Consider the following 113750-nt stretch of genomic DNA (forward strand, 5'->3'; position numbering starts at 1 on the left):
TGCAGCTTGATAAGGTAGAAGTCCGCGCTAAGCGGTTTTACGAGGTTGGTCCATTGCCAGGCCTTGGTCTGACGAAAGAGGAGATCCCCGGTAACGTACAAAGTATTTCCGCCAAAGAAATTAAGGAAGCCCACTCCTTGAGCCTGGCGGATCTCATGAATCGCAAGTTACAGTCAGTCACAGTCAATGACTACCAAGGCAACCCGTTCCAGATGGATGTGCAATACCGCGGTTTCACGGCAGGTCCTCAGATTGGTACACCACAAGGCTTAAGCGTCTTTTTTGATGGAATACGGGTCAATGAGCCATTTGGCGATGTGGTGAACTGGGACATGATACCCATGAACGCGATTGCAAATCTCGATGTATTTCCAGGTTCTAATCCCATCTTCGGATTGAATACATTAGGTGGCGCTTTTACTCTTAAAACCAAGGATGGATTCAATCATGCTGGTGTTGATGCTGATGCTGATGTTTTGACTGGTTCATTTGGACGTAAACAATTGCAAGCTGAGGGTGGATGGAATAATGGAACAGTAGGGCTTTTCGCAGCTGGTAATTTTTTTCTCGAGGATGGGTGGCGACAAAACTCCCCTAGTAAGGTAAATCAATTATTTACTAAGGCTAGCTTCCGCGGGGATAAAGTAGACCTTAATTTAAGCACTTTGCTAGTGCAAACAGATTTGGTAGGGAATGGATTATTACCGTCACAAATGTATGAGCAAGACCGAAATAGTGTTTTTACCTCTCCTGATAAAACCAAAAATCAATTAGCACAGTTTCAATTGTCTGGCAGTTACTTTGTGAATGATACATTTTCAGTCACGGGTCAGGTTTATCGCCGAAATAGTAAACGTCATCAAGTCGGCTCGGACGTGGTTAGGGAGTGGAACGAAAAATTCGTAGGGAAAAGAACTCCTGCGGCTGGTGAAGAATTCACATGCCTGCTGGCAAGTACTGGGTCACAGAAGGGCATTCCGGATATGTATGTTATTCCGAGCCCAGCTGATCCTTCGAATGGATCAACAGATATATCCGCTACTGATTTTTATCAAAACCTTTCAGATAATGTTGGAAATACCGGCTTATATACGGTGGACGCAGCTCAGTTTGCCAATCTTAAAAATACTGGTATTCCCGAGGATATGGCTCAGGCACTGCGAGAGACCTTTGATTTCTGGAAGAATAAGGAGGAAAGAATACTCTACAACCAAAATCAACCTACGCCTAGATATTCAGGTCCGGCTTTTCTCGACAGTAATAGCAATCAAATAACGGATATAAATGGTCAACCCTTACCAAGTTACTATATTGGAAGTAGTTTGACAGGAGATTTTCAACCACTCGGTTCTGGCGACACTGTTTACTATCCTAATTTGGATGATGTTTATTTTTACAAGTATGTGAATGTTAACGGAGTTGATACGCTATATAGATTTAATGTTGTTTTGCTAGCCCCAACCAATAATGATAAATGTGCCGCAGCACGGGCTGCTGAAGCCGCTTACCCGGTTCAGCCTATTGATGGTGCAAATGGAAATGGGCCTGGTGTTGTTGAGGGTACACCAACAGCTATTATTAATGACAATAATATTAATCAAATAGTCGATGGGGCATCAATCCAATTCAACTGGAATTTAGAGCATCATAAGTTTATGGTTGGTGCTTCGATTGATAATGCAAGTGCTGATTACAGTAATTACACACAACTTGGATTCTTTGATTCGGAAAGAAACGCATATATAGACCCCGCACAAGCGCACCCTCAATTCATTGGGGCCTACCAACAGATTCCTAATAATAATTTTAGTGGCACTAATACAACGCAGAGTATTTATTTCAGTGAAACCTGGACGCCTGTTGAGACATTGCACTTTAATGTGTCTGGACGCTATAACCAAACCTTCACAAAAAATAAGATTGCAGCACGATATGGATACAGTACCTATGAAATTACCGATTTAATTGGTTATCCAGATAGGGTCGGCGTGTGTGACGGTGATTGTTCAAATACTAACATTCCCACCTATTATCGCCCTATAAATCTCTTTAATGCCCTTGACCCCGCCGAAACAGAGAAGTTTAGCTTTTACTCTTTTAACCCTTCACTCGGTGCGACCTGGCAGGCGACTGACCAGATAAATATATTTGCAAATGTAGCGCAGGGCACTCGGGTGCCCAGTGTGATTGAGTTAGGCTGTGCTTTTGATAATACGCCAGTTCTGGTCGCTGGTAGAAGCATCCCTAAAAGTCTGGCAGAAAATCGACAATGTACTTTGCCGACTGCGCTTTCTGGTGACCCTTTCTTGCCACAAATTCGATCAACTAGTTATGACTTAGGATTAAGAGGTAACTGGGGTGAAGGTGTGCGCTGGAATGTTGGCGCGTTTCAGACTGATCTTCGAGATGACATCTATTTTGTTGCCGTAGGCAATGGGCGTGGTTTTTTTAATACCATTGGCGACACAAGGCGTCGGGGCATTGAAATGGGACTTGCCGGTCAAAAAGACAAATGGAACTTCAACGTGAATTACGCGCTGACAGATGCAACGTTTGAAGACAGCTTTCGTATGATTAGCCCTGACAATAGTAGCTCTACAGATAAGAATGATGGCTATGGGCCTGCTATTGATGTGAAGCCCGGTAGTCGTATTCCTGGAGTATCTCTACACAACCTTAATGCCAGTGTTAATTATGCAGTCACCGATAAATGGACAGTTGGTTTATCTGGTGTTGCGCATTCCGATAGTTACGTTCGAGGCAATGAAAATAACGAGCATAAAGTAGGGGTGATTCAAGATCGGGGGATGGGTGCGGCAGGAAACGCATTGTTACGTCCAACAAGTAACCCAGGAACTGTCCCCGGTTTTGCCGTATTCAATTTTCAAACCAGCTATAAGCTCAGTAAAGAGTGGACGGCGACCATGATTGTAAACAATCTTTTTGACAGGGAGTATTTCACTGCTGGTCGCTTGGGGCGTAATCCTTTTTCACCAAGTATAAATGGCGCAATTGGCCCTGATGGCTACAACCATAATTCTAATGACTGGCTAAGCACAAACTTCATCTCACCAGGCGCGCCTCGTGGTGTTTGGTTTAGTCTCAACTGGCATTTCGTCCCCGATTAACCCCTCAATTTAATAGATTTAACGGCCTTTAGGTAAAGTTATGTTAACGACGTCAGGCTTTTTGCGTCGCCAGCGATTAAACAAGTAAGAGGGTGTAAATGTGAAAAATTCCCGTTGTGTGTATGGAATTTTCCCGATTGGTTTTGGCGGTAGTAATTTTGGGTTGCGCTTGGCCTTGATCCGGTAATTTGCATTTGAGCAGTTTTTATTGATAAGTCTATTTTTGGAGCGAGCTGTGGATTTGGTGCCTGATATTGTTGATCTCGTGTTGTATTTGCTGGGTGCGCTCTCGGTGCTGGTGTGGTCCATCATCATCGTCAAAAGCTGGGTGTGGTTCAAGTTGCGCAGTGAGTCCAACAGTTTTTTGTCTGAGTGGCAGCAGGTGAAAACCATTTATGAGTTGCCGCGCATTATTTCGCACAGTAACAGCAGCTTTGCGCGCTTGTGTGATGCGGGGATGCGGGCGATGAATGAGGTGATGGCGAACTCGGTGTTGCGCCGCAATGAGCGCCAGGAGGTGATTTTGCTCTCGCTCAAGCAACAGGCTTATCTGGAGCAAAAACGCATGGATGGCGGCGTGGCGGTGTTGGCTAGCATTGGTTCTACCGCCCCGTTTATCGGCTTGTTTGGCACAGTATGGGGCATTATGAATGCGCTCAAGACGATCACAGCGACGGGCTCTGCCGGGTTGGATGTGGTGGCCGGGCCGATTGGTGAGGCGTTGATTGCGACGGCGATTGGCATTGCTACGGCGGTGCCTGCGGTGTTGGCCTACAACTATTTTATGCGCAAGCAAAAAGTGCACAGGGCCGATATGGAGCAAGTGGCGAGCCGTTTTCAGTCCTTGCTGACACAATCTGGCGTAGAGGGTTAATGCCATGGCGATGTTTAGTGATGGTGAGAGCGAAGATTTGGTCAGCGAAATCAATGTGACGCCGCTGGTCGATGTGATGCTGGTGTTGCTGACGGTGTTTATTGTGACGGCGCCATTGCTGATGAACGCGGTGAAGGTCAAATTGCCGCAGGCCAGTGCCGAGGTGGCGGTGACTGTGCCTAAAACCGCACACATTAGCGTGACCGATGCCGGAGAGGTGTTTTTAGACCAGCAAAACATGCCGCTAGACACCTTGACCAAAGAGCTGGGCGTGCTCAAGCAGAAGCATGACCCGGCGGTGGAGATTTATGCCGATGAGCATGCGCAGTATGGCGTGGTGGCTAAAGTGCTGGCCGCGATTCAGCGCGCGGGTATCAGCAAGTTTAGTTTTGTGATGTCGCCTGAGTCACGAAAGTAACGCGCCATGACCACCCTGATTTATCCTCAAGCTCAGCATGACTCACTGCTTTGGCGGGCCGTTGTGCTGTCGCTGGGGTTGCATCTGGTCGTGGTGTTGCTGTATCCAACATTGAGCAAGATTCAGTTGCCTGCCATCCCCGAGCGCATGGAAATTGAGTTTTTTTCGACCAAAGCGCCAGCCCCAGCTATGCAACAGGAGTCACCACCCGTGGAGACGCCCAAGCCTGCTGAGCCACCCAAGGCTGAACCCAAGCCGATGGTAAAGCCTGTGACGCCTGTAGAGACGCCAAAGCCGGTATTGGCAGCGCCTAATAGCCATGACGCAGATCACCGCGTGCAGGAGCAGCCTGTACAGCCGCCCGCCAAGGTTGAGCCAAGCCCGGCGCCGCCTGCGCCCAGCAATACGGCCGAGAGTGCGCCGCATGCGACAAACTTAAGCGCTGAAAACACCGCTAAAGATGCCAAGCCCAGCGCTGCCGCAGTCGCCACCGCTGCTGCATCAACCGAGTCTGATGAGCTCAGTGCGAGTGATAGTGATGCCTGGGGGGATTACGGCGAACAACTGCGCTCACTGGTGAATAAAAGCAAACAATATCCGGCCATTGCCATCCGCCGTCACCTCGAAGGCGAGGCCACTGTGGTCGCGCAGTTTGTGCGCGGTGAGTTGGTCAATGTGACGGTTGCTGATAGCAGTAAACATGTCCCCCTCGATGAAGAAGCCATGCGCATGGTGAAAAAGGCCATTGCGCAACTCGGTGTCAAAGACAGCCTGAAAAAGAAGAGCTTCAAAATAACAATACCGGTCTCTTTCAAGCTGGAATAACGCGCGGTTTCATGAAGTCAGGCATGCTCAGAAAGTTTATCCCTCACTTTCGCTAACAGGTATGTCTGCTCTCCAACCCCTGTGCCTGCCACTTTCCTCCGGTGGGTACAGGGTCTTTTTTTTAGTGAACATTGAGCGGCGTCAGTGGTGATCAATCGTGGTAAAGCTGGTGACCGTTAAATGTAATAAACATAAGCTTTGGGAGAAGCATACACAATATCATTTGCTCTGCAACTGGGTAAATTGTGTCTTGTAATCATCCACCCATTGCTGCGCATGATGGCGTTGTTTGGCGGTTGTACTGGCATGTAGGCTCGCGATGGTTTCACAGGTTTGCTGTGTAAGCTTATCAATATAAGCCTGGTAAGCCGGATTCGGGCTGTTTTGCATACGTTCAAAGCCTGCGCGGACCAGTTGCGATTTCTCTTCGTTTGACGAGGCTGGATTGCGTAATGCCTTGAGGATAGAGAGCGTATCTTCGTCGCGCCGCAAAATCTCGGCGTAGATGATGGCGGGATCAATGTCACTCTTGGCAATGGCCTGTTTTAAAAGGGTTATTTGTTTTTCGTTTAAATCGCCATACACTTTTTCAGCAAAATCCTGGGATTTCTCTAACCTCACTTCTCGCTGTTCTTCTAACGTTTCCTGCCACCATTCCTCTTTCCATTCCTGGTTACGTTTTTCCAGTTTTTTCTCGAAATGCTGTAGTTGTTTTTCACTCAGCGTGTCGGCGACTTCGACGATGATAGGGATGACTTTTGTTTGAAGCATCTGCACATTTGATTTGATGGATTCAATGCGCTGGCAGGCCGTTTGTGCGCTCACATCATGGCTGAGGTCATCATGTATTTCATCCAGCAAAGACACATACCGCGGTAACTCATTTTTACGATGCCAGGCATGCAAGTCCCGCAGGGCGGGTTTGAGTTTGGCTTTTTGCGCTGCACTAAAATCAAAATAATCATCTAGCCGCCATCCGATGAGTGCAGGTGCGTTGTTGTAAGCGGTCTTGACCAGGCTACAACTCATGAGTGAAAGAGCGAGGGTGAGGATTAAAGTTTTTTTGATGATTCGCATGTTTCTACGACCAGGATTGCCGGACTAAGTTTGCGATACTGGCTACTTGTATTAGCACTGTTTTCAGTGCTAATACAAAGGCGCTTTCGGCCTGCCCCTCTCGTGCTCGGTCTGGCAAGGGAATGAGGCGCATCAGGCAGCACGCCACTGCCTGATGGCTGGACTAACGTTGATAACCCGGAGGAGGAGGTGGGGGCGGTGGATAATAGGTTGGAACACTTGCTGATGAGGCGCGCTGGCTGCCTTGTGAATAGGTCCTTGCCATGCTGGCAGGCACCGGGATTTTATGTCCAGCTGCATACATGCATTGATAGTAGGCATTGTCGTATTTGTCTTGGGCGTTCATGCCACTGACGGTCGCTGTATTGGCGCCGATGGCTCCACCAGACAGTGCACCCATGCCGGCACCAATGGCTGCACCTTCGCCGCCACCAGTTGCAGCGCCAATGGCGGCCCCTATGGCAGTACCTACAGCGGTCGTGGTAGCGAGACTGGCGTTATATTGCTGGTTAACGGTCTTGCCGCCAATTTGCGTCAGCGCAAAATCCCGGCAAGACAGGTCATCTGCCCTGAAGGCTTTGAAGTCTTTGCCGGTGCCTGGCAGGGCCATGCTGCTGGGTCCTGTGGGGTTAGTCGCACAGGCAGTCAGGCTCAGCATAAGTAGCACGGTCATGTGCCTATTGAGATGCATGACAGTCTCCTATTTGGCTGGTATGTTTGCTGGCGGCGTCGGTGTGACTTGTTTCCAGCCGGCGGGACACTCTTTAACATAGGGGTAATAGCCGTTAGCAGCCTCGCAGTAATACCAGTAGGCATTATTGTTGTTGGCGCTGGTGGCTGGCGCTGTGCTGTTGCCTGGGGCTGCATTCGTGGCATTGTTACTGTCCTGCTCGATATACACCTGTGACTGCGGCTGGGTGATCACCACGGGCGGTGGACTGTACACATACGGGTAAGGGTAGGCGTAGGGTGCGTAGGCATAAGGAAAAAACGGGTAAGGGGCGCCAAAATACAGACCAACGCCGCCATGCCAGCCGCGGCCAGGCGGATGTGCGTATGCAAGTTGGCTGGCGAGGGCGCAGAATACGCCCAGGCTAAGGTAAATCATCTTTTTGAGTGTGGATGTTAGCGGTAGCATAAGCCCTCCAGAAAACGTTATGTACATAACAATTCTGACAGAAGGACTTGCAAAACCCTCCCGATGAGCGGGCTTGGTTTTGTAACGGAGTGTATCTTTAAAACAACTGAGCGGGGCTATTGACGGTGCGGATGGTACACAACGCAGGTATTTTTGCCGGACTCCTTGGCTTCGTACATGGCCTGATCCGCGTGACGAATCAACGTATCGACTGTGCAACCATGGTCGGGGAAGATGGCGATACCGATACTGATGGAGACAGACGCAGCATAGCCATTGAGCGGGATGGGATCTTTCACCACTTGCAGGATTTTGTTGGCGTGCAACAGCATGTCTTCGCTATTGCTGATATTGATCGCTAGAATGGCGAACTCATCCCCGGCGAAACGGGCGAAGGTGTCCGCTTGTCGCGACATTTTCTGGATACGACTGGCAATCTCAATCAGTAGCTGGTCGCCTGCCAGGTGGCCATGGAGGTCATTCACTGCTTTGAAGCCATCCAGATCCATAAAAAACAGCGCAAATTTTTTCTGTTCACGCTGACTGCTGTAAATGGCCTGCTGTAAGCGATCCAGAAACAGTCGGCGGTTGGGCAGACCGGTCAGGTTATCGGTATGTGCCTGCTGCCAGATCGATTGTTCAAGCAATTTCGATTGCGAGATATCGGTATGCGTGCCTATCATGCGCTTGGGGGTGTCTTCGGCGGTGCGTTCCACCACCATGCCGCGAGAGAGTACCCATTTGTAATCGCCATTTTTGCAGCGAATCCGATATTCGATTTTGTACTCCGGCTGTTGGCCATAGAGGTAGGCATTGAGAGAGTTTGTGAAGCGTTCCTGATCTTCTTCGTGAATCAACGCACGTAGTGTCTCTAGTTGCGGGAGCAGCGGCTCACTTTGGTAGCCCAGCATTTTGCGCCAGTTGGGGCCAAAAAAGTAATGCCCAGTGATGAGGTCATAATCCCAAACCCCATCGCCGACGGCATCCATGGCTTGTTTCCACAGCTCCTGACTTTTGGCTTGCTGTTCATAAAATACTTGTAACTGCTTGCTCAGTTCCGTACGCTGAACGATCTCTCTGCGCAACTCCATCAGCTTCATGGCCTGGTTCGCCAGGATGGTCAACAAAGTAAGTTCGGCCTCGCTAAAGTGGCGAGGTACATGGTCCATCACGCAAAAAGTGCCGATGGCATAGCCTTGATCATTAATCAGCGGTATTCCGGCATAGGCACGAATATACGGCGCCTGAATGACAAGCGGATTATTCTTGAACAATGCATCCTGCAGTGTGTCTTCAATCACCAGCCGTGTTTTTTGTTCCACCGTCAGTTGGCAAAAGACATCTTCACGCGGGGCTTCGCAGAGATCTAGTCCTTTGGCAGATTTAAACCATAAGCGGTCCTCTGCCATCACTGTCACGCTTGCAATCGGTGTTGAGAAGAAGGTCGAGGCCAGGGCGACTAACTGATCAAAATCAGCTTCGGGCGCAGTGTCAAGGATATGATAGCTTTCAACTGCTGCCAGACGTTCTAGCTCTTTATTATGGTTTAACAAGTGAACGGTACTCCATCAAAGCAGATATTAAGTTGGTCACACACTTGGTAAGTTGGTTCTTAAAGCAATCATACGCTAATTAATCTTAATAGATTTGCTGATAAGCTTAACCTTTTTTATTTTGTTTGGTAAATGTTATCTCGATAATTTATCGTTGTTGGAGAGGCTTGTTTGTGATGACAAGCTGTCAGATTCATGTCATTAAATGCCGCTAGGGTAAACTCTGCATGCTTAGAGGTAGGCAGTTGCGGGGCAACACGGTATGCTAATACCTGTCCAGTGATAGGTTAAATCCGCATGCAACCGCAATCCATACAGCAAATCAATCTTTCTTATGACCAGCATCAAGACCGCCTGCTCATGCGTGCGGCGGTGAGTGACGAACAGGAAATCCAGGTCTGGATTACCTACCGTGTGGCAAGGCAGATTTTCAAGGTATTTAATCAGGAGGCGCATTTGCCGGTGTCTGGTCCGTTGCCCTTGTCTGAGCAAAGCCTGCCGGAAGCCACCCAACAGTTTGTACAAGAGGCGGAAGCAGTAGAGGCCCTGGATGATCTGGACTTTGAGACGGCCTATCAGGCGCCGAAAAGTGTGGTCACCGAGCAAACCCTGCTGGCGGTGGAAACGCGTTTTGTCTCGGTCAACGACCAACTTAATCATGTGCAACTGGTGTGCGCCAATGGCATTAACGTGAATATCAATGTGAACCATGAGCTGGTGCTGGCGATCAGCCGCATGTTGCTGTTGGCCAGCAAAGAGGCAGGCTGGACACTGCCATCCGCGCCAGCCAAGGAACCTCAGTCCGTTTCGAGTATCGTAATGGACATCCCGGTAGAAAAACAGGTATTACATTGATGGATCAAATTACGCTGGGAGACAGCGGTATTCGCGTCTCCAGAATCACCTTGGGCACCATGACTTATGGTGACCAGAACACCCAACAGGATGCAGAACACCAGCTGGATTATGCGCTGGCACAAGGCATTAATTTTATTGATACGGCAGAAATGTACCCGGTGCCGCCCCGTGCAGAAACGGTGACGCGTACCGAAACCATGCTGGGGCACTGGATCAAGAAGCAGTCTCGCGACCGGTTTGTGCTGGCCAGCAAGGTGGCCGGACCCCGCCGCGGCATGCACTGGATCCGCGGTGGCCCGAGTGGTATGGACCGTGCCAATATCCGCCAGGCGGTGCATGACAGTTTGCAGCGCTTGCAAACCGATTATCTGGATGTCCTCTATCTGCACTGGCCCGAGCGCAATGTGCCCATGTTTGGCCAATATCAATTTGACCCGCATGCGGAACTGGATGCAGAAGGCCAGGCGATCAACTGGGTACCTATCCAGACCCAGCTTGAAGTGCTGGATGAGTTGGTCAAAGAAGGCAAAATCCGTGCAATCGGCCTCAGTAACGAGCAACCCTGGGGGTTGATGGAGTTTTTGCGTATTGCGCGCGAGCAGGGCTTGCCGCGCATTGCCGTGCTGCAAAATTGCTATAACCTCATGAACCGCGGTATGGAGTTTGGCATGACCGAAGTGCTTTACCGGGAAGGGGTCGCGCTGGCGGCCTACTCGCCCTTGGCCTTTGGGCACCTCACGGCCAAGTATGTCGATGATCCGGCCACGCCCGGCCGCGTGACTTTGTTTGAGGGCTATGCCAAGCGCTATAAAAAGCCCGCGGTGCCGGCGGCGGCCAAAGCCTATGCCGAGTTGGCCCGTAGCCATGGCCTGACGCCGGTACAGCTGGCCTTGAGTTTTGTCTATCACCGCTGGTTTGTTGGCACCACCATTATCGGCGCGACCAGCCTGGCACAGTTACAAGAAAATGTGGCGGCTTATCAGGTCCACCTGAGCGAAGAGGTGCTGGCGGCCATCGAGCAACAACATCTCGTCATGATGAATCCAGCCCCTTAAGTTGGGCGCAATAGAAGGGAATCCATATGCTATTTTTTCGCAGACTGCGCAGCCAGTGGCGACATGAGCGGCTGTTGAATGCGCTACTGGTGAGTGGCCTGCTGCTGGCAGGTCAAGCACAGGCAGCCCTGGTGAACGACATGCAATCCGCTTTGCGTACTTGCCAAACCGAGTTTGCAGACGATGCTGGCCGGCGACTGGTGTGCTTTGATAAAGTGGCCGAGCAATTCGCGCCCAGCCATGTGGTGGCGCCTATCTTGGCCCCCAGCCAGGAAGCACTGGTCAAAAGCGTGAGTGCTGACACCGGCTACCTGTCACGCAAATGGCATTTGAATAGCCAGGATGAGTTGCATTTTACCGACCTTGAAACGCACCAGCTCAATTACATTGTCACCAGCTATTCGAGCAACCCTAACGAGGTCCCGGTTTCGCCGTCACGCCCCAACACGCAAAACCGTGACCTCGGACACAACGACCTGCATTTTCAGATCAGCCTGAAAACCCAGCTGATGAATATGTCAGACTGGCTGCCCAAAAATCAGTGGGTGCAGAGCGCGCGCTTATGGGGCGCTTATACCCAGCAATCGTTCTGGCAGGTTTACAACGAGGCACAATCTCGGCCCATGCGCGATCATAACTATTCGCCCGAGCTGATTTTGTCGCTGGGGCTCAACAAGCCAGCAGAGGGAGGGCTGTGGACCGCCATGCCTAATATGCTCAATCTGGGCCTGGTGCATGAGTCGAATGGCCGCTCACAACCGTTGTCGCGCAGCTGGAACCGCTTCTACCTGCAAGGGGGCTGGCAATTGAATGAACAATATAGCCTGCTGGTCAGGCCATGGTGGCGCATCCCCGAGAACAAGTCAGACGATGACAACCCGGATATCAGCAAGTATATGGGCTATGGCGATGTGACCTTGCACTGGGATAATGAACCCCACACCCTGGCCGCCAGCGTGACCTTGCGTAACAACATGCGCAGTGACAACAAGGGCTATATCCGCACCGATGTGCAATACAAGCCGTTTAAAAACGAGAGCGTGAAGTTTTATGCCATGCTGGCCAGTGGCTATGGCGTCTCGCTCCTGGACTACAACCAGGCACAAAACATGTTTGGCATCGGCTTTGCCATTGGCGAATAGCTCGCCGCAGCTGACGGTCAAATCCAATCAGGGTTATTGAATTATGTTACTGATCACCAAAACCTTTCAACGCTTTTTAGACTCGGAGCAGGCCAGCAGTGTCTTGCTAATGCTGGCTACCGTGCTGGCACTGCTGATCGCCAATAGTGTGTTTGCCAGCCACTATCATGCGTTCTGGCATCTGCACGGCTTGGGGCTCAGCCTGGAAGAGTGGGTGAATGATGGCTTGATGGCCGTGTTCTTCCTGCTAATTGGCTTGGAGCTCAAGCGCGAGTTATACGTAGGCGAGCTTTCCAGCGTCAACAACGCGCTGTTACCGACGATTGCCGCCATGGGCGGTATGATTGCCCCTGCCTTGATCTTTTGGCAGTTGAATCATGGCACGGCTTACCAGTCCGGCGTGGGTATCCCGATGGCCACCGATATTGCATTTGCCCTGGGTGTGCTCTCCATTTTAGGCAACCGTGTGCCGGCGCCGTTAAAAGTGTTTTTAGTCGCTTTTGCCGTCATTGACGATCTTGGCGCAGCCATCATGATCGCCGTGTTTTACACCGCCTCAATCTCGCTGCCGCACCTCCTGGCCGCGCTCACTGTGCTTGCCTTGCTGTTTGCGCTCAATCGCTTGCGTGTGCTGTCTATGCTGCCATACCTGCTCGGCGGGGCCTTTATGTGGTGGCTGACCCTGAAATCAGGCGTGCATGCGACGCTGGCGGGGATTGCGCTGGCGTTTGCCATTCCTTTTCAGCAGCTGGCCGAAGACGAGGATTCGCTTTCGCAACGGCTGGAACATGCCTTGCACTTGCCCGTTGCGTTCTTCATTCTGCCGGTTTTTGCCTTTGCCAATACCGGTGTTCATTTGGCAGCGGACAGTGTGCAATCAGTGTTTACGCATAGCAACAGCCTGGGCATTATGGCTGGCTTGATTGTGGGCAAGCCGGTGGGCATTATGCTGGCAGTGTGGCTTTCAGTGATTTTCGGGCTGTGCAAGTTACATCCGCCTTTGCGCTGGGCGCACATTCTGGGCGCTGGCATGTTGGGTGGTATCGGTTTTACCATGTCCATTTTTATTACCAACCTGGCTTTTGCTGGCATGGACGAGGCGATCAATCTTTCAAAAATGGCGATTTTGACCGGTTCGCTGCTGTCTGGACTCCTTGGCTGGGGATGGCTGAAGTGGACGCTGGGTCGCAGCCCGCGCTGATTTTTGGTAGCAGGCAGTTATCAGTAAAATCATGAGTGGTTTTTAAGCCAGCTACGCAAGTGATTTCTTGCCCTGCGGCGTATAGTGATTCTTAACGAGATGCCCATTGCCTCTCTTAATCACTCAAGGAGATTTATTATGTGGACTAAACCAGCAGCGACTGAAATGCGTTTTGGCTTTGAAGTCACCATGTATGTGATGAACAAATAATTCTGACCAAGGTTTTATTGCAAAACACCCGGTGTTAACCGGGTGTTTTGTTTTGGGCCGACGTTTTGTTGTGGTCAGGCTAAAAAGCAACGCGCAATACCACCGTTATCGCGGCGGTTAAATCTCTATAGATTTTGTGACGCTATCGCCTTCAGCCAGAAGGGTCAGTTTCGTCAAGTCCCAGTCAGGCTGTTCTGCTGCCAGGCGGCTACGGCCAAGTCGGTAGGCTTCTTCTACACTCAGCGCCAATACATTGGTTTCCCAGACACGCTCACTGGCATCGGGTGCGCCTTGCCAGGCGCTGATATAAAAAATGGCCATACTCACTCCTTGATTAACATGCTACAGACCATAGGCCGTCTGCATGCGGTTGAGACACATAGAACGTGTCAGTACGAATATCAGCAAAGTATCGCGCTGCCCGGCCAGACGCTCGTGTGATTTTACCTGTGACTTTCGCTGTGAGTTTTTCTGACCCATGCCTGCTGACCAGCGTTATCGGGGCTCACAATTCTTACAGCAAACTCAGTCTTGCTTTGATAGTGAGGGGAACCCTCGCCCGCCACACTCTCCGCTTAAGGTCACTGCATGAACCATCACCGTTGAGAGGAGACAGACATGATAGATGCCCGTGAAATTAAACCCGATATGCCCGTCACCACCGCCCAGTCCGAGCATGTCGCTGTGGTTGATCATATGGTCAGCGACGACCTGATCAAACTTAAACAAGACACGTCTGGCGTGCATCACTTTATCCCGGTGAGCTGGGTGATTTCGACTGAGGGCGGTATCGTGAAAATTAACCGGACGCTGGCGCAGGTGACCACAGACTGGGCCACTGAGGCATCATCCTGAGTTTGCCCTGCATCAAGGCTTAGGCGATGTGCACACGTGGACGGCGCTTGCCTGGATTTGCCCGTGAGCTCAATGTGTTGGACGTGAAACATCGCTAAACATCCGCTTCTAAGCCGCGCGCACAGCCAAAACAAAGACCTGCGGTAAGCAGGTCTTCGCTATCAGGGTGCGCCAGTGCAGGGTGTGACTTTCTGGCCTGGTTTAAGAATGCGCATCGGCCTCTGCCTGCGCGGCATCCCGCAATTTCTTCACCTCGTCATGATTGCGTTTTGCGCCTTCGAGCTGACGAACAACCACAGTACGGATATGGGTTGGCAAATCCATTTCAGCGGCTTCTTGGTAAGCCTTCAGCGCCACATCCTCGCCGCGTTCGGTTTCATTAAGCACCGACAGCGTATTGTTGCTGGTGAGGGCTGTTTTAAGATCTATCCAGTGTCTGTGCAGCGCGCCGCCCAAGCTGGTTGAGGCGGCGGGTTCGCCCCCCTGCGAGCGCACCAGCCCTTGCAACTCTTGTACCCTGGCCGCCACCTCTTGCGAGCGCCGCATGAAAAAAGCCTTGAGTTGGGGATGATCTACATTCTCAGCCGATGCGCGAAACCCTTCTTCGCCATCGCGGGATACCTCAATCAAATCGTTCAGGGTAGCAATGAAATCGTCTCTGTCTGTCATGTCTCAGTCTCCAAAAGCGGTTGTTGATGGTGAGAAGATCTGAGTATGCGACAGCACAGCCTGGCCCCCCATCGGATGAATGCGCAAGCTGGTGTAAGAATGGCTATCTATAGGCACGCTTATCTGGGCAGATAGGCCCCTTTCTCCCACCTGGCCACGCCAAGGGGCTGCTTATGTTTCCGTCGGCCAACGTAAATTCTGACAGTCAGATCAGCCTGTTGCGGGTATGGATGCGGCTGTCCTGCTTGCATAATGGCGCATCGTTCTTTACAGGAGATGATGATGAATCTCATCCGTTTATTCGACTATGTGACACCGCGTAGTGAGCAGCCCAAGGTGCTCGCGATGCCAAAACCTGGTGTCACGCAGTTGCTGATATTTTATATATTGCCACTGTCCTTGATCCCATGTATCACGATGTACTTGCGGCTGGATCATCAGGTGCCCAAATTGTTTTTTGACCAATTACCAGGTAACCGCTTGCTGATGGTGAGCGTCGAGTTGTTGTTTCTGCAATTGCTGCTGGTGCTGGTGATGGCATGGATTACACAGCATCTGGCGCAGATGGTGGGTGTGAAGCCTGGCTTCCGGGATGCGCTGTTGTTAATCACGCTGGCGACAACCCCGCTGTGGCTGACTTCGCTGTTTTACCTGGTCCCCAGCCTGAGCGTTAATGTGCTGGTGCATGGGGTGGCGGCGCTGATTGCCGTTGCGCTGGTCTACCGCGGTGTGCGCTATGTGTTTGGCATCCGTGAGCGTGGGGCACTGTTCTCACTCACCTTGGCCATTATCTGCACCGCAGGGTTGGGCTTTGGCGTGATTCTGATCGGCTCGTTGATTTCGTGGGAAACCATTGAACAACTGCAATTTTCCGTCAAAAAACTGTAGCCAAGCGGTCGGCAGCGGCTATCATTTTCCTCCCCTGGTCAGGGTGCCGACAGGTTTGGCGGCTCAACGTGGTCGGGGCCGGGATCAGGCCATGCGTCAGCGCATAGCGGATCAACGCCGCATTATTGGTCACCCCCATTTTGCGCAAGATTTTGGCGCGGAAGACACTGACAGAGCCCGGCGCGATGGCAAGCTCGTCTGCCACGGCATTGACCGGTTGGCCTTTGATCAGTTTGAACAAGACCTGTAACTCCCGCAACGATAACTGCTCATGCCGCATGGGTTGTGACTCCGTCAATAGTTGGTGGTGGCGCGGCATCAGGCAGGATTTTCCGCGCGCAATGCTGCGGATGGCTGGAATCACCTGCGAACTTTGCGTGGTATAAGGCAGATAGCCATGACAGCCCAGACGGATAAAATGAATCATGCGGTCAGGCCGCTCACTGCCATTGATCACCAGAATCGGCAGCCCCGGTGCGGCATGTTTGAGATCGCACAAAACTTCAAGACCATTTTGGTTGGGGGCCGAAATGTCCAGAATAATCGCATCCAGCGGTTGCTGATGGATCAGGCGAATCGCTTCGCGCACCGTGGGCACTTCGTAAAGCAGCTGCAGGCGCAGATCATTTTGTAACAGGGTGTGTAATGCGTGATGGCTCAGGGCATGACCATAAATCAGTAATAATTTTTTCATGGCGGTCTCGTCTCGTTTCTGTGTGATCAAAACCGGCACGCGAATACCGGGGCTTAAAACGCCTTCCAGTTATTTTTTAATGTTTTTAATTTTTAATCTTGTGCGGCTACGGTCGCATGCACACCGCTGGTTGCTTTCTTATTCTCAGAGGCGTTCGAGTCGGTATGTCGGGCAGTTTTATGGCTGCCTTTGACATTCCAGATCACATTGCCGACATCATCTGCCACCAGCAACTGGCCTTTTTTATCAACAATCACACCGACGGGACGCCCCCGTGCCTGCCCGTCTGCATTCAAAAACTCGGTCAGTACATCAATGGGTTGCCCAGCGGGCTTGCCTGCTTCAAACGGCACAAAAATGACTTTATAGCCGTTGTAAGGCTGACGGTTCCAGGAGCCGTGCTGGCCGACAAACATGCCGTTTTGAAATTGCTCGGGCAGCTGATTGCCTTTGGCCGGGAATAGGCCCAGTGAAGCCGTGTGTGTGCCCAGTGCATAATCAGGAGGGATCGCTGTGGCAACCAGATCTGGGCGGGGCGGTTGTACCCGCTCATCTACATGTTGGCCGTAGTAGCTGTAGGGCCAGCCATAAAAGCCATTCTGTTTGACCGAGGTCATGTAATCCGGTACCAGGTCACTGCCGAGTTCGTCTCGCTCATTGACCACGACCCACAAGTCGCCTGTATGCGGTTCCCAGACCATGCCATTCGGATTGCGCAAGCCGGAAGCATAGATGTGATGCTGGCCAGAGACTGCATCGACCTCCCAAATAGCCGCCCGCTCTTTTTCTTCGTCCATGCCGTTTTCACCGACATTGCTGTTGGAGCCGACGCTAACATAGAGTTTGCTGCCATCTGGCGCGGGCAAAATATTTTTGGTCCAATGATGATTGCGTTCTGCGGGCAGGTCGGTGACTTTGGTGGGGGCGGCGGTAATTTCAGTCTGGCCTGGCTGATAAGGGAATTTGATCAAGGCATCAGCGTTGGCCACATAAAAGGTGTCCCCAATCAGGGCCATGCCAAACGGCGAATGCAGGTCTTTGATAAAGACATGTCGTTCTTCTGCCACGCCATCGCCGTCATTGTCGCGCAGCAGCATGATGCGGTTCATGCTCTCAGCCCCTGCGCCGCCGTCTTTCATAAACAGGCTGGCAATCCAGCTTTTGAGGCTGAACCCTTCTTTGTTAGGCGGGTGATTGGTTTCTGCCACCAGAATATCGCCATTAGGCAACTCATACAGCCAGCGCGGGTGATGCAGGTCGCTGGCAAACGCGACCACATGGGTGCCTGGCGCAGAGGCTGGTTTTTCACCTTGCGGCCAGCCAACCGCTTTTGCCACATGGACGGTGGGAAGCCAGCTGGCATGATAGGAGGACAGGTCTGGTGCTGGCCCGTAGCTGGCCGACTCAGGCAGTTGGGCCGGTGGCGAACAGGCACTCAGTCCCAGCAGGCAACCGCTGATCAGGGACAGTTGAAAACGGGGCGGACGGTCTGTGGCGGTGTGCATCGTGTACTCCTCTCTATCATCTGTTTCTGGTCTTTGCCAGACTGGTTTTCATGGCATGGCCTGCCAGATGGCAGCTAGCGCCGGGTCGCCACAATCTGGTGAATGCCGGTGAGTCCCTGTTCAAACTGGATCAGGCTGGCGGTCAGATACAGTCGCCAGGCACGGTAACTGCGTTCGCCCAGGGTGCGGGTGATGTCCTGGTGTTGCGACGTCAGTCCACTCAGCCAGTGGCGCAGGGTCTGAACAAAATGCTGGCGCAGCCCCTCAATGTTAAATACCTCAAACTGGGCGGCATCCATACACTGCAGTAGCTGTGGAAAGGTGGCCAACTTGCCTTGCGGGAACAACTGCTGATTCACTAGCGTATGGGCGGGGTCCTCAGGCTGCCAGGCTGCGCGCTCGTTGGTCATGCCATGGCTCAAAAACAAGCCGCCCGGTGTCAGCGCGGCATGGACTGTATTCAAGAACGCAGGCAAATGCGGTTCACCTACGTGTTCGGCGACCCCGATACACACGGCTTTGTCGTACTGGCCTTGTGCCGCCACAGCGCGATAGTCGCCAGGGATCAGTGTCACCAGATGGGTGAGTTGTTCGCTTTGGATCAGCTGGCTGGCATAGGCATATTGGGCAGGGTTCTGGATATAAGCATGCACAAAGACCCCGTAATGCTTGGCGGCCCAGCAGGCCAGTCCGCCCCAGCCGCCACTGAGGTCGAGCAAATGGTCACCGTGTTGCAAACGCAGCTTCAGGCAAATCAGTTCCAGCTGGTTTTGTTGCGCCTGCCCGAGCTCACGCGTTTGGCCACAAAAATAGGCGCAGGAATGCAGCATACGTTCATCCAGCCAATGGCGATAAAACTCAGCCGGCGCATTGTAGTTGAGCGGCAACAGACCAGACTTTGGTACAGCGCCGTGGCTAGGTGGTATTGGTGCCAGCGCACGTAATGCACGCGCGAGTGTGGTGGCCAAGGGGATAGGCAGAGACTGGAAGTATTCCAGGCATTGCAGTGCGGCGTGAAAGTCGCCCACGACCTGGATGTGACCGTCTATATACGCAGTCATCCAGGGGACGGGTGTGGTCAACAAGTGAGGATCACGTACCAGTTCTGCAGACAGTGACAGCGTAAATGCCGGTGATTGCTCGCCCACATATATCAACTGGTCATTCCATAAACGCAGGGCAAACGCATCTGTATAGTCTTCAAATAGCTGATTCAGCAGTAATTGGGCCTGGGTCAAGGCCTGTTGTTCTTCTTGTTGCCTGGTCTGATGCCAATGCCAAAACTGCTCCAGCGTCAGGGCATCCAGTGGGCGTGCCTCCAGAGGCAGCACATTAATAGGGCGGTTGTACATGGGTGACTCCTCACAGTTGTCCGTGTTTCCGTCAAAAAATAAAGCCCCGCTTTGACTGCTGCGTTGCGTCAAATGAAGATGTCGATGAACTTTCACGTCGCCGCCGCAGTAAAAAAGCAGGTGGTTTGAATGTGTCTTCAGGCCTGAAGTGTAAGAAAAGCGCCCAAGCAGCCAATATAGGCACATGACTGATTGTCATGTCAGACCTGTCTGACAGTGTAGGCGGGGTGTCTTTTGCGGGCGGAATGCCTCGTCCCGTCATGCTTGTCTCAAGACCGTGACACCCATGAATGTTGCCCGTTTCCCTGTCCGACAACTCCTACAATAAATTGCGCCGTTGTGACATGGGCACTGGTTTCGCTTTTCTCCATAATCGTTTACACATTCATTTTTCCAATCACCCTTACCATTGAGGAGACCATCATGAGATTAAAAACTGGCCTGGAAAATCGTCCAATGGCTACCTTGCCTCAAGCAAGCCCGAATGCAACATTGCGTGCTATGGCCTTGCTGGTGTTAGTCACCGGCCTGGCTGCCTGCGACAAGCAAACCACGGCTTCCGGCGATCCCTCTGCTAAAACCGAGGCGGCTGCAAGCACTGAAACGATCAAGTTTGTCACCACCCAGGATGGCTCGCCATTAGAAATCAAGCCCGAATTGTTTGATACGCCAGCCGCCAAAGAATTTTTAGCGACAGGTAAGAACCCTTATGTCGGTAAAGAAGATGCGATTGCAGCAGGTAAAAAAATCTTCCAACTATATTCTTGCACCCAATGCCATGGCCCGGAAGCTGGTGGGCAAGTGGGCCCTGCGCTCACCGGCCCCAACTATAACTATGCCAAAGACGCCACCAATAAAGGCATGTTTGAAACCGTGTGGCATGGCACCAATGGCGGCATGGGGGCCAAAGGCAAAGGCTTGATGGACCCTTCAGACCCGAATAACGGCATCACCCCGGATGAGTTACTCAAAGTCATTGCCTGGATCCGTAGCCACGGCCAACTGACCGGCAATGAAGACGCCGCTTCGTGATAATCCTACAAATTTGAGGTCGCTAGGCTGACATACAGCCTGCCCGTGCATCCTTAGCATAGAAGCATGCCTGTCTGACCAGACAGGTTTTCTTCTTCTTTGATAAGGATGCCCCTATGAACAATCCCCTTTCTTTTTTGATCGCAGCCCTGTTGGTGGCTAGCAGTGTGCCCAGCCTGGCTGCGGATCATGTCTCTCCCGATGCCGTGCCTCCGGCGCAAAAACAAAAAAACCAGGTGCCGGATACCACCAAAAACGGTAACTATCTGGAGCCGCAGCAAGATAATAATAATCTGCCGCCCAACACCAAAGACACCGCCAGCCAGCCGCAAAATGCCCAGTCTTCCAAGCCTGGCAATATGGAAAAAAGCAAACGCTTTCAGCAGGATCCGAAACAGGGTGGCACCGACGTCAAGTAACGATCACGAGCTTAAGCCCCTTGCTGCATACTGAGTGTCGGTAGCAACAGACCCGTGCGGCCCCGAACCTATCTTCATCCATGGGTTGCGCGGCATAAAAAAATGCCCCTAGCCATGGCTGGCACAGGGGCAACGGAGAGAAGATCGTAGCGTGGGGACTTATTGTGCGACCACAATATCGTCTTTCACAGCAGTCACACCTTTGACATTTTTAGCCAATTGCACTGCTTTATCTGCTTCGGCCTTAGTTTTAGCCACGCCAGATAATTGCACCAAGCCATTGCTGTCGGTTTCAACTTTGATATCGGTGGCACTCACGGCTTTGTCCTTGGCCAAGGCCGCCTTTACTTTGGCCGTGATCACGGTGTCTTCTACCTTGGTACCAATGGAGTCGCCATCCGCGGCAAAACTTGCCATCGGCAACAATAAAGCACTTACCAGCAAAATGGATTTCAATGTCGTTTTCATGTGCAGTCCTTTCAAAATCATCGAGCTCTCATTATTCAAAAAACGCGCAGGGCCAGCCATACACCAGATTCTGATCCTGCCGTAGGAGTTGACTGACGACGTTTGTAAGTACGATAAGATAGCGCTTTAGCGCTTCACTCACCGTTGAAATCTTTTTTACCATGACCACCACTGTTCCGTTGCTACATCATCAAGTCTTGAACGCGTCCAATGAACACTCAGGCACGCCTTTGTTATTGCTCCATGGTTTGTTTGGCTCCGCCGACAATTGGGGCAGTATTGCCAGATATTTCGCCCAGAAGCGCTCGGTGATCAGTGTCGATTTGCGTAACCATGGCCGCTCATCTCACCATGACTCGCAAACCTATGCAGAAATGGCAGCGGATGTGCTGGCGGTGTGTGAGCATTTGAACCTGGCAAAAGTGCATGTACTGGGCCATTCACTGGGCGGCAAGGTGGCCATGCAGTTTGCCATGCAATGGCCGCAACGCGTGAGCAAGCTGATTGTGGTGGATATGGCCATGCACGCTTATGCCGACGTGCACACGCCGCTCATAGACGCCATGCTGGCGGTAGACTTGCACCAGTGTGCCTCTCGCAGTGACGTAGATAAAGCGCTCGCTCCCGCTATCCCCAACCTGATGGTGCGCCAGTTCTTGCTCACCAATCTGCATAAGGTGGATGATCGCTTGCAGTGGCGGCTCAATCTCGCGGCCCTCAAAGCCAATTATGGGCAACTGCAGTCAGCACTTTTGCCGCCAGTGGCCACTGGCCTGACGATGCCTAGTCTGTTTATTCGCGGGGAGCGGAGTGATTATGTCAATGCGCAAGACATGCACACAATTAGCCAGCACTTTACTCAAGCCAGCTTTGTCAGCCTGCCCACCGATCATTGGGTGCATGCAGAACAGCCGCAATTATTTATGCAAACAGTAGAAGCGTTTCTGGCGGAATAATGCTTTAGTCTCTACTGGTGAAAATCATGAGTCTGATTCAGGTAAAACTGCGCTCAACAATTTTCAAGCAGGCGCTCATACTAGCCACACGTTTGAGTGTTAACTTTTTGGGAGATCTACCATGTGGACTAAACCAGCAGCGACTGAAATGCGTTTTGGCTTTGAAGTGACTATGTACGTAATGAACAAATAATTTTAGCTGAGGCTAAAATGACAAAAGCCCGACTCGCTGTCGGGCTTTTTATTTGGGGCACAGGCATTAGAAATGCATGGTGAGTGTGACTTCTGCGCGGCGCGGCGCGCCAGGCGCGTTCAGATAGTTGACGAATCCATGACCAGAAGCGTAATACGCTTTATCCGTGATATTTTTCAAGTTAAGGGCCAAATCATAACGCTTGCTGCGATAGATGGCGGCTGCATCTGCTGTCATATAGCTGCCTAGCGCCACCAGGTTGTCGTTAGACGCATAGCGATTGCCCACATAATTTAAGCCTCCGCCCAAGTTCCAGCCTTCGTTTAACTGATACATCAGCCACAAGTTTGCACTGTTTTTTGGGGTCAGCGCTGCGCGGTTCCCTTGCAGTGGTACGCCGTTTTGTACCGCGACAGATTCGGTAATGCGCGCATCCAGATATGCATAGCCCGCGAATATTTGCCATTTAGGTGCAATCTCACCTGACATCGTAAGCTCCAGGCCTTCGGTCAACTGTTTGCCTACGCCTATCAACACATTCGTCACCGGGTTAACGCCTTTAATGTTTTCGCGCTCCAGGTGGAAAATCGAAGCCGTCGTGGAGAGCTTGCCATTGAAAAAGTCAGTTTTAGTGCCGACCTCAATGTTATTGGTCTCTTCTGGTGCCATTTGGCTCTGATCTCGCGAAAAATTCAGTGTTTCACCAGAAGGCTGGTAGGAGCGGCTCAGTGAAACGTAGTACGACTGCCAGCCATTGGGCTGGTAGACCAGCCCTGCACGTGGGCTCCAGGTATGGTCAGTCCGTTCTGGATCAACATTCGACAGCCGATCTTCCACTTTTTGCACAAACTTGTCATGACGAGTGCCGACCAATGCTTTCCAATGCTCAGACAATGTAATCATGTCTTGAATATAAAGGCCAGCAACCTGCAGCGTGGTTTGATTATTCATAAAGGGATTGTTGCTGCGCACACCAAATTGCGACAGACTTGGAAGAACAGGGTCAAACAGCGAGACGGACACCGTCGGGTTGCTCCAGCCCCAGCGTTTTTGTATTTTTTTCTGTTCGCTCACCTCAAGCCCATACAGTAATTGATGCTGCATGCCAGCTAATTCAGCTTTCTGTAACAATTCCAGCTGATTAGACCAGCCATCGTCCTGACGGTATACCTGATTATGGAGTAGCGTAGCCGTTTTGAGGGCTTCATTCACCGCTGAGACCTGCGTATTGTTACGATCCAGTTCATAGTTGTATGCGCCAAACATATTGCGGACAGTGAAATTATCATTCACCTTATGCGTGAACAGTGCACGCCCAGAAAGCACATCTGCGTCTGAATAATCATCATCTCGCGCATTGCGGGAGCCATAGTAAGCGCTAGGACTCACCTTTAACGGTTTGCCCTGGTAGGCAGGGATGCCTGCATCAGTAATGCGCCTGTCATGCAGTTTTTCAACCTGCAACAACAAGCTGGTATCTTCACCCAGTTGCAAGTGCAAGGAAGGGGCGAGGTTTTGCCGTTCCAGAAAGCCCTGGCTTCTAAAACTGCCAGAATCCTCAACGGCGCCGTTGATCCTGAAGGCCGCTGAATCCCCCAGTTTGTCGCCGACATCAAACTCGCCGCGGCGCTGTTTGTAAGAGCCGCCGTTGAGTTTAATGGTGCGGATGGTCTCGCCAGGTTTTTTTGTGATACGGTTAATCAAGCCGCCAGAAGAGCCACGCCCATACAATACCGCGGCTGGCCCCTTGAGCACTTCCACGCGCTCAATATTCGCCAGGTCACGGTAATACAGCGCGTCATCACGCATGCCATCAATATACATGTCGCCCATCGCATCAAAGCCACGAATCACAAACTGATCACGCTGGCCGTCACCCAGATTCAGCGAGACGCCAGGCACGTTCTTCAATACATCCTGTAACGAGTGCGCGGCCTGGTCCTGAATGATTTGCGCAGGGACCACATCGACAGTTTGCGGAATATCCCGCAGCGGTGCAGCAATCTTGGTCGCCGTGCTATTCACCAGCGGTTGATAGTCCGTGAGGCTGCTTTTCTTTTCCTTGACCGTGACCTCGGGCAAAGTGTCAGACTCGGTATCATTTTTTGCAGCGTCGGCTGCTTGCGCATATGTCGCCTGGGTTGCACTGGCCAAAAGCAAAGCCAGCGCAATCGGCCGTAACGTCGATGAGTGGTAATACATGAAAACTCCCATTGGATAAAAGGCTCTGCCAGGCAGAGAGGCGTGCGGTTGAGTCTAGGCTCAACTTCTGTTAATGGTAATGATAACGATTTTCATTAATAATTTGAAGGATGCAGCAAAGAATTTGCTTCTGTTAACATCAGGCTGGTGAAAATCATGAGTTGCATTCGCGTAAAAGCGCGCTCAACAAAAGGCTGGCGGGCAGGCATACTGGCTAAACGTTTGATTGATTGTTAACTTTATCTAGGAGATCTACCATGTGGACTAAACCAGCAGCGACTGAAATGCGTTTTGGCTTTGAAGTGACTATGTACGTAATGAACAAATAATTTTAGCTGAGGCTAAAATGACAAAAGCCCGACTCGCTGTCGGGCTTTTTTGTATTCTAATTTGATAACTTATGTTAATTTTGTATGGCTGATTTGCCTGAAACATTAGGGAGTGACCGTTCGGTAACTTTACATTTATCATCTGATGATATATAAATGCAAGACGATCATACATTAAATACATTGCTGGAAATGCATGACACCCTCTATGTCTTAGAAGGGGGATACTGGCTCAAGTTTGAAGTATGGCAAGTGCGTGTATCTGATGCCATTCCCCACGGCATCCGCTATTCACTCACATTGCATGATAAGCACGGAAAGCGGCTCATGGGTTATGACAATAGTCATGCCGTCAAACCGCCCAAAAAGTTTAAATATGCGGGGCAACGCCTGCCTTATGACCATCAGCACAGACACGCCACTGATCAAGGTGTGCCCTATGCATTCAAAGATGCCGGGCAATTGCTCACTGATTTTTTTGCAGAAGTTGAGCGCCTGTTAAAGGAACTGAAATGAATCATCGAATCACCATTGGTATCATGTCTGAAGTGCAGTTTCGTGAGCGCATGCTGGCGATAGCGCGTGGTGAATACCAACCCGCCGCAGATGAACCCAAAATCTGGTTTTCATCCATGAAGTCGCTGGCTGAAGTATTGAGTGACGAGAACCGTGCATTATTGAGAGTCATCCAAGATTCACAGCCCGCATCCATTACCGAGCTCGCCATCATTACGGGCCGAAAACAAAGTAATTTATCGCGCACTTTAAAAACCATGTCCCGTTATGGACTGGTGGAAATGTTACGCGAAAACCGTCAGGTAAAACCTGTTGTAAAAGCGACAGAATTTCAAATATTAGCTGCCTGAAATCTTACCCTGCGCTGGTGAAAATCATGAGCCAGTTTCAAGTAAAACAGCCCTGAACAAACATCAAAACGCAGCGCATACTGTTCACGCGTTGTACAGATTACCCCCCAACAAACTCAGGAGAAACACCATGTGGACTAAACCAGCAGCTACCGAAATGCGTTTTGGCTTTGAAGTAACCATGTACGTCATGAACAAATAATTTTAGCTGAGGCTAAAATGACAAAAACCCGACCAAGTGTCGGGTTTTTTGTTTGAAGGAGGTGCCTGTTTTACTATAAGACATGAGAGTTCTCCATCATGATTTTAAGATCGATAACAGAGTTCACCACCAGGTGGTAAGCCAAAGCAGTAGCCCCTCAAACAGAGAGAGCACGATTGATTGTACGTTAAACTAGTTGTATTCTTTGGTGATAAAAATCGTTAGATCACTTAGTGATTTGATAACAAATTTAATAATAAGGATAACAATAATGTCTGGCCTCATCTCCCAATTTAACTATTTTATCGTTGTACTTGCAGCCTCTATACTGACCGGTTGTGCATCTGTAGATCAAATGCATCAACAATTATCGCAATCCAAAGCACCTCAAGCTTCAAGCATTAATGATATGGCCTATACGCCGTTGAAAACGGGTGTAGAGCAATCTATTTTGTTTGGTGACAAAACACCGACATTCCAGTTTCCACATGGCAAAGGCTACTATGCTGCTTTTGAATTAACAGAAACAGGTCAGCCCAGGCTGGTCACAGTTAAAACTTACCTAAGCGCCAGTTATTTGCCGTCAGCTTCAATTCTGGTACCAAATTTATTGGTTTTGGATAAAGATAAACAACAGATAGGGAAGATCGAAAACTACCGTATTGAAAGTGATTCGAATTTCTTTACGGGCATGACTTACTACGCTGACCTGCCATTGCAAGCAAACGCAGCCTATCTGGTCGTGTACGCGGCACCAACACATTCCGAGAATATCTATGTGTACTCTGAGAATGGTACTGAATATGTATTGCCATTAGCGCCAGCAGGTAAGCTCCACATCACAGCAGGTCAGTTACTACCATTAGAAACCGACTTTTCTAAAGTCACGATTAAAGACTCATATCAAGCCTATGATGCAGAAAAGTCTGACTTTTTTTATGTTGAAAGCATCGATGGGAAATATGTCAAAAACAGTTTGCAGCGTTCTGTTGAATTAAATCGCGGAAAAGGCTTTCGCCTCAACCCATATTTAATTGACAGACAAGTGCCGGCTAATAAACCGGTGAAGTTAACTCTGGCTGCAAAAACACAATATGGTGCGCCTATCCAGGAGCTATTTGGCAAGGTGTATCAGGTGAAGGGAGAAATCACATTCACGCCTGAAAAGGGTAAAAAATATATTGTAAAAGGTGAGTTGGGCGCAGGCGCGTCATCAGTATGGTTAGAAGATGAAGAAACTCATCAAGTGATTGATAAAAAAATACAAGGGAATGGTAAATAGGATTTGACCTGCCCAAACAAGGCCTGCTCGATTATTTAGGTGCTCAAGTAACTATGGGCCGAGTGGGTGACCCAGATGAAGTGACGAAAGCCGTGGCATTTTTATTATCACCAGATGCCAGTTTCATTAATGGCATTGAGTTCTTTGTGGATGGTAGCCAGGCGCAGATTTAAGTTTGACCAGAACTAAAGGCCCTCTGTTTAGAGGGCCTTTCACAGTCTAAATATGTTTAATCACAGCCCCTGTCTATCATGGTATTCGGCACGAATAAATGCAAACCCTTCTTTTTGCGTATTAATGTAGCCTATCCCTGGATAGGGCAAATGCGGTGCCGCAATCATGGCACGGCTTTTAGCTAATCGATTGAATTGGGTCTGCCGCTGTTTTGCGCCACTGGCTTGGTCAACATCGTAAGTAATGGTGATGTCAGGGTGAGGAAACTGCACCGCTTCCACATGCACCGAATCGCCGATGAATGTAATCGACTGGCCCTGGCTTTCCAGCCGGTAGTAGTAATGCCCTGGTGTATGGCCGGGTGTCGGGTAAGCAGTAAAATCAGCAAGGATCTTTTGTTCGCCGCTAAGCGGTTTTACGTGGTCCAGAGCTACATACGGCTGCATCGCAGTCTGCGCCTGCTGAAAATAGGCTTTGTCATAGCCATTCACCCCGTTTTGATTTTTAGCATCCAGAAAAAAATCTATATCGGCTTTACCCACATAGATATTCGCATTGGGGAAAACCGCTTTGCCCTCATGCACCAGGCCGCCCGTATGATCGGTATGGATATGGGTAATCAATATGTCAGAAATATCTTCCGGCTTCACGCCCAACTTGTTTAAACGCTCACTAAACTTGCCGCCAAACCCCTTGCCAAAAAAATCGCCTGCACCTGTATCCACCAGGATTAAGTTCTTGCCTGTGTTGATTAAAAACACATTGATCGATGCCTCAACAGGATTATGTAAATGCACCTGGCTCAACAAACCATCGACCGTTTTTTGGGATGCGCCTTTTAGCAATACATGTAAGTCTTGCGGCACCGTGCCATCTGAAATTACCGTGATTTCATACGTACCCAATTTGAAGGTGTAGTAACCAGTTTCAGCATGGTATTTAGTCACTGAAGCCGTTGGTAATTCAGCCCCGGCAACAGAAGTGTTGGCATAAGCCAGGCACTGTAACAATAAGCCAATGGCTAACACTGTCTTCTTGAGTGCCATTCTTTTTCTGCCTTGCACATTGCTCATCCATATTCTCCGGTTCATTTAAATTGCCATCAGAATACGTATAATTTATGATTATTTAAAATTGAATATTTGTATTGGATGTATAAATATTATGGATATAAAAAGAGCCGACCTGCCGTTATTGATTTCGCTGGATATCCTGCTGGAAGAAAAAAATGTCACCAAGGCGGCGCAGAGACTGAATATCAGCCAGCCAGCGCTCTCTACGCAATTGGCCAGGCTGCGGGTGTTATTTGAGGATCCATTGCTTGTCCCCGCTGAAGTAGGGCGCGGTATGGTGCTCACTGAGCGGGCTTTAAACCTTCAGCATAAATTACGGGCGTCCATTAACGAGCTTAAATTTGCCGTCAATTTCAAATCCAGTTTTGATCCGCTCACCTCCCGCCGCAAATTCACCATTGCAACCAACGATAGTGTGTTCACGATTCTCGGCCTGCCAGTCCTAAAAAAGGTCCTTTCCTTTCATAATCCAGGGCTGCAAATTTCATTCGTGTCAGTGTTTGGCGTCAATGTGAAAGAAGACTTGGAGAAAGGCAACATTGATTTATACATAGGTGACATCAACAAAATGCCAGACAGCCTCAAAGTCAGGTATTTAATGAAAGACAGCTTTATCATGGCGCAGAAAAAAGGGCATGCGAGAGGCACAAAAAAACCGACACTCAATGAATATTGCCAGTTGTCCCATGTCATCGTCTCTGCAAAGGGTGACTTATCCAGCTCAATTGATCACTTGTTATCCGAGCAGTCGCAAACCCGGAACATTGTCGCCTCAGTGCCCAGTTATAACCAGATTTCCTTGGTGCTCACCAAGAGCGATTGTGTTGCCACCTTACCTAAGCAGCTACTCGAAAAATATCAAGACATGTTGGATTTGATTGAACTGCCATTTGCAATTCCGCCCTTCGAGCTAGGTATGGCATGGCATGTAAAGTCTCAAGAGGATGAGGCGATGATTTGGTTAAGGCAGCAGTTTGTGAGTGTGTAGTTGAAGTATTTGGATAACCGTAGAGGAGATAAACTTGTAAAAGGCGGTGATAGCGGTTAGGTGAATGTCAACAACAAAGAATCAATCGTGTCTGACCCTATTGGTTCTTGAATTGACGAAAGTGAGCAAGTGCCTGTAATCACTAATGGCATTGAGTTTTTTGTCGATACGTGCCCAGCCCTCCTTGAATAAATGTTTAAGAAAACTTCATTATTACCTGAGAGATCAAAGTTCTAAAACTCGCATTCTGTGTAATAAATGTTGATGTGAAGATTCCAAAACAATTGAAGTTATTTATATTCGCAGTCAGTTGCCGGACATTACCGAATTGATCCAAGAGTTTTTCTTTTAAAAAAAGATATAAACTTTTTATTAAGAGTTTGCCAGGAAAGTCTCTGACTAGCTTGTCAGGGTCTGGTGCAACCACATAATCATGAAGATTTAACTCCTCAGTTGGGATGTTATCGTCAAATAAGAAATTGGATAACGTTGATATCTTATGCTCGGATATTAACCATTTGCCATGCTCCGTTAAGTCTGCAGAATTCCATTCTTTTCTATTAGTTGTTATTTTGGTCTGATAAAAATGCAAAACTTTAATGAATGATTTAAGTTTCAGGTAAACATGATTTTTCCACTCTTCTAAATTAAACCAATTGGCGACAATGGCTTGAGCTGTTTTTGTTAAGCACGATATTAATGCTCTCATCACTTGAGAATCAAAAATGTAATTTTCAATACTGTAACAATCTAATTGGATTAATCTTTCATCGTTGGGCACGGCAAATTCATCAAAGTCATGATCCACAATTGCAACAAAATTTGTTGAATCATCATCCAATAGTTTTAGTACATTCTTTTTGCATCCAAATGCTATTGGTTCGAAATCTAACTCATGAGTCATGCTTCTGATGGCATTTTCATATTTTGGAATATCGTCATTCCCTTCAACTACTAAGTACTTCGTATTTCTATCCATTTTTATTCTAGTGATTTTTTCTTCTAAGGTATATTCCAAGCGGCTCATTATTTGTAGCACTCCTCTAAATCAATTTGATTCGCTTGCTGAGGAATAATGGCAGGTGAGTGAGTGGCTACAATAATTTGAATATTTGGTGATAGTTTCAATATGGAAGGTAGAATTTTTCTTTGCCATTCGAGATGAAGGGAAAGTTCTGGTTCGTCAGCTACAAAGACAGCACCATTAGTGGGTGACAAAGATACTCGTCCAAGTAAAGCGATCATATGTTTTTCACCAGATGATAAATCAACAAGATCTATAGAGCGCTCACCTGACTTAATCTCGAACCCACCCGTATTTGTAAATCTAAATTTCTTATTAATTAGAAATGTATTAACTATTGATTCGAAGTAGTCAAAAGGGAACATCAGGTCTTTTTTCTGCTCTCCAATTAATTCGATATCTTTAATAATACTTAATAATCTTTCGTGTATCGGAAAAAGAGCTTTATATTTCAAATCAGCTTCCCAGTACTGATTTAAATATTTTTGCTTTTCCTTTGGATTGCTTGAGTTTATATAGTTCTTAGCAGATATTGCGCGGGTGTTTAATGTATCGTCAATTATATGAAAGTGCTCCTCCAATGCTACCTTCTCTACGTTTAAAGATGCAGACTTTAATTTGCTCGAATACTCCTCGAATTTTGATAGTGGAGTTTGACCTAAATTGATGTTAGGTCTTTTTTGTTTCAATTTGGTTGAGTCTTCTTCATTGATAAGAAGACGTCCAATAATGGTTTGTTTTAGATTATCCAGGCCATCGTTAATTTTTTTCTGAGTTTCAGTATATCTTTGCCTAAAAAGGGATTCGATACCTTTTAGCATTCTTCTGTTCGGGTCAATTACATCAGAAATTTCAGCGGATGAGAGATGTCTTGATTTTAAAACTTGCGATAGCCAGAATTCATCCGGCCGATTCGTATCATAAGTTTCGTTTTCTTGCATTCGCGATAGCGGAACGTAAGTAATTGTCAGGTGATTTTTTATGACTTCAATAAGCCTCTTCTTGGTACCATTCTCTGAAAAGTCAGCTTCTAAACGCGAGATTGAAACGATTTCTCTTATTGGGTCAGACTCTTTATTTGCATGCATGGTAACTATTAAATCACCATTCGGATTTTTCTCCATGTCCAGAAAAGTTTGTGGTCTTTTTTTACCAGTTTGTGCTGTAAAAATAGATACCTTCAAAAAAGGTAATTTTGATAATTGTTTGATATCTAAATTAAGTGACGCTACAAGTATGTTAATGATTGTGGTTTTGCCTGTGCCATTCGATCCATAAATGCAGTTTATTTTTTCTTCGAAATTGATAATCAAATCATTTCCGGATGTGAAAAGTGACTCAATTTTAAGTCTTCTAATATAGTTATCCATATTTAAACTCGTAGTCTGTGATCTTTACAGCATTAAAACAGAATTTAAATCCCTCTGCTAACTACGAGATTATTAATTTCAGAATCAAAGTGAAAATGACTTCTATTTTTGAAGTTTTATTTAATTAAAGAAGTTAGTTTAGAGTTGAGTCCCAAGCGCAGATTTAGGTCTATTTAAAGGGTATGAATGAAAAACGGCTCCCATCACTGGAAGCCGCTTTTGTATTTGGTGGTGAAAGAGGGACTTGAACCCTCGGTCTCAAGATTAATAGCGCTTAAAATACTTACTAGATGATGTGAAGTTAAGTACGCCAAGGATGCTTAGGCACATCACAAACGCCTGCCACATTCACACCAGCTTGCGCAACTAAGTGATCGTTCTCAACCGTGTCACCGCTGACGCCAATTGCACCAATCAATATGCCTTCTTCATCCACAATCGGTAGCCCGCCAGGGAAAGTAATCAAGCCATCGTTGGAGTGTTCAATGCCGTATAAAGGCGAACCAGGCACTGAAAGTTTGCCGATTTCACCCGATGGCATGGCGAAGTAACAGGCGGTTTTGGCTTTTTTGATGGCGATATCAATACTGCCGACCCAGGCATCATCCATTCTTGTGAAACTTTTCAGGTTGCCACCAGAGTCCAGTACGGCGATACACATCTTGACGCCGATTTGTTTGGATTTCTCAACTGCTTTTTCAATGATTTCTTGTGCGACTTCAAAGCTTACGTGCATGTGATTCCTTATGGTTAATTGATTGGTATCAATGTGACTATGCCCACAGGTTTAAATTCATTTAACTTTGCATGCGCTTGAAATAAGGTGCTTTGCAGAAGGTAGCGATAAATAAAAACGGCTCCCATTGCTGGAAGCCGTTTTTGTATTTGGTGGTGAAAGAGGGACTTGAACCCTCGACCCCAGGATTATGAATCCTGTGCTCTAACCAGCTGAGCTACATCACCAGATTTGAAAGACCGCGATTATAGCAGTTGTATCAGGGCACGACAACAACCCTTTGTGACCTTTTTTACTACGCATTTTCTTGAATTGCGGGGTGGTAGGGTTTTCATCCGTTTAGTTTTGGGAGTATGCTAAAACTTAAACCTATTAAAAGACCGGGAAAAGGATGAGCGAGCCTGCAAGCAAGCATAGCGGCGTATTGCATTTGAGCAAGGTATTTGCTGATGCGTTGCGACTGCGCGATGCTTATACACGTTTGCATAGTGACCGGGTAATGGCGCTTTCGAGAGGGATAGGGCTGGATATTGGCTTAACCAGCCATGAGCTGGATGCGTTGGAGCTGGGCGCTTGTTTGCATGATATTGGCAAGATTGTGGTGCCGGATGCGGTGTTGATGAAGCCAACCCGGCTGGATGCTGATGACCGGGCAATCATGCAGGTGCACCCTGAGGTGGGGGCCAATCTGATTGCAGCTTACGCGCATAATGAGGCGAATAAGGTTGCGCAAGTCGTGCGGCATCACCATGAGTGGTTTGATGGTAGCGGTTATCCTGATCGTTTGGCTGGAGCGGCGATCCCGTTATTGTCACGCATTGTGACGGTGGTGGATAACTATGATGCAATGGCGGTGCGGCGCGTGTATCAGGAGGCGCGGCCACACGATGAAATTTTGCGCATTATGGAGAGTGAGTCTGGCAGCAAGCTGGATCCCGATTTGTTCCAGCGGTTTGTTAAGGTGATTCATGATCCACGCTATGCCGAGTTCAAGGCGTCGTGAGGCATAAAAAAGGCTGGAAATCTCCAGCCTTTGATTTTTTAACTTGATACGTGGTTAGACGTTGAATCTGAAGTGCATGACGTCGCCGTCTTGCACAATGTACTCTTTGCCTTCAAGGCGCATTTTACCGGCTTCTTGCGCGCCTTTTTCGCCTTTGTATTGCACGTAATCGTTGTAGGCAATCACTTCGGCACGGATAAAGCCACGCTCAAAATCGGTGTGGATGACGCCAGCGGCTTGTGGTGCAGTGGCACCTTTTTTCACGGTCCAGGCGCGCACTTCTTGTACGCCGGCGGTGAAGTAGGTTTGCAGGCCCAGCAGGTCATAGGCGGCGCGAATGACGCGGTTGAGGCCGGGTTCTTCCTGGCCGAGTTCTTGTAAGAATTCGAGTTTATCGGCATCGTCCAGCTCAGCGATTTCGCCTTCAATTTTGGCGCAGATGGTGACGACGGGGGCTTTTTCGGTTTTGGCCAAGGCAAGCACTTTGTCTAAATGCGGGTTGTTTTCAAAGCCGTCTTCGGTCACGTTGGTGATGTACATCACGGGTTTGACGGTAATCAGACACAACGGTTTGAGCAGATTGAGTTCTTCGGCATCCAGATTGAGGGTGCGCACAGCTTTGGCTTCGTTGAGGCAGGGCAGCACTTTATCCAGCACTTTGATCAGGGCGATGGCGTCTTTGTCGCCGCTCTTGGCTTTTTTGCCTTCGCGCTGCATGGTTTTTTCGACAGTTTCCATGTCGGCCAGCGCCAGCTCGGTGTTGATCACTTCAATGTCGGCGAGTGGGTCTACCTTGCCTGCGACGTGAATCACGTTGCCGTCTTCAAAGCAACGCACGACGTGGGCAATCGCGTCCGTCTCACGAATATTGGCGAGAAACTTGTTGCCCAGGCCTTCGCCTTTGGAGGCACCTGCGACCAAGCCGGCAATGTCAACGAACTCTACAATGGCTGGTTGAGTTTTTTGTGGTTTGACGATGTCGATCAGTGGTTGCATGCGCTGGTCGGGGACTTCTACGATGCCGACATTCGGCTCAATCGTGCAGAAAGGATAGTTCTCTGCGGCGATGCCCGCTTTGGTGATGGCGTTAAACAGGGTGGATTTGCCTACATTAGGCAGGCCGACAATACCGCATTTCATAATGGATGAACCTTAGCGTGAGAATTGCCGCAGTGTGAAGTTGCGGCAAAGAGTCAATAAAACCAATATTTTACCGTTAGTCACAAGATAGAGCTAGAAACAATCTTGATTTGACTTAAATCCTGAACAGGATTAACTTTTAAACTCAAAAATAAATTCATCGCATGACCGGGGGATGCTGGTGTGTGTCATGCGACTTCCTGACGAAGGAGGATAGATGTTTCGTATTCGGATTGCATCATGGCAGCAACTGCTGACCTCGCGCTGGCTGGCCCTGGTGATTTTGGCCTGCGGCTTGCAGCTGACTGTTTTGCTGTGGATGAATGCTCGTGAGCATGCGGAAGCCTTGCAGGCGGTCAAGTTCCGGCAGGCGGTGTTGTCAGCGACCGAGGCTGTCCAGCACCGTATGGACGCTTACCGCGAGGTGTTGACCGGGGTTGAGCATCTTTATCTTTCTTCGCAGTTTGTTTCTTCCAAAGAATTCCGCGAGTATGTCAATGATTACACGCAAAGTGAACAGTACGGCAGCTTGAATGCAATAGGCTTTATCAAGTACATCCACCTCAATTATCCAGAGACGTTTAAAGACCTGGAAACGCCAGTGAAAAGCCTGCTCGCCAGGCTTGAGTTTGTACAGGGCGATGATGAGCTGGCGCCGGTGCTGTATATTGAGCCGCGGAATGACCAGAATCAGGAAATTTTGCTTAAGAATACCTTTCTGGATGCGCGGCTGCGTGCTGATTTGCTGCAAGCCAGCGAAACTCAACAAATCGTGATGTCGGGCCAGTCTACCGGTAGTCCGCAGATGGGGCATCCGTATTTCTTGCATGCGCCGGTGTACCACGGGCGGCCGGATGAGATTTCTGAGACGGATCGCCGTCGCATGTTGAACGGCTGGGTGTTTTTGCGCTTTGATGTTCATGCCTTTTTGGCGGAGGCCTTGCAGGTGGTCGAGCTGCGGCAAGTGCATTTTGATGTGTTTGATTTGAATGGCAAAGAGGGGCAGACACCGCTTTACCATAGCCCGAGCGGGGAGGAGGCACATCCCCATGAGCATGCCGCCCGCTTTAGCGCCGCACAAACCATGAATATGCATGGCCATTTGTGGAGTATGCGCGCGCGGTCTACCCCGGCCTTTGAGGCGGTCACTGATTTGCGCGAAGCCAATCAGGTCGCCGTGATGGGCGTGCTGACCAGCGTGTTGCTGGCGGGGCTCGCCTATTTATCCATGGTGCGCAGCCGTGCACGTGAAACCGTTGAAAAATATAGCCAGGCCTTGACCAGCAGTGAGCAGCGCTGGAAGTTTGCGATGGAAAGCACCGGCGATGGTGTCTGGGACTGGAATGTGACCGAGTCGCGCGTGGTGTTTTCTGATCACTGGAAAAGAATGTTTGGTTTTGCGCCGCATGAACTGGCGCATAACCCGGCCACCTGGCAACAGCGGATTCATCCGGAAGATATCGAGTCAGTACAAGCCCTGCAGCAGCAGGTGCTGGATGGCGAACGTGAGCAGTATGCGATTGAATACCGCATGCTCTGCAAGGATGGCAGTTGGAAGTGGGTGTTTGACCGGGGCATGGTATTGATGCGTGACGAGGCGGGCAAGCCGACACGGATTCTGGGCACGCTGGCCGATATCTCCAAGATCAAGCAATCCGAAGAGGTGGTCTGGCAGTTTGCCAATGTGGATACGCTGACTGGCTTGCCTAATCGGCGCATGTTTTTCGAGCGACTGGAGCAGGCGCTGTTAACGATTAAAAGCAGCAGCCAGAAGTTGGCCATTATCTTTCTCGATTTGGACCGGTTCAAAGAGGTCAATGATACACAGGGGCATGACCAGGGCGACCGTTTGCTGATGCAGGCGGGTAAACGCTTGTCGGCCTGCGTCGGCAACAAGGATCTGGTTGCTCGCCTGGGCGGCGATGAGTTTGTGCTCATGCTCGGCGATGCTACTGCGGGCTATGTTGAGGCCCTGGCGCAGCGTGTATTGCAGACCTTGTCGCAACCGTTTCAGCTGGATGATACGTTGGCTTATGTGTCTTCCAGTCTGGGTATTGCCATTTTTCCGGATGATGCCAGCAATAAAGAAGATCTGATGAAGCGGGTGGATCAGGCCATGTATGCGTCCAAGCAAAAAGGCGGCAACTGCTTTACCTACTTTACGCCACGCATGCAGCAGCACGCTGAAAACCGCATGCGCTTGTCGCACGACTTGCGCCAGGCGATCACCAACCAGGAGTTTTTTCTTGAGTACCAGCCCGTGGTGAATTTGCAAACCAACCAGGTGGTTAAGGCGGAGGCGTTGTTGCGCTGGCAGCATCCGGTCAAGGGACTGATTCCGCCCATGGAGTTTATTGGCATTGCCGAAGATAACCTGCTGATTGCGCCGATTGGGGAGTGGGTATTTAAAACCGCCATTGCGCAATGCAAATCCTGGCGACTGTCCTTGCATCCGCAGTTTCAGATGGCGATTAACAAGTCGCCTGTGCAATTTGCGCCGGATCATCGCAAGCAGGAGGACTGGTTGTCAGAGATGGGGCAGCACCCTGAATTCAATGGCATGGTGGTGATTGAGATTACCGAGCGCTTGCTGTTGGATGCCAACACGCACGTCAGTGAGCGGTTGGCGCAATACCGGCAAGCGGGGGTGCAAGTGGCTCTCGATGATTTTGGTACCGGCTATTCTGCGTTGTCCTATCTGAAAAAATTCTCGATTGATTACGTCAAGATTGACCGTTCATTTGTGCGTGAATTGGGGGTTTCCAGTCAAGATGGTGCCTTGTGCCAGGCCATTATCGTCATGGCCCACAGCCTGGGCATGCAGGTGATTGCCGAGGGCATCGAAAACCTGCGCCAGTTACGCATCTTGCAGGAGATGGGCTGTGATTTTGGCCAGGGCTATTATTTCTCACCGCCATTGCGTACTGAGGATTTTGTGGCCTGGTATCAGTCTTGGCAACGCCAAACCGTCATTTCTACACGCCATCCATAGATTGGCGTCAGAGTTATTTGCTGTGCAACTGCAGCATGGCTTTTTCAAACTGGCCTTGCGCCAATAATTCGCTGATGCCACTGGCTTTAATCAGGCTGTCATCGATGGCTTGCTGCTCATCCTTGCCGGCGGCTTTTAATACAAAATTGACGACTTCTGCCTTGTTGCCAGGGTGGCCGATCCCCAGACGCAAACGCCAGTAATCCGGCGTGCCTAGCGCAGCATGAATATCGCGCAAGCCATTGTGACCGCCATGACCGCCGCCGAACTTGAGCTTGGCCTGGCCAGGCGGCAAATCCAGTTCGTCATGCACGATCAGAATTTCGGCCGGGGAAATCTTGTAGTAATGGGCGATGGCGGCGACAGCTTTGCCGCTGGCGTTCATAAACGTGGTTGGTTTCAGTAACCATTTGTTGCCATGCGGTTGCCATTTGCCGGCGATACCAAACAGTTTGGCCTCGGCCGTCAGGCGGCTACCGGATTGTTGTGCCAGCAGGTCTACAAACCAGAAGCCCGCATTGTGGCGGGTCATGGTGTATTTATCGCCAGGGTTACCAAGGCCTGCAATCAGTTTTATTCCACTCATATTCACACGCTAAGCAAATGTAGGAGGGTGCTATACGCACCAAAAAAAAACGCGCACATGACTGTGCGCGTTCATTGTAGCGGATAACCGCTTGAGCCACTTAAGCAGCAGGGGTTTCTTCTGCTGCTTCGTCGCTACCACCGCGTGGTTTGGCAATGGAAACCACAGCCGCGTCATCACCGTGAGCCAGTTGTACAAACTCAATGCCTTTTGGCAGTTTGATTTCTGACAGGTGGATGGCGTGACCCGCTTCCAGGTTGCCCAGGTCCACTTCGATAAACTCTGGCAAATCTTTAGCCAAGCAGCTAACGTCAGCTTCAGTCTGGATGTGTGAAATGGTGCCGCCACCTGTTTTAACACCAGGAGCCACTTCTTCGTTCACAAAGTGGAAAGGCACTTTCACGTGGATTTTCTCAGTCGCGGATACGCGCTGGAAATCGATGTGCTGAATGGTATTGCGTACTGGGTGCAGTTGGTAGTCACGCAACAAAACGCTTTCAGCTTTGCCATCCAGCACCAGGCTCAGGATGGAAGCGTGGAACGCTTCGTGACGGAATTGCATGAACAATTCTTTGTGGTCCAGCTCGATAGACACAGCAGCTTGATCGCCACCATAAACAACACCAGGCACGTTGCCAGCGCGACGCAGGCGGCGGCTCGCACCCGTACCTTTAACGTCACGTTTGACGGCTTTAATTTCGATACTCATATGAGACTCCTAAAAACGCCCGAAGGCGGTACTGCACTAAAAACTGCAAGCCGCGACCAGCTTGCAGCACAAAAACTTAATCCATGCGTTCAGAATTGGTTGATGGAGGGTTAATCCATAAACAGGGAAGACACAGATTCTTCCTGGCTAATCCGTTTGATGGTTTCTGCCAGCAATGGCGCCGCACTCAGTTGGCGGATTTTGCTGCAGGCTTGCGCCTCTGCATTCAGCGCGATGGTGTTGGTAACGACGAGCTCATCCAGTGCTGAAGCAGAAATGCGCTGTCCCGCGCCCCCGGACAAGACCGGGTGGGTGGCATAAGCCACCACCTTGGTCGCCCCACGATCTTTCAATGCAGCGGCAGCTTCACACAAGGTGTTAGCAGTGTCCACCATGTCGTCCATGATGACGCAGGTGCGGCCTTCAACCTCGCCGATAATGTTCATGACCTTGGCCACATTGGCCTTGGGGCGGCGTTTGTCGATAATTGCCAAATCCGCATTCAGCTGTTTGGCCGCGGCGCGCGCACGCACCACACCACCCACGTCTGGTGAAACCACGACCAGGTTTTCGTGATTCAGCGTGACCAGGTCATCGAGCAAAATCGGCGTAGCATAAATATTGTCGACCGGGATATCAAAGAAGCCCTGAATCTGATCAGAGTGCAAATCCATCGTCAGCAAACGGTTCACACCGACACTGGTCAGCATGTTGGCCACTACTTTGGCCGTAATGGCAACACGGGCAGAGCGTGGGCGTCTGTCCTGGCGTGAATAACCCAAATAAGGAATGGCAGCGGTAATGCGGCCAGCGGATGAGCGGCGCAGTGCATCAACCATGACCATGACTTCCATCAGGCTGTCATTGGTCGGGTAGCTCGTGGATTGCAGCACAAACACATCGCGGCCACGCACGTTTTCCAGCAGTTCCAGCATGATTTCACCGTCAGAAAAACGGCCGACATCGGCACGCCCCAATTCAATGCCCAAATGCTGAGCCACTTCTTGTGCCAGTACCGGATTGGCGTTGCCGGTAAATACCATCATGTTGGCGTTACTCAACGTTGTACCCTTTTTGCGATGACGATGTCTTGAAACCTGCGCCCATGCGCTTGGCTGGGCGCTATAAAAAATTTAAGCGTGTAAATCGTAAAATCTACACGCTTATGTTTGGCTGAGGAGGAAGGATTCGAACCTTCGCATGCCGGAATCAAAATCCGGTGCCTTAACCAGCTTGGCGACTCCCCAAAAAACTTGTCTTTAACACACTTGTTGTGTGGCTTGGTCACCGTCAGTGACCGAAGCAAAAAGCGGATGGTATTCTAACCCTTTTGCCCAAAAACCAGAAGTGTTTTCTGGTCTATTTGCAATTAACTGCTCCGCTTTTTCTGCACTATCCACGGCCACAAACACTGAAGCGCCGGAACCACTCATACGGGCATCGCCGTATTGTTTTAACCAGGCCAGCGTTTCGCCAACTTGAGGATAAAGCATACAAACAACCGCTTCCATATCGTTTCTGGCTTGCTGCCAGAACGCGCTGGAATTAACGCCGTTTGAAAAGTCCGCTATTCTCAATGGTTTCGAGTCTCTTGTCAATGCTTGGTGTGCAAAAATTTGTGCGGTGGGCACGGCCACCTGCGGCGTGAGTACCACGTAATATTGGTCGAGCAGCGGAGGTGGCAGTGAAACCGCAGATAATTGTTCGCCGATACCCTCGGCCCAGGCGGGCTGGCCAAAGATAAAGACGGGCACATCTGCACCCAGGCTAACGCCAATCTGCATCAACTGCTGCCGGGTGTAGCCCAACTGCCATTGCTGGTTGAGTGCTATGAGGACGGTGGCCGCATCCGAGCTGCCGCCGCCTAATCCCCCACCCATGGGCGTACGTTTATCACAGCCAATGTCGGCGCCCAGAGTGCAGCCGCTGACTTGCTGTAAATGGCGGGCAGCACGGATGCTAAGGTCTTGTTCGGCCGGGACGCCAGCCAGCGGATTCATGTGGAGAATTTGCCCGTCCTGACGTGGGCGGATGTGCAAGGTGTCGCCGTGGTCTAGCAGTAAAAACAGGCTTTGCAGGGTATGGTAGCCATTGCTGAGGCGACCAGTAATGTGCAAAAACAGGTTGATTTTGCAGGGGGCAGGGTAGCTCAAGGTATGCATGGCCGCTATTGTAAAGCATGCCCGCCTGCTTGGGAGGCTTATTCAAGGACCATGCGGCCTTGGCTGTCCTGTAGCGGGCGCTGGTTGGGCGCACCGATGGCTTGTTGCAGGCTGGCCAACTGGAACTTGGAAACCTTGAGCGCTTCTTTCATGATCACCCATTGCACGCCTTCAGTACAGGGCGGGGCTGTCAGCGAGCCGCTGTAGCGGTAGTAGGCAGGCTTGACGGGCATCAGGTCAGCCGGTGTCACACGGATGGTCAGCGGTTTGCTTTGCTCTTTATCTTTGGGCAGGCTGCCTAACAGCTTCTCTATACCAGCATGGGCGTTGCCTTCTTCTATCATGATGGCAATAATCACACGGTGTCCGGCTTTGTCTTCATGCACCATTTGCATCTCGGCGGCATAGGACTTCTGTTTGACCTGGTGTTCGCCGGGCATATGCACACTAATATATTTGAGCTGGTAGGGTTTCTGGTCTAGCACCATCATGTTGCCGCTGCCCGCATCCAATACCAGGCTGTGGTCCTTGAGTGCAATATTCTTGATCGGGAATTTTTGCAGTCGCTTGATCGGTTTGAGGGCGGCTGTGATCGTATTATCCACGTGGATAGGCGATTGCTGGCTACCTGCATTGCAGACGGCAAATTCAGGATTCAGACTGCCCCATTTGTCTGGACCGTGCTCACCACTGTAGGCCCAGGACTTATCATCCGCAGCACCGGTTTTGTTCTTGTCTTTAGGTTTCTGATGATCAGCTGCCGCTTCTGTTTTTTCAGGCTTGCCCGTTTTCGCCGCGTCTTCTTTGGACTTGGCAGTGGTTTCCTTGGATTTAGTCGCACTGGCTTCTGTAGCCGTTGCGTCTTTAGCTGGCTTGCCGTCAGCCTTCTTGTCAGCAGGTTTGGCAGGTGCTGCATCTGGTGCAGGGGCAGGCTCGGCCACGCTATCAGGTGCAGCGGGCTTGTCTTTGCTACTGGCGACGGCAGGCATGACCGGATTGGCGGCACGTTTGGCTGCAGCTTCAGCGCGTTGCTTCTCTTTGTTCTGCCACTTGCAGACGTACTGCTGCGTGATCTCTACCTCGGAATCCGGCAAGGGCTCAATAAAATCTGCCTGTTTTGCAGTAATGCCTGCAGAGTAGACCAACTCTTCCCCTTCGTACTGGAACACTTGAATAGTGGCTGCCTTGCGCTTGTCGCAATCAAAGTACCAGAGCGCTTTTGCATGGGTGTAAACGCGGTCTACAGACTCTATGTTTTTTTGAGGTTGGCGGTAATCGACCTTGATCCAGGCTTTGACATAGGGTTTTTCTTCGAGCAGGGACTGCTTGTCTATCATGAGTTGGCTATCGTCCGTTTTTTTGATCGACAGCCATTGTGCGGCCACGCTGTACCCAGGCAAACTCAGGCCCAGCCACAGGCAGGCCAGCAGCCAGATTCGAAACGAGAGAGGGGTAAACAGATTGCAGCGCATACTGGCATTATCGACGGCATGCCCTGAATCTTTAACGCGAAAGCTGTTAAGGGGCCCGTATGCTTTTCGTGTTAATGACGATGCGGATCCACGCCGTCATTGCTGCGTGGCGTAGCTTACCAGTGTTGAATGACCAGCTTTAGCCGGACATCTTGCTGCTGCAAGCGTGTGATGTGCGGTAGGGATGACTGCACGCCTTGCAATTGAACCTCACGGTAATCGTCGTAGTCGATTTGCCATTGGTCCTGCATGAGGCGGGCAGGTTCACCCTGCGCAAGATAGCTGGCCTGGAACGGACTATTGATGTGCGGAGCCCCCAAAATCCATTGGGTTAACCCGGTCAAAGGCAGGCGCCAGCCTAACAACTGCGCTGTCAGGCTGGAAACATCCGCCGCCTGGTGCGTGTTGCCACTTTGGTCGGTGAGGGTGACGCTGTGCGCACTGCGCTCGATGAGGGCCACTTGCTGACCGAGCGGGCTAAAAATACGCAGGGTATCCAGTGCCGGGCTGTGTTGCCATTCCAGCCTGGCAGTGTAGCCCTTGCCCGCATATTGCACGGCCAGCTTCGCCTCCACGTCAAAGGATTGCACGGCTTGCAGTGTGGCAAACCTGTGCTGGGCCGCGGGCGGCACGCTGGTTTGAGTAGGGGCGATGGCCTGGCTGGCGCAGCCTGCCAGCAGACTTAGTACTAACCAGATGGCAAAAGCTTGGGCCAGCCTCGCTAGCGCAGGTGTGGACGGCATACAAACACTACAGGGCGGATTTCAGTTTTTGCGCGACTGCGACCAGAATCTCGTTGCCGGGGTTGGCCGACAAGGCCTGATCCAGAATGCGTTGTGCTTCTTCACGCTGGCCTTGTTTCCAAAGGACTTCGGCCAGGTGGGCCGCAATTTCAGGATCTTGCTGAATGGCATAGGCGCGGCGGAGCTCTTCGGTGGCACGCGACAAGTCACCCAGGCGGAAATACACCCAGCCCAGACTGTCCATGATGTAATGATCCTCCGGGGAGAGCTTGGTGGCGGTTTCAATCAGGCTCTTCGCTTCGATCAGCTTGATATTGCGGTCTGCATAGGAATAGCCTAGCGCATTGTAGGCAGCGGCAAAGTCTGGCTTCATTTTAATGACCCGGGTCAGCGTGTCTTCCATGATGTCATATTTGCCCTTACGCTCGGCGCTCAGGGCGTAGTCGTACTGCAACTCGGGGCTTTCCGGGAAGGTTTTGGCGGCTTTTTCAAGCAGGGTGTAGGCTTCATCGCCGCGTTTGGCCTGGCTCAGCATGAGTGCCTGGTTTTGAATCACCAGCGCCTGTTGCTCGGGCGTCAGGCCATCCACATTGTCCAGCATGGTAATCGCAGCATCGACACCGTCGCGGCGGGCAATAATGCCGGCGGCGGCCATGCGTGCAGCCAGGTATTGTTCGCCATCGGTGATTTTGTCAAACCATTGTAAAGCGCGTGCATCGTCTTTTTGCTCGATGGCTGAGCGGCCCAGGTTGAAGTAGACCTTGTTCGGCTCCTTGAAACCGACTTCGAGCGCGTGTTCCAGATAACGATCGGCGAAAGTGTATTCTTTGGCGTCCAGTGCCAGCAGGCCCACAATCACGTTCATGTCAGGATTGTTCTGGTGGCGTTCGAGCAGCTTGGTGAACTCTACCTTGGCTTCGGTGGTATTTTTTTGCAAGAGCAAGGCGCGCGCTAACGATAAGCGAATCTGATCTGACTCAGGATAGGTCTTTAAAAAGTCGCGGTAAAATGCCATGCCTTTCTGGACATCTTTTTCCATCAGCATTTGCCCGTAAATCTGCGCGGGCGGTTCCCAGCCTGGGCGCAGCTTGGACGCTTCTTTGAGCTCAGCTTTCATGAGGCTCTCGTCGTGCGCAAAGTAAGCGGCTTGCGAAATGGCAAAGTGGGCTTCAGCGAGCTTGGGATAAGGCTTGGCCAGCTGTTGTATGGTTTTGAGCACGCTGGTTTTGTCGGTGATACGCACCATCAGGCTGTTGAGTTCCATAAAGGCATTGGCGCGAATATTGTCATTGGCCAGCACTTTCTGGATCTGTGGAATCGCTTTTTCGAGGTTGCCATTGGCAATCAGCAACTGGCTGGCGGTTTGGGCTGCCGGGATAGAATCCGGGGCCAGCTCAGACCATAATTCGGCAGAGGGCAATGCCAACTGCGGTGTGCGGGCAATGGTCGCCGCCTGCGTGGCGCGCTCGGCGAGCAAAGGGTCACGCGTTTGCTTGGCCAAATCCAGAAACAGCTGCCCGGCCAACACAAATTCTCCACGCTGCGCGGCCACTTCACCGAGCAGGTATTTGTAGACAAACTCTGCAGTGGGGGTGGTAATGGTGGGGGTGCCGCTGGCAGACCAGGCCGGGCTGCTCATCAACGCCAGCCATAATGCCAGTGTCGGACGGCGTAATGACGGGGTTTTCAAGTTGAGGCGGCGGGTAAGAGGCATACTGGATTCCTGTTTAAAAAGAGGTTGCATGAATGATGTCGTCACTGGGGCAGAAGGGGCGCTTAATCCGTCTGGAATTTTAGTTTAGTCCGTGACAGTTGCTGCAAGTTCATCCATAATGTGCGATTTGTAACTAAATTGTAATCGGCGTTTAAACACAGGTGAAAGCGTCGTCTACAGCACTATAACTTTTTGGTGAAATATTTGTCTAGGGATTTGCGGTCTGGCGCTGTAAAGTCAGGCTTGAAAGCATCTTTCCCAGTCGCGAGGTATGTGAAGAAATCATGGCAAATTTGACAGTTGAAGCAATTGAATTGACCCGTTTGTATGGCGGACGTGCCGCCGTCAGTGATGTGACGTTCAGCCTGCAGCAAGGCCAGGTGCTGGGCTTTTTGGGGCCAAATGGCGCCGGCAAGTCCACCACGATGAAAATGTTGACGGGCAACCTCGCGCCGAGTGCAGGCAGCGTCAAAATCTGCGGCATCGACATGATAGAGCAGCCCAAAGAGGCAAAAGCCTTGATCGGATACCTGCCGGAAATGCGCCCCTTATATAAAGAGTTTACGGTAGACGAATACCTGACCATTGCAGCCAGACTGCACAACGTCTCTGGCAAACACATTAAAAAAGCGGTGGAACATGCCAAAGAGCGTTGTGGCCTGACCCACATGAGCAAACGCTTGATCGAAAACCTGTCCAACGGCTATCAGCAACGCGTAGGGATTGCCCAGGCCATTATTCATAACCCCATGGTAGTGATTCTGGACGAGCCGACCGTGGGCCTGGATCCGATCCAGATTCGTGATATCCGCGCCTTGATCAAGGAAATCGGCCAGGCGCACAGCGTCATCGTCTCTACCCATATTTTGCCCGAAGTGGAAATGGTCTGTGACCACGTGCAAATTATTGACAAGGGCAAGCTGGTGTTTAATGGCGGCATTGATGTGCTCAAGCAGCAGCGTATTGGTAACAAATTGCTGGTTGGCCTGCGTAACCCGCCGCCAGTAGCACAATTGGCTGCAATTGCAGGCGTGGCCGAAGTTGAGCCTGCCGAGGGCATGTGGCGTATCCGTTTTCATGAAGGCAGCCAGCCGCATGAAGCGATTGTGCAGGCGGCTGTGCAGCAAGGTTGGGGCCTGTTCAACATTGCGCCCGATCAAACCAGCCTTGAGGATGTGTTTGTACAATTGACTTATCACGAGGCAGACGTTGCAAAAGCAGCTTAAGTCGATTTAGAGAGCATAAAGTATGTTGAATATTGCAAGAAAAGAACTCAAGAGTATGTTCGCCTCGCCCATGGGGTGGATTATTCTGGCCCTGCTGACGTTTTCGTTTGGCACCTACTACCTGAATGGCGTGAATAACTACTTTGAAGTCATGTCCGGCTCCATCCGTCCGGCTGAGCGGATTGGGGTCACACAGTTTGTTGGGCAAACTGTCTACGGCCTGGCCTCCTTCATTATGTTATTTGCCGTGCCTTTGCTTTCCATGCGCCTGATTTCAGAGGAGCGCCGCAGCCAGACACTGCCATTTTTGTTCAGCGCGCCGTTGTCCATCAGCGAAATTGTGATGGGCAAGTTTTTAGGCCTGGTGGTGTTCCTGAGCATTCTGGTGGTTTACATCGGCGTGATGCTGACAACCTTGAATATCTGGTCAGATATTGATTTTGGCTATATTTTTGCCAACTCGCTGGGGCTGTTGCTGCTGGTCTCCAGCTTTGCTGCGTTGGGTCTGTATTTTTCCAGCTTGACGGCACAGCCGATCATTGCCGGCATTTTGAGCTTTATTGCCTTGTTTGTGCTCATGATTCTGGACCGCTTTTTTGCCGGCGACCCAACCAGCACCATGCTCAAGTTTTCGTTGATGCGACATTTTCAGTCATTTGCCGGTGGCTTGATTGATACGGCTGACCTGGCCTATTTTGGCTTGTTTATCCTTACCTTTATTACCCTGACGATCCGTCGTCTGGATGCAGATCGTTTGCGCGGCTAAGCCCGCGTTGTTGTCGAGTTTGAAAGCACTATGAAAATTAACAGTAAGTTTAGATGGCAGTTGCTGGCACAAAACTGGATGTTTGTGCTGGTGTTTCTGGCGCTGGTGGTGATGTTGGGCTACTTGTCCAGCCAATATCGCTGGGCCAAGGATATTACCCAGGCCAACCGCAACATCCTGACCCAGGGCAGTGTCAATGTGCTCAAGCAGATGGATGGCGACATCAATATCACCGTGTTTGCCACCAATGATGACGCCAATAACGGCGACACTTTCCGTAAAGGCATGCTGGATTTTGTTGCACGCTACCAGCGCGAAAAGAAAAATGTATTCATCAAGTTTATCAACCCGTCTGAAGAGCCCAAGATGGCGCAGGAGGCCGGGGTAAAAGTTGACGGTGAAACCATCGTCGAATACAACAAGCGCAGTGAACATATCACGCCACCGTTTGCCGAGCAGGAAATGACCAATTTGCTGGTGCGCCTGTCGCGTACCAACAACCAGCCGGTCATGTATCTGGATGGCCATGGTGAGCGTCTGCTGCAAGGCGTCAAGAATCATGATTTGGGTGAGTTTGGCAAGCAACTGGAAAGCAAGGGCTTCAAGTTTGCCAACCCGGATCTGACTATTGCCCAGGACGTGCCCGCCAATGGCGCCATGCTGGTGATTGCGGCACCGCAAGTGGATATTTCTGCGGTAGAGGCCAAAAAAATCAAAGCGTATATTGAGGCAGGCGGTAACGTGTTGTGGCTGCTGGATGACGATAATCTGCATGGCTTGCAAGAAGTGGCTGACTATCTGGGTATCAAAGTGTCTGCGGGTATTGTGGTTGACCGCGCTGCCGAGCAGTATGGTGCCGATCCGAAAATGGCGTTTGCCAGCCTGTATGGCGATCATCCGATCACCCGCAACTTTATGCTGCGTACCGTGTTCCCGGAAGCGCATGAAGTCGATGGCCAGGCCTCGGATGATCTGGGCTGGAAGGTCGGGCGCCTGATTGATGTGGCACCGAATGGCTGGCTGGAGTCAGACAAGATTCCTGCCGGAGCACAGAACCTCAAGGTGCGCTTTGATCAAGGCAAGGATAAAGCCGGTCCGATCAATGTGGGCGTGGCGTTAGAGCGCCAATATGGCAAAAAAGGCCAGCGCGTCGTGGTGATAGGCAATGCCAACTTCCTGGCCAATACCTTTATCACCAACGGCGGCAATCTCGATTTGGGCATCAATATTATCAACTGGCTGGCAGGCGATGACCGTTTGATCACCATTCAGCCGATGCCGCTCAAGGATATCAACGTCACGATTCCCGCCACTGATCAGGGACGGCTGGTGGCCTGGAGCGTCTTTCATGCCTTCCAGTATTTCATTCCGGTCGGGTTGTTTGTGGCAGGTTTGTTCTTGTGGTGGAGACGCCGCAAGGCTTAATGCCTGGTGAGCTGAGGGTGGAGTAGGTCAGTCATGAAAAAAAGATGGTTATTGAATCTGTTGTTACTGGCAGTGGTGGTGGGCATTGCGGTGTTTTTGCATTTGCAACCGCAAGCGCAGGCGCCCGCGGCCAAGTTTGAAGTCTCCACGCTCAAGATGGCAGACTTTGATGCCGTCAAAGCCGAATTTCCGGCCAAAGCGCCCACGGTCTTTGAAAAGCAGAATGGCTACTGGATGATGCGTAAACCCTATGCGGCGCGTGCCGACCAGGCCTCGGTTCAGCGCATCATTTCGATTATCGCCGCTACCACGGCCACCAGGTTGCCACTACAGGATGCGTCTAAATATGGTCTGGATCAGCCCGTGCTGAAGCTGACGCTGTCCGGCGCCAAAGGCGACCAGGTTTTTAGTTTTGGCACCTATAATCCGGTAACCGAGGAGCAGTATGTGGGCTATGCCGGACAGGTGTATTTACTGGCTGGTCAGTATAGCGAGGCCGCGTCTACCCAACCGATTGAGATGGTCGATAAAATGCCTTTGGCACCCGCTGAGCGCAAACAGTTGGCTGGCTTTGACCTGGCGCATCTGGAGCAGTGGGAAGCAAATGCCTTGAAAGTGCAACTGGCGACTGACGGCAAGTGGGCGGTGAATGACCCCAAGGCCAAACCCACGCAAAATGAGTTGAATGAGTGGATGGATTTTAGCTGGGTGCAGGCGCAGGCGGTCTCGGTCGAGTTTTACACCCCAGACCGCAAGCAAACTTATCCTTCTTTTGAGGTGTTGCTGCGGGATGGCAAGAAAATCCACTTTGAAAAATTGCAGGAATCCCCTGAGTACCAACTGGCACGTCCGGATGAAGGCATTATTTATCACTTTAGTAACGACACGGGCTTTACCATGGTGAACCCGCCCATCAATCTCCAGAAATAGCATGCCTGAATTACCTGAGGTTGAGGTCACGCGCCGCGGCTTGTTGCCGGTGGAGGGCGCGTTGATTGAACAGGTCACCATACGCCATCACGGCCTGCGCTGGCCGATTCCTGCCGACTTGCCGCAGCACCTGCAAGGGCAGCGCTTGTTCAAGCTGACGCGCCGGGCAAAATATATTCTTGCCGAGATCGGCACCGATACGACCGCGGGCGTGTTGTTATTACACTTGGGCATGTCTGGCCGCCTGTGCCTGCTAGAGCGCGATTTCCCTGCAGAAAAACATGATCACTTTGATATCCGCTTTACCGATGGCCGGGTGATCCGTTTGCGTGATCCGCGCCGATTTGGTGCCGTGTTGTGGCTGGGGCAGGATCCACTGCAACATGCGCTGCTGAACCGTCTCGGACCGGAGCCGCTTGAGGCTGGATTTAACGCCCAATATCTCTACCAGCAATTACGCACGCGCAATGCGCCGATCAAGACCACTATCATGGATGGACATCTGGTGGTTGGGGTCGGCAATATTTATGCGAGTGAATCACTCTTCCGTGCCCGGATTCATCCCGAAACGCCTGCCAAAGCGTTGACCGAGGCGCAGTGTGCCTTGCTGGTACAAGAAATCAAGGCGACGTTGCAGTCGGCACTCGCGGCGGGGGGCAGTAGTTTGCGCGATTTTTTTGGCGCAGACGGCAATCCAGGCTATTTCCAGCAGACCTATACGGTCTATGGACGCACCGGAGAGCCCTGCCGTATATGCGCCCGCCCGATTCAGAATATCCGCCTGGGGCAACGTTCAACGTTCTATTGTGCGCATTGTCAGCCCAGACCAGCGGATCTGGGCTTGATGAAGCCTTGATCAAGCAGCCTTAGGCTTCATCCGTATCTGGCCGGATGCAGTTGCGCCCGGCGCGTTTGGCGGCATACAAATGATGGTCAGCCCGTTCAACCACTTGTCCCAGCGTTTCATCATTGTGCATCTCGGCCACGCCAGCACTCACCGTGATATGTACCACCTGGTTGCTAAAGTGAAACTGCAATCCGGCCACCGCGGAACGGATCAACTCGGTGATGTCGCGCGCATGCTGCATATTGCATCCCGACAGCAACAGTAAAAATTCCTCACCGCCCCAACGGCACACCACATCCTCTTCGCGCACATGCGATTTGATCAGTTGTGCCACGCGAGACAGCACACGGTCACCCGCTTCGTGGCCATAGGTGTCATTCACCTGCTTGAACAGGTCAATATCAATCAGAACCAGCGACAAGGCTTCATCGCGGCGCTTGCGGCGGGCCACGGCCTGCTTGAAGTAAAACTCAAATACCTGGCGACTGGTGACACCGGTCAGTTTATCCTGCGTGGCCATGGTCTCCAGTTTGTCGTGGTAACCGCGCACTGCGACATGGGCGAGGAACAACACAATGGCACTAATCACCAGCGCCACGGCCAGGTTAATCATAAACGCGGTTTCAATACGCTCCGAGCTTGGGTCGTTCACTTGCTCCACAATCAGATACCAGTCAAACTCGGGCACCAGACGGCTATTGAGATAAAGCATGCTGCCATTGTTGGCTTTGAATGAGAATGATGCGCTGGGGGAGGTCAGCACTTTCAAAAACGCTTTGTCTAGGCCAGACTTGTTTTGCAAGTGTAACTCGGAGTGGTAATGACTGCTTTGCAGCATTACCTCGCCCTGGCGATTGACGAAATAAATTTCGCGCCCATAGCGTTTCTGGTAGTTTTCTATCAGTTCGACCACCGTCTGCAACGACAGGCCGACACCGATCACGCCAATAAATTTGCCGGATTTATCTTCGATACGGTAATTGACGAAAATGCTGAGGCGTTTGTGGTCAGCGGTATCGCGGTCAATATTGATGACATAAGGATGCGGTGAATCTTTGGCCGTGAAATACCAGCTGTCGTCCGGATTACTTCGTGAAACCCGCTTGATCACGCCGGTGGGGTGGTAGTAGTTCAGCGAACTGTCAGAGACAAAGAATGCCGTGATGGTGTTATATTTTTTCTGGATTTGTGCCAGGTAACTGGTCATTTTGCTGGCATCCTGCTCACCATCATTGACCCAGTCAAACACAAATACGTCATTCGCCATCAGCGAAGAGATCAGCAAGGGTTGCAGCAGGTCGCGCTGGATTTCAGAGTAGATATTGTCGCTGGTCAGCGGCAGCATTTCCTGCTCCAAGCGCTCAGTCAGCGAGTCCTTGGCCACGAAATAGCCGATCAGGCTGGTCGCCACAAACCCCGCCAGCACGATCGCGCTGAGAATAACGGTATAGAAACGCTTGTTTACGACCATAACGACCAATGACCTGAAGATGCTTGAACAGCCAAAGGCTGAGTTAACTGTGGATTATCACAAAATCCCCATTCTGCTGTTCGGCTGAATAGTCCGCTTTTTAATGCCGTATTCATACAATTGGCATGAATGATTCACCATGGTGCCTGGCGAGGCTAGTGCGGATGGGATCTGGCAGCATGTTCATGTAAGTAGCCAGCGGCAGGGGCAGGCGTGCCGCCCAGTTTTTGTGGTAACAGGGAGCCGATGACCATGGCGACGGTACTGACCATGAGACCGATCAATTGTGCCGGAATCAGGCTGTCCTTGACCATCACCTCTATCAGGATCCAGCTGGTAATGCCCAGTAAAATGGCAGCCAGCGCCCCCTGGCTGGTGGCACGCTTCCAAAACGCACCAAACAGCAGTGGTACAAAGGCCCCGGCCAGCGTCACCTTGTACGCGCTTTCTACCATGCCAAAAATAGACAGCTCAGAGTTAAGGGCATAAAACAACACCATGGCCGCAAAGCCGACCAGGCACAAGCGCATCACGCGCAAGAAGTGATGATCGCTCATCTGTGGCATAAAGCCCTTGACCACGTTTTCGGCAAAGCTGACTGAGGGGGCGAGCAAGGTGGCAGAAGAGCAGCTCATGATGGCAGACAGCACTGCCCCAAAGAAGATGGCCTGCGCCAGCAGGGGGGTATGCGTTAACACCAGCGTCGGCAGCACGCGTTGCGAGTCAGTGGCGACCAAGGTGCCAAAAGTCGCCGGGTCTATCAGTGTTGCGGCATAGGCAATAAACATGGGCACGAAGGTAAAGCAGAAATAAATACTGGCACCCAGTAGTGAGCCCCACAAGGCGATTTTTCCGGTTTTTGCCGAGGTGATGCGTTGAAACACATCTTGTTGCGGGATAGAGCCCAGCATCATGGTCAGCCAGCCTCCCATAAAGGTCAGCCATACGCTCCAGTCTGTGCTTTGCGGGAAAAAATGCAACTTGCCCGCGTCACGCGCATGGGCAATGACTGGCGCAATGCCGCCGGTCTGGCCGGAAACCAGATAAGCGATAAACAGCAGGCCGCCAATGACCACGATCATCTGTACAAAATCCAGGATAGCCACAGACAACATCCCGCCGAGTGTGGTATAGGTGAGGACAATGGCCGTCCCCAGTATCATGCCTGCCTGCTCTGAAATGGCGCCATGACTGATCAGGTTAAAGATCAGGCCCAGGGCTTTGATCTGTGCCGCTACCCAGCCCATGTAGGAGACGACGATGGCCAGGGTGGTCAGCACCTCTACGCTACGGTTGTAGCGCATGCGGTAAAAGTCGCCCAAGGTCAGAATGTTGAGTTTATACAGGCGGCTGGAGAAAAAAATCCCGGCCAGAATCAGGCACATGCTGGAGCCAAACGGGTCTGCGGCCACCCCGGTCAAGCCCTCACGCACAAAGGTGGCGGACACGCCAAAGACCGCTTCTGCGCCAAACCAGGTGGCAAATACGGTGGCGGTCACCACCGGCAAGGGTAAGTGGCGGCCAGCGACTGCATAATCCTTGGTGCTATGTACATTCCTGGCAGCGAACAGGCCTATCCCGATAGAGACAAGTAAGTACGCCACCACAAACCAGATCAGCACAGTCCGTTTCCCTTGAGTCAGTTGCAAAACGCCGATTTTAAAACAAAACCTGGCCTACACAGGGGTTCTCAATCTGGCTGTAGTAAAAAAGGCCCGAAAATCAGGCCTTTTTTACAAATCTGCACGTTTGATAGCCACTACTCCACCCGTTTCCAGGTTTGCGAACGGCCAATCAGTGAAATCCCGATAAAGCCACGCACCTCCAGTTCGTTGCCATTAGGGCTCAATGTCATTTTACATTGGTAGGTTTTGCCGTTTTCCGGGTCCAGAATCTCGCCATTTTCATACACTTGGGGCTTGCTACCGGCTTTGAGGTGTTTGGCGATGGTCATGCCTATGATTTTTTGCCCTCTACGCTCGTCGGTACATTTGTCACACACCGCATCGCCGGTGTCTGTGGCTAGCAAGCCTTTTTCGACAACGGCATGGTATTCCCCGCCGGATTCGGCAATGCGAACCAGTGAGCGAGGTTTGCCGGTTTTATCGTCCGTCGTTTGCCATAGACCGCTCAAGTCGGCCGCCTGCAAGGCCATGGGTAACATCATCAATACTGCAACAAGTAGCTTCTTGGGGGATGCCATCAAGTACTCCTTTAGTGAGTGAACAGTAAAAACAAGCTGGCAAATTGTAGCAATACCAGCACGAGAATGGCCATCGTCGCCCATTTTTGCCAGGTGGCTTGCTTGTGCTGGCTGTTTAGCAAGGTATCAATATGGGTTTGCTGTTTGGCCAGTTCGCTTTGATTGCGCAGATATTGCTCCAGCAGGCGCGGCATTTCTGCAGCATGGGCAAGTACATAGGGGAGCTCACGTTTTGCAGATTTAAGCAGGCTGCGCCAGCCGATCTGCTCGCTCATCCAGCGTTTGAGAAATGGTTTGGCGCTTTGCCACAAGTCGATATTCGGGTCCAGTTCACGGCCCAGGCCTTCAATATTGAGCAGGGTTTTTTGCAACATAATCAGTTGCGGCTGAATATTCACGCCAAAGCGGCGTGACATCTGAAACAGGCTGAGCAGGGTGCGGCCAAATGAAATTTCCTTGAGCGGCTTTTCAAAGATCGGCTCGCAAATGGCGCGCACGGCTGTTTCGAGGGCTTCTACATTGGTATCTGCCGGCACCCAGCCAGACTCAATATGCGCCACTGCCACATCCCGGTAGTCACGGTTGAAAAAAGCGAGGAAGTTCCGCGCCAGATAATACTGGTCGGTAGGCGTGAGGCTACCCATGATGCCAAAATCCAGGGCAATGAATTTGCCTTTGTCCGGCCCCGCGGTCACCACCTGGATGTTGCCCGGATGCATGTCGGCATGAAAAAAACCATCACGGAATACCTGCGTAAAAAATACCTCTACGCCTTCGTGAGCCAATTGGGTCAGGTTGATACCATAGGCTTGCAACGTGGCGGTTTCGCGGACAGGCGTGCCAAACATACGCTGCATGGTCATCACTTGCTTGCGTGAATAGTCCCAGTAAACCGTAGGCACCAGTAGGCGGCGGTCACTGAAATTGCGGCCAAGCTGTGCGCACTGTGCAGCTTCCAGGGTCAGGTCCAGCTCGTGCTCGGTGTGGCGGGCAAATTCATTCACCATTTCATCCGGCTTGAGACGGCGCCCCTCACTGGAGAGTTTTTTGACCCACCAGGCTAGCGTGCGGAGTAAGGCGATGTCTCTATGAATAATGGCGGCAATATTGGGACGCAACACTTTAACAGCTACCTGTTCGCCACTATGCAGTTTGGCAAAATGCACCTGGGCCACCGAAGCGCTTGCGACCGGAACCGCGTTAAACTCGGCATAGACCGTCGTCAGCGGGGCGTCAAAGGCCTGCTCAATAATACGCTCCACTTCAGCGTAGGCAAATGGCGGCACCTGATCCTGCAGTTTGGTCAGTTCATCGGCCACATCCGGTGGCAGCAAGTCGCGGCGTGTAGACAGCATCTGGCCAAACTTGACGAAAATCGGGCCGAGTTTTTCAAGGGCCAAGCGCAAGCGGACGGCCCGTTTCTCCGGCGCATGGCGCCAGAATAACAACCCGTTGAGCAGTCGCGAGCCCAGGCCTGGTTGATTGTCACGGACAAAGAAAATATCCAGCCGATACCAGATCAGCATGCCGATAATGTGAAAAAAGCGTATCCAGTGCATCAGGGCTGACTTTCTGCAGTGGCGTTGGCAGCTAACAGTTTTTCTACGCGTTGCTGCAAGCGGTCTGTGTCTTCCCTGAGCTGGTCGACGGCCTGGTTAAATTGCGTGATGCGGGCTTTTTTTGCCAGTAACGGCTGCTCTTCTTGCCAGTATTCCACCAGCATTTCTCCCAGGTTTTTGGCCTGGCCCTGCAAGCGCTGCATGGTTTGCTGACCGAGTTGGACGACTTCAAAAGCCGCCACATCGCCGACCACTTTACTCAAGTCTTCTTCGACATCCCAGCGGATGGCCGCCAGAATCTTGCCGACTTCCATGCCTAGCGCACTGTCGCCATCAATTTTAATCAGGCTATGCGCCTGCGGATCTTGCCTCAGTAGCCGCATGGCCAGGCTGGGCGGCAAGTGAATGGTGGCATCTGCCATGGCGGTATCGCCTGCAACTGCCAGCTCACCATTGCTTAACACTGTCAGCATGACACGGGCCACTTTAAAGTCTAGACAAAGATGACTGTGCGCATACGGCTGTAACCTGGGAGCGGTCCAGCGGTTTTGCTGCATCAAGTGCTGCAGCACGAATTGAATCAAGGGCTTGAACATGGCGTTAGAGTTTGATGCCTTTGTGCAGCGCGACCACGCCTGCAGTCAGGTTGTAGTAATCGACTTTTTCAAAGCCTGCTGCATGCATCATCTGTTTCAAGGTTTCCTGGTCAGGGTGCATGCGGATGCTTTCTGCCAGATAGCGATAGCTGGGCTCATCGTTGGCGATCCATTTACCAAACTTTGGCAGCAGTTTGAAAGAGTAGGTGTCGTAAAGTTTCTCCAGTGGTTGCCAAACCTTGGAAAACTCAAGCACAAGCAGGCGTCCGCCACGCTTGAGCACACGTTGCATTTCTTTGAGCGCAACGTCTTTATGTGTCATGTTGCGCAGGCCAAACGCCACAATGACACAGTCAAAGGTTTCATCAGCAAACGGCAGTCCTTCGGCATTACATTGGGTGGCCGGAATGGTCAGGCCGGCATCAATCATGCGGTCACGCCCCACGCCCAGCATGGAGGCGTTAATGTCGGTCAAAATGACCGTGCCGGGATTGCTGGGAGACTGGGTCGCCACTTTTTTGGCAAACAGGCGCGACAGGTCGCCACTGCCGCCGGCAATATCGAGTACTTTGTCACCCTGCCCAACGCCGCTGACATCCACGGCAAAGCGTTTCCACAGCCGATGCATGCCCGCAGACATGACATCATTCATGATGTCGTATTTTTGTGCCACCGAATGAAAGACTTCGCCCACTTTTTTCTGTTTTTCCCGTTCATCGACGGTTTCAAAGCCAAAGTGGGTGGTTTTTTGCTGCTCAGTGTTGGATTGCATGCTTGGGTTCCTTGCGCGTATGGCCTGCCATGGTGAGTTTGGCGATGTAGTCTTGCCACAGGCTTTCATAATGTTGTGCCAGATAATACAGATAATCCCATGAATACAGCCCGGTATCATGACCATCATCAAAGATCAGTTTGATTGCATAGCGGCCAACCGGTTCAATGGCGCTGATGTTCACATCCTGCTTGTCCAGTTGCAGCACTTCCTGGCCTGCGCCATGACCGCGGACCTCGGCAGAGGGCGAGTACACACGTAAAAATTCGCATGACAGCATGCATTCCGTCTGGTTATCGAAATGAATTTCCAGCAAGCGCGAGCCCTGATGCAGTTGGATCAGGGTAGGGATGGGGCAATCAGGATCTAGACCGCTCATATGATTGAAGAAAACCGTGTTTGGGGCCGTTAACTTGAATATTGCGCATGATAGCAGATGCGCGCATCTACCGCATGGCAAGCAAATGTTTCATGTTAGGGTTGATAATTCATTTTATTTGTGAATTAATAGCTGTACTTGCATGATTTATTTGATCTTTTAACAATTCATGTTAGATTATAGAAAAATAACAACAAGTAGGTCACCTTAATAAAATTGCAGCAGGTCCTATGGAAAATAACCGACTGGCACAACAATTTGATTTGTACACACGCTGGCGTCAATCGATTGCTGATGTACTGGGAGAGTATCGACGCTGGATTGCGGACAAGCAGCTCAGTGATGTGCAGTTAGATGAGCGCATACAGCAGCAACTCAACCGCTTGCGTGAAGACAAGCTCAATGTCGCTTTTGTTGCAGAGTTCTCGCGCGGCAAGTCAGAGCTCATCAATGCCATTTTCTTTTCAGGGTATGGTCACCGGTTGTTGCCATCCGGTGCAGGCCGTACCACCATGTGTCCCACCGAACTGCGTTATGACACCGGCAAACCCGTTAGCCTGTCACTGCTGCCGATTGAAACCAATACCCACCAGATTTCCATTACTGAATATCGCCGCATGCCGCAAGCCTGGTCTGTGGTGGAGTTCGATGCCCATTCGCGCGACAGCATGGTTGAAGCCTTCAAGGAGGTCAGTCGTACCCGTCGCGTGACAGTGCAAGAGGCGCAGTCGCTGGGTTTGTATCATCCTGACAATTCTGACGATGCCATGTTGATCGGCGCAGATGGCCTGATGGAGATTCCATGCTGGCGCTATGCCATGATTAATTTCCCGCATCCCTTGCTCAAGCAGGGCTTGGTAATCCTTGATACGCCCGGCCTCAATGCCATCGGTGCCGAGCCTGAGTTAACTATGAGCATGCTGCCGAATGCGCATGCCGTGCTGTTTATTCTCGGCGCGGATACCGGGGTTACCAAATCCGAGATGGAAGTCTGGCGCCGTTATATTAGTGGCGCACGCTGGAAGCAAAAAGGCCGCATGGCGGTGCTCAACAAAATTGATGGCTTGTGGGATCCGCTCAAGACAGATGATGAGGTGGAGGCTGAGCTTTATCGTCAATTGCAACATACTGCTGAGTTACTGGGCTTGTCTCGCGACCAGATCTTGCCAACCTCTGCCCAAAAAGGCTTGCTGGCCAAGGTCAAAGGTGATGTGGCCTTGCTGCAAAAGAGCCGCTTGTTGCAGCTGGAGAAAAATCTCTCGGATGAGTTGATCCCGGCCAAACAGGAAATTGTGCGCGAGAGCCTGCAGGGTGAGATTGACGACATGATGCAGCAAACGCGGGTGACCCTGGAAACACGACTGCAAAGCGTGCTAGACCAGTCGGACGAGTTGCGTTGCTTGCAAGGCAAAAATGAAGACGTGATTGCGCAGATGATGCGCAAGGTGAAACAGGACAAGGTTAATTTTGAAGTCGGCTTGCAACGTTACCAGGCTTTGCGTAGTGTGTTTTCCGTGCAATCCAACCAGTTATTTCACCATCTCGGCATGCCAGCACTCAAGAACAAGGTGCGTGAAACGCGTGAGACCATGATGAAAGCCGCATTTACCAAAACCATGCGTCAGGCCATGGATGACTTTTTCAGTGACCTCAAGCGCCGGATGATGGATGCAGACGTGCATGTGCTTGAGATCAAGAAAATGATGGAAGCCATGTATGAAAAATTCTCCAAAGAACATGGCCTGTTGCAAAAGTCGCCCCCCCCATTTTCCACTTCACGTTACCTCAAGGCCCTGAATAAACTCGAAGCGATTTACCGCGATCAGTTCAATACCACCTTTAACATGATTGCGCATGAAAAGCTGACGCTGACCAGTAAATTCTTTGAGACCCTGGCCAGCCATGTCATTATCGAGTATGAAGCCGCTAACCGCGATACGGAAAGCTGGCTTAAAGCCGTGATGGCGCCTATGGAAAGCCAGATGCGTGAGCATCATGTGCAACTCAAGCGCCGGGTCGAAAGTATCAAACGTATTTATCAGGCCACCGATACCCTGGAAGAGCGTATTGCGGACCTGGAGCAGGTGGAACTCTCTATTCGGCAGCAGTTGGCTGATCTGGATCATTTGCATGCCAAAGCCATGACGGCGTTGATGCATGAAGAGGTCGTCGTGAAAGCTGCCTAAGCGGTGATTGAGGGCAAGTTTTCGGGGGAAGAGGTAAGACCTCTGAAGCACGAACATAAAAAAAACGGGTGACTGGCACCCGTTTTTTTATTTGCTTTCCAGCATATAGGTTTTGATCTTTTGCATCGCCTTTTGCTCAATTTGGCGGATACGTTCAGCAGAAACACTAAATTCTGCGGCCAGATCATGCAAGGTCGCCGTATTGCCCTCGGTCAGCCAGCGGGCTTGCAGTACACGACGACTACGCTCATCCAGCTGCTGCAAAGCCATGCTCAGGCCTTCTGTCTGCATGTGCTCAGTCTGCAGGTTTTCCAGCAAGGTAGAAGGTTCAGGACCTTCATCCTCCAGAAAAGCGATTGGGCTGTACACTTCTTCGCCATCCTCGTCCACTTGCGCATCCAGAGAGATTTCCTGACCATTGAGGCGGTATTCCATCTCGGTCACGTCTTCTGGTTTCACATTGAGTTCAGTCGCAATGCGTTGAACATCTTCCTGACTTAAGGTCTCAAACCCATTTTTCATGCTGCGCAAGTTAAAGAACAGCTTGCGTTGCGCTTTGGTGGTGGCGGTCTTGACCAAGCGCCAGTTCCGCACAATATACTCATGAATTTCAGCCTTGATCCAGTGCATGGCAAAAGAAACCAGACGCACACCGCGATCGGGATCAAAGCGTTTAACTGCTTTCATCAAGCCAATATTACCCTCTTGGATCAGGTCTGATTGGGGCAGGCCATAACCGCTGTAACCACGGGCAATGCTGGCGACCAGACGCAAGTGCGACACAATCAGCGCACGCGCAGCCTCAAGGTCCCCGCTTTGTTTCAGGCGGGTCGCATAACCGTATTCTTCTTCAGCGGTCAGCACCGGAAACTGCTTGATGGTCTGCAGGTATTTATCCAGGCTGTCTGCCGATGCAACGACAGGTAATGTAAAAGCGTTGATAACAAACTCCTTGGTATCAAAAGAGATTTAAAACAATTTTAGCACTCAATGTATGAGAGTGCTAGTCTCTGGCAAAGTTCCAACTGGCTATCGTATTTTATAAAGTAAATCCGGCTCGAAAAGCAGAATAAAACCCGGAATTCAACCTCAATTTTGGAGGGTCAATCACTGCCGGAAGGCGTTGGCAGGGAGATCGGGATAATGGGGGGATATTCATATGGCGGGCAGGCAATACTGACGTTAGCAAGGGCATGGGGCAGTGGGGTAAATATGTTGTGCAACTTATTGGATCCTATGCAACACAAGGCGCAGAACCGGTTGCATGAAGCTGAACCTTAATAGTTACCGCTTGAAGCCAGTCACTGCAATCCGTTGTGATGTTGGGTGGGGCATCGCCGCTTGTTACGCATGCGTGCTTTATCCTTCATCGCGGCACAGCAATGTGCTGAGCCTGATAAAGGATAAAGCATCATAATCGGTTTGGCTGACATTGTGCTTACAGTATCCGGTCTGTCATCAGGCTCACGGTATTGAATGGTTTCAGATTAATCCCTGCCGTGACCATGGCCACGTCCCGGGCCGCCAGGTCTGCCTCCTGGCCCTGGTGGGCCATCATGCCAGTGATCCCAACCGGGACCAGGCCCAGGTGGACCAGGATGTGCCCGGTAATGTGGCACATAAACATTCTGATACCAGCCATCCTGGACAAAATAGACCTGACGACCACAAGCGCCATAGCCACCGCAATAGCGTGCCCAGCGCTTCATATGGCCGGGCGGTACATGCAGATACATGGGGGGCTGCACCACGGCCACCGGTGGTGGCTGGATAATCACGGGTTGCGGGTAGACCACTTGCGGCACTGGATAAGCATCACCGAGGACTATCTGGCCGTAAAAGCCGGGTTGCCCCACGCTGACCGCGACACCGGCTTCTGCGGTCGTGGCCAGGGCAATTGTCCAACATAATGCACCTGCCATGAGTATTCTGAGCATGGTTACCTTCTTTCTATCTGTTTCAGAAAAATGCAGATTGATTTGCATAGGCGGATTTTAGAAAGGCTATGCCCCGCAGAGCAGTCTGATTATTCTGATAGCGTTGTCAGAGGGTGCTGACAGTCATTGCCTGGGTTTTATGATGAATGATTTTTGAGAGAACTAATGGCATGGGGCGGATCAACAGGCTCAGGTCAGGGCACCTGGGCAGATGAGATGGTTAAATCAATAGCTTGTTAATTTCTGGCTTGTGATGCTTCTGTCTTGGCGCGTGTGTAAAGTGGTCTCCATTGACAGCCTCGCGTGCCTGCCAATGGCGCCATCCGATTGACGGACGGCGACTGGCAAGCAATTTTTTACTTCACATTGCGTACGGCCATCCAGCCCAAGTCATGCATACAGGAGACAAACGCACGTTTAAAAGTCTGTGTCTTGTAATCAGGCAGGTAGTTTGCTCCCAGCTTTTTCTCGCAGCTGGCTTGGTCACGGGATAGCTGGTTAGGGAAAGCCCCCATTTTCCACCATGAATTGATCGAATACGCTACATCGGGACCGTCATTCACTGTGCTGTGTGGCGCAGCAGGGGCTGATTCAGGTGCGTCGTTCGCTGGCGTTAAGGCTGCCGAGCTGGCTGGGTCGGAGGCGGCACTGGTTGCTGCAGGGCTCGCTTGTGGTTTTTTTGCAACAGCGGCAGCTTGCGCTTTCGCGGCATTCTCTTTGGATAAGTCTATAAAAGGACTGGGCTTGCTTTGCATGCCACCGCGGTTATCCGAAGCCTCTATGGTTGCAAATAAAGGATCAAACGCATCTAGCTTGGGTTTTTTCCAACCATGCTCGGCCAGGCATGCCGAGAGCTGATCGCCGCTGCCACGGCAGGCTTGGTGCGCCCGTTCGATGTCCTGCTGGTTGCCGCCTTGCTTGTAAGAAATCTGGCCACACCCTGCCAATAAGGCGGTTGTTAATAGGTAAGTTAAAAGACGCATTGCGAGTCCTGTTCGTGATTTGTTATGCGCAGTCTAGCGGGCTTTTCACGCCCTCGCCACTACGCAAATTGACGTATTTGTCCTACACCCCCCTCTCGTTAAGCTGAGCGCAAGTTTTGATCAACTGTGATTTGAATTTAACGAGAAAGGGAACTTAGATGATGAACTTGAAAAAATGTGCCTTGCATACTGCGGTAGCAATGGCTTGTGGCCTGGGTGCACAACTGGCAAATGCGGGTGCAACAATCAACTTTGGCGAAGATAAGTATATTGGTGTTGGTTTCGGCTTTATCAGTAGCTACAACTCTGTGGAAGATGCTGTCAACGGAGGCAGTGATCGCTCCAATGACTTCAAATTGGACAGTGCCCGTTTATATTTGTCTGGTTCCTTTAACAAGTATATCAAAGGCATGTTGAATACAGAAAAATCTGGTGGCGGTTCAGCAGGTTCTAACGTCGAAGTAATTGATGCCAACGTGCAATTCCAATTAACCCCTGAAGTGGCCATCTGGGCAGGTCGTTTTCTGTCCCCAAGTGACCGTGCCAACATGGCAGGTCCTTACTACTCTATGGGTGGTGGCTACTGGGCCAACATTGCTTCACGTTATGGCTGGAACGGTGGCGTGATTGGCCGTGATGAAGGTGTGGCGGTTGTTTCCAGTTTCCTTGAGGATCACTTGGCCGTGTCTTTCGGTGCATTTGAAGGCAACCAGATTTTCCGCTTTAGTGGTGTAGGCGCACAGTCACAATCTTCAACCAGCAAAGACAACCTGATGTATGCCGGTCGTGTGCAATATGACTTCTGGGATGCAGAGCCTGGCTACTATGGTACTGGTAACTACTTTGGTGCCAAAGACATCTTGGCGATTGGTGTAGCTGGACGTTACAAAAAAGACGGGTCTGTGAGTGCAGCAAATGTGGTGGGCGATTACAAAGCCTACAGCGTGGATTTCCTGTTAGAGAAAAAAGATGTAGGCCCTGGTACTTTCTCAGCTGAAGCGGCGTACTACTACTACGATACCGATAACGTGTTCAAGGGTGAGCAAGGTCATGCCTTCTCTGCTGGTTTGGGTTACCTGTTCCAGGAGCAAATTGGTTGGGGCAAATTCATGCCGATTATCCGCTACCAGAAATTTAATGCGGATGGTGTGACGAGCTACAGTGCTGCCACTGTGTCTAGTGCATCAACCTTTACCAATACTTCTGGTAGCGGCAGCAGCAAGCGCTTTGAAGTCGGTACCAATTACGTGATTGCACCATACAACGCTACCTTGACTGCTACTTATGGCAAAGAGGACACCTCGACAACCTCCAGCGCGAACTTCGTCAAAGTCGCCCTGCAGATGCAGTTCTAATCAACACCTTATAACCCTTTCCCACAAAGGAGATGAGCGTAATGAAAACAATAGTGAAGTTGGATTTGGATAAAAAACCATGGGAGCAGGATGGCCAGATTCATAACCGCTGGCACCCCGACCTGCCGATGATTGCCATGGTCAAGCCAGGGGATGAGTTCCGTGTTGAGTGTATGGACTGGACCGGTGGTCAGATCGGTAATAACGATAGCGCCAATGATGTGCGTGACGTAGACCTGACCCAGGTGCACTACCTGAGTGGCCCGATTGGCGTGGAAGGTGCTGAGCCGGGTGACTTGATGGTGGTGGATATTCTGGATGTGGGTACTTTTGATGAGTATCAATGGGGCTTTAACGGTTTGTTTGCCAAGGAAAATGGTGGGGGCTTTCTGACCGACCACTTCCCTGAAGCGAGCAAAACCATCTGGGATTTCCACGGCGTGTATACCACTTCCCGTCATGTGCCTAAGGTGCGTTATGCCGGCATTATGCACCCGGGTCTGATTGGTTGCCTGCCATCCAAAGAACTGCTCGAAACCTGGAACAAGCGTGAAGGCGACCTGATTGCAACAGATCCGGATCGTGTCCCGCCACTGGCTTGCCCTCCGACTTCACAATCTGCCGTTATGGGCCGTTTGAGTGGCGACGCTGCCAAAAAAGCAGCAGCCGAAGGCGCGCGTACCGTGCCACCACGTGATCACGGCGGTAACTGCGATATCAAGAACCTGACCAAAGGCTCAAGGGTGTACTTCCCGGTCTATGTGAAGGATGGCGGTCTCTCCATGGGTGACCTGCACTTCTCACAAGGCGACGGTGAAATCACTTTCTGCGGTGCGATTGAAATGGCCGGTTACCTCGATATCAAGGTTGGCCTGATCAAGGATGGTGTGAAGAAATACGGGATTAAAAACCCTGTGTTCCAGCCCAGCCCGATCACACCGACTTACCGTGATTACATGATTTTTGAAGGCATTTCGGTTGACGAGGCCGGCAAGCAACATTACCTGGATGTGCATATTGCCTACCGCCAGGCTTGCCTCAACGCGATTGAGTACCTGAAAAAATTTGGTTACAGCGGCGAACAAGCGGTATCCATCCTGGGGACTGCGCCGGTAGAGGGGCATATCAGTGGCATCGTCGATATCCCTAACGCTTGTGCCACCTTGTGGGTCCCGACCGAGATCTTTGAGTTTGATATCCGACCTAACGCGGATGGACCGAAGATCATGGTGCCGCCAGGCATAGATGTGTCCACTTGCACATAACAATGAGTGTTGATCGCGTGCAGTTTATTTGATCAGACTTGATAGGAAACCAAGATGCCTCTTTACGAATATGAATGTGACAGTTGTGGCGTATTTACTGCGCTACGCAAAATGAGTGAGTCGAGTTTGCCTGCCTACTGCGATTGTTGCGGGGCAGAGAGTCCACGGATTTTATCTGTGCCCAAACTGGCCATCATGGACAAAATGCAACGGTCTGCGCATGAACGTAACGAGAAATCTGCCAACGAGCCGCGTACAGCCAGACGTTCCAGCTGTGGCTGTACCGGATCACACACGTGTAAAACCAAGCCGCAGGTCAACCAGGATACAGGTAAACCGGGCTTGCAAATGCAGACCAAGAAAACGGCACGGCCGTGGATGGTCGGGCATTAATCAGCGACATCAATCCCTTAATTATTGATTTTATTGATTTATCCATAAAGGAGAAGAAGTAATGAGTACCTCAAACAGACGCGGTTTTATGAAGGGCGCATTGGTCGGTGCCATGATGGCCGCAGGCCTTATCAGCGGTCATGCATTTGCAGCGGATTATCCGACTGCAAAAGTGAATACGACTGGCTTGGCAGTGACTGACTCCACAGTAAAAGTAGGTATTCTGCACTCTGCCACCGGCACGATGGCGATTAGTGAAACCGGTTCTATCCAGGCTGAAAAGCTGGCGATCGAACAGATCAACGCCATGGGCGGTATTCTGGGCCGCAAGATTGAAATTATCCAGGAAGACGGTGCGTCTGACTGGCCAACTTTCGCAGAAAAAGCGAAAAAACTGCTGGAAAAAGACAAAGTGGCTGCTGTGATGGGCTGCTGGACGTCTGCTTCACGTAAAGCGGCTTTGCCAGTGTTTGAAAAAGACAATGGCTTGTTGTTCTACCCAACCTTCTACGAAGGTCTGGAGCAATCCAAAAACGTGTTCTACACTGGTCAAGAAGCGACACAACAAATTCTGGCAGGGTTGGACTGGATCGCTAAAGAGAAAAAAGCCAAGACTTTCTACCTGATTGGTTCTGACTACATCTGGCCACGTACATCGATGAAAATTGCCCGTAAGCACATCGAGCAACACTTGCATGGCACAGTGGTGGGTGAAGAGTACATTGCCTTGGGCGATACCCAGTTCGGTTCTGTGATCAACAAAATCAAACTGAAAAAACCTGACGTGATCTACGCAGCGGTGGTGGGCGGTAGTAACGTGGCCTGGTTCAAACAATTGAACGCTGCCGGTTTGAACTCCAGCAAACAAACCATGTTGACCATCTCCGTGACCGAAGACGAAGTGTTGGGTATCGGTGGTGAAAACCTGGCTGGTTTCTACTCTGCGATGAAATACTTCCAGTCTCAAGACAATGAGGCTAACAAGAAATTTGTAGAGGCGTTCAAAAAACGCTGGGGTGAGAAGTCTGTGATCGGCGACGTGACGCAAGCGGCTTACCTGGGCCCATGGTTGTACAAGGCAGCCGTTGAGCGTGCAGGTAGCTTCGATGTAGACAAAGTGCAAGCGGCATTGCCAGGCTACACCTTCAAAGATGCACCAGAAGGCCCTGTCACTGTGGAAGCCAACCACCACCTGACCACCAAACTGCGTATTGGTCAGTGGGGTAAAGATGGCCAGGCCAAAGTGGTATACACCTCTGATTACATCAAACCTGATCCATTTCCAAAAGGCTATCAATAAGCTAGTCCTGTCGTAAATGCTTAAGCGGTAGCCGGAGTAACCGGCTACCGTTTGGCGCAAACAGCATTCAAGTTGTAAACAATTTCAAGCAGTCAGCAATTTTGAGAAGTTGCATTTTAAGGAGACCGATATGTTTGGTTATTCGATGGCAGATATAGGCAATATTGTGGTGATGCAAGGCTTTTCCGGCCTGAGCATGTTTACAGTGTTGCTACTCATGGCACTGGGTCTCGCGATTATTTTCGGGCAGATGGGTGTGATTAACATGGCGCATGGTGAGTTTATGACCATCGGTGCCTATACCACGGTCATGCTATCCAAGGTGGCTGCCACTTACGGCTTCACCAATTACTATTTTTTGTTTGCCATCCTCATTGCGTTCGGGCTGGCATTCGCGGTCGGCTATGTTGTTGAATACGGCATGATCCGGCACCTGTACAAGCGGCCACTAGATACCTTGCTGGCGACCTGGGGGCTAAGCCTGGTCATGCAGCAGATCTTCCGCTCCACCTTTGGCGCCAAAGAGGTGAGTGCCGAGTTGCCTGAGTGGATGTTGGGCTCTTTCAAGCCGACGCCAGACATTGATATCCCGATCAACGGTGTTTTTGTGATGGCCCTGGCTGCGCTGGTGACCCTCGGTGTATATATGTTTATGTATAAATCACGCTGGGGCCTACGTGTGCGTGCCACCGTGCAGAACCGTACCATGGCGGGTGCAGTGGGCATTAACACTGCAAAAGTCGACCGTGTGACCTTTGCCTTGGGGTGCGGCATTGCCGGGATCGCGGGCGCTGCGTTTACCACGATTGCTTCTACCGGGCCAACCACGGGTACGCTCTACATCGTAGACAGCTTTATGGTGGTGGTGTTTGGCGGTGCAGCCAGCATTGTAGGGACGATTGCCTCAGCCTTCGGCATCGCCCAGGCGCAATCTATCCTGCAGTTCTTTATGACCAGCTCCATGGGTAAAGTGTCCACGCTGCTTGCCATCGTCACAATCTTGATGATGAAACCTGAAGGTTTGTTTGCCTCCAAACTGCGTAAATAACAGATACGGCAACGTGTGAGCATGCTTCTCACGCGTTGCCATAAGTAAATAGACGTATTAGTACTTTGTATCTGTCGCACTAGAATCAACGCATCAATAGAGGAGATTTTTGATGACATTATGGGAAAAAATGAAAGCCAGTCCTGTACTGGGTGGTAAGGAAGGCGTGATCGGCCTGGCTGCGCTGGCCGCCCTGATCTTCGTCGTGTTGCCACTGGGGGTAGATATTTTCCGCCTGAACCTGATTGGTAAATACCTGACCTACGCCTTTGTCGCCGTCGGCCTGGTGATGTTATGGGGGCATGGCGGTATTTTGAGTCTGGGCCAGGGCATCTTCTTCGGTCTGGGGGGCTATGCGATGGCGATGTTCCTCAAGCTGGAAGCGTCCGATCCAGAAACCACTAAAATCCAGTCTACGCCAGGCATTCCTGACTTTATGGACTGGAACCAGCTCACGGCCTTGCCATGGTTCTGGGAGCCGTTCAAAAGCCTACCCTTCACGCTGATTGCCGTACTCACCGTGCCAGCCATCTTTGCCTACATCATCGGTTATGCCATGTTCAAGCGTCGTGTGGGTGGGGTGTATTTCTCCATCATCACGCAAGCGATTGCGCTGATCCTGAGTATCCTGATTGTTGGTCAGCAAGGCTATACCGGTGGTGTGAACGGCATGACAGACCTGCGTACCATGTTGGGCTGGGATATTCGCACCGATTCTGCGAAATATATCCTGTACTACGTGAATGGTTTGTTGCTGTTCGGGGCGATCTTCCTGTCCAAATACATCATGAGCAGCAAGTTCGGTATGTTGTTGCTAGCCATGCGCGACAAAGAAGAGCGGGTGCGTTTCTCTGGTTACGACGTTTCCAACTTTAAAATCTTTATCTTCTGCCTGGCGGCGATGATGTCTGCCGTTGGTGGTGCAATGTTTACCTTGCAAGTGGGCTTTATGTCACCGTCCTTTGTCGGCATTGTGCCTTCGATTGAAATGGTGATTTTCTGTGCCGTGGGTGGGCGTGCCTCGCTGATTGGCGCCGTATATGGCACCTTGCTGGTTAACTACGGTAAAACCGTGTTTTCAGAAACCTATCCAGAGTTGTGGTTGTTCCTCATGGGTGGCCTGTTTATCTCTGTGGTGATGTTCTTCCCGAATGGCCTGGCTGGTATCTGGGACAACCTGGCGACCAAATATGGCTGGTTCAAAGACAAGGCTGACGCAAAAAAGCCTGAGGTAAGTACTTCTGAGGTAGAAGCACAAGCAGTACTTACCGAATCTTCAACCACGGGCGCCGTAACCTCTACCGAAGCGGGCGTCAAGAAAACATCACGTAAGAAAGCGGCGGCCAGCACTGATCAGCCGTCCGCGATCGAAAGCAACAAAATGAGAGGAGCAGAAGCATGAGTAATACCGACTTCGTCTTGGCAGTAGAAGACCTGACCGTCTCCTTCGATGGCTTTAAAGCGGTGGATAGCCTCACCATGTATATCGACAAAAACGAACTGCGAGTACTGGTGGGGCCTAACGGCGCCGGCAAAACCACGGTGCTGGACCTGATTTGCGGTAAAACCAAATCCACAGCCGGTTCAATCAAGTTTAAAAACACTGAGTTAACCAAGCTGTCAGAGCACGAAATTGTACGTTCCGGCGTCGGCCGTAAGTTTCAGAACCCGTCCATTTATGAAAACCTCACGGTTTACCAAAACCTGGAAGTGTCTTACCCCAAAGGCCGCGGCGTGTTTGGCAGCCTGACCTTCAAACGGACACAAGAGGTGGAAGACCGTGTACGCAAAGTGGCGGCAGACATCATGTTGACCGAGTTTCTTGAGATGGAGTCTGCCTTGCTCAGTCACGGCCAGAAACAATGGCTGGAAATCGGCATGTTGCTCATGCAAGAGCCTGAGCTGTTGATGCTGGATGAACCTGTGGCAGGCATGAGCGCCAAGGAGCGCGACCAGACCGCCGATTTGCTCAACCGCATCTGCCAGAACCGCTCGGTGATTGTGATCGAGCACGATATGGAGTTTGTGAAGAAAATTGCGCACAAGGTGACAGTACTGCATCAGGGCAAAATCCTCGCCGAAGGGCCGATGGAGAAAGTCCAGGCAGACGAAAAAGTCATCGAAGTGTATTTAGGACATTAATTGGATTAGGCCATTCAAGGAGCACAGCATGTTTGAAATTGAAAATTTGCAGGTGAGTTATGGCCAAAGTCAGGTCATTCATGGCCTGAATTTCAAAGCCAACAAAAACGAAACACTGGCCATCATGGGCCGCAACGGCATGGGCAAAACCACGCTGTTCAAATCGCTGATGGGCATTTTGCCAAGCAAGGCCAGCAAAGCCACCGTTGATGGGGTCGATCTGCAAGGCTCAGCTACCCATGAACGTGTCATGAAAGGTCTGGCCTATGTGCCACAAGGCCGCTGGATTTTTCCTAATATGACCGTGCAAGAAAACATCGAAACCGGTCTCGAGAAGTCAGCTTCAGGCGAGATCCCGGATGATATTTTCGCGTTGTTCCCGGTGTTGCATGAAATGCGTAAACGCAAGGGCGGTAACCTGTCTGGTGGTCAGCAGCAGCAATTGGCGATTGCCCGCGCGCTGGTGACCAATCCAAAAGTATTATTACTGGATGAGCCGACCGAAGGGATTCAACCGTCCATCATCAAGGACATCGCCAAGGTCCTCAACGAAATCCGCAAAATGCGTGAAATCACCATCATCGTCTCCGAGCAGGTTTTGAGCTTCACCATGGAAGTGGCAGACCGCATTATCGTCATTGATAAAGGCCGCTTTATCCATGAAGATACCCGCGACAACGTGGATGCAGCTAAGGTAAAAAGTTATTTGTCTGTATAAGTGCTTTTTTAGCCACAGAGGACACGGCGTCCACAGAGCAAAACGAATTTGCAGTTCCTCTGTACGCACTGTGTCCTCTGTGGCAAGCATTAAAAAGTAATATTCCTGATTTGTCTGTGGCATGATGCCGTTATGGATGATTTAAAGCATACGCCACCATCGCTAGCGCAAACGATCGCAACAAAACACTGGCAAGCCCGATTAGAGCTTGGCTTTGCCAAGCGTGAAGCACGTTCTTACCTGGCACACCGCTTACATAAAGGCCCGTTGGTGGTGCAAAAAAGCCTGCATCCTGAAGGCGAAGCTGTCTGTCATGCAGTCATTGTGCATCCGCCTGGCGGGGTCGCAGGGGGCGATGCGCTGCATTTGCAAGTGCACGTGGGGGAGGGCGCAAACGCCTTGCTGACCACCCCCGGCGCTGGCAAGTGGTATAAGGCCAACGGCACGATCGCTACACAAACGTTGCATTTTCAGCTGGCGTCCGGCAGTGGCCTCGAGTGGCTGCCGCAAGAAAATATCCTGTTTGATGCCGCTGAAGTTGGTTTTAATGCCGAGATTGAGCTGGCGGGCGATGCCACCCTTGCGACGTGGGACATCGTCTGTTTGGGCCGTCAGGCGCAGCAGGAGGTCTGGCAGACCGGCGCCTATCAGCTCAATCAGCGCATCCGTCGCGATGGCCGCTTGATCTGGAATGAACGTGCCTGCATGCACGCCAACGACCGCTTAAAAAGCAGTCCTGTTGGCCTGGCTGGGTCGGTGGTGTTCGGTACTTTTCTGGTGTGTGCCGGGGCCGTGCCCGCAGAGGTGCTGCAAGCTTGTCGCGAGATTACTTTGCCTGATGCCAATACTGGCGTGACCGCCTTGCCAGAGGTGTTATGTGTCCGTTATGTTGGCCAGGCTTCACAGCAGGCCAGGCAGTATTTTGAGCAGTGCTGGCAGTTACTGCGGCCATGGTATTATCAAAAAGACGCAGTCAGACCGCGGATTTGGAATACATAAGCTGCGTGCACAAAAATATAGTCAGAGAACAATCCTATGGAATTAACTCCCAGAGAAAAAGACAAGTTATTGATATTTACCGCGGCCTTGCTGGCTGAACGGCGCAAGGCGCGCGGCTTGAAACTGAATTATCCTGAGGCGGTGGCCTTTATTTCCGCCGCCATTATGGAAGGTGCGCGTGACGGTAAAACCGTGGCCGAGCTGATGAGCTATGGCACCACGCTGTTATCACGGGATGAGGTGATGGAAGGTGTGCCGGAAATGATCCCGGATATACAAATCGAAGCCACCTTCCCAGACGGTACCAAGCTGGTGACGGTGCATCATCCGATTCCCTAATAGATACAAAAAATTAAACCGCCGATAAACGCCGATGCACGCCGATAAAATCAATATCATCTTTGGCCAGCACTGGTTTTGGAGTGGTGGATTTATGTAAACACTCTGTCGAAACCGGATGCACAAAATATCGGCGTTTATCTGCGTGTATCGGCGGTAAAAAAAAGGTATTAAGAATGCATATTAAAAACGAGGAAAGCATATGATTCCCGGCGAAATGCAGGTCGCAGCAGGCGACATCGAATTAAATGTTGGGCGTGAAACGGTCACGCTGGATGTGGCGAATACCGGTGACCGGCCGATTCAGGTCGGGTCGCATTACCATTTTTATGAGACCAACGATGCCTTGTCGTTTGATCGTGCGCTGGCCTATGGCTATCGCCTGAATATTGCGGCGGGCACTGCGGTGCGGTTTGAGCCGGGACAGACCCGTACCGTGCAATTGGTCAAACTGGCGGGTGCGCGCAACGTGTATGGCTTTGCTGGCCGCGTAATGGGCGCCTTAAAGTAGGGAGTAGCAATGACAGTGAAAATGGATAAACGCGCATACGCGGAAATGTTTGGCCCCACCGTGGGGGACAAGGTCAGGCTGGCCGACACCGAGCTGTGGGTAGAAGTCGAACAGGATTTCACCATTTATGGTGAAGAGGTGAAGTTTGGTGGCGGCAAAGTCATCCGTGACGGCATGGGCCAAGGCCAGGGGCTGGCCGCCGAAGTGGCAGATACCGTCATCACCAACGCTTTGATTATCGACCACTGGGGCATCGTCAAGGCCGACATCGGCATCAAGGGCGGTTATATTTCTGCCATCGGCAAAGCTGGTAACCCGGATATCCAGCCCGGCGTGACCATTGCCATAGGCGCGGGCACCGAAGTGATTGCTGGCGAAGGCATGATCATCACGGCCGGCGGCATTGATACCCATATCCACTTTATTTGCCCGCAACAAATTGAAGAAGCCCTGATGTCTGGCGTCACCACCATGATAGGCGGCGGCACCGGGCCTGCGACCGGCACCTTTGCGACTACCTGTACGCCCGGCCCCTGGCACATTCACCGTATGTTGCAGTCAGCCGATGCTTTCCCCATGAATCTGGGCTTTTTGGGCAAGGGCAATGCCAGCCTGCCTGAACCGCTTAGAGAGCAAGTGCGCGCCGGGGTCATCGGCCTTAAGCTGCATGAAGACTGGGGCACCACGCCCGCGGCCATTGATAACTGCCTGAGTGTGGCGGATGAAATGGATATCCAGGTTGCCATCCACTCAGATACCCTGAATGAGTCTGGCTTTGTCGAGACCACCATAGGTGCGTTCAAGGGCCGCACCATCCATACCTTCCATACCGAAGGTGCGGGCGGCGGTCACGCACCAGATATTATCAAGGCGGCCAGCCAGCCCAATGTGCTGCCATCCTCTACTAACCCGACGCGGCCATTTACCGTTAACACCATAGACGAGCATCTGGATATGCTTATGGTGTGCCACCACTTGGACCCGGCGATTGCCGAGGATATTGCCTTTGCCGAAAGCCGTATTCGGCGTGAGACCATCGCCGCCGAAGATATTTTTCATGACCTGGGCGCATTTTCCATGATGTCATCCGACTCCCAAGCCATGGGCCGTGTCGGTGAAGTGATTATCCGCACCTGGCAAACCGCGCACAAAATGAAAATCCAGCGCGGGCCATTGGCTGAGGATGCGGCGGGCAACGACAACTTCCGCGTCAAACGCTATATCGCCAAATACACCATTAACCCGGCGCTGACACATGGTATCAGTCATGTGGTCGGCTCGGTCGAGGTCGGCAAACTGGCTGATCTGGTGGTGTGGAAACCCGCCTTCTTTGGCGTGAAGCCATTTACGATTATTAAAGGCGGTATGATTGCGGCCGCGGCCATGGGCGACCCGAATGCGTCTATCCCGACGCCTCAGCCCGTGCATTACCGCCCTATGTTTGGTGCCTATGGCGGCGGTCTCAAAACCGCCCTGACCTTTGTCTCGCAAGCCGCGCTCGAAAATCCTGAAATTAAGGCCCTTGGTTTGCAAAAGCCATTGGTAGCGGTCAAAGGCACGCGCGACGTTAAAAAGTCAGACATGGTGCATAACACCTGGATGCCCAAGATAGACGTGGACCCGGAAACCTATGAAGTGCTGGCGGACGGGATGCCGCTGGTGTGTGAACCGGCAGAGGTGCTGCCGATGGCACAACGCTATTTCCTGTTCTAGTTTCAGGTGAATATAGAACAAGGCACTTTAACCGCCGATGAACGCAGGTGCACGCCGATAAAAGCTAAAAAATCATTCGGGCTTTGAAGTAACATCGGCGTTTATCTGCGTTCATCGGCGGATAAGCAAGAATGACTTTTTTGCTGATTTGCGGCAACGATAAAGTATTTAAACATGATCCATTTAACCGAACGCATCGCCCTCAGTGGGCATATTGACGACACGCTGGAGCTGCCGTTTGACCAGCGCCAGAAAAGCCGTTTGCGCGTGACCTTGGCTTCTGGCCGTGAGGCGGCGCTGTTTTTAAGTCGCGGGATTATTCTGCGTGGCGGCGACCTGATCCAGTCTGAAGACGGCAGTGTGGTGGTGCAGATCGTGGCGGCGCAGGAGCCGGTGTATAACGTCATTGCACCGACGCCGCGCGACTTGATGCGCGCCGCCTATCATCTGGGAAACCGCCATGTGCCACTGCAAATTGGCGATGGCTGGCTACGGCTGGAGCAAGATTACGTGTTGCGAGACATGCTGCTTGGCTTAGGCATGCAAGTGAGTGAAGTCCAGGCGCCGTTTGAGCCGGAGGCCGGGGCCTATGGCGGCGGTCACCGGCATGGGCATGATGAGGATAGTTTGCAAGCGTTGCGCCCACGCGTGAAAAGCGGGCAGGGCAGCGAATGAGTGTCAGCCCGTTAAACGCGAGCCTGGCCCTCAGCCGCTTGCTGCAGCTGGCCAGCCCGCTGCTGCCTGTGGGGGCTTATTGTTACTCGCAAGGGCTGGAGTGGGCGATTGAATCCGGCCAGGTCAAAGATGTGCCGAGCGCACAAGCCTGGATAGGCGATAGCTTGCAGGTGTATCAGGCGCGTTTCGAGTTGCCGGTGCTCTACCGCTTGTATCAAGCCTGGCAAGCCGATGACCTGGCGCAAGTGCAGGCGTGGGATGATTTTTACCAGGCGGGCCGCGATACCGCCGAAGGCTATGCTGAAACCCGGCAAATGGGCTATTCACTGCGTCGCCTGCTGTCCGAGCTTAAAGACACGCCACCTGCGTTGGTGGCAAAACTCAACACCCTGACGAGCCCGGCATTCCCCACCATGTATGCCTCCATCGCCCAACACTGGCAGATTGCGCCAGAGCACATGCTGCATGGCTACGCCTGGGGCTGGTGTGAAAATCAGGCCAGCGCCGCCATGAAAACCGTGCCGCTGGGCCAAGTGGCCGGGCAGACCATTTTACTGGCGCTGGGCGAACAGCTGCCGCAAGTGGTCGCCAGCGCCATGGCCCTGCCCGATGAAGAGATGAGTAACTTTAATCCATTGCTGAGTATCGCGGGCTGTTTGCACGAGACCCAGTACAGCCGTTTGTTCAGGTCATAACCTGTTTGTTAAAGAGCGTTTAACCCATGATGAAAATACATACCCAATTTGATAGCCCCATGCCTGAAGTCACCGAGTTCAAAGAGCCGCTGCGCGTGGGCATTGGTGGCCCGGTGGGCTCCGGCAAAACCGCGCTGACCCTGGCGCTGTGCCAGCGTTTGCGCGAGGTATATAACATTGCCGTGGTCACCAACGATATTTACACCAAAGAAGATGCCGAATTTTTAACCCGCAACGAAGCGCTGGTGCCAGAACGCATCATTGGCGTCGAAACCGGTGGCTGCCCGCATACCGCCATCCGTGAAGATGCCTCCATGAACCTCGAAGCGGTGATGCAACTTAGCAAACGTTTTCAGACGCTGGATATCGTGTTTGTGGAAAGTGGTGGCGATAACCTGGCCGCGACATTTAGTCCCGAATTGTCTGATTTGACTATTTATGTGATCGATGTCGCCGCCGGTGAAAAAATCCCGCGCAAAGGTGGCCCCGGCATTACCAAGTCTGACCTGCTGGTGATCAACAAGATAGACCTGGCGCCTATGGTGGGCGCCTCGCTGGAAGTGATGGATCGCGACGCCAAGAAGATGCGTGGCGAAAAGCCGTTTATTTTTAGCAATTTGAAGACGGGGCAGGGGTTGGAAGAAATTGTCAGGTTCATCGAAAAACAAGGCCTGATGCTTTAATCAAGCAAATGCTATGCGTCCGTGGCGGTGTTGCGCGGGCTTGCCGTACTAGTTTGTACTGTCTGCGCCCGCACGCCTTGCCACAAACGCATATCATTCGCTTGAACACTTGAAGGTAGTTCATCTTGAATTGGGTTGAAATACCAAATGCAGACTAAAGTGGTTTAGACCACAAGTATCCCGAAATTAAAACGGAGAAGATTCAATGAAAAAAAGTATTCTTTTATTTTTAGGTGCGCTCGCAGCTTCAACCAGCGCCGTTGCCCATCCCGGCCACGGCCTGGAGTCTGGCCTTGCCGCTGGCTTTATGCATCCATTCAGTGGCTGGGATCATCTGCTGGTGATGTTCGCGCTGGGGATCTGGGCCGCACGCCGTCCAGCCGCGCAAGGTTGGCAGTTGCCTGTGCTGTTTGTGACTGTGATGGCCGTCTCAGCGTCATTCGCCATGGCTTGGGTGCCGGTCTCCTTGGCTGAAACTCTGGTGGCGGCCAGCGTTGTGGGCATGGGCTTGTTACTGGTGAGTAATTTAACAGTGAACCGCGCTGTGCAAATTGGCGTTGTCAGCATCGCTGCCGCGGCACATGGCTATTTGCACGGCATGGAAATCGGCAATCAATGGTCTGGCTTGGCAGGCATGGTGCTGGCAACGGCTGTGCTGCATGCCCTGGGGTGGGAGTTGGGCCGCCAGACCAATCCGCAACTGCAAAAAGCCACGCAATTACTCGGCGGCTTGATGCTGGGCTTGGGCGCGGTGTGGATGTTGGCTTAAAACAGGTTGATTACGCGCTAATATCTGCAAGCGCACGAATAAAGTCGTCGTCAAATTGATTTAGCGCTTCCATCAGCCTATCCCCTCTGTTAGGTTTGATGGGGTGTATCACCAGATCACCATTGTCTGCACGGCTTATTTCAACTTGTTGAACATCTAATTGGAAAGCTCGTGGAATGTGCACGGCCTGGCTATTCCCATTATTAAAAACACGCGTTTTTAAGGTTTGCATAAACGTTCCCCTCGTTAATTTAACTGTGTACAAGAGATTGTATGTATTTTAAAAGCGGGTGGAGATAATGCAACCTCTGGTTGTAAGAGACTAGTCTAGGTTTTTTGTCGCCGCTGAATCTCCTGCCCGAGATGAAAATCTGCAAAGTAATTGAAGTAACATAGCGCATCCATAAAATACATGCATTGTGATGACACCCACCCCAGCGCCCGACGACACTCTCGCTCAACTCAAGGCAGGCAAACTTCAAGGGGCTAAACAGCTCAAATTAAGTGCGCAGTTAACGCAGTTCCCTGCTGAGATTTTTGACGTAGCCGATAGCCTGGAAATCCTGGACTTGTCCGGCAATGCGCTCACTGACTTGCCTAGTGATTTAAGCAGCCTGAAAAAACTGCGCATTCTGTTTTGCTCAAACAACCAGTTTACGCACCTGCCAGAGGTGTTGGGGCAATGCGAAAACCTAAGCATGATTGGTTTTAAAGCCAACCAGATCAAACACATCCCGGAAGCCGCCATCCCCACCCACACCTTACGCTGGTTTATCGTCACCGATAACGCATTAAGTAGGGTGCCACATGCCTTGGGCGAGTGCAGCAAGCTGCAAAAACTCATGCTGGCAGGTAACCAGCTCAGCAGTTTGCCCGCCAGCCTGGCAAATTGCCAAGCTTTAGAGCTATTGCGGATCTCTGCTAACCAGTTTGAGACCTTGCCCGAATTTTTATTCGACCTACCCAAACTCACCTGGCTCGCCTATGCCGGCAACCCCTTTTGCAACGCCATCGAGCAAACGTTAATCAGCCAACATCCCATGCAGCACATCAACTGGCAAACCCTCACGCTGCAACAAGTCTTAGGTGAAGGCGCCTCTGGCGTTACCTACCAGGCGTTAATGCAAAATAAAAACGTGCAGGAGTCCGTAGCAGTCAAGCTCTTCAAGAGTGGCCTCACCAGCGACGGCCTGCCACGCTGTGAAATGCACGCCAATATGCTGGCTGGCGAGCACCCCAATTTAGTCGGCGTCAAAGGCGTAATACACAATCACCCGCAAGGCGTTGATGGCTTGGTCATGCCGCTACTCGACGCCCATTTAAAAGTGCTGGCAAAGCCCCCCAGCTATGAAAGCTGCACACGCGATGTCTATGCGGATGACTTAACACTCACGCCACAACAAGCCGAATTTATTTTAAGCGGGATCACGCAAGCCGCAGAGCATCTACATGCCCATGGCCTTATGCATGGCGATTTATATGCGCATAATATTTTGTGTGGGGATGAAAAAGTGGTGCTAAGCGATTTGGGTGGCGCCTCATTTTTACCGCTGCATAACCCAGAGCTCAAGCAAAAAATACTTAAACTGGAGGCCAGGGCATTAGCAGTGTTGGCTGAAGAATTGGCAGCGGTTGTGAGTGGCCGCGGTGAACTAAACACTTGTTTAGCAAACTAAACTACATTAATATCCGGTCCTGACGGGTAATTCCTGTTACGTGCCTTAGGTGTTTCCTTCCATCGGCTGGCGATAAACCTAGGGGTAAGAGCGTAATAGGGGCCGTTTTTTGAGATTATTAGCTAAGTGGATTGGGAGTGCCCGGTCGTCGCTTATGCCCTCGGTGAGATCATCGGGGGCTCGCTATATTGAACTGCTAATTAGTAACTTTCTAGCAAATAACTTAAGAAACTTATTGTCAAACCGATAATCTTAATTGCAGATAATGGTTTTTTACCTGTATAGTTCGGTTTGTTCCTTTGCCTAAGGCTTTGGTACTTGGCAGCGCCTCAGTCGCCATAAGACTGGGGCATTTTCATATCTAGCGCTTTGATTTTCTTGTCTCGAGTAAAACGCTTGTTTGCTTCAGTCTCGTCAAATAATCTAAATCTGTAATGGCGTATGCTGTTAAAAACTCAAATGGCTTTCCGTTTTTAGCGGGGTCATTTAGTACAACGAGATAGTTTTCTTCATTGACCAAAAAAGTACGTCTTTTCAACGTCTTGCCACGGTCACTTTGTCTACTCGATCCATACCTGAAAATAGTGCCCGCAGTTGCACCTAAAACTTGTTCAATCCATAGCATACGTTTTGCACGCTCTATTGAAAAATGCTCATGGTCTAAACCTTGCCTATAGCTTTGCGTGTCAGTAAAAGCATGATCAAAACGAAAGCTTGAGAACTTTATATGAGCCCCTGTCCAGTCTGTCCATATTCTCGGTTGCCCACCTGCATCATTTACATAGTGTGACAAATAGACCTCCCGATACTTAGCTACTAAAGCATCGCCTTCAAGCCCTTCAAATTCAAGAAAAGGCCACAATGGTTGGTAAACCAAAACTAGCTCCCAATCCACTGAAAGATATTAAATTTTGGCTCGGTCTTTGCGGTTGAAAACCTCAAATTTGCTTTTCCTAAGCCTTCAGCTAATTGCTGGCAGAATTGTAATTTTGCTTGGCTAGCATCTCGCTTATTCCACTGATAGCCAACGGCACCAATCAACAAATCCACCAATTGCGTCAATGGTTGCTCTTGAGAGTCGACTGGCTCAAGGCACTCAATGCGCGCGCGCCCACTTAACTTTCTCTTAAGCATTTCTCTTAAATTGGCAAAACAGCTTCTATCCGAGTTTTGCTGCCAATCTAAATACAGGTAATAGGCCTCTTGGGGCTCTAGCCAATGCACAAGTAGTTGATAATAGAGTTTATAGAACCCAAGCTCCTTATCCCCCTCATTAAACCTGTCGTGGTCTAGCGTTGTTCTATCAATCACAATGCATCTAAAACTTAAATCTTGGCTATTGAGAAAGTAATCAATCAATTCTAAATAAAATGCCAATTTATTAGGTGAAACCTTGCTCCAACCAAATTCGCCTTGGGTTGAATATTTTTTTTTCAGAAGATGAATATCGTGAATAATTTCACGCTTTTTTTCTCGCGGACAACACAAAGCACCAATCACCGCATATCGATCAGCTTTATCTGATGTGTGTCTACTTTCGTCACAATAGACGTTAAAAACACTTTGTTGCGCTGGTTCCATAAAACGCTCCTAAGCTACCGCCTGCGCCACCAAAGCATCGGCAATAGCTTGTTTTTGCTGATTGGCTTGTTGAATGTGGGTTTTGAGTTGGTCACATAGCTCAATGAGTGCATCAAGCTTGGCCACGATGCGCTGCTGTTCGGCTAATGGGGGAAGTGGAAATGAATACAATGTCACACTATTTGCAGATAAGTTTGGTTGAGCTGAGCCATTATCAAACCTATAAACCTGCGACTTTCCAAAAGGACTAATCAAATATTTATAAATGTAATAAGCCAGCTTTTTACTATGCGGCCTAATAATCACAAGTGAGGATGCTATTGCTCCAGTAGTATATGGTTTTACAAACGCTGTTTTTCCAAATGTTGCTCCCCTTAAACAATAAACCAAGTCATTTTCTTCAATTTTCCCACTTCTCAGTTCATCATATTTGTTCTGTGTAATGTAGTTCATTTCCGAAGTGGTTAATGTTCCATCTGGCTCAATGTGTCCTGTATTTATCCAAGGCACACCATTTTCTACATACTCTGATTGATTAGGGTAATTTTTACTTCTATCTCCATTAATTAACGATATTAATTCACCAAACCTTACCCATTCCCACCCCTTCGGCAATTCAAACGGTTTTTCATTCTCACTAATCGGCGCAAGTGGTTTTTCTTTTTTGAGTTTGCCTTCTGCGATCAGTTTGGTTTTTTCGGCTTCGATGGGTTTGAGTAGTTCGCTTGCGGGTTCGTCGTTAGGGTCTTGCGGGACGAGTTTGCCCATGACGGCGAGTTGTAGCAGGGTTTGTTTGAGGGCATCTATGCTGGCTTCGGTGGTAAAGAGCACATCAAAATGCGCGTAGATGCGTTGCCAGTTGGCGTTAAACTCTGCGGCGTTTTGGCTTTGTGTGAGAGTGGCGAGTAGTTGGCTCACCAAGGTTTCATGCGCTTCTTGTGCGTTGCTGTGTTGTTGCTCTAATTGGTCGCATAACTCCATCAGTTCATCGACTTTGGCGACGATACGCTGTTGTTCTGCTAGGGGCGGAATGGCAATTACCAATTGATAAGCCTCATTTCTATTCAAACCTGGTTTAATTCCCTTCCCTAACTCGTCTAAACCAAGTGTATGAAAAAGCTTAAAAACAAATGTCATATCTAGTTCTATTGGAGGAATGCAATAGTAAGCAACATCCGTGACACAGCAGCCATCCGACAAACTTAAATTTAGCGCTCCAGCTGAGCCTTTTCTGCCAATAACAATACATTTCGAGCTAACAAAACATTCGTTATGAGTACCAACGATACCGTTTGAACCATAAACAGGATATTCGCCAGTATTTGTTCTTTTTGGCTCAGGTAAGTTATCACCATACTCAAACGTAAATAAATCTCCTACCCGTAACCAACCCCAGCCTACTGGTAATTCAAATAGTTTTTCTTCCTCACCAATCGGTGCAAGCGGTTTTTCTTTTTTGAGTTTGCCTTCTGCTATTAATTTGGCTTTTTCAGCTTGTATGTGTTTGAGCAGTTCACTAGCGGGTTCGTCATTGTGATCTTGCGGCACCAATTTGCCACGCACAGCTAACTCTAAAATCAACTCACGTAGTTTTTTTACGCCATACACGCTGCCAGCATTGCCACTGGCTCTGCCACGGCCTGATTTTTTCTCTGTATATGCCGCTGTCCAAATATCCATATGCTCGGTGAGCAGGTTTGCAATATTGGTCATGCTTAGTTGCCTTGTGTGCTTGAGGCCAAGGCTTCGCCCAAGATATTTTTAAGCTGGTTGCGCAAGCCCGCAATGTCATGTTGCATGGAGTGGTATTGCGCTAACAGCACTTCAGGGTCATGCGTGATTTGTTCGCCCACATGCGGGTTTTTGCAATCGAGGTTGTAATTGCGCGCTTGAAGTTCGGCCAGGCTGACTTTCCAAGCTTGTTCGTTTTCTTGTCTGGCGCTAAAGCCGTCACTCTCACTGCCCCACCAATTGGCGAGCGTTTCAAACTCCTCTACCTTCATGGGTTTGGTTTTGTTGTAGGCTTTGACACCTGCGGGCAATGGTTGCTCATAAAACCAGATATGTTGTGTGGGCGTACCTTTGGTAAAAAACAGCAGGTTGGTTTTAATGCTGGTGTAAGGCGCAAACACGCTGTTGGGCAGGCGTACAATGGTGTGCAGGTTGCAGTCTTGCAGCAGCTTTTCTTTGATGCGGGTTTTAATGCCTTCGCCAAACAAAAAGCCATCGGGCAACACCAGTGCGGCACGGCCACCTGTTTTGAGCAGTTGCATAATCAGCACTAAAAACAAATCGGCGGTTTCGCGGGTTCTAAACGTGGCGGGGAAGTTGGTTTCAATGCCGTCTTCTTCCATGCCGCCAAACGGTGGGTTGGTGATGACCACATCCACACGGTCTTTTGGCTCCCAGCTAATGAGTGGGCGCGCTAAGGTGTTGTCGTGGCGGATATTGCTGGGTACCTCAATGCCATGCAGAATCATATTAGTGGTGCATAACATATGTGGTAATGGCTTTTTTTCTATGCCATGGATGCTGGCTTGCAGCTTGGATTCATCTTCTACGGTTTTCACATCTTGCTTGCGCACATGCTCGATCGTGCAGCTTAAAAAGCCACCAGTGCCACAGGCAGGGTCCATTACCTTTTCACCCAAGCGCGGATTAGCCATGCGCACCATAAACTCGGTAACGGCACGCGGCGTATAAAACTCGCCTGCATTGCCTGCGGCTTGTAAATCGCGCAGCAGTTGCTCATACATGTCACCAAACAAATGGCGCTCTTGCGCTTTGTTGAAGTCTACGCCTTCTTGAATTTTGTTAATGACCTGGCGCAGTAACTGGCCGGACTTCATGTAGTTGTAGGCGTCTTCAAACACCGAGCGAATGACGTAGGCGCGTTGGTCGTTGCCTTTGGCTTGCAAGTTTTGTAAGGCAGGGAATAAGTCGTTATCAATAAATGATTTAAGCGCATCGCCTGTCATGCCTTCGGCATTCGCCGCCCAATTGCGCCAGCGGTATGGCTCTGGTAAGGGTGATTGATAGTTGTCTTGTAACAACTCCCAGGCTTGTTCGCGGTCATCGAAAATCTTGAGGAATAATAGCCATACTAACTGGCCTAAACGTTGTGCGTCGCCATCAACGCCCACGTCTTTGCGCATAATGTCTTGGATGGATTTAATAGTGCTGGAAATGCTCATGGTTTGTTTTTCTTATGCGTACAGTTGTTGCTCTAACTCTTTTATTGCTTGTAAATAAGCAGGTTTGCCACCAAAAGCTTTGATAAGTTCAAGCTCGCTTCCCATGCTTTTAAATGGGTCTATGCTGAGGATTTTAATATCCTCAATGTTCTCGACGCCAGTATCAGCGTATTTATCCAGCAGTGCTTCTAGTACTTGCTTGGCTTGCAGGCCATATTTAGCAAAGTAATTGCGTTTTTTCACCTGCTCAGCGCGTTCTTTACGAGTGAGGGGTGGTTGGTCAAAGGCGACGTGGCAAACCAGATCAAATGGATCAAAGTCTTTGCCGACTTCTTCAGCCAATGCATCTAGCAAAATACCGTGAGATTCAAACTCTTGTATGAGGGCCGCTTTGCGCTCGGCGCTGGTCCAAGTTTTTAAAAAGTCGTCCAAGCTTTGGTAATCTTTTTGCACCTTGTTGCGCGTGTAATCACGTATCGACTCAGTGATTAACTTACCTTCAGGGCCGTAATATTGCACACGCTGAGCGACGACATGCACGGCAACATCGCCCACCACGTATTTAACCCTGCCAGTTTTTTCTTCCTCACCGTCTATCGTCACGTCTGGCTTTTCTCCAGGCGGTAATGCTGGGTCTTCAATGTCATCAGGCGGCACAGGTGATTGGCCGCCATCAGGCTCAAATATCACGACCGGCTCGCCATCAAAGTTTTTATCTGCAAATAGCTCGGTGGCTTTTTTAAAGTCCATGATGGTAAACCAATATTTACCGTAATCCTCATTAATACGAGTGCCACGGCCAATAATCTGCTTGAACTCGGTCATGGATTTGATGTGCTGGTCTAACACCACTAATTTGCAAGTTTGTGCATCCACGCCAGTGGTCATTAGTTTGGAGGTGGTCGCGATGACGGGGTAACGCTCTTCTGGATTGATAAAGTTATCCAGCTCGGCTTTACCTTCGTTTTCGTCACCTGTGATGCGCATCACGTATTTACGGTTTTCTTTGATACGCTCAGGGTTTAAATTGACCAGGGCCTGACGCATCCGTTCGGCATGGTCTATGTCATCACAGAATACGATGGTTTTGGCGTAAGGGTCTGTTTCACGCAGAAACTCTGTGATTTTTTGTGCGACCAGTTGTGTCCGCTTTTCCAGCACCAGCGTTTTGTCCATATCTGACTGATTATAGATGCGGTCTTCAATCACTTGGCCTTTTTTGTCTACCTGGCCTGCTGTAGGGCGCCAACCCTGGATATCTTTATCAATGTCTATACGCACAACTTTGTAAGGCGCCAGAAAACCATCTTCTATGCCCTGCTTAAGTGTGTAGCTGTAAACGGGCTCGCCAAAATAGGTGATGCTGGAAATATCTTTGGTTTCTTTAGGGGTGGCTGTCAGGCCAACATGGGTGGCATTGCCAAAATACTCGAGTACTTCACGCCAGGCGGAATCCTCAGCGGCACTACCACGATGGCATTCATCCACGACAATTAAATCAAAAAAGTCAGGGCTGAATTGCTTGTAGATGTTTTTGTCTTCTTCGTTGCCTGTGACTGCTTGATACAGCGACAAATAGATTTCGTAGCTTTTATCAATCTGCCGCTTGCTGATTTTGGTCATCGCCGCGCCAAATGGCTTAAAGTCATTGTTCTTGGTTTGGTCGACCAAAATATTGCGGTCAGCCAAAAATAGTATTCGTTTCTTTGCGCCAGATTTCCACAAGCGCCAGATAATCTGAAATGCGGTGTAGGTTTTGCCAGTGCCGGTAGCCATGACAAGCAACACGCGCTGTTGACCTCTGGCTACGGCAGCAATGGTGTTGTTAATAGCGTTGGCTTGATAGTAGCGAGGTGTGCGACCACTACCATCATCGTAGTAAGGCATTTCGATGGTGGATTTTGCCTGTTCACTCTCGATACCTTTCCATTGGCAATAACGCTGCCAAAGATTCTGCGGGGATGGGAAGTTATCTGGTGATAGTGATTGTTCAATGGTTTCAGTGTGGCCTGTTCTATCATGCATCACAAAACCTTCGCCATTGCTGCTAAAAGCAAATGGAATGTCCAGTATCTCGGCATAGTTGAGCGCTTGCTGCATTCCAGCGCCTATACTGTGGCTGTTATCCTTGGCTTCGATGATAGCAATAGGAATATTGCTTTTGTAGTAGAGGATGTAATCCGCACGCTTGCGCTCACCTCGGCTGTGCAATTTCCCGCGCACAATGATGCGACCATTGGTAAAACTGACTTCTTCGCGGACTTGGGTTTGAATATCCCAGCCGGCTTGTTGAATAGCAGGGGTGATGAATTTGGTACAAATGTCGCGCTCAGACAGCTTTTGACTCACCTTATCCCCCTTGCTTGATTTTTTTGCATCTTAGCAAAATTAAAGGTGATTGAGGGCTAATGCATGGGGTTTCATGCCTTAGTGTAAAGCGACCGGGCAGTTTTAATGGATGGTGACGCAGGCATCTGTGGGTTTGCATTTTGATTCCTACGTCAATTAACGTAGTGATTGCATGAGCGAACTCTCCTAGTATATGCTCGGGAAAAGCTGGCCTTGTTCCCCGCTTGGCTATTGATACTAAGGATTGTTGATTGTCTAACCCGTCCGTAACCGGATTTACCACCGAACCAGAGACCCCTACACGTGCTGAGCCGATTCAGCGGATCGTGAAAATTCGTCGCGACTATAACAGTTGGGTCGCGAATGAAACCATTGAGGATTATGCCTTGCGCTATACGCCGCGGGCGTTTCGTAAGTGGTCTATTCTGCGGGTCTCTAATACGGCGCTGGGGGCGATTTCGTTTTTGGTGCTGGAGGCGATTGGCGGCACCATTACCATCAACTACGGTTTTCAGAACGCCTTGTGGGCGATTATGGCGGTGGGGCTGATTATCTTTTTAACCGGGTTGCCGATCAGTTATTACGCCGCCAAGTATGGTCTGGATATGGACCTGCTGACGCGCGGCGCGGGCTTTGGCTATATTGGCTCGACGATCTCGTCGTTTATTTATGCCTCGTTCACCTTTATCCTGTTTTCGCTGGAAGCGGCGATTATGGGCTATGCGCTGGAGTTGTACTTTCATTTGCCGCTGTATCTGGGCTATCTGGTCAGTGCGCTGATTGTGATTCCGTTGGTGACGCATGGGGTGACGCTGATCAGCCGCATTCAGATGATCACGCAGCCGCTGTGGATTGCGCTGATGTTGCTGCCATTTTTTGCGATTTTCAAGATGGATCCGGGTGTGATCGACCGGTTGAGTCATTTTGCCGGGATCTCGCCTGAAGGCGGGCATTTTAACTGGGTGATGTTTGGTGCGGCGACAGCGGTGGGCGTGGCGTTGATCCCGCAGATTGGCGAGCAGGTGGACTTTTTGCGCTTTATGCCGATGCGCAATAAAGAAAACTACTGGCGCTGGAATCTGGGCGTGCTGATGGCGGGGCCGGGCTGGGTGGTGCTGGGCATGCTCAAAATGCTGGCGGGGGCCTTGCTGGCTTACCTGGTGTTTAACCGCGATATGCCTTTAAGCTCGGCGGTGAATCCAACGCATATGTACTGGATTGGCTTTGAGCATGTGTTTAGCAACCACCATGTGGCGCTGGCGGTGACGGCGCTGTTTGTCTGTGTGTCGCAGCTCAAGGTGAATATGACCAATGCTTATGCCGGCTCGCTGGCGTGGTCTAACTTTTTTGCCCGGCTGACGCATAGCCACCCTGGCCGTATTGTGTGGGTGGCGTTTAACGTGATGATTGCCATTGTGCTGATGGAGCTCAATGTGTTTCAGGCGCTGGAAGAGATTTTGGGCCTGTATGCCAATGTGGCGATTGCCTGGATTGCGGCGGTGGTGGCGGATCTGGTAATTAACAAACCGTTAGGGCTCAGCCCCAAGGGGATTGAGTTTAGACGCGCTTATTTGTATGACATTAACCCGGTGGGTGTGGGCGCTATGTTTATTGCCTCGGCGGTATCGATTGCGGCGTATACCGGGGCGATGGGGGTGGTAGCGCAGTCATTCTCTACGTTTATTTCGTTGATCACTGCGCTGGTGATGTCACCGTTGATTGCCTGGTGGACCCAGGGCAAGTATTACCTGGCCAGACCGCGGCCCAAGTATTTGCAGCCAACCAAGACCCAGCGCTGCGTGATTTGCGAGCGTGAATATGAAATGAATGACATGGCGCATTGTCCGGCGTATGGCGGGGCCATTTGCTCGTTATGCTGCTGCCTCGATGCGCGCTGCCATGACGCGTGCAAGCCGCAAGCGCGGCTCAGTGCGCAGTGGGAGGCGTTAAACAAACGCTTTTTGCCGCAGCGCTTGTGGCCACACCTGAATGGCGGCGTGGCGCATTTTCTGTTGTTGATGGTGATTGCGGTGGTGCTGTTTGGTGCCACCATAGGCCTGATTTACTTGCATGATGCCTTGACCATTGGCCGCGAATATCCCGAGCTGATGCGTCACTTCAGGTTGGGCTATTTGAAGATTTTTGTCGCCTTGCTGTTTTTGGGCGGCATTGTCGCCTGGTGGCTGGTGCTGACCTCGGCCAGCCGCCGGGTGGCACAGGAAGAGTCCAACCGGCAAACCGGCTTGTTGCTTGAAGAGATCGAGTCGCACAAAAAAACCGATGCCCAGTTACAAAAGGCGCGCCGACTGGCGGAAGAGGCCAACCAGGCCAAGAGCCGCTACATTACCGGTATTAGCCATGAGTTGCGCACACCGTTGAACAGTATTCTGGGCTATGCACAGTTGCTCACTAACGATGCCAGCATCCCCGAGCATCGCAAGCAGGCGATTAAAACCATCAGCCGCGGCGGCGAACATTTGCTGTCATTGATCGAGAGCACGCTGGACATTGCCCGCATTGAAAGCGGCAAAATGACCTTTGATGTCAAACCGCTGCATTTCCCGGAGTTTATCGACCAGATTGTCAGCATGTTTGAGATTCAAGCGCAAAACAAAGGCCTGGCATTTGTTTTTGAAAAGCAAGGCAACCTGCCTGAGTACGTGCGGGCAGACCATAAGCGCCTGATGCAGATTCTGGTCAATATTGTCGGGAACGCGGTTAAGTTTACCAGCAAGGGCAGTGTGACATTCAAGGTGAGTTATGCGCGCGAGATTGCGCAAATTGATATTGCCGACACCGGGCCGGGTATCGCCCCTAATGAGGTGGAAAAAATCTTTGAGCCGTTTGAGCGCGGTAGCGCGGCCGATGTGGTTGGCATTGGCGGCACCGGCCTGGGCCTGACCATTAGCAAGTTGTTGACGCAGTTAATGGGTGGCGAAATGCAGTTTGAGAGTGTGCTCGGCCACGGCACGCGCTTTGAAATCCGGTTGTTCTTGCCGCAGATTCGTGAAACTGCGCATCTCCCCAAGAAAACGGTGCGCCAGCGCCTGGGTTATGAAGGGCCGGTGAAAACCATCCTGGTGGTGGATAATGAAGAGGTGGACCGCGAGTTGTTGCGCAACACCTTGCAGCCGCTGGGCTTTATTGTGCATGAAGCTGCCAATGGCCAGGCCTGCGTCAATCAATACCAGATGCTTAAGGCGGATGCGATTTTAATGGACTTGGCGATGCCGGTCATGGATGGTTGGGAGGCTGCCTACATCATCCGCCAGGTGCATCACGCACAGCTACCGATTGCGATTGTGTCTGCCAATGCCTATGACCGTAACCTGGATAATCAGGCCAAGATTCCGGCGCGCGACTTTTTTGTGAAGCCGGTGAACCTCGAAGAGGTACTGGACTGGATAGGCCATCAGTTAAACCTGACCTGGCGCTATGAAGCTAGCCAGGGCCCGGCACCGGCGTTAGCCGCCCCTGAGCTGGCGCCGCAAGCGAGTGCTGAGGCTGCGGCCACGCCTGCGGAAGCGATTCCGCAGGTATTACTGGATAACCTGGTGCAGTTTGCCCGCATGGGCTATGTCAAAGGCGTGCGCGAGGTGCTGGCCACACTGAGCCGCGAGCATCCGCAACATCAAACATTTATTTACGCACTGCAACAGGCCATGGAACGCTTTGATTTTGCTAAACTGCTGCGCTTGATTGAGGAGTATGCCAAATGACCAGTCCCAGCCATACCGTGTTAATTGTGGATGATGTGCCAGAAAACCTGGCCTATCTGCACGACGCGCTGGATGAGTCCGGTTATCAGGTGCTGGTGGCCAACTCTGGCGAGATGGCCTTGCAAATCGCGCACCTGATGCAGCCGCAAGTGATTTTCATGGATGCCATGATGCCCGGGATGGACGGCTTTGCCACCTGCCGGCGGATTAAAGCCGCGGCAGAAACCCAGCATATCCCAGTCATCTTTATGACCGGCTTGACTGAAGTGGAGCACGTGACCATGGCGTTTGATGCTGGTGGCGTGGATTATGTCACCAAGCCGGTCAGGCCTGCAGAAGTGTTGGCCCGCCTCAAGGCGCATGTGCAAAATGCCACCAGAATGCATCAGGCCACCTCGGCGCTGGATGCCTTTGGTCAGGCGACCATTGCCATCTTGCCCGGCGACAAGCGGCTGATATGGCAAACCCCGCTGGCCAAGCAATACCTGGAGCAATACTTTGCAGAATGGGCCGCCAAAGAGGCTTATCATGCCGTGCAAACCTTGCCGCCGATGATTTACCAATGGCTGGAAAACTGTGTGCAACAGTTATCCGAAGGCCAGTCCATGCAGACGCTGAATGTGAATCAGGGCAACGCCCGCCTGAGCCTGACGGTGGCCAATACCAGCGAAGAGCAATGGGTGGTGGTGTTGCGCGAGTATTCTGACGATGCGCAGATCGAGTCCTTGGGCAAGTTGTTTCAACTGACCAAACGCGAATCCGAGGTGTTGTACTGGACGGTAAAAGGCAAGACCAACAAGGATGTGGGCGAAATTTTAGGCACCAGCCCGCGCACGATCAACAAACATCTTGAGCATGTGTTCCAGAAGCTGGGGGTTGAAACCAGAACTGCAGCTGCTTCGCTGGTCGCCTCAAAAATCAAGTTTTAGCGGGCTGGCAGGCGAGTCATCGTTGCCAGCCGCATATCGGCTCAATATCAGAAGTTGTAGATAAGACCCACCGTACCGACGTTGGTGTCAAAGCCTTTACTGCCCCCACCAGTCACATCAACTTCTGCTCGGTAGTGATCCCAGCCTACGCGCATGGACAAGGTTTTGTCGTAGTGATATTCCGCACCCAGGCCAAAAGTTGCACCTGTGTGGGTTGCATCGTTATAGGCGCTCAAGCCAGAGGAGACTTTGCTTTTGGTGGCGGCGACACCGAGTTTGCCATAAAAGTCAAAGGATTCATTAAGGGGTATGCTGCCCACAGCCGTCAAGCTGAGGGCATCGGCCTTGGCGCTGCCGCTGAGGTTATCCGTCACCTTACCTATCCCGGTATATTGGCCTTCGACGGCAATATACTGGTTGAATCGATAACCGCCGACGACGCCAGCAATCGCCTGGTTCTCCTTGTCCACACCATTTGGCGTGCTGAGGTTGTTGTTGGCTACACCGACATTAAAGCCGCCATAAAAGCCTTCGGCATGCCCAAGCAGAGGGGCTGTCAGCAATAGGCTGCTGACCAACAGATTGAAAACAGATTGACGCATCAGTGCTTCTCCAAGTGACGTTATTTCAAATTCGGTTATTTCAGTTTGCTTTGTGCCAGGCGCAGGCCTTCTTCAATCTCCTGCTTGCGGCCAGCGTCAGCATCTTCACGGCCGGGGCGGGCAGGGGCTTGCAGCGCTTTCTGGTAGTAGGTCACGGCCTGGCTATAGTCGCCCTGGGCACGTAAAAAGTCTGCATAGAAATAATTGCTGTCTATGCCGGTCGGGTTCAGTTGTAGGGCTTTCTCCAGATACTCGCGGCCTTTTTTCTTGTCACCAAAGCCAATCGGCCAGCCAGGGACGCGGAAGTAGAGTGAGCCCAGTGTGGTATATGCGGAACCATGCAGCGCTTGCGGGTTGGTTTTGATGCTGGCCAGCAACAGGTCGCGGGCTTGTTCAGCGGCTTTCAAGGCATTCACCGGATGCAGTGGCCCCATGCTCTTCGCGTAACCGCTTAAAACGATTGCCTCCCAGATCATGGCTTCATTGGCGTCAGGATGCTGGGCCGTGAGTTGATGGGCTTGCTCGGTCAGGGCTTTGAAGGCGAGTTCTTGCTGGTCTTTGCTTGTTTGATAGGTCGCTTTGGCCCAGGCATGCTGCAGCGTGGCCAGTTCGTTGTCTAACATTTCATCGGCAAAAGCAGCACTGGTCAGCAATGCCAGGCAGGTATAGATCATCCAGCGTTTCACAATCACTCCTCGTAAATTATTGAATTAAATGCAGTTGAGTCATCCCATTTTTGCAAAAACGATGCCAGTCTGCGCCGCTGATTGAATAGGTATAAAAATCAAACAGTTGCTGTTTTGTCCTCGCGCGCTTGAAAGCTGGCTGTAAGCTAGGGTGCGCGAACTCTGCTTTTTTTGCAGGGTCGGACAGCGTGACACTGCAAAAAATGCATGCTAAGGTCCTCTTTCTTGTTAGCCCACTCAAGCCATCCACCTCATGTCCCTGCGCCTGTTGCCACATTCTTTTGAAGCCTTGTCCCAGCGGTATGGGGAGCGCTACAAATGGATGGTGTTATTGATCATTGGTGTCGGCACGATGGCGGGGGTGTTATGTACGTCCAGCTTTAACGTGGCGGTGCCAGCGTTGACGCGCACGTTTCATTTGGGCCAGGATCATGTCCAGTGGGCCATGACGGCATTTTTGGCGGCGATGACCATAGGCATGTTGCCTGCCGCCTGGTGGTTGCAGCGCTTTGGCTTGCGGCGCGTGTTTATGTGGACGCTGTGGCTGTTGGTGGCGGCCAGCGTGGCGGGCTTTTATGCGCACAGCTTTGTGCAGGTGGTGATTGCGCGGCTGCTGCAAGGGCTGGCTGCAGGCGTGTTGCAACCGCTGGGGGTGATGGCGCTCATGCGTCTGTTCCCACCAGACATTCAGGGACGCGCGTCGGGGATCCTGATTGTCGGTATTGCGTTTACGCCTGCTATCGCGCCCTCCATCAGTGGCTGGTTGCTGGATCAGTTTGGCTGGCAGGCGATTTTTCTGCTTGGCGTGCCGTTTGCGCTGATCGCCCTGCTGTGTGCCTGGCGGTGGTTGCCTGCGCCCAGGCAGCAGCCAGTCAATGTGTTTGACTGGGCGGGCCTGGGTTGGTTGTCGGCGGCGACCATCGGCTTGATTGAGTTTGTCTCCAGCTTGCATCACAGTGGGTTGTTTGCGCCGTGGACTTGGGGGCAGGCCTTGCTCACGGTAGGGTCGCTGCTTTGTTATATGCGGCATGCCCGGCAATTACCGCATGCCATCATACAATTGCATCTGTTTCAGCGGCCCACCTTTAGCCGCGGCACCTTGGTGGCCTTTGCCTATGGCTTTGGCCTGTATGCCTCCACTTATCTGATCCCGGTATTTTTACAAAATGCCATGGCTTTTTCGGCCACAGAGGCTGGGGTGTTGCTGTTGCCCTCAGGCATTGCCCTGGTGTTGACCATTCCGATTGCTGGCCGGATGGCTGATCAACTGTCTCCACGGCGGATTACGCTGGCTGGCCTGGTGATTTTCGGCGCATCTTTTATCGTATTTGCCGTGGCCGCCGATCAGGTGCGCTACTGGGAAATTGTTGCGGCGACCATTGTGGGCCGCATCGGTCTTGGCCTGATTTTGCCGGCATTAAACCTGGCGACCTTGCATGAAATGGAGCCGCAGCATTTAGGCCAGTCTTCGGTGGTGGTCAGTTATGCCCGCCAGTTAGGCGGCGTGGTGGGGGTGGCCATGATGGCGGTATTTATGGAGTGGCGCGAGCGTATTTATGGACAGCTGCCGCCGGGCATTTTCGAGGCTTATGCCCAAGGCTTCTTGCTGTTATCTGCCGTGATTGTGTTGGCGATCATGGAGGCACTGGGCATGCAGGACCGCAAGCGCTAACGACATAAACCTTTACAGGATCAGGCGCCAGACTTGCATGCCTGACGGTTGAAAACCATGTTTTCTGTAAAAGTGCTGGCCAGCCTGATTATCCTGGTCGGTGAGCAGGGTCAAGCGCTGGATCGCCTGCTGGCGCGCGTGCGCAATCGCAAAAGTCAGCAATTGCGAGCCAATGCCCAGGCCGCGACAGGTCTGATCGACCACCATATCTTCGAGCAATGCCACGCGGCCGCCTAATGCGGTCGAAATCGTAAACAGCAGGCTTACCATCGCAATCACTTGCCCTTGTTGCCGTGCTACTAAAATATGGCCGATGTCAGGGTGTTACAGAATGTGGCTCAAGCCTTGCTGCTGGGCCGTGTGGTCAGGGGAGAATTCGTGTTCCTGGGCAAACAGTTGCGCGAGCAGCGCGCATAAGGCGGGCAGGTCAGCCAGGGTGGCAGGTTCAAACTGAAGCGTGACATGGGCTGTCATGCGCGTGTGCTTTCATGACAGCCGAACATGCAATGTGCCTTAACCCTTATTTTTCAACAAAGGCTTTTTCAATCACGTAGTCACCCAGTTCGCCGATGCGCGGCGAGACTTTGAAACCACGTTTGTCCAGCATGGCGGCCGTGTCGACCAGCATCGCCGGGCTACCGCAGATCATGGCGCGGTCCGTTTCCGGATTCAATGGCGGCAAGCCAATATCGGTAAACAGTTTGCCATTTTCCACCAGGTCTGTCAGGCGGCCCATGTTTTTAAATGGCTCGCGTGTGACGGTGGGGTAGTAGATCAGTTTATTGCGCACTTCTTCGCCAAAAAACTCGTTATTCGGCAGTTCTTTGGTGATGAAGTCTTCGTAGGCCAGTTCATTGACGTAACGCACACCGTGAATCAGGATGACTTTTTCAAAGCGGTCATAGACTTCGATGTCTTGAATCAGGCTCATAAACGGCGCTAAGCCCGTGCCGGTCGAGAAGAAATAGAGGTGTTTGCCTGGCTTGAGGTCTGAGGTGATCAGCGTACCTGTTGGCTTACGGCTCACCAGCAGCGGGTCGCCCACTTTCAGGTGTTGCAGGCGTGAGGTCAGCGGGCCATTGGGCACCTTGATACTGAAAAACTCCAGATGCTCTTCGTAGTTGGGGCTGGCGATACTGTAGGCACGGGTCAATGGCAGGCCATCGACTTCCAGGCCTATCATCACAAACTGGCCGTTTTCAAAGCGCAGGCCAGGATCACGGGTGGTTTTGAAACTGAACAGCGTGTCATTCCAGTGATGCACGCTCAACACCGTTTCGGTGGAATATTTTTTACTCATGAGATGAACAGGTTTCTGAATTCAAAAGGTTAATTGGTAAACGCTTAATTATAACGCAGCCGTCAATTGCGGCACGGCTTCAAACAAATCTGCCACCAGGCCGTAGTCGGCAATCTTGAAGATTTGCGCTTCCGGATCCTGATTGATGGCGACCACCACTTTACTGTCTTTCATACCATAGGCATGCTGGATGGCGCCGGAAATGCCAACGGCGATATACAGCTCTGGGGCGACCACTACACCGGTTTGGCCGACTTGCAGGTCGTTGGGGGCATAGCCAGAATCGACCGCCGCACGGCTGGCGCCAATGGCGGCATGCAGTTTGTCTGCCAGCGGGGCCAGCACGTCTTTAAATGCATCCGCACTGCCCAGCGCGCGGCCACCAGATACCACCACTTTAGCGGCGGCCAATGGGGGGCGCTCGGATTTGTTAAAGGCTTCTGCCACCCAGCGGCTGCCTTCTGGTGCAGCTGGCGCAGTCACCGATTGAATGGCAGCATTGGCGCCAGTCGCAGCGGCAGAGAACTTGCTGCCACGCACGGTGAGTACTTGTTTGGCATCACTGCTTTGTACCGTTGCCAGCACGTTACCGGCGTAAATGCCACGCACATAGGTGTTGCTATTCACGATCTCAAGCACGTCAGACAGCATGTTGACATCGAGCAGGGCGGCGATACGTGGCATGACGTTCTTGCTGAAAGCGCTGTGCGCAGCCAGCACCACGCTGTAATTGGCCGCCAGCGGCACAACCAGCGCAGCCAGGTGTTCTGCGGTTGGGTGTTCCAGGGCGGCATCGGCCGCAACCAGCACGGTGCTGACGCCTTGCAAAGCGGCGGCTTGTGCGGCCAGGCCGTCAGCTTGTGCAGCAGCAATCAATACATCCACTGGTTGCTGCCAGTGTTGGGCCGCAGTCACGGCGCGTGCCACTTGTTCGTTTAAATGTTGGCCGTCGTGTTCGGCAATAATCAATGTTCTCATGGCAGCAGTCCCTCGTGCGTACGCAGTTTGCTCAATAATTCATTCACGTCTTTCACCATCACGCCGGCTGGGCGCTCTGGTGGGGCGGCAACCTTCAGTTGTTGCACACTATGAGTGAGTGACAGATTGAGCGAATCAAGCGGGAGGGTCTCAATGGGTTTTTTTCTGGCCATCATGAGGTTGGGCAGTTTGACGTAGCGTGGCTCGTTCAGGCGCAGGTCAGCAGTAATCACAGCTGGCAGGCTCACGGACAAGGTTTGCGTGCCGCCATCAATCTCGCGCACCACGGTCGCCTGATTTTCGGCAATGGTGATCTGAGAGGCATACGTAGCTTGTGGCAGGTTGAGCAGGGCCGCCAGCATTTGGCCGGTCTGGCCGGCATCATCATCAATGGCTTGCTTGCCCAGCAGGATCAATGCAGGCTGTTCACGCTCGACCACGGCTTTGAGCACCTTGGCGACGGCCAGCGGGGCCAGGCTGTTTGCTGTTTCAACCAGTGTCACACGGTCCACGCCCATGGCCAGGGCATGGCGCAAGATATCCTGATGCGTCGCGGCACCAATGGTGACGGCGACGATTTCTGTGACAATGCCTTTTTCTTTGAGGCGGATGGCTTCTTCGATGGCGTTTTCATCAAAGGGATTGACTCCCATTTTGACGCCCTCGATATCCACATCCGAACCGTCCGCTTTGACGCGGACTTGAATGTTATAATCAACGACCCGTTTGATCGCTACCAATGCTTTCATAAAACGTTTGCCTTTGTTGGGGTATTTACTCGTAACCGGGCATTTTAAGCCAGCTTGTAATATTTATTAAATTGATTATTATAATATTATATATCTATTCTGTAGATTGATTTTGATGCGGCGCAACTCCCGGCCACGCAGCCCCCTCCATGAAATACACCCTCAGGCAACTGGAAATCTTTGTCGCGATTAGCCGCACCGGCAGTGTCTCCCGTGCCTGCGACCAGTTGGCCTTGTCGCAATCAGCCGCCAGCACCGCCCTGATCGAGCTGGAAAAGCAGTTTGATATCCAGTTGTTTGACCGGGTCGGCAAGTCTTTGCGCATCAATGAAGCGGGCCAGCAGCTGTTACCCAAGGCGGTCGAATTGCTGGACCGCGCGCGTGAAATTGAGCGCATGCTGCAGGGGCAGCAGGGCTACGGTCATCTCAAGATTGGCGCGACGCTGACCGTGGGCAATTATCTGGTCACCTTGCTGGTGGCCAAGTTCTTGCAGCAGTATCCGCAAAGCCACATCCAGTTGCAGGTGCAGAACACACGGACCATCGTCGAGCAGATTGCCAACCACACCCTGGATTTGGGTATGATAGAAGGCGAGTGCAATCATCCCGATATTGCGGTGGCGCCCTGGATTGCCGATGAGCTGGTCATTTTTGCCGCGCCCACGCATCCGTTGGCATTGTGGGCACAAAGCGGCAAACCCATCCACAAAGCGGATTTACTGCTACAGCCCTGGATCGTGCGCGAGAAGGGCTCAGGCACGCGCGAGACCTTTGACCGCGCCTTTAAACAGGATTATTCAAAACTCAATATTACGCTGGAGCTGGAACATACCGAGGCGATCAAGCGCGCGGTAGAATCGGGCCTTGGCATTGGCTGTATTTCGCGGCTGGCCCTCAAGGATGCATTCAGGCGCGGCAGCCTGGTGCCGATTGAGAACCACGGCTTGCAATTTCACCGCAATTTTTATTTTTTATGGCACAGGCAAAAATACCAGACCGGTGGCATTCGACAGTTTCTGGCGTTCTGCCAGGCGTTTACCCAAGGGGCGACGCGTAGCGACCTGATCGATATCCCGGCCATTGCCTGACGAAGGAGCAAAGATGGAAAGAGATGTCATGGAGTACGATGTGCTGATTGTGGGGGCAGGCCCGGCGGGCTTGTCCGCAGCCATCCGTCTCAAACAACTGGCGCAGGCGCAAGGCCAGGAGCTGGGCGTGTGTGTCCTGGAAAAAGGCGCCGAAGTCGGTAGCCATATTTTCTCTGGTGCCGTGCTGGACCCGAAAGCCCTGCAGGAGTTGTTCCCTGACTGGCAGGCCTTGGGCGCGCCGCTCAATACCGCCGTCGATAAAGATACCTTTGTGGTGCTGGGTGAAGAAAATGCCTGGGCCATGCCCGAGTGGTCACTGCCGCCCTTGATGCGCAACCATGGCAATTACATCATCAGTCTGGGCGAAGTCTGCCGCTGGCTGGCGACGCAGGCAGAAGCACTGGGCGTAGAAATCTATACCGGGTTCTCTGCACAAGCGCCCAGTTATGACGATCAAGGCCGCATGACTGGCGTGATTACCGGCGATATGGGCCTGGACAAGCAAGGCAATCCCACCGCCAACTACACCCCAGGCATCGAAATCCGCGCCAAATACACGCTGGTGGCCGAGGGGACACGTGGCTCACTGACCAAGCAGCTTGAAGCCCGTTATGGCTTGCGGGCAACGTCCAGCCCGGCCAAATACGGCATCGGCTTTAAAGAGGTTTGGCGTGTCAAACCCGAGTTGCATCAAAAAGGCCTGATCGAGCATACCTTGGGCTGGCCACTGGATGCCAGCACCGGTGGCGGTGGCTTTATTTATCACCATGGCGAAAACCTGGTGTCCGTGGGCTATGTGGTGCATCTGGATTACCGCAATCCGTATTTGTCCCCCTTTGACGTGTTTCAGACCTATAAAACCCATCCCAAGCTCAAGGCCTTGCTGCAAGACGGTAAACGCTTGAGCTATGGGGCGCGTGCCATTTCAGAGGGCGGGATACAGTCCTTGCCGGAAATGGCCTTCCCCGGCGGGGCCTTGCTGGGCTGCAGTGCAGGGCTGGTCAATGTGCCCAAAATCAAGGGTACGCATTACGCCATGAAGTCCGGCATGCTGGCGGCGGAAGCCGTGTTTGATGCCATCGCACAAGGCAGTCCAGAAGTGTTGAGTGTTTATCCGCAAAAACTGCGCGCCTCCTGGGTCTGGCAAGAATTGTCTGCGGTGCGCAACGTCAAGCCTTATTTGTCCCGCTTTGGCACCTGGGGCGGCACCGTATTGGGTGGCGCCGAAATGTGGCTGTCCAGTTGGGGCGTGAACTTGCCATGGACGCTCAAGCATAGCAGCGCAGACCATGCGACTTTGGCCGAGGCTGCCAATAGCCGTCCGCCCGTGTATGCCAAACCGGATGGCGTGTTGACCTTTGATAAACTGAGTTCAGTCAGCTTATGCAATATTTCGCACGATCACCAGCAACCGTGCCATTTGAAACTGGGCGTTGCGGATAGGGCAGTGCGCGTGAATCTGCCGAAATATGCCGGCCCAGAGCAGCGCTATTGCCCGGCGGGGGTGTATGAGTTTGTGGAGCAGGCCGGAGAACAGGCCTTGCAGATCAACGCGCAGAATTGCATCCATTGCAAAACCTGTGACATTAAAGACCCAACGCAGAATATTAATTGGGTACCGCCGGAAGGTGGCAGTGGGCCGAATTATGTTTCGCAGTAATTAAGCGAAGCTACCTTACCTGAATGGATCCTTGGATGGCTTATACGACATCAAGTGGGCTAGGGTCGGATAGGATAGGTAAACTCATCTAGTAACGTTTTTTTCGCCTCTCGGCGAGTTACTTTCTGGTGCTTGTCCCCCAGAAAGTAACCACAACTAACGGAGTGTTGCGGCGTAGGCTAACCTTTAGGTTAAGCCACAAAGTGGCGGCCGTAGCCAAAGAGGACGACACCCAGCCATCACGGCCTTCGACTTCCTTGCGTTGCTCAACAAAGTAAGCGGTCACGAAACTCGACCTGGCAGCTCACATAAAACGTGAGCTGCTGCGGGACTCAGACAGTCGCTCCCTTCTTCCTTACTTTGTTTCCGCTACTCAGCGCGATGGAATGGGATTTATCTCGCCAAAGTTGCATCGTTGAAATTCGGACGGTTTGAAACTCCAATTCTTTTGTTGAAACAATTGATAGCTGCGCTCGCATGTTTTTCGGGGTCCCCATCTGCCGCGCCGAGCAACGCAGGATTGGCGGGAGTCTTCGGCCATCGGCTGTCCGAGTTCCGCAGTGGCTTGCGTCTTGTGCAAGCCGCCAGGGCGAGTTTCGATGGCCGCCCGGCAAGCCGAGTAGCGCAGGGAATAAGCGGAAGCTGGGGTGCACTTTCTTTTGGTTACTTTATCTTTGTGCAAGCAAAGAAAAGTAACTCGCCTACAGGCGAAATGAATGACTCATCCATCTCGGCTGTACTCAAGAGCGACACTAAATCGTAACTAATCAAACGCAACTGAGCCCAAGAGAAAATTTAATTATTCACGGAAAGGGCTGTGTCAGGGTGTGGAGCTATTAACCGAGTGAGTGATATTGCTATTTCTTCTGCGTCAGCGCAATAAATGCGGCAATCCACCCAATCGCAGTAGTACACAACAAGATCAGCCCACCCACGTGAACCAGATGGAAAGCCAACTGGAAGTGGCTTTGATAGTTATTGGCCAGCAATTGCACTGGTTGGCGCAAGTTCCAGACAATGGCAAACAACAACACGACGGCAATCAGCCCACCGCCTAAGCCATAAGCGCCGCCCATGTATAAAAACGGGCGGCGGATAAAACTGTGCGTGGCACCAATCAGTCGGCTGACTTCAATCTCGGCTTCATGGGTGAGCACTTGCATGCGCACGGTATTGCTGATGACGGTAATCATGGCAATGCCGAGCAGGCTTGCAAAAATGAAGGCAATACGTTTGCCTAGCAACAGCATAGAATGCAGGCGTTCTATCCACACGCTATCAATGACGATTTCATCGACTTCTGGCCGGGTTTGCAGCAGGGTTTGTACCGGTTTGACGGTGGCAGGCTGTGTATCCGTCAAGGTAATGAACACGGCATCTGGCAGCGGGTTTTGCGGCAAATCGACTAGCAAGTTTTTTTGCGAAAACTGCTGGGACAGTTGCTCAATAGCATCTTCTTTGGAGACATAACGCACCTCTTTGACCTGTGGCAGGCCTTGTGTATCGTTGATCAATCGTTGAATCAGGTTGCTGGAGGTCGCCGGTTTGAAAAAGACGCTGATTTGCGCATCCTGCTTGATGGCGCCAGACATGTCCTGCAAGTTATCCAGCGCGACAAACAGCAGGCCGGGCAGGGTGACGGTAATGCCAATCACCATGCAGATAATCAGGGTATTGAGCCAGTGATTTTTTAAACGCTGCAAGACCAGGTCTAAGGCCAGCGTGTGTTGGTTAAGCCAGTTTTTCATGCACTCATTCTCATAACATGGCCGTCTGTGCAGGCAGGGTGCTAATGGTTTGGTGGTCGATATGCAGTGTACGGTAAGCAATGCTGCTGACTTGGGCGACATCGTGCATGGCAATGACCACGGTCACGCCCACTTCATTAAAGGCTTTGAGTAATTGCATGATTTCAAGCGAGGCCGTCTGATCAAGGCCGCCGGTCGGCTCATCGGCAATCACAATAGAGGGGCGGCTGACCACAGCGCGCGCAATGGCGAGCCGCTGTTGCTCGCCGCCGGACAAGGTGATCGGCATGGCTTTTTCTTTATTGAGCAGGCCGACTTTATCCAGCGCTGCGCGTACGCGGCGAGCAGCCTCTTCGCCGGTGATGCCCTGGATGCTGAGCGGCAAGGCCACGTTGTCAAAGCTGTTGCGGTCGTAGAGCAGTTTGTGGTCCTGAAACACCAGGCCAAAGCGGCGACGCAAATAGGGCACGGCATTGGGATGCAGTTTGCCGATATCCTGCTGATTAATCAGAATTTGGCCGCTAGACGGCGCTTCAATGCCCGCCATCAATTTAAGCAGGGTGCTTTTGCCTGCGCCAGAGTGGCCGGTGACGAGCACGAAATCGCCTTTGTCTATATTGAAGCTGACCTGGCGGAACAGGTGTGCGCTATTGGGGTAGCGCATGCTGACGTTTTTAAACACAATCATGGCTAGTCATCAATCAAGGCGTCGATAAAGTCATGGGCGTCAAACGGGCGCAGGTCATCAATACTTTCCCCCACGCCAATAAAACGCACCGGAATCTTGCTTGCCGATTGCTGGCTCAGGTGCGCAATCGCGGCAATGACGCCGCCTTTGGCGGTGCCATCCAGCTTGGTTAAGGCCAGTCCGGTGACACCGAGCGCCTCGTTAAAGGCTTTTAACTGGTTGACCGCGTTTTGGCCGGTGTTGGCATCCAGCACCAGCAAAATTTCGTGTGGCGCACCGGGCAAGGCTTTGTCGATGACACGCTGCACTTTTTTAATCTCATCCATCAGGTGCAATTGCGTGGGCAAGCGGCCTGCGGTATCGGCGATGACCACGTCGATTTTTCTGGCCATGGCCGAGTTCACCGCATCGTAAATCACTGCCGCCGGGTCGCCACTCTCTGAGGCAATGACGTGCACATCGTTGCGCTCGCCCCACACCTGCAACTGCTCACGGGCAGCGGCCCTAAACGTATCCCCTGCGGCAATCAGCACGCTTTTGCCCTGGGCCTGCAAATACTTGGCCAGTTTGCCAATAGTGGTGGTTTTGCCAGCGCCATTCACGCCGACCATCATCATCACAAATGGCTGGTGATCCTTGACCTCTAGCGGCACTTGCAAGGGCGTCAGCAGGTCAAGCAGCGTGTCTTTCAACGCCTGTTTCAGTGCAATGGTGTCTTGCAGATCATGCTTTTTGACACGGCTGCGCAGTTGTTCGAGCAGGTGCTGGGTGGCACTGACGCCGACATCCGAAGTTAGCAGGATGGTTTCGAGTTCTTCGTAAATGTCTTCATCAATCTTGCCACCGCCAAACAAGGCGCTTAACTGCCCGCCCAGCTGCTGACGGGTTTTGGCCAGCCCGTTTTTGAGACGCTGCGCCCAGCTGAGGCTGGTCGGTTCAGGTTGGGCAGGCGTCGCTGGTTCGGATTTTTTGGCGAAAGGATTAAACATGGCAATCTAAAACTCTGTAATATGACTATTTTAAGCCGAATCGACGTTTCCCGCCACGTCAAGCTGAGCACTTGAGTCGCCAGGCCTCCGAACTTAGTCCGCGCTGTGTCGGTCACATGCATGGCGATACACATCAAGCTAAAAACAATCTATTCATCATTCATAAAGTCAGATATGAAAAAATCTTATTCTTTTGCGCGCTTGCCACGATTGGGGCTGTGCCTGGCCCTGTTGATGAGCGCTCATGCCGCGCAAGCACAGGCAGAGATTGCGCAGAAAACCCTTAAAAACGGACTCAAAGTCATTGTGCAGGAAGACCATCGAGCGCCCGTCGTTGTCTCGCAAGTCTGGTATCGCGCCGGTTCGCTGGATGAAGTCAATGGCAAAACTGGCGTCGCCCATGTGCTGGAACACATGATGTTTAAAGGCACGCAAAAAGTTCCGGCCGGGCAGTTTTCCCGCCAGATTGCGGCTGCGGGCGGTAAAGAAAATGCCTTTACCAGCAAAGATTACACCTGTTATTTCCAGCAGCTGGAAAAATCACGCTTGCCGCTGGCCTTTACGCTGGAAGCAGACCGCATGGCCCATTTGCAGATTACCGATGCCGAGTTTGCCAAAGAGATTGAGGTGGTGAAAGAGGAACGCCGCTGGCGTACTGAAGACAAGCCGCAATCACGTGTCAACGAACAATTTGAATCTTCGGTCTATCGTGCCCATCCTTATGGCCGCCCGGTGGTCGGCTTTATGAATGATCTTGAAAATATGACTGCTGATGATGCCCGTGAGTGGTACCGCACCTGGTATGCGCCGAATAATGCCACAGTGGTGGTGGTCGGTGACGTCAAGGCGCAGGAGGTGTTTGCGCTGGCTGAAAAAAACTTTGGCAAACTGGCTGCCAAGCCTTTACCTGTGCGTAAGCCGCAGGTGGAGCCCGCCCAGATTGGTGAGCGCCGGGCCATTGTGAAGGCGCCAGCCAAGTTGCCCTTTTTTGTGATGGGGTTTCACGCGCCCGCGCTCAAAAATGCGGCGGCTTACAGCGAGCAGGACTGGGAGCCTTATGCGCTTGAAGTGTTGTCCAGCATTCTGAGTGGCAATGATGCGTCACGCCTCAACCAGAAACTGGTGCGTGAGCAGGCGATTGCGCTTGAAATTGACACGGGGTATGACAGTACCAACCGCGGTCAAACCTCGACATTTGAGGTGGCGGCCTCGCCAAGTGAAGGCGTCTCGCAAGAGGCGCTGATCAAGGCGATCTGGGCACAAATTGAAGAAGTCAAAAACAACGGCGTCACGCCGGCTGAGCTGCATCGAGTGAAAGCCGCGGTCATTGCCGCCGATGTCTACAAACGTGACTCCATGTTTTATCAGGCCATGCAGATCGGCCAGCTGGAAACCATGCATTACCCTTTATCCTTGCTACAAACCAATGCGTCACGCGTGCAGGCGGTCACCTCTGAACAAGTGCAGGCCGTGGCTAAAAAATATCTGGTCGCAGACCAAATGACGCTGGTCAGCCTGGACCCACAACCGATGGATCCTAACCAGAAGTCCGCCGGTCGGCCGCATCAACATTAATCCGTTCTTTGAACGTTTGATTTGGGAATTTCATGAAAGTCGTTACTTTATTTAAACACCGGGTATTCAACACCGTCTTGTTGATCAGCCTGCTACAAGGCTATGCCAGCCTGGCATGCGCCGCACTGAATATTCAGCACTGGACCACCGCGGAGGGCAGCGAAGTCTATTTTGTTGAAAATCATGCCTTGCCCATGATGGATGTCAGCATCAATTTTCGTGCAGGCAGCGCTTATGACCAGCCAGACAGCAGTGGCGCCGCCGCGTTAACCCATCATGTGATGGGTATGGCCGCGGGCGGGTTGGCAGAGGAAACGCTGACTAACCGCTTTGCCGATGTGGGCGCGGTGTTGGGGGGCAGTTTTGATGCAGACCGCGCCAGCTTCAAGTTACGTACTTTGACCAGCGAACAGCAGGCCGCACTGGACGCGTTTACGCTGGTGTTACACCAGCCGGATTTTCCTGAAGCCGTCGTGAGCCGTGAGCAAGCCCGTATTGTGGCCGCGTTGCAAGAGGCCGAAACGGAGCCGGATAGCATTGCGCAAAAAGCCTTTATGCAGGCGGTGTACGGCATGCATCCTTACAGCCTGGATCAAAACGGTGAAGTGGGTACGGTGCCATCGCTGACGGTGAGCCAGTTGCGGCAGTTTTATCAAAGCCACTATACGGCAAAGTCTGCCGTGATCGCCCTGATGGGGGATCTGACCCCGGATCAGGCCCGGCAAATTGCGCAGCGTCTGAGCGCCGGCTTGCCAGCAGGACCTGCGGTGGCCGATATCCCAGCCGTGCCAGCGTTGTCTGCGCCTAAACTGAAAAAAGTGCCGCATCCGGCCATGCAGGCACACATCCTGGTTGGTCAGCCTGGCAATAAGCGCGGCGATGCAGATTTCTTTGCGCTGTATGTGGGTAACTATATTTTGGGCGGCGGTGGCTTTGTGTCACGTCTGACCGAGGAAGTCCGTGAAAAGCGCGGTCTGGCGTATAGCGTGTATAGCTACTTTATGCCCATGAGTCAGTTGGGACCGTTCCAGATCGGGCTGCAAACCAAAAAAGAGCAAAGTGAAGAAGCGCTCAAACTGGTGATGGCCACCGTACAGAAATTTGTCGATCAAGGCGTGACAGAAAAGGAACTGGCTGCGGCCAAGGATAACCTGATTGGTGGTTTTCCCATGCGTATAGACAGTAATAGCAAGATTCTGGAGTACCTGAACATGATCGGCTTTTACAAGTTGCCGCTGGATTATCTGGATAGCTTTAATGACAAGGTCGCAGCCGTCACTGTGCAACAGGTGAATGATGCGTTCAAGCGCCGCATCCATCCTGAGCATTTTGCCACCGTGATTGTTGGTGCGGAATAACAAAAAGCCGGCAGTTTGCCGGCTTTTGCTTTTCTGTCTGATGCGGTGAGCGGGGTCAGATTAAGCCATGCGCTTTTTTCTCGCCAGCCAGTAGTATAAAAAGGCCCCCAGCAGGTTTAAAAAGAAAATCACCAGAAACCACACCAGCTTGTCTTCACTTTGATTGGCCAGGCAATCAATCAGCATCCATACCCAAAACAGTGACAGCGCCAGCGCGATCACGCCGCCCAGCAGACCAAAGCCAAATAAGAACTCCATAGCAATATTCCTTGATGAATTAACGAAATCATAACACGATGACTTGGGTGCACCCTCGGTTTAGCGCAGGCCATGGGTAGTCGGGATGCAAAATCTGGGATAATGCTGCTTTATTTATTCGAATCAACCACCGCTCATGAATCAGGTACGATTGAATGCCGGGAAATGGCGTAGCCGTGTGCTCAAGTTTCCCGATGCCGAAGGGCTACGCCCGACGCCAGACCGCGTGCGGCAAACCGTCTTTAACTGGCTGGGCCAGGATTTGACAGGCAAAACCTGCCTGGATTTGTTTGCGGGGACTGGCGCCCTGGGGTTTGAAGCGCTGTCTCGCAATGCCAAAGCGGTCACCATGCTCGAATTGGCCAAAGCGCCTTATGCAGCTTTGTGCCAGAACCAGCGTCTGCTGGAGGCGACCCAGGCCCGCATCCAGCAAATGGATGCCAGAACTTTTCTGAGCAGCAATCAACAGCCTTTTGACGTGATTTTTTGTGACCCGCCATATCGCCAAGATTGGCTGAGGCAATTGTTGCCCGTGCTGCCCAGACATTTGGCGCCTGAAGGCTGGCTATATGTTGAGGCCGAATATGCGTTAAAATCCGATGCATGCTGGCAGGTGGTCAAATCGGGCAAAGCGGGTCAGGTCTATTTTCACCTGCTGCAACCCGCGTCAGCCGATGCGGTTGCTGGCACGGATTAAGGCAATCAAGTCAGCGGCAGCCAGCAACGACACAACGACGATTACGGAAGCAAGCGATGAGTAAAACCAGAATTGCCGTCTATCCAGGCACCTTTGATCCCATCACCCTGGGGCATGAGGATATTGTGCGCAGGGCGGCCAAGCTGTTTGACCAGGTGATTGTGGCGGTGGCTGGCAGCACCAGCAAACAAACCTTGTTCAGCCTGCAAGAGCGGGTTGCGCTGGCAGAGTCGGTGTTTGCCGGCGATAACATCCGTGTGGTCGGCTTTGACGGTTTGCTCATGCAGTTTGTGCAGTCGCAGGGCGGGCAGATGGTGATCCGTGGCCTGCGCGCGGCCAGTGACTTTGAATATGAGTTTCAGTTGGCGGGCATGAACCGCAAGCTCTATCCCAAACTGGAAACCCTGTTCATGACCCCGGCGGAAGAGTTCATGTTTATTTCCTCCAGCCTGGTGCGTGAAGTGGCGCGCCTGGGAGGCGATGTGAACCAGTTTGTCTCACCAGGCGTCGAACGGGCAATCAAGCAAAAACTGGCGATTGCCTGAGTGATGGCGCCTCTGTAGCGATGTAAAGAAAATCATGGCTTTATTTATTACCGATGAATGTATTAACTGCGATGTGTGCGAGCCCGTGTGCCCGAATGAAGCCATCTCGCAAGGCGCAGAAATTTATGAAATCAACCCCGACTTGTGTACCGAGTGCGTCGGCCATTACGATAAACCGCAATGTCAGCAGGTCTGCCCGATCAGCTGCATTCCGCTAGACCCTGAGCGGCGCGAAACCAAGGAGCAATTGCTGGAGAAATATCAGCGCATTGTTGCCAAGCGGGGTTAAGCCGAGTGGACCGGTTACGTCCACAACAGATTAAAAAAATCAGAGATCAAGGAGACATCAATGCGGATTTTACATACCATGTTGCGCGTGGGCGATATGCAACGTTCCATCGACTTTTATACCGGCGTACTGGGCATGAAGTTAATCCGTACCCAGGATTATCCTGACGGCGAGTTTACACTGGCGTTTGTCGGCTATGGTAACGAGTACGACCACACCGTGCTGGAGCTCACCTACAACTACGGCAAAACCACTTATGACATGGGCACCGCCTATGGTCATATGGCGATTGAAGTGGATGACGCCTATCAAGCGTGTGAGCTGGTCAAGGCCAAGGGCGGTAAAGTGGTGCGCGAGGCGGGGCCGATGAAACACGGCACCATCGTCATTGCCTTTATCGAAGACCCGGATGGCTATAAAATCGAATTCATCCAGAAAGGGACGATTGAATATCCCAAGCATGTCTAACCGGACATTGTTATTGCAGGCAGTGAGGCTGGCGCAAGCCGGAGACTGGCATGGCGCACATCAGATTGCGCAGGTGTACAGTGATCCCACTGCCAACTGGATACATGCGGTATTGCATAAAATAGAAGGTGACCGTTGGAATAGCGAGTACTGGTATGCCAGAACCGGCGGTCATCAGTATGCAGATTTTGACAGCGACAGTGCGGCAGAGCTCGACGCGATCGCCCGCTGGCTGACGCCAGAATAGCGCTTATTTACTTGTGCTCTTCGTCGCTGCCCTGGCGACCCGTTGTAAAAATACCCCACAGTGATTGCGTAAACAAGCCGATCACGGTCCCAAACAGAAATAGCAGCAAGCCGATGATCAGGCACATCAGCAGCAAAAAGCCATCCTGCAGCCAAACGCTCTGCGCGGCCAACGATTGCCAGACGGACAGGATTTGTGCCATCCAATGATCGAGATTGATGCATTTCATCTGTCTATTATGCCTCAGGAAACGCCATGTGATGCATCGCTGCGGCGTCTTTGCTTGTGCAAATTTCCGCAAAACATCCATCAAACTCTGCGGCCTTGCCGTTTCAGGGCCTAATGGAAAGTCTGCGTTCAACGCGACTGTTGCCGATATGATTCGAGGCCCAAATCGGTGCACCGGTTTGCCTGTTGGCAGTGCATGGGAACCGCATCGTCTGAGCGGCTTGAGTTTCATTTCTTCCAATACGCTGATTTTAAAGTAAAAAAATCTTTTTTTTAGATGGCCTGCTTGTTGCTAGGGATAACCTAAGCTAGAGGAGAGGCATCATGATAAAAAAACTTGCAGCCGACGCCATGCTAACGGCGGAAATGCGGCTGTCCAACAATATTCAGTTGTTAGGTGATTTACTTGATCAGGCCATTCTGGAGGTGGAGGGCGAAGCGGTTGCGCAGAAAATTGCCGCCATCCGGCAAGCCGCATTGCGTTTTCACCAGAATCATGACCAGCAGGCTTCGTTAGATCTTGAGCAGTTGCTCGCTGACCTGAGTCTGGAGCATACGGTGCGCGTGGTGCGTGCACTGGCTTATTTCAAACATCTGGTGAATCTGGCCGAAGATCTTTACGGGCAGGAACTCGGCCATTGCCAGCAAAATACACCTGCGCCTGGCATGTTGTCGCACACGCTGGCACAAATCAAGGCCTCTGGCATCGCGCCGCAAAAAATCCAGCAACTGCTTCAGGACGCACTGATCTCACCGGTGCTGACTGCGCATCCGACCGAGGTGCAGCGTAAAAGTGTGCTGGACATTGAGCAGCTGATTGCGGAGTTGCTGGGGCAGCGTGGGCACATGGTGTCTGAGCGCCAACTGGCACGCAACAAGCTATTGTTGCAAGGTGCGGTGTCGGCCTTGTGGCAAACCCGCATGATGCGCTACTCCAAGCTCAGTGTGCTCAATGAGATTGAAAACGCACTGACCTATTACGAAAGTACCTTCTTACATGTGATCCCTGAAATCCTGCAGGATATCGAGCGCGACCTGGCAGATTGGCTGCCCGGCATGGACTTGCCAGGTATTTTGCGCATGGGTAGCTGGATTGGTGGCGACCGTGACGGCAATCCGTTTGTGAATGGCACCACCTTGCGCGACAGTGTGCGCCTGCAGGCTACCACCTTGTTCAAGTTCTATCTGCAAGAGCTGGCCGCGCTCAAGCGCGAGCTGGCTGTGTCCACGCGCGTGGTTGGTGTGGATGACGCAGTGTTGGCCTTGGCGAAAGCTTCGCGCGACCAGTCATCGCATCGGCTGGATGAACCCTACCGGCTCGCGCTTAATGGCGTGCATGACCGTTTGCTGGTGACCGCCAGCCATTTGCTACCCGATGCCAGCTGGAGTTTGCCGGAAGAAGTCGGCAACGAGCCTTACGAAGATCCTGAGGCCTTGCTGCACCCCTTGCAGACCATTGCCGATTCTTTGCGCCGTCACCATGGCGAGGCCTTGATTTATCCGCGGCTGGGCAAGTTGATTAAAGCCATCGTCACGTTTGGGTTTCATTTGGCCACCGTGGATATCCGCCAGTCCTCTGACGTGCATGAAGCGGTGATTAGCGAGCTGTTACATAAGGCGGGCTACGATTTTGACTACGCCAGTTTTAACGAGGAAGAGAAAATCGGCCTTTTGCTCGAAGAACTGAAGCAACCGCGCCTGCTGTTTTCGCCTTTTCAGCAATATTCCGAGCTGGTGCACAAGGAAATCGGCGTGCTGGAAGCCGTACGCGAGGTGCGCCAGCGCTTTGGTGAGCATGCGGTACGCCAGTATATTATTTCGCACACTGAAACCTTGTCTGACCTGCTGGAAGTGGCCTTGCTGCAACGTGAGGCTGGCTTGTTGCGCGGCGTGTGGGGCTCGGCCAATATTCAGGTTGATCTGAATATCGTGCCACTGTTTGAAACCATTGCCGACTTGCGCGACGCGCCCATGATCATGGGCAAATGGCTGAGCCTGATCGGCATCCGGCATGTGATCCGTTTCCAGGGCAATGAGCAGGAAGTCATGCTGGGCTATTCGGACAGCAACAAGGATGGCGGTTTTTTGACCTCGAACTGGGAGTTGTATAAAGCGGAAATTTCGCTGGTGGAACTGTTTAACCAGGCCAACGTCAAGTTGCGCCTGTTCCATGGCCGTGGCGGCACGGTTGGCCGCGGCGGTGGCCCAACCTATCAGGCCATCATGGCGCAACCCATCGGCACCGTCGATGGCCAGATTCGCCTGACCGAACAGGGCGAAATCATCTCCACGCGTTATGCAGACCCGGTGGTCGGCCGCCAGCATCTGGAAACCCTGATTGCGGCGACGCTGGATGCCACCTTGTTCCCGGCCGACCAGCTGGAGCCCGCCAAACGGCGTGCGTTTGAAAGCGTGATGGAAGCCCTCTCAGCCACCGCGATGACCAGCTACCGTAGCCTGGTTTATGAAACCCCGGGCTTTGCCGATTACTTTTTCAATACCACGCCGATTGAGGAAATTGCCGGACTCAATCTGGGGAGCCGGCCCGCCGCGCGCAAATCGACGCGACGGATTGAGGATTTAAGGGCGATTCCGTGGGGATTCTCATGGGGGCAGTGCCGCTTGCTGCTGCCAGGCTGGTATGGTCTGGGCAGCGCCATTCACCAGTTTTTAGCGCACGATCCAGCCTTGAAGCAGGCACGTCTGGAAATGTTGCTGGAGATGCAGGCACACTGGCCGCTGTTTAATACCCTGATTAACAACGTCGACATGGTGCTTGCGAAAACAGACCTGATCGTGGCGCGCCATTATGCCCATTTGCTGGCTGACAAGGCCTTGCGCGAAGAAATTTTCAGCCGCATTGCGCACGAACACAAACTGACCACCGACGCGGTCAATCTGCTGCTGGGCACCACGCAACGTCTGGCCACTCAGCCGGTGATCGCCAAATCCATCCGCGACCGCTTGCCCTATCTGGATCCGCTTAATCACTTGCAGGTAGAAATGATACAGCGTTACCGCAATGGCGAAACTGATGAAAAACTCAAGTGGGCCATTCCGCTGACCATTAATGGCATTGCTACCAGTTTGCGCAATACAGGTTAAGGCCTGGTAGGCAGATACAACGCAGGACAAGCTGGGCTTGTCCTGCGGGGCGTCACTGCTTAGACAATGATGCTAAAACGCCAAGCGTTACATCATGCTAAGTGGGTATGGCACAGGCCTTAGTGGCGGTGTTTGTCTTCCCAGGCTTTGAGCTGTTTCTCGGCTTCATCCTTGGTGATGCCATAGCGTTCCTGGATTTTGCCTGCGACCTGGTCGCGTTTGCCTTCGATCACATCCAAGTCATCATTGGTCAGTTTTCCCCATTGTTCTTTGACTTTGCCTTTAAGCTGCTTCCAGTTGCCTTCGAAAATGTCTTTGTTCATCTCGAGTCTCCTATGATTACATTCTTGATTTAGATCGTTGTGTCAGTCGATGTACATGCCATCGACCTGAGTGCATCTTAAAGGCAAGCTTGCCCGGGTTCAGTCGGCCATGCCCGCATTTTTGGGTCGGATTTGGCTGACAAACTGTTGAGGGGCGCCTGGGTTGAGTTGCGCTTTCAATGTGGGCAGGTATCGCGATGCCATTAAAAGCTGTTAAGATGCGGCCATGAAGAATGACACCTTTTTCAGCGCGCTCGCGCGGCGCCTGCCTTATGAGTTTTGGATAGGCTGGCGCTATACACGCGCCAAACGCAACAATCACTTTATTTCGTTTATCTCCCTCACCAGCATGATAGGCATTGCCCTCGGTGTGATGGCCCTGATTGTCGTGTTGTCGGTCATGAACGGCTTTCAGGATGAGCTCAGAAAGCGCATTTTAGGCGTGGCTTCGCATATTGAAGTGCGTAGCTTTGAAGCCGGGTTGCCGGACTGGCAGCATTTGCAGCAGCAGATAGAACAGATTCCGGCCAAGGCGGTTGCCAGCCCCATCACCGGTGTGGCGCCTTACATCATGGCGCAAGGCATGTTGACGCATGACGAAGCGGTGCAGGGCTTGCTGATTCGTGGCGTGTTACCTTCACAGGAAGGCAAAGTTTCTGACCTGGCAACCCAGATGAAAATTGGCAAGCTGACCGATTTGCAGCCAGGCCAATTCAATATTGTATTGGGGGCAGACCTGGCGCTGGCGCTGGGCGTGCGTGTTGGCGACAAGGTGGTGTTGATGGCGCCGCAAGGGCAGGTGACTCCGGCGGGATTGGTGCCACGCATTAAGCAATTTACCGTGGCCGGGATTTTTCAGGTTGGCATGTATGAGTATGATGCGGGCCTGGCCTTGATTCATTTGGACGATGCGGCCAAGCTCTACCGGCTGGGTGATCAGGTTTCTGGTTTGCGACTCAAGCTGGATGACTTGTTTATGGCCGACCGCGTCAGCCGCGAGCTGGTGCAGGCGCTGGGACCCAATTATTACGTCACTGACTGGACCCAGCAACATGCCAATTTCTTTAAGGCGATCCAGCTCGAAAAACGAGTGATGTTTATTATTTTGGCGCTGATCGTGGCGGTGGCAGCATTTAATATTGTCTCTACACTGGTGATGGCGGTAACTGACAAACGTGCGGATATTGCCATCCTGCGCACCATGGGCGCAACCCCGCAAAGCATACGCAAAATGTTTGTGGTGCAAGGCGCGATGATAGGCATTATCGGCACCTTGTCGGGGGCGGTGCTTGGCGTGTTGTTGGCCCTCAATATCGAGACTGTGGTGCCCTGGATTGAACATACTTTTAATGTGCAGTTTTTGTCCAAAGACGTGTATTACATCAGTGATTTGCCTTCCAAGCTGATGTGGTCGGATGTGTCGGCGATTGTGGGCCTGTCTATCCTGCTCAGTCTGGTCGCGACCTTGTATCCCAGTGCCCGTGCGGCGAGTATGAATCCGGCGGAGGCCTTGCGTTATGAGTAATTGGGTATTGCAGTGCCAGGGCTTGGCCAAGCGGTATGAAGCGCTGGATACCTCGGTGCTGACCGGGGTCGACTTGCAACTGGCGGCAGGTGATCATGTGGCGATTGTTGGCGCTTCGGGCAGTGGTAAAAGTACCTTGTTGCATTTGCTGGGCGGTCTGGACGCGCCTACGCATGGCGAGGTGCAGTGGCTGGGCAAGCCGTTAACCAGGCTCTCCGAAGTTGAAAAAAGTGCCATGCGTAACCAGTATCTGGGCTTTGTCTATCAGTTTCATCACTTGCTCCCAGAGTTCAGTGCGCTGGAAAATGTGGCCATGCCGCTACTGATTCGTCGCATGCCACGGGCGCAGGCGCTGGAAAAGG

At 51.6% G+C, this 113750-nt stretch carries 114 protein-coding genes and 2 tRNA genes (2 of these 116 only partly in view); 62 read left to right on the forward strand and 54 right to left on the reverse strand.

Going from position 1 to position 113750, the window contains the following annotated elements:
• The 4 genes from ACT53D_RS00530 to ACT53D_RS00545 all read left to right on the forward strand — a co-directional run.
• Positions 1–3128, forward strand: partial view of a TonB-dependent receptor gene (locus tag ACT53D_RS00530; RefSeq protein WP_476153980.1) — the 3' portion only. 394 nt of this gene lie to the left of the window's left edge; the window shows 3128 of its 3522 coding nt (coding positions 395–3522); its start codon lies beyond the left edge, outside the window; the stop codon is at positions 3126–3128.
• Between the two features lie 235 nt (positions 3129–3363).
• Positions 3364–4002, forward strand: a complete 639-nt coding sequence (locus ACT53D_RS00535) for a MotA/TolQ/ExbB proton channel family protein (protein ID WP_313986782.1) — start codon at positions 3364–3366, stop codon at positions 4000–4002.
• Positions 4003–4006: 4 nt separating this feature from the next.
• Positions 4007–4420: an ExbD/TolR family protein gene (locus tag ACT53D_RS00540; RefSeq protein WP_194748521.1), complete on the forward strand. Its 414-nt coding sequence runs from the start codon at positions 4007–4009 to the stop codon at positions 4418–4420.
• 6 nt (positions 4421–4426) lie between these two features.
• Positions 4427–5245: an energy transducer TonB gene (locus ACT53D_RS00545; protein ID WP_476153983.1), complete on the forward strand. Its 819-nt coding sequence runs from the start codon at positions 4427–4429 to the stop codon at positions 5243–5245.
• Between the two features lie 219 nt (positions 5246–5464).
• Here ACT53D_RS00545 and ACT53D_RS00550 read toward each other — a convergent pair whose 3' ends face one another.
• The 4 genes from ACT53D_RS00550 to ACT53D_RS00565 all read right to left on the reverse strand — a co-directional run bounded on the left by ACT53D_RS00550 (position 5465) and on the right by ACT53D_RS00565 (position 9013).
• Positions 5465–6322 carry a DUF6279 family lipoprotein gene (locus tag ACT53D_RS00550; protein WP_476153985.1) on the reverse strand — a complete coding sequence of 286 codons (858 nt, stop codon included), beginning with the start codon at positions 6320–6322 and terminating at the stop codon, positions 5465–5467.
• 163 nt (positions 6323–6485) lie between these two features.
• Positions 6486–7013, reverse strand: coding sequence for a YMGG-like glycine zipper-containing protein (locus ACT53D_RS00555; protein WP_476153986.1), 528 nt, complete (start codon positions 7011–7013; stop codon positions 6486–6488).
• A 9-nt stretch (positions 7014–7022) separates the two neighbouring features.
• Positions 7023–7460: a hypothetical protein gene (locus ACT53D_RS00560; protein WP_476153988.1), complete on the reverse strand. Its 438-nt coding sequence runs from the start codon at positions 7458–7460 to the stop codon at positions 7023–7025.
• Between the two features lie 116 nt (positions 7461–7576).
• The gene (locus ACT53D_RS00565) at positions 7577–9013 is read right to left on the reverse strand and encodes a sensor domain-containing diguanylate cyclase (RefSeq protein ID WP_476153990.1); all 1437 of its coding nucleotides are present in this window, start codon (positions 9011–9013) and stop codon (positions 7577–7579) included.
• A 297-nt stretch (positions 9014–9310) separates the two neighbouring features.
• Between ACT53D_RS00565 and ACT53D_RS00570 the strand changes: the two genes are divergently transcribed.
• The 5 genes from ACT53D_RS00570 to pqqA (ACT53D_RS00590) all read left to right on the forward strand — a co-directional run bounded on the left by ACT53D_RS00570 (position 9311) and on the right by pqqA (ACT53D_RS00590) (position 13479).
• Positions 9311–9868 (forward strand): hypothetical protein, encoded by a 558-nt coding sequence (locus tag ACT53D_RS00570; RefSeq protein ID WP_194748510.1) that lies wholly within the window; start codon positions 9311–9313, stop codon positions 9866–9868.
• The gene (locus tag ACT53D_RS00575) at positions 9868–10926 is read left to right on the forward strand and encodes an aldo/keto reductase (RefSeq protein ID WP_476153992.1); all 1059 of its coding nucleotides are present in this window, start codon (positions 9868–9870) and stop codon (positions 10924–10926) included. The genes ACT53D_RS00570 and ACT53D_RS00575 overlap by 1 nt, the downstream gene beginning before the upstream one ends.
• A 26-nt stretch (positions 10927–10952) precedes the next feature.
• The gene (locus ACT53D_RS00580; protein WP_194748508.1) at positions 10953–12068 is read left to right on the forward strand and encodes a phospholipase A; all 1116 of its coding nucleotides are present in this window, start codon (positions 10953–10955) and stop codon (positions 12066–12068) included.
• 43 nt (positions 12069–12111) lie between these two features.
• Positions 12112–13269 carry a Na+/H+ antiporter NhaA gene (gene nhaA / locus ACT53D_RS00585; RefSeq protein ID WP_476153994.1) on the forward strand — a complete coding sequence of 386 codons (1158 nt, stop codon included), beginning with the start codon at positions 12112–12114 and terminating at the stop codon, positions 13267–13269.
• Between the two features lie 138 nt (positions 13270–13407).
• Positions 13408–13479 carry a pyrroloquinoline quinone precursor peptide PqqA gene (gene pqqA / locus ACT53D_RS00590; protein WP_081624291.1) on the forward strand — a complete coding sequence of 24 codons (72 nt, stop codon included), beginning with the start codon at positions 13408–13410 and terminating at the stop codon, positions 13477–13479.
• Positions 13480–13596: 117 nt separating this feature from the next.
• On the opposite strand, the gene ACT53D_RS00595 is transcribed toward pqqA (ACT53D_RS00590), so the two are convergent.
• Positions 13597–13800 carry a hypothetical protein gene (locus ACT53D_RS00595; protein WP_194748506.1) on the reverse strand — a complete coding sequence of 68 codons (204 nt, stop codon included), beginning with the start codon at positions 13798–13800 and terminating at the stop codon, positions 13597–13599.
• Positions 13801–14097: 297 nt separating this feature from the next.
• Here ACT53D_RS00595 and ACT53D_RS00600 point away from each other — a divergent pair, with 297 nt between their 5' ends.
• On the forward strand, positions 14098–14334 hold the full coding sequence (locus ACT53D_RS00600) for a DUF2171 domain-containing protein (protein ID WP_194748505.1): 237 nt from the start codon (positions 14098–14100) through the stop codon (positions 14332–14334).
• 201 nt (positions 14335–14535) lie between these two features.
• On the opposite strand, the gene ACT53D_RS00605 is transcribed toward ACT53D_RS00600, so the two are convergent.
• Positions 14536–15003, reverse strand: coding sequence for a PA2169 family four-helix-bundle protein (locus ACT53D_RS00605; RefSeq protein ID WP_476153996.1), 468 nt, complete (start codon positions 15001–15003; stop codon positions 14536–14538).
• Between the two features lie 282 nt (positions 15004–15285).
• Here ACT53D_RS00605 and ACT53D_RS00610 point away from each other — a divergent pair, with 282 nt between their 5' ends.
• Positions 15286–15891: a Yip1 family protein gene (locus ACT53D_RS00610; RefSeq protein ID WP_476153998.1), complete on the forward strand. Its 606-nt coding sequence runs from the start codon at positions 15286–15288 to the stop codon at positions 15889–15891.
• Here ACT53D_RS00610 and ACT53D_RS00615 read toward each other — a convergent pair.
• From ACT53D_RS00615 to ACT53D_RS00625, 3 genes are all read right to left on the reverse strand, one after another.
• Positions 15878–16585 carry a LuxR C-terminal-related transcriptional regulator gene (locus ACT53D_RS00615; protein WP_476154000.1) on the reverse strand — a complete coding sequence of 236 codons (708 nt, stop codon included), beginning with the start codon at positions 16583–16585 and terminating at the stop codon, positions 15878–15880. The two genes, ACT53D_RS00610 and ACT53D_RS00615, sit on opposite strands and share 14 nt — an antisense overlap.
• Before the next feature lie 92 nt (positions 16586–16677).
• Positions 16678–18090 carry a PQQ-dependent sugar dehydrogenase gene (locus ACT53D_RS00620; RefSeq protein ID WP_476154002.1) on the reverse strand — a complete coding sequence of 471 codons (1413 nt, stop codon included), beginning with the start codon at positions 18088–18090 and terminating at the stop codon, positions 16678–16680.
• Between the two features lie 74 nt (positions 18091–18164).
• Complete coding sequence (locus ACT53D_RS00625; protein ID WP_476154004.1) at positions 18165–19442, reverse strand: class I SAM-dependent methyltransferase; 1278 nt, start codon at positions 19440–19442, stop codon at positions 18165–18167.
• Positions 19443–19943: 501 nt separating this feature from the next.
• Here ACT53D_RS00625 and ACT53D_RS00630 point away from each other — a divergent pair.
• Positions 19944–20474, forward strand: coding sequence for a c-type cytochrome (locus tag ACT53D_RS00630; protein ID WP_476155554.1), 531 nt, complete (start codon positions 19944–19946; stop codon positions 20472–20474).
• A gap of 116 nt (positions 20475–20590) precedes the next feature.
• A complete protein-coding gene (locus tag ACT53D_RS00635) occupies positions 20591–20893 on the forward strand; it encodes a hypothetical protein (RefSeq protein ID WP_313986739.1) in 303 nt (100 codons plus the stop codon).
• Between the two features lie 159 nt (positions 20894–21052).
• On the opposite strand, the gene ACT53D_RS00640 is transcribed toward ACT53D_RS00635, so the two are convergent.
• Positions 21053–21361, reverse strand: a complete 309-nt coding sequence (locus ACT53D_RS00640) for a BON domain-containing protein (protein ID WP_194748498.1) — start codon at positions 21359–21361, stop codon at positions 21053–21055.
• A gap of 161 nt (positions 21362–21522) precedes the next feature.
• Between ACT53D_RS00640 and ACT53D_RS00645 the strand changes: the two genes are divergently transcribed.
• Complete coding sequence (locus ACT53D_RS00645; protein ID WP_476154006.1) at positions 21523–22317, forward strand: alpha/beta fold hydrolase; 795 nt, start codon at positions 21523–21525, stop codon at positions 22315–22317.
• Between the two features lie 121 nt (positions 22318–22438).
• Positions 22439–22510 carry a pyrroloquinoline quinone precursor peptide PqqA gene (gene pqqA, locus ACT53D_RS00650; RefSeq protein ID WP_081624291.1) on the forward strand — a complete coding sequence of 24 codons (72 nt, stop codon included), beginning with the start codon at positions 22439–22441 and terminating at the stop codon, positions 22508–22510.
• A gap of 66 nt (positions 22511–22576) precedes the next feature.
• Here the strand turns inward: pqqA (ACT53D_RS00650) and ACT53D_RS00655 are convergent, their stop codons facing one another.
• The gene (locus ACT53D_RS00655) at positions 22577–24712 is read right to left on the reverse strand and encodes a TonB-dependent receptor (protein ID WP_476154008.1); all 2136 of its coding nucleotides are present in this window, start codon (positions 24710–24712) and stop codon (positions 22577–22579) included.
• 257 nt (positions 24713–24969) lie between these two features.
• On the opposite strand from ACT53D_RS00655, the gene pqqA (ACT53D_RS00660) reads away from it, so the two are divergent.
• The 6 genes from pqqA (ACT53D_RS00660) to ACT53D_RS00685 all read left to right on the forward strand — a co-directional run bounded on the left by pqqA (ACT53D_RS00660) (position 24970) and on the right by ACT53D_RS00685 (position 27564).
• Positions 24970–25041 (forward strand): pyrroloquinoline quinone precursor peptide PqqA, encoded by a 72-nt coding sequence (pqqA, locus tag ACT53D_RS00660; RefSeq protein WP_081624291.1) that lies wholly within the window; start codon positions 24970–24972, stop codon positions 25039–25041.
• Positions 25042–25197: 156 nt separating this feature from the next.
• Entirely contained in the window at positions 25198–25557 is a 360-nt protein-coding gene (locus tag ACT53D_RS00665; protein ID WP_275356113.1) for a toxin-antitoxin system TumE family protein, read from the forward strand.
• The gene (locus ACT53D_RS00670; protein WP_313986724.1) at positions 25554–25907 is read left to right on the forward strand and encodes an HVO_A0114 family putative DNA-binding protein; all 354 of its coding nucleotides are present in this window, start codon (positions 25554–25556) and stop codon (positions 25905–25907) included. The genes ACT53D_RS00665 and ACT53D_RS00670 overlap by 4 nt, the downstream gene beginning before the upstream one ends.
• Before the next feature lie 130 nt (positions 25908–26037).
• Positions 26038–26109, forward strand: a complete 72-nt coding sequence (pqqA, locus tag ACT53D_RS00675) for a pyrroloquinoline quinone precursor peptide PqqA (RefSeq protein WP_081624291.1) — start codon at positions 26038–26040, stop codon at positions 26107–26109.
• A gap of 271 nt (positions 26110–26380) precedes the next feature.
• Positions 26381–27391 (forward strand): hypothetical protein, encoded by a 1011-nt coding sequence (locus tag ACT53D_RS00680; protein ID WP_476154010.1) that lies wholly within the window; start codon positions 26381–26383, stop codon positions 27389–27391.
• A 23-nt stretch (positions 27392–27414) separates the two neighbouring features.
• Positions 27415–27564 carry an SDR family oxidoreductase gene (locus tag ACT53D_RS00685; RefSeq protein ID WP_476155556.1) on the forward strand — a complete coding sequence of 50 codons (150 nt, stop codon included), beginning with the start codon at positions 27415–27417 and terminating at the stop codon, positions 27562–27564.
• A 60-nt stretch (positions 27565–27624) separates the two neighbouring features.
• Here ACT53D_RS00685 and ACT53D_RS00690 read toward each other — a convergent pair whose 3' ends face one another.
• Positions 27625–28611: an MBL fold metallo-hydrolase gene (locus ACT53D_RS00690; RefSeq protein WP_476154012.1), complete on the reverse strand. Its 987-nt coding sequence runs from the start codon at positions 28609–28611 to the stop codon at positions 27625–27627.
• A gap of 118 nt (positions 28612–28729) precedes the next feature.
• On the opposite strand from ACT53D_RS00690, the gene ACT53D_RS00695 reads away from it, so the two are divergent.
• Positions 28730–29626 (forward strand): LysR family transcriptional regulator, encoded by an 897-nt coding sequence (locus ACT53D_RS00695; RefSeq protein ID WP_476154014.1) that lies wholly within the window; start codon positions 28730–28732, stop codon positions 29624–29626.
• 196 nt (positions 29627–29822) lie between these two features.
• Here the strand turns inward: ACT53D_RS00695 and ACT53D_RS00700 are convergent, their stop codons facing one another.
• The 4 genes from ACT53D_RS00700 to ACT53D_RS00715 form a co-directional block, all read right to left on the reverse strand.
• Positions 29823–30653: a DUF4435 domain-containing protein gene (locus ACT53D_RS00700; protein ID WP_476154016.1), complete on the reverse strand. Its 831-nt coding sequence runs from the start codon at positions 30651–30653 to the stop codon at positions 29823–29825.
• Positions 30653–32020 (reverse strand): AAA family ATPase, encoded by a 1368-nt coding sequence (locus tag ACT53D_RS00705; protein ID WP_476154018.1) that lies wholly within the window; start codon positions 32018–32020, stop codon positions 30653–30655. Before ACT53D_RS00705 ends, ACT53D_RS00700 begins: the two co-directional genes overlap by 1 nt.
• Positions 32021–32321: 301 nt before the next feature.
• Positions 32322–32756, reverse strand: coding sequence for a GlcG/HbpS family heme-binding protein (locus tag ACT53D_RS00710; protein ID WP_379034941.1), 435 nt, complete (start codon positions 32754–32756; stop codon positions 32322–32324).
• A gap of 150 nt (positions 32757–32906) precedes the next feature.
• Positions 32907–32983 (reverse strand) — tRNA-Met (locus ACT53D_RS00715).
• Between the two features lie 164 nt (positions 32984–33147).
• Here ACT53D_RS00715 and ACT53D_RS00720 point away from each other — a divergent pair.
• A complete protein-coding gene (locus ACT53D_RS00720) occupies positions 33148–33759 on the forward strand; it encodes an HD-GYP domain-containing protein (RefSeq protein WP_476154020.1) in 612 nt (203 codons plus the stop codon).
• 54 nt (positions 33760–33813) lie between these two features.
• Here ACT53D_RS00720 and ychF read toward each other — a convergent pair whose 3' ends face one another.
• Positions 33814–34899: a redox-regulated ATPase YchF gene (gene ychF, locus ACT53D_RS00725; RefSeq protein WP_194748399.1), complete on the reverse strand. Its 1086-nt coding sequence runs from the start codon at positions 34897–34899 to the stop codon at positions 33814–33816.
• Between the two features lie 217 nt (positions 34900–35116).
• Between ychF and ACT53D_RS00730 the strand changes: the two genes are divergently transcribed.
• A complete protein-coding gene (locus ACT53D_RS00730) occupies positions 35117–37891 on the forward strand; it encodes a bifunctional diguanylate cyclase/phosphodiesterase (RefSeq protein ID WP_476154022.1) in 2775 nt (924 codons plus the stop codon).
• Between the two features lie 13 nt (positions 37892–37904).
• On the opposite strand, the gene pth is transcribed toward ACT53D_RS00730, so the two are convergent.
• From pth to ACT53D_RS00770, 8 genes are all read right to left on the reverse strand, one after another.
• Positions 37905–38477: an aminoacyl-tRNA hydrolase gene (gene pth, locus ACT53D_RS00735; RefSeq protein ID WP_476154023.1), complete on the reverse strand. Its 573-nt coding sequence runs from the start codon at positions 38475–38477 to the stop codon at positions 37905–37907.
• Between the two features lie 100 nt (positions 38478–38577).
• Positions 38578–39186 (reverse strand): 50S ribosomal protein L25/general stress protein Ctc, encoded by a 609-nt coding sequence (locus ACT53D_RS00740; protein ID WP_338654987.1) that lies wholly within the window; start codon positions 39184–39186, stop codon positions 38578–38580.
• 110 nt (positions 39187–39296) lie between these two features.
• Positions 39297–40232 carry a ribose-phosphate pyrophosphokinase gene (locus tag ACT53D_RS00745; protein ID WP_194748486.1) on the reverse strand — a complete coding sequence of 312 codons (936 nt, stop codon included), beginning with the start codon at positions 40230–40232 and terminating at the stop codon, positions 39297–39299.
• A gap of 124 nt (positions 40233–40356) precedes the next feature.
• A tRNA-Gln gene (locus tag ACT53D_RS00750) sits at positions 40357–40433 on the reverse strand.
• 12 nt (positions 40434–40445) lie between these two features.
• Positions 40446–41348 (reverse strand): 4-(cytidine 5'-diphospho)-2-C-methyl-D-erythritol kinase, encoded by a 903-nt coding sequence (gene ispE / locus ACT53D_RS00755; RefSeq protein ID WP_476154024.1) that lies wholly within the window; start codon positions 41346–41348, stop codon positions 40446–40448.
• A 38-nt stretch (positions 41349–41386) separates the two neighbouring features.
• Positions 41387–42820, reverse strand: coding sequence for a carbonic anhydrase (locus ACT53D_RS00760; protein ID WP_194748391.1), 1434 nt, complete (start codon positions 42818–42820; stop codon positions 41387–41389).
• Positions 42821–42936: 116 nt separating this feature from the next.
• Positions 42937–43563 carry a lipoprotein insertase outer membrane protein LolB gene (gene lolB, locus ACT53D_RS00765; RefSeq protein ID WP_476154025.1) on the reverse strand — a complete coding sequence of 209 codons (627 nt, stop codon included), beginning with the start codon at positions 43561–43563 and terminating at the stop codon, positions 42937–42939.
• Positions 43564–43570: 7 nt separating this feature from the next.
• The gene (locus ACT53D_RS00770) at positions 43571–45277 is read right to left on the reverse strand and encodes a tetratricopeptide repeat protein (protein ID WP_476154026.1); all 1707 of its coding nucleotides are present in this window, start codon (positions 45275–45277) and stop codon (positions 43571–43573) included.
• 284 nt (positions 45278–45561) lie between these two features.
• Between ACT53D_RS00770 and ACT53D_RS00775 the strand changes: the two genes are divergently transcribed.
• The 5 genes from ACT53D_RS00775 to mutM are packed head-to-tail and all read left to right on the forward strand — an operon-like array spanning position 45562 to position 50480.
• Positions 45562–46503 carry an ABC transporter ATP-binding protein gene (locus ACT53D_RS00775; protein ID WP_476154027.1) on the forward strand — a complete coding sequence of 314 codons (942 nt, stop codon included), beginning with the start codon at positions 45562–45564 and terminating at the stop codon, positions 46501–46503.
• Between the two features lie 22 nt (positions 46504–46525).
• Complete coding sequence (locus tag ACT53D_RS00780) at positions 46526–47269, forward strand: ABC transporter permease (protein WP_194748387.1); 744 nt, start codon at positions 46526–46528, stop codon at positions 47267–47269.
• Between the two features lie 30 nt (positions 47270–47299).
• A complete protein-coding gene (locus tag ACT53D_RS00785; protein WP_194748386.1) occupies positions 47300–48694 on the forward strand; it encodes a GldG family protein in 1395 nt (464 codons plus the stop codon).
• Between the two features lie 33 nt (positions 48695–48727).
• Entirely contained in the window at positions 48728–49624 is an 897-nt protein-coding gene (locus ACT53D_RS00790; protein ID WP_194748385.1) for a DUF4340 domain-containing protein, read from the forward strand.
• Between the two features lies 1 nt (position 49625).
• Positions 49626–50480, forward strand: a complete 855-nt coding sequence (gene mutM, locus ACT53D_RS00795; RefSeq protein WP_476154028.1) for a bifunctional DNA-formamidopyrimidine glycosylase/DNA-(apurinic or apyrimidinic site) lyase — start codon at positions 49626–49628, stop codon at positions 50478–50480.
• Positions 50481–50490: 10 nt separating this feature from the next.
• On the opposite strand, the gene ACT53D_RS00800 is transcribed toward mutM, so the two are convergent.
• The 7 genes from ACT53D_RS00800 to ACT53D_RS00830 all read right to left on the reverse strand — a co-directional run bounded on the left by ACT53D_RS00800 (position 50491) and on the right by ACT53D_RS00830 (position 57451).
• Positions 50491–51942, reverse strand: a complete 1452-nt coding sequence (locus tag ACT53D_RS00800; RefSeq protein WP_194748383.1) for a sensor domain-containing diguanylate cyclase — start codon at positions 51940–51942, stop codon at positions 50491–50493.
• 155 nt (positions 51943–52097) lie between these two features.
• Entirely contained in the window at positions 52098–53564 is a 1467-nt protein-coding gene (locus ACT53D_RS00805; protein WP_476154029.1) for a high affinity choline transporter 1, read from the reverse strand.
• A 137-nt stretch (positions 53565–53701) separates the two neighbouring features.
• The gene (locus tag ACT53D_RS00810) at positions 53702–54145 is read right to left on the reverse strand and encodes a DUF2147 domain-containing protein (protein WP_275356091.1); all 444 of its coding nucleotides are present in this window, start codon (positions 54143–54145) and stop codon (positions 53702–53704) included.
• Positions 54146–54156: 11 nt separating this feature from the next.
• Positions 54157–55704, reverse strand: a complete 1548-nt coding sequence (ubiB, locus tag ACT53D_RS00815) for a ubiquinone biosynthesis regulatory protein kinase UbiB (RefSeq protein WP_476154030.1) — start codon at positions 55702–55704, stop codon at positions 54157–54159.
• Entirely contained in the window at positions 55704–56300 is a 597-nt protein-coding gene (locus ACT53D_RS00820; RefSeq protein WP_194748379.1) for a ubiquinone biosynthesis accessory factor UbiJ, read from the reverse strand. Before ACT53D_RS00820 ends, ubiB begins: the two co-directional genes overlap by 1 nt.
• A gap of 4 nt (positions 56301–56304) precedes the next feature.
• Positions 56305–57072, reverse strand: a complete 768-nt coding sequence (ubiE, locus tag ACT53D_RS00825) for a bifunctional demethylmenaquinone methyltransferase/2-methoxy-6-polyprenyl-1,4-benzoquinol methylase UbiE (RefSeq protein WP_194748378.1) — start codon at positions 57070–57072, stop codon at positions 56305–56307.
• Positions 57056–57451 carry a gamma-butyrobetaine hydroxylase family protein gene (locus ACT53D_RS00830; protein WP_476154032.1) on the reverse strand — a complete coding sequence of 132 codons (396 nt, stop codon included), beginning with the start codon at positions 57449–57451 and terminating at the stop codon, positions 57056–57058. The genes ubiE and ACT53D_RS00830 overlap by 17 nt, the downstream gene beginning before the upstream one ends.
• Positions 57452–57681: 230 nt before the next feature.
• Here ACT53D_RS00830 and ACT53D_RS00835 point away from each other — a divergent pair, with 230 nt between their 5' ends.
• Positions 57682–59637 carry a dynamin family protein gene (locus ACT53D_RS00835; protein WP_194748376.1) on the forward strand — a complete coding sequence of 652 codons (1956 nt, stop codon included), beginning with the start codon at positions 57682–57684 and terminating at the stop codon, positions 59635–59637.
• A gap of 87 nt (positions 59638–59724) precedes the next feature.
• Here ACT53D_RS00835 and rpoH read toward each other — a convergent pair whose 3' ends face one another.
• The 3 genes from rpoH to ACT53D_RS00850 all read right to left on the reverse strand — a co-directional run bounded on the left by rpoH (position 59725) and on the right by ACT53D_RS00850 (position 62557).
• Positions 59725–60579: an RNA polymerase sigma factor RpoH gene (gene rpoH, locus ACT53D_RS00840; protein ID WP_194748485.1), complete on the reverse strand. Its 855-nt coding sequence runs from the start codon at positions 60577–60579 to the stop codon at positions 59725–59727.
• Between the two features lie 545 nt (positions 60580–61124).
• Positions 61125–61574, reverse strand: coding sequence for a hypothetical protein (locus ACT53D_RS00845; protein ID WP_194748375.1), 450 nt, complete (start codon positions 61572–61574; stop codon positions 61125–61127).
• Positions 61575–61930: 356 nt separating this feature from the next.
• Positions 61931–62557 (reverse strand): hypothetical protein, encoded by a 627-nt coding sequence (locus ACT53D_RS00850; protein WP_476154034.1) that lies wholly within the window; start codon positions 62555–62557, stop codon positions 61931–61933.
• 158 nt (positions 62558–62715) lie between these two features.
• Here ACT53D_RS00850 and ACT53D_RS00855 point away from each other — a divergent pair, with 158 nt between their 5' ends.
• The 16 genes from ACT53D_RS00855 to ACT53D_RS00930 all read left to right on the forward strand — a co-directional run bounded on the left by ACT53D_RS00855 (position 62716) and on the right by ACT53D_RS00930 (position 77162).
• Positions 62716–63912 (forward strand): porin, encoded by a 1197-nt coding sequence (locus tag ACT53D_RS00855; protein WP_476154036.1) that lies wholly within the window; start codon positions 62716–62718, stop codon positions 63910–63912.
• A 41-nt stretch (positions 63913–63953) separates the two neighbouring features.
• The gene (fmdA, locus tag ACT53D_RS00860; RefSeq protein WP_194748372.1) at positions 63954–65177 is read left to right on the forward strand and encodes a formamidase; all 1224 of its coding nucleotides are present in this window, start codon (positions 63954–63956) and stop codon (positions 65175–65177) included.
• A 54-nt stretch (positions 65178–65231) separates the two neighbouring features.
• Positions 65232–65570, forward strand: a complete 339-nt coding sequence (locus ACT53D_RS00865) for an FmdB family zinc ribbon protein (protein ID WP_476154038.1) — start codon at positions 65232–65234, stop codon at positions 65568–65570.
• A gap of 61 nt (positions 65571–65631) precedes the next feature.
• Complete coding sequence (urtA, locus tag ACT53D_RS00870; RefSeq protein ID WP_194748370.1) at positions 65632–66870, forward strand: urea ABC transporter substrate-binding protein; 1239 nt, start codon at positions 65632–65634, stop codon at positions 66868–66870.
• 130 nt (positions 66871–67000) lie between these two features.
• Positions 67001–67918 carry an urea ABC transporter permease subunit UrtB gene (urtB, locus tag ACT53D_RS00875; RefSeq protein WP_194748369.1) on the forward strand — a complete coding sequence of 306 codons (918 nt, stop codon included), beginning with the start codon at positions 67001–67003 and terminating at the stop codon, positions 67916–67918.
• A 112-nt stretch (positions 67919–68030) separates the two neighbouring features.
• A complete protein-coding gene (gene urtC, locus ACT53D_RS00880) occupies positions 68031–69320 on the forward strand; it encodes an urea ABC transporter permease subunit UrtC (RefSeq protein ID WP_194748368.1) in 1290 nt (429 codons plus the stop codon).
• Positions 69317–70060 (forward strand): urea ABC transporter ATP-binding protein UrtD, encoded by a 744-nt coding sequence (urtD, locus tag ACT53D_RS00885; protein WP_194748367.1) that lies wholly within the window; start codon positions 69317–69319, stop codon positions 70058–70060. Before urtC ends, urtD begins: the two co-directional genes overlap by 4 nt.
• Positions 70061–70088: 28 nt before the next feature.
• On the forward strand, positions 70089–70778 hold the full coding sequence (urtE, locus tag ACT53D_RS00890; protein ID WP_194748366.1) for an urea ABC transporter ATP-binding subunit UrtE: 690 nt from the start codon (positions 70089–70091) through the stop codon (positions 70776–70778).
• A 132-nt stretch (positions 70779–70910) separates the two neighbouring features.
• Positions 70911–71777: an urease accessory protein UreD gene (locus ACT53D_RS00895; protein ID WP_476154041.1), complete on the forward strand. Its 867-nt coding sequence runs from the start codon at positions 70911–70913 to the stop codon at positions 71775–71777.
• A gap of 36 nt (positions 71778–71813) precedes the next feature.
• On the forward strand, positions 71814–72116 hold the full coding sequence (ureA, locus tag ACT53D_RS00900) for an urease subunit gamma (RefSeq protein WP_194748364.1): 303 nt from the start codon (positions 71814–71816) through the stop codon (positions 72114–72116).
• A gap of 202 nt (positions 72117–72318) precedes the next feature.
• On the forward strand, positions 72319–72627 hold the full coding sequence (locus ACT53D_RS00905; protein ID WP_476154043.1) for an urease subunit beta: 309 nt from the start codon (positions 72319–72321) through the stop codon (positions 72625–72627).
• Positions 72628–72636: 9 nt separating this feature from the next.
• Complete coding sequence (ureC, locus tag ACT53D_RS00910; RefSeq protein WP_476154045.1) at positions 72637–74340, forward strand: urease subunit alpha; 1704 nt, start codon at positions 72637–72639, stop codon at positions 74338–74340.
• A gap of 174 nt (positions 74341–74514) precedes the next feature.
• Positions 74515–75015, forward strand: coding sequence for an urease accessory protein UreE (gene ureE, locus ACT53D_RS00915; RefSeq protein ID WP_338654960.1), 501 nt, complete (start codon positions 74515–74517; stop codon positions 75013–75015).
• Positions 75012–75710, forward strand: a complete 699-nt coding sequence (locus ACT53D_RS00920) for an urease accessory protein UreF (RefSeq protein WP_476154047.1) — start codon at positions 75012–75014, stop codon at positions 75708–75710. Before ureE ends, ACT53D_RS00920 begins: the two co-directional genes overlap by 4 nt.
• 29 nt (positions 75711–75739) lie before the next feature.
• A complete protein-coding gene (gene ureG, locus ACT53D_RS00925; protein ID WP_194748484.1) occupies positions 75740–76393 on the forward strand; it encodes an urease accessory protein UreG in 654 nt (217 codons plus the stop codon).
• 205 nt (positions 76394–76598) lie between these two features.
• Positions 76599–77162: a HupE/UreJ family protein gene (locus tag ACT53D_RS00930; protein WP_476154049.1), complete on the forward strand. Its 564-nt coding sequence runs from the start codon at positions 76599–76601 to the stop codon at positions 77160–77162.
• A 10-nt stretch (positions 77163–77172) separates the two neighbouring features.
• Here ACT53D_RS00930 and ACT53D_RS00935 read toward each other — a convergent pair whose 3' ends face one another.
• Positions 77173–77394, reverse strand: a complete 222-nt coding sequence (locus ACT53D_RS00935; protein WP_275356071.1) for an antitoxin — start codon at positions 77392–77394, stop codon at positions 77173–77175.
• 190 nt (positions 77395–77584) lie between these two features.
• Between ACT53D_RS00935 and ACT53D_RS00940 the strand changes: the two genes are divergently transcribed.
• Positions 77585–78838: a leucine-rich repeat-containing protein kinase family protein gene (locus ACT53D_RS00940; RefSeq protein ID WP_476154051.1), complete on the forward strand. Its 1254-nt coding sequence runs from the start codon at positions 77585–77587 to the stop codon at positions 78836–78838.
• Between the two features lie 361 nt (positions 78839–79199).
• Here the strand turns inward: ACT53D_RS00940 and ACT53D_RS00945 are convergent, their stop codons facing one another.
• The 5 genes from ACT53D_RS00945 to hsdR are packed head-to-tail and all read right to left on the reverse strand — an operon-like array spanning position 79200 to position 85962.
• Entirely contained in the window at positions 79200–79715 is a 516-nt protein-coding gene (locus tag ACT53D_RS00945) for a hypothetical protein (protein WP_476154053.1), read from the reverse strand.
• Positions 79716–79717: 2 nt separating this feature from the next.
• Positions 79718–80419, reverse strand: a complete 702-nt coding sequence (locus ACT53D_RS00950; RefSeq protein ID WP_476154055.1) for a DUF3800 domain-containing protein — start codon at positions 80417–80419, stop codon at positions 79718–79720.
• A gap of 9 nt (positions 80420–80428) precedes the next feature.
• A complete protein-coding gene (locus ACT53D_RS00955) occupies positions 80429–82132 on the reverse strand; it encodes a restriction endonuclease subunit S (RefSeq protein WP_476154057.1) in 1704 nt (567 codons plus the stop codon).
• A gap of 2 nt (positions 82133–82134) precedes the next feature.
• Positions 82135–83613 (reverse strand): type I restriction-modification system subunit M, encoded by a 1479-nt coding sequence (locus ACT53D_RS00960; protein ID WP_476154059.1) that lies wholly within the window; start codon positions 83611–83613, stop codon positions 82135–82137.
• A gap of 12 nt (positions 83614–83625) precedes the next feature.
• Positions 83626–85962 (reverse strand): EcoAI/FtnUII family type I restriction enzme subunit R, encoded by a 2337-nt coding sequence (hsdR, locus tag ACT53D_RS00965; protein WP_476154061.1) that lies wholly within the window; start codon positions 85960–85962, stop codon positions 83626–83628.
• Positions 85963–86213: 251 nt separating this feature from the next.
• On the opposite strand from hsdR, the gene ACT53D_RS00970 reads away from it, so the two are divergent.
• Both ACT53D_RS00970 and ACT53D_RS00975 read left to right on the forward strand, forming a co-directional pair.
• Positions 86214–89681 carry a hybrid sensor histidine kinase/response regulator gene (locus ACT53D_RS00970; RefSeq protein ID WP_476154063.1) on the forward strand — a complete coding sequence of 1156 codons (3468 nt, stop codon included), beginning with the start codon at positions 86214–86216 and terminating at the stop codon, positions 89679–89681.
• Complete coding sequence (locus ACT53D_RS00975) at positions 89678–90610, forward strand: response regulator transcription factor (RefSeq protein ID WP_194748352.1); 933 nt, start codon at positions 89678–89680, stop codon at positions 90608–90610. Before ACT53D_RS00970 ends, ACT53D_RS00975 begins: the two co-directional genes overlap by 4 nt.
• A gap of 47 nt (positions 90611–90657) precedes the next feature.
• Here ACT53D_RS00975 and ACT53D_RS00980 read toward each other — a convergent pair whose 3' ends face one another.
• Together ACT53D_RS00980 and ACT53D_RS00985 are read right to left on the reverse strand one after the other, a co-directional pair.
• Positions 90658–91212: an outer membrane protein gene (locus ACT53D_RS00980; RefSeq protein WP_476154066.1), complete on the reverse strand. Its 555-nt coding sequence runs from the start codon at positions 91210–91212 to the stop codon at positions 90658–90660.
• A 35-nt stretch (positions 91213–91247) separates the two neighbouring features.
• Positions 91248–91898, reverse strand: coding sequence for a hypothetical protein (locus tag ACT53D_RS00985; protein ID WP_476154068.1), 651 nt, complete (start codon positions 91896–91898; stop codon positions 91248–91250).
• A gap of 253 nt (positions 91899–92151) precedes the next feature.
• Here ACT53D_RS00985 and ACT53D_RS00990 point away from each other — a divergent pair, with 253 nt between their 5' ends.
• A complete protein-coding gene (locus ACT53D_RS00990) occupies positions 92152–93570 on the forward strand; it encodes a DHA2 family efflux MFS transporter permease subunit (RefSeq protein WP_476154070.1) in 1419 nt (472 codons plus the stop codon).
• Positions 93571–93582: 12 nt separating this feature from the next.
• Here the strand turns inward: ACT53D_RS00990 and ACT53D_RS00995 are convergent, their stop codons facing one another.
• From ACT53D_RS00995 to ACT53D_RS01015, 5 genes are read right to left on the reverse strand one after another with little or no spacing between them, the layout of a single operon-like run.
• Positions 93583–93885, reverse strand: coding sequence for a GNAT family N-acetyltransferase (locus ACT53D_RS00995; RefSeq protein ID WP_476155558.1), 303 nt, complete (start codon positions 93883–93885; stop codon positions 93583–93585).
• Positions 93886–93894: 9 nt separating this feature from the next.
• Entirely contained in the window at positions 93895–94044 is a 150-nt protein-coding gene (locus ACT53D_RS01000) for a hypothetical protein (RefSeq protein ID WP_476154072.1), read from the reverse strand.
• A gap of 46 nt (positions 94045–94090) precedes the next feature.
• On the reverse strand, positions 94091–94870 hold the full coding sequence (locus ACT53D_RS01005; protein WP_194748348.1) for a ferredoxin--NADP reductase: 780 nt from the start codon (positions 94868–94870) through the stop codon (positions 94091–94093).
• Between the two features lie 48 nt (positions 94871–94918).
• On the reverse strand, positions 94919–95848 hold the full coding sequence (locus ACT53D_RS01010; protein WP_476154074.1) for an FAD-binding protein: 930 nt from the start codon (positions 95846–95848) through the stop codon (positions 94919–94921).
• Complete coding sequence (locus ACT53D_RS01015) at positions 95845–96597, reverse strand: electron transfer flavoprotein subunit beta/FixA family protein (RefSeq protein WP_194748346.1); 753 nt, start codon at positions 96595–96597, stop codon at positions 95845–95847. The genes ACT53D_RS01010 and ACT53D_RS01015 overlap by 4 nt, the downstream gene beginning before the upstream one ends.
• A 149-nt stretch (positions 96598–96746) precedes the next feature.
• Here ACT53D_RS01015 and ACT53D_RS01020 point away from each other — a divergent pair, with 149 nt between their 5' ends.
• Entirely contained in the window at positions 96747–97685 is a 939-nt protein-coding gene (locus tag ACT53D_RS01020; protein WP_194748345.1) for a LysR family transcriptional regulator, read from the forward strand.
• A gap of 13 nt (positions 97686–97698) precedes the next feature.
• Complete coding sequence (locus ACT53D_RS01025; protein WP_379075199.1) at positions 97699–99345, forward strand: electron transfer flavoprotein-ubiquinone oxidoreductase; 1647 nt, start codon at positions 97699–97701, stop codon at positions 99343–99345.
• A gap of 857 nt (positions 99346–100202) precedes the next feature.
• On the opposite strand, the gene ftsX is transcribed toward ACT53D_RS01025, so the two are convergent.
• The 3 genes from ftsX to ftsY are packed head-to-tail and all read right to left on the reverse strand — an operon-like array spanning position 100203 to position 102770.
• Positions 100203–101093 (reverse strand): permease-like cell division protein FtsX, encoded by an 891-nt coding sequence (gene ftsX, locus ACT53D_RS01030; RefSeq protein WP_379075202.1) that lies wholly within the window; start codon positions 101091–101093, stop codon positions 100203–100205.
• Positions 101094–101103: 10 nt separating this feature from the next.
• Positions 101104–101781 carry a cell division ATP-binding protein FtsE gene (ftsE, locus tag ACT53D_RS01035; RefSeq protein ID WP_194748342.1) on the reverse strand — a complete coding sequence of 226 codons (678 nt, stop codon included), beginning with the start codon at positions 101779–101781 and terminating at the stop codon, positions 101104–101106.
• A 2-nt stretch (positions 101782–101783) separates the two neighbouring features.
• A complete protein-coding gene (ftsY, locus tag ACT53D_RS01040) occupies positions 101784–102770 on the reverse strand; it encodes a signal recognition particle-docking protein FtsY (protein ID WP_194748341.1) in 987 nt (328 codons plus the stop codon).
• Between the two features lie 174 nt (positions 102771–102944).
• On the opposite strand from ftsY, the gene ACT53D_RS01045 reads away from it, so the two are divergent.
• Both ACT53D_RS01045 and ACT53D_RS01050 read left to right on the forward strand, forming a co-directional pair.
• The gene (locus tag ACT53D_RS01045; protein WP_379075209.1) at positions 102945–104345 is read left to right on the forward strand and encodes a M16 family metallopeptidase; all 1401 of its coding nucleotides are present in this window, start codon (positions 102945–102947) and stop codon (positions 104343–104345) included.
• Positions 104346–104377: 32 nt separating this feature from the next.
• Complete coding sequence (locus tag ACT53D_RS01050) at positions 104378–105703, forward strand: M16 family metallopeptidase (protein WP_379075212.1); 1326 nt, start codon at positions 104378–104380, stop codon at positions 105701–105703.
• A 60-nt stretch (positions 105704–105763) separates the two neighbouring features.
• On the opposite strand, the gene ACT53D_RS01055 is transcribed toward ACT53D_RS01050, so the two are convergent.
• Complete coding sequence (locus ACT53D_RS01055; protein WP_194748338.1) at positions 105764–105961, reverse strand: PLDc N-terminal domain-containing protein; 198 nt, start codon at positions 105959–105961, stop codon at positions 105764–105766.
• 136 nt (positions 105962–106097) lie between these two features.
• Between ACT53D_RS01055 and rsmD the strand changes: the two genes are divergently transcribed.
• Genes rsmD through ACT53D_RS01080 form a run of 5 tightly spaced genes read left to right on the forward strand, consistent with a single transcriptional unit; the run spans position 106098 to position 108207 of the window.
• On the forward strand, positions 106098–106658 hold the full coding sequence (gene rsmD, locus ACT53D_RS01060; protein ID WP_476154077.1) for a 16S rRNA (guanine(966)-N(2))-methyltransferase RsmD: 561 nt from the start codon (positions 106098–106100) through the stop codon (positions 106656–106658).
• Positions 106659–106714: 56 nt separating this feature from the next.
• Positions 106715–107203 carry a pantetheine-phosphate adenylyltransferase gene (gene coaD, locus ACT53D_RS01065; protein WP_338654939.1) on the forward strand — a complete coding sequence of 163 codons (489 nt, stop codon included), beginning with the start codon at positions 106715–106717 and terminating at the stop codon, positions 107201–107203.
• A gap of 34 nt (positions 107204–107237) precedes the next feature.
• Positions 107238–107492: a YfhL family 4Fe-4S dicluster ferredoxin gene (locus tag ACT53D_RS01070; RefSeq protein WP_476154079.1), complete on the forward strand. Its 255-nt coding sequence runs from the start codon at positions 107238–107240 to the stop codon at positions 107490–107492.
• A 60-nt stretch (positions 107493–107552) separates the two neighbouring features.
• The gene (gloA, locus tag ACT53D_RS01075; protein ID WP_194748334.1) at positions 107553–107960 is read left to right on the forward strand and encodes a lactoylglutathione lyase; all 408 of its coding nucleotides are present in this window, start codon (positions 107553–107555) and stop codon (positions 107958–107960) included.
• Entirely contained in the window at positions 107953–108207 is a 255-nt protein-coding gene (locus ACT53D_RS01080) for a hypothetical protein (RefSeq protein ID WP_275356031.1), read from the forward strand. Before gloA ends, ACT53D_RS01080 begins: the two co-directional genes overlap by 8 nt.
• 7 nt (positions 108208–108214) lie before the next feature.
• On the opposite strand, the gene ACT53D_RS01085 is transcribed toward ACT53D_RS01080, so the two are convergent.
• Entirely contained in the window at positions 108215–108436 is a 222-nt protein-coding gene (locus tag ACT53D_RS01085; RefSeq protein WP_194748332.1) for a hypothetical protein, read from the reverse strand.
• A 323-nt stretch (positions 108437–108759) separates the two neighbouring features.
• Here ACT53D_RS01085 and ppc point away from each other — a divergent pair, with 323 nt between their 5' ends.
• Complete coding sequence (gene ppc, locus ACT53D_RS01090) at positions 108760–111540, forward strand: phosphoenolpyruvate carboxylase (protein ID WP_275356027.1); 2781 nt, start codon at positions 108760–108762, stop codon at positions 111538–111540.
• Between the two features lie 119 nt (positions 111541–111659).
• Here the strand turns inward: ppc and ACT53D_RS01095 are convergent, their stop codons facing one another.
• Positions 111660–111863, reverse strand: coding sequence for a CsbD family protein (locus ACT53D_RS01095; protein ID WP_194748330.1), 204 nt, complete (start codon positions 111861–111863; stop codon positions 111660–111662).
• A gap of 226 nt (positions 111864–112089) precedes the next feature.
• On the opposite strand from ACT53D_RS01095, the gene ACT53D_RS01100 reads away from it, so the two are divergent.
• Together ACT53D_RS01100 and lolD are read left to right on the forward strand one after the other, a co-directional pair.
• The gene (locus tag ACT53D_RS01100; RefSeq protein WP_338654932.1) at positions 112090–113388 is read left to right on the forward strand and encodes a lipoprotein-releasing ABC transporter permease subunit; all 1299 of its coding nucleotides are present in this window, start codon (positions 112090–112092) and stop codon (positions 113386–113388) included.
• A protein-coding gene (lolD, locus tag ACT53D_RS01105; RefSeq protein ID WP_379075226.1) for a lipoprotein-releasing ABC transporter ATP-binding protein LolD crosses the window boundary here: on the forward strand, positions 113381–113750 show its 5' portion. Its footprint extends 335 nt past the window's final position; the window shows 370 of its 705 coding nt (coding positions 1–370); it begins with the start codon at positions 113381–113383; the stop codon falls past the right edge of the window. Before ACT53D_RS01100 ends, lolD begins: the two co-directional genes overlap by 8 nt.

This window comes from Methylophilus sp. DMC16, assembly GCF_056314045.1.

What these genes read in the sequence shown, in the direction of transcription:
- ACT53D_RS00540 (WP_194748521.1), top strand. Translation starts at nt 4,007, where the DNA reads ATGGCGATGTTTAGTGATGGTGAGAGCGAAGATTTGGTCAGCGAAATC.
- ACT53D_RS00545 (WP_476153983.1), top strand. Translation starts at nt 4,427, where the DNA reads ATGACCACCCTGATTTATCCTCAAGCTCAGCATGACTCACTGCTTTGG.
- ACT53D_RS00550 (WP_476153985.1), bottom strand. Translation starts at nt 6,322, where the DNA reads ATGCGAATCATCAAAAAAACTTTAATCCTCACCCTCGCTCTTTCACTC.
- ACT53D_RS00555 (WP_476153986.1), bottom strand. Translation starts at nt 7,013, where the DNA reads ATGCATCTCAATAGGCACATGACCGTGCTACTTATGCTGAGCCTGACT.
- ACT53D_RS00560 (WP_476153988.1), bottom strand. Translation starts at nt 7,460, where the DNA reads ATGCTACCGCTAACATCCACACTCAAAAAGATGATTTACCTTAGCCTG.
- ACT53D_RS00570 (WP_194748510.1), top strand. Translation starts at nt 9,311, where the DNA reads ATGCAACCGCAATCCATACAGCAAATCAATCTTTCTTATGACCAGCAT.
- ACT53D_RS00575 (WP_476153992.1), top strand. Translation starts at nt 9,868, where the DNA reads ATGGATCAAATTACGCTGGGAGACAGCGGTATTCGCGTCTCCAGAATC.
- ACT53D_RS00580 (WP_194748508.1), top strand. Translation starts at nt 10,953, where the DNA reads ATGCTATTTTTTCGCAGACTGCGCAGCCAGTGGCGACATGAGCGGCTG.
- nhaA (WP_476153994.1), top strand. Translation starts at nt 12,112, where the DNA reads ATGTTACTGATCACCAAAACCTTTCAACGCTTTTTAGACTCGGAGCAG.
- ACT53D_RS00595 (WP_194748506.1), bottom strand. Translation starts at nt 13,800, where the DNA reads ATGGCCATTTTTTATATCAGCGCCTGGCAAGGCGCACCCGATGCCAGT.
- ACT53D_RS00600 (WP_194748505.1), top strand. Translation starts at nt 14,098, where the DNA reads ATGATAGATGCCCGTGAAATTAAACCCGATATGCCCGTCACCACCGCC.
- ACT53D_RS00605 (WP_476153996.1), bottom strand. Translation starts at nt 15,003, where the DNA reads ATGACAGACAGAGACGATTTCATTGCTACCCTGAACGATTTGATTGAG.
- ACT53D_RS00610 (WP_476153998.1), top strand. Translation starts at nt 15,286, where the DNA reads ATGAATCTCATCCGTTTATTCGACTATGTGACACCGCGTAGTGAGCAG.
- ACT53D_RS00615 (WP_476154000.1), bottom strand. Translation starts at nt 16,585, where the DNA reads ATGAAAAAATTATTACTGATTTATGGTCATGCCCTGAGCCATCACGCA.
- ACT53D_RS00620 (WP_476154002.1), bottom strand. Translation starts at nt 18,090, where the DNA reads ATGCACACCGCCACAGACCGTCCGCCCCGTTTTCAACTGTCCCTGATC.
- ACT53D_RS00625 (WP_476154004.1), bottom strand. Translation starts at nt 19,442, where the DNA reads ATGTACAACCGCCCTATTAATGTGCTGCCTCTGGAGGCACGCCCACTG.
- ACT53D_RS00630 (WP_476155554.1), top strand. Translation starts at nt 19,944, where the DNA reads ATGGCCTTGCTGGTGTTAGTCACCGGCCTGGCTGCCTGCGACAAGCAA.
- ACT53D_RS00635 (WP_313986739.1), top strand. Translation starts at nt 20,591, where the DNA reads ATGAACAATCCCCTTTCTTTTTTGATCGCAGCCCTGTTGGTGGCTAGC.
- ACT53D_RS00640 (WP_194748498.1), bottom strand. Translation starts at nt 21,361, where the DNA reads ATGAAAACGACATTGAAATCCATTTTGCTGGTAAGTGCTTTATTGTTG.
- ACT53D_RS00645 (WP_476154006.1), top strand. Translation starts at nt 21,523, where the DNA reads ATGACCACCACTGTTCCGTTGCTACATCATCAAGTCTTGAACGCGTCC.
- ACT53D_RS00655 (WP_476154008.1), bottom strand. Translation starts at nt 24,712, where the DNA reads ATGTATTACCACTCATCGACGTTACGGCCGATTGCGCTGGCTTTGCTT.
- ACT53D_RS00665 (WP_275356113.1), top strand. Translation starts at nt 25,198, where the DNA reads ATGCAAGACGATCATACATTAAATACATTGCTGGAAATGCATGACACC.
- ACT53D_RS00670 (WP_313986724.1), top strand. Translation starts at nt 25,554, where the DNA reads ATGAATCATCGAATCACCATTGGTATCATGTCTGAAGTGCAGTTTCGT.
- ACT53D_RS00680 (WP_476154010.1), top strand. Translation starts at nt 26,381, where the DNA reads ATGTCTGGCCTCATCTCCCAATTTAACTATTTTATCGTTGTACTTGCA.
- ACT53D_RS00690 (WP_476154012.1), bottom strand. Translation starts at nt 28,611, where the DNA reads ATGGCACTCAAGAAGACAGTGTTAGCCATTGGCTTATTGTTACAGTGC.
- ACT53D_RS00695 (WP_476154014.1), top strand. Translation starts at nt 28,730, where the DNA reads ATGGATATAAAAAGAGCCGACCTGCCGTTATTGATTTCGCTGGATATC.
- ACT53D_RS00700 (WP_476154016.1), bottom strand. Translation starts at nt 30,653, where the DNA reads ATGAGCCGCTTGGAATATACCTTAGAAGAAAAAATCACTAGAATAAAA.
- ACT53D_RS00705 (WP_476154018.1), bottom strand. Translation starts at nt 32,020, where the DNA reads ATGGATAACTATATTAGAAGACTTAAAATTGAGTCACTTTTCACATCC.
- ACT53D_RS00710 (WP_379034941.1), bottom strand. Translation starts at nt 32,756, where the DNA reads ATGCACGTAAGCTTTGAAGTCGCACAAGAAATCATTGAAAAAGCAGTT.
- ACT53D_RS00720 (WP_476154020.1), top strand. Translation starts at nt 33,148, where the DNA reads ATGAGCGAGCCTGCAAGCAAGCATAGCGGCGTATTGCATTTGAGCAAG.
- ychF (WP_194748399.1), bottom strand. Translation starts at nt 34,899, where the DNA reads ATGAAATGCGGTATTGTCGGCCTGCCTAATGTAGGCAAATCCACCCTG.
- ACT53D_RS00730 (WP_476154022.1), top strand. Translation starts at nt 35,117, where the DNA reads ATGTTTCGTATTCGGATTGCATCATGGCAGCAACTGCTGACCTCGCGC.
- pth (WP_476154023.1), bottom strand. Translation starts at nt 38,477, where the DNA reads ATGAGTGGAATAAAACTGATTGCAGGCCTTGGTAACCCTGGCGATAAA.
- ACT53D_RS00740 (WP_338654987.1), bottom strand. Translation starts at nt 39,186, where the DNA reads ATGAGTATCGAAATTAAAGCCGTCAAACGTGACGTTAAAGGTACGGGT.
- ACT53D_RS00745 (WP_194748486.1), bottom strand. Translation starts at nt 40,232, where the DNA reads ATGATGGTATTTACCGGCAACGCCAATCCGGTACTGGCACAAGAAGTG.
- ispE (WP_476154024.1), bottom strand. Translation starts at nt 41,348, where the DNA reads ATGCATACCTTGAGCTACCCTGCCCCCTGCAAAATCAACCTGTTTTTG.
- ACT53D_RS00760 (WP_194748391.1), bottom strand. Translation starts at nt 42,820, where the DNA reads ATGCGCTGCAATCTGTTTACCCCTCTCTCGTTTCGAATCTGGCTGCTG.
- lolB (WP_476154025.1), bottom strand. Translation starts at nt 43,563, where the DNA reads ATGCCGTCCACACCTGCGCTAGCGAGGCTGGCCCAAGCTTTTGCCATC.
- ACT53D_RS00770 (WP_476154026.1), bottom strand. Translation starts at nt 45,277, where the DNA reads ATGCCTCTTACCCGCCGCCTCAACTTGAAAACCCCGTCATTACGCCGT.
- ACT53D_RS00775 (WP_476154027.1), top strand. Translation starts at nt 45,562, where the DNA reads ATGGCAAATTTGACAGTTGAAGCAATTGAATTGACCCGTTTGTATGGC.
- ACT53D_RS00780 (WP_194748387.1), top strand. Translation starts at nt 46,526, where the DNA reads ATGTTGAATATTGCAAGAAAAGAACTCAAGAGTATGTTCGCCTCGCCC.
- ACT53D_RS00785 (WP_194748386.1), top strand. Translation starts at nt 47,300, where the DNA reads ATGAAAATTAACAGTAAGTTTAGATGGCAGTTGCTGGCACAAAACTGG.
- ACT53D_RS00790 (WP_194748385.1), top strand. Translation starts at nt 48,728, where the DNA reads ATGAAAAAAAGATGGTTATTGAATCTGTTGTTACTGGCAGTGGTGGTG.
- mutM (WP_476154028.1), top strand. Translation starts at nt 49,626, where the DNA reads ATGCCTGAATTACCTGAGGTTGAGGTCACGCGCCGCGGCTTGTTGCCG.
- ACT53D_RS00800 (WP_194748383.1), bottom strand. Translation starts at nt 51,942, where the DNA reads ATGGTCGTAAACAAGCGTTTCTATACCGTTATTCTCAGCGCGATCGTG.
- ACT53D_RS00810 (WP_275356091.1), bottom strand. Translation starts at nt 54,145, where the DNA reads ATGGCATCCCCCAAGAAGCTACTTGTTGCAGTATTGATGATGTTACCC.
- ubiB (WP_476154030.1), bottom strand. Translation starts at nt 55,704, where the DNA reads ATGCACTGGATACGCTTTTTTCACATTATCGGCATGCTGATCTGGTAT.
- ACT53D_RS00820 (WP_194748379.1), bottom strand. Translation starts at nt 56,300, where the DNA reads ATGTTCAAGCCCTTGATTCAATTCGTGCTGCAGCACTTGATGCAGCAA.
- ubiE (WP_194748378.1), bottom strand. Translation starts at nt 57,072, where the DNA reads ATGCAATCCAACACTGAGCAGCAAAAAACCACCCACTTTGGCTTTGAA.
- ACT53D_RS00830 (WP_476154032.1), bottom strand. Translation starts at nt 57,451, where the DNA reads ATGAGCGGTCTAGATCCTGATTGCCCCATCCCTACCCTGATCCAACTG.
- ACT53D_RS00835 (WP_194748376.1), top strand. Translation starts at nt 57,682, where the DNA reads ATGGAAAATAACCGACTGGCACAACAATTTGATTTGTACACACGCTGG.
- ACT53D_RS00845 (WP_194748375.1), bottom strand. Translation starts at nt 61,574, where the DNA reads ATGCTCAGAATACTCATGGCAGGTGCATTATGTTGGACAATTGCCCTG.
- ACT53D_RS00850 (WP_476154034.1), bottom strand. Translation starts at nt 62,557, where the DNA reads ATGCGTCTTTTAACTTACCTATTAACAACCGCCTTATTGGCAGGGTGT.
- ACT53D_RS00855 (WP_476154036.1), top strand. Translation starts at nt 62,716, where the DNA reads ATGATGAACTTGAAAAAATGTGCCTTGCATACTGCGGTAGCAATGGCT.
- fmdA (WP_194748372.1), top strand. Translation starts at nt 63,954, where the DNA reads ATGAAAACAATAGTGAAGTTGGATTTGGATAAAAAACCATGGGAGCAG.
- ACT53D_RS00865 (WP_476154038.1), top strand. Translation starts at nt 65,232, where the DNA reads ATGCCTCTTTACGAATATGAATGTGACAGTTGTGGCGTATTTACTGCG.
- urtA (WP_194748370.1), top strand. Translation starts at nt 65,632, where the DNA reads ATGAGTACCTCAAACAGACGCGGTTTTATGAAGGGCGCATTGGTCGGT.
- urtB (WP_194748369.1), top strand. Translation starts at nt 67,001, where the DNA reads ATGTTTGGTTATTCGATGGCAGATATAGGCAATATTGTGGTGATGCAA.
- urtC (WP_194748368.1), top strand. Translation starts at nt 68,031, where the DNA reads ATGACATTATGGGAAAAAATGAAAGCCAGTCCTGTACTGGGTGGTAAG.
- urtD (WP_194748367.1), top strand. Translation starts at nt 69,317, where the DNA reads ATGAGTAATACCGACTTCGTCTTGGCAGTAGAAGACCTGACCGTCTCC.
- urtE (WP_194748366.1), top strand. Translation starts at nt 70,089, where the DNA reads ATGTTTGAAATTGAAAATTTGCAGGTGAGTTATGGCCAAAGTCAGGTC.
- ACT53D_RS00895 (WP_476154041.1), top strand. Translation starts at nt 70,911, where the DNA reads ATGGATGATTTAAAGCATACGCCACCATCGCTAGCGCAAACGATCGCA.
- ureA (WP_194748364.1), top strand. Translation starts at nt 71,814, where the DNA reads ATGGAATTAACTCCCAGAGAAAAAGACAAGTTATTGATATTTACCGCG.
- ACT53D_RS00905 (WP_476154043.1), top strand. Translation starts at nt 72,319, where the DNA reads ATGATTCCCGGCGAAATGCAGGTCGCAGCAGGCGACATCGAATTAAAT.
- ureC (WP_476154045.1), top strand. Translation starts at nt 72,637, where the DNA reads ATGACAGTGAAAATGGATAAACGCGCATACGCGGAAATGTTTGGCCCC.
- ureE (WP_338654960.1), top strand. Translation starts at nt 74,515, where the DNA reads ATGATCCATTTAACCGAACGCATCGCCCTCAGTGGGCATATTGACGAC.
- ACT53D_RS00920 (WP_476154047.1), top strand. Translation starts at nt 75,012, where the DNA reads ATGAGTGTCAGCCCGTTAAACGCGAGCCTGGCCCTCAGCCGCTTGCTG.
- ureG (WP_194748484.1), top strand. Translation starts at nt 75,740, where the DNA reads ATGAAAATACATACCCAATTTGATAGCCCCATGCCTGAAGTCACCGAG.
- ACT53D_RS00930 (WP_476154049.1), top strand. Translation starts at nt 76,599, where the DNA reads ATGAAAAAAAGTATTCTTTTATTTTTAGGTGCGCTCGCAGCTTCAACC.
- ACT53D_RS00935 (WP_275356071.1), bottom strand. Translation starts at nt 77,394, where the DNA reads ATGCAAACCTTAAAAACGCGTGTTTTTAATAATGGGAATAGCCAGGCC.
- ACT53D_RS00940 (WP_476154051.1), top strand. Translation starts at nt 77,585, where the DNA reads ATGACACCCACCCCAGCGCCCGACGACACTCTCGCTCAACTCAAGGCA.
- ACT53D_RS00950 (WP_476154055.1), bottom strand. Translation starts at nt 80,419, where the DNA reads ATGGAACCAGCGCAACAAAGTGTTTTTAACGTCTATTGTGACGAAAGT.
- ACT53D_RS00955 (WP_476154057.1), bottom strand. Translation starts at nt 82,132, where the DNA reads ATGACCAATATTGCAAACCTGCTCACCGAGCATATGGATATTTGGACA.
- ACT53D_RS00960 (WP_476154059.1), bottom strand. Translation starts at nt 83,613, where the DNA reads ATGAGCATTTCCAGCACTATTAAATCCATCCAAGACATTATGCGCAAA.
- ACT53D_RS00975 (WP_194748352.1), top strand. Translation starts at nt 89,678, where the DNA reads ATGACCAGTCCCAGCCATACCGTGTTAATTGTGGATGATGTGCCAGAA.
- ACT53D_RS00980 (WP_476154066.1), bottom strand. Translation starts at nt 91,212, where the DNA reads ATGCGTCAATCTGTTTTCAATCTGTTGGTCAGCAGCCTATTGCTGACA.
- ACT53D_RS00990 (WP_476154070.1), top strand. Translation starts at nt 92,152, where the DNA reads ATGTCCCTGCGCCTGTTGCCACATTCTTTTGAAGCCTTGTCCCAGCGG.
- ACT53D_RS01000 (WP_476154072.1), bottom strand. Translation starts at nt 94,044, where the DNA reads ATGACAGCCCATGTCACGCTTCAGTTTGAACCTGCCACCCTGGCTGAC.
- ACT53D_RS01005 (WP_194748348.1), bottom strand. Translation starts at nt 94,870, where the DNA reads ATGAGTAAAAAATATTCCACCGAAACGGTGTTGAGCGTGCATCACTGG.
- ACT53D_RS01010 (WP_476154074.1), bottom strand. Translation starts at nt 95,848, where the DNA reads ATGAGAACATTGATTATTGCCGAACACGACGGCCAACATTTAAACGAA.
- ACT53D_RS01015 (WP_194748346.1), bottom strand. Translation starts at nt 96,597, where the DNA reads ATGAAAGCATTGGTAGCGATCAAACGGGTCGTTGATTATAACATTCAA.
- ACT53D_RS01020 (WP_194748345.1), top strand. Translation starts at nt 96,747, where the DNA reads ATGAAATACACCCTCAGGCAACTGGAAATCTTTGTCGCGATTAGCCGC.
- ACT53D_RS01025 (WP_379075199.1), top strand. Translation starts at nt 97,699, where the DNA reads ATGGAAAGAGATGTCATGGAGTACGATGTGCTGATTGTGGGGGCAGGC.
- ftsX (WP_379075202.1), bottom strand. Translation starts at nt 101,093, where the DNA reads ATGAAAAACTGGCTTAACCAACACACGCTGGCCTTAGACCTGGTCTTG.
- ftsE (WP_194748342.1), bottom strand. Translation starts at nt 101,781, where the DNA reads ATGATTGTGTTTAAAAACGTCAGCATGCGCTACCCCAATAGCGCACAC.
- ftsY (WP_194748341.1), bottom strand. Translation starts at nt 102,770, where the DNA reads ATGTTTAATCCTTTCGCCAAAAAATCCGAACCAGCGACGCCTGCCCAA.
- ACT53D_RS01045 (WP_379075209.1), top strand. Translation starts at nt 102,945, where the DNA reads ATGAAAAAATCTTATTCTTTTGCGCGCTTGCCACGATTGGGGCTGTGC.
- ACT53D_RS01050 (WP_379075212.1), top strand. Translation starts at nt 104,378, where the DNA reads ATGAAAGTCGTTACTTTATTTAAACACCGGGTATTCAACACCGTCTTG.
- ACT53D_RS01055 (WP_194748338.1), bottom strand. Translation starts at nt 105,961, where the DNA reads ATGGAGTTCTTATTTGGCTTTGGTCTGCTGGGCGGCGTGATCGCGCTG.
- rsmD (WP_476154077.1), top strand. Translation starts at nt 106,098, where the DNA reads ATGAATCAGGTACGATTGAATGCCGGGAAATGGCGTAGCCGTGTGCTC.
- coaD (WP_338654939.1), top strand. Translation starts at nt 106,715, where the DNA reads ATGAGTAAAACCAGAATTGCCGTCTATCCAGGCACCTTTGATCCCATC.
- ACT53D_RS01070 (WP_476154079.1), top strand. Translation starts at nt 107,238, where the DNA reads ATGGCTTTATTTATTACCGATGAATGTATTAACTGCGATGTGTGCGAG.
- gloA (WP_194748334.1), top strand. Translation starts at nt 107,553, where the DNA reads ATGCGGATTTTACATACCATGTTGCGCGTGGGCGATATGCAACGTTCC.
- ACT53D_RS01080 (WP_275356031.1), top strand. Translation starts at nt 107,953, where the DNA reads ATGTCTAACCGGACATTGTTATTGCAGGCAGTGAGGCTGGCGCAAGCC.
- ACT53D_RS01085 (WP_194748332.1), bottom strand. Translation starts at nt 108,436, where the DNA reads ATGAAATGCATCAATCTCGATCATTGGATGGCACAAATCCTGTCCGTC.
- ppc (WP_275356027.1), top strand. Translation starts at nt 108,760, where the DNA reads ATGATAAAAAAACTTGCAGCCGACGCCATGCTAACGGCGGAAATGCGG.
- ACT53D_RS01095 (WP_194748330.1), bottom strand. Translation starts at nt 111,863, where the DNA reads ATGAACAAAGACATTTTCGAAGGCAACTGGAAGCAGCTTAAAGGCAAA.
- ACT53D_RS01100 (WP_338654932.1), top strand. Translation starts at nt 112,090, where the DNA reads ATGAAGAATGACACCTTTTTCAGCGCGCTCGCGCGGCGCCTGCCTTAT.